Source organism: Tepidimonas sp. HKU78, from assembly GCF_049860815.1.
Classification (GTDB): Bacteria; Pseudomonadota; Gammaproteobacteria; order Burkholderiales; family Burkholderiaceae_C; genus Tepidimonas.
Window position 1 is genome coordinate 1,668,269 of sequence record NZ_CP187547.1, and the last position, 110,819, is coordinate 1,779,087.

At 69.0% G+C, this 110,819-nt stretch carries 103 protein-coding genes, 2 tRNA genes, 2 pseudogenes and 1 riboswitch (1 of these 108 cut by a window edge); of the genes and pseudogenes, 66 read left to right on the forward strand and 41 right to left on the reverse strand.

What is annotated here, in order from left to right; genetic code table 11:
* Window positions 1–44: 44 nt before the first annotated feature.
* The 3 genes and pseudogenes from ACPYIS_RS08400 to ACPYIS_RS08410 all read right to left on the reverse strand — a co-directional run bounded on the left by ACPYIS_RS08400 (window position 45) and on the right by ACPYIS_RS08410 (window position 3,313).
* Window positions 45–1,111: pseudogene (locus ACPYIS_RS08400) on the reverse strand (cytochrome P450).
* Between the two features lie 56 nt (window positions 1,112–1,167).
* Entirely contained in the window at window positions 1,168–1,986 is an 819-nt protein-coding gene (locus ACPYIS_RS08405) for an alpha/beta fold hydrolase (RefSeq protein ID WP_424859554.1), read from the reverse strand.
* Window positions 1,987–2,002: 16 nt separating this feature from the next.
* Entirely contained in the window at window positions 2,003–3,313 is a 1,311-nt protein-coding gene (locus ACPYIS_RS08410; protein ID WP_424894742.1) for an O-acetylhomoserine aminocarboxypropyltransferase, read from the reverse strand.
* Between the two features lie 81 nt (window positions 3,314–3,394).
* Between ACPYIS_RS08410 and ACPYIS_RS08415 the strand changes: the two genes are divergently transcribed.
* The 4 genes from ACPYIS_RS08415 to ACPYIS_RS08430 are packed head-to-tail and all read left to right on the forward strand — an operon-like array spanning window position 3,395 to window position 7,903.
* On the forward strand, window positions 3,395–3,880 hold the full coding sequence (locus ACPYIS_RS08415) for a CBS domain-containing protein (RefSeq protein WP_424894741.1): 486 nt from the start codon (window positions 3,395–3,397) through the stop codon (window positions 3,878–3,880).
* Between the two features lie 11 nt (window positions 3,881–3,891).
* Window positions 3,892–5,568, forward strand: a complete 1,677-nt coding sequence (locus ACPYIS_RS08420) for a Na/Pi cotransporter family protein (protein WP_424894740.1) — start codon at window positions 3,892–3,894, stop codon at window positions 5,566–5,568.
* Window positions 5,569–5,576: 8 nt separating this feature from the next.
* Window positions 5,577–6,695 (forward strand): chorismate synthase, encoded by a 1,119-nt coding sequence (gene aroC, locus ACPYIS_RS08425; protein ID WP_299021538.1) that lies wholly within the window; start codon window positions 5,577–5,579, stop codon window positions 6,693–6,695.
* On the forward strand, window positions 6,692–7,903 hold the full coding sequence (locus ACPYIS_RS08430) for an MFS transporter (protein WP_424894739.1): 1,212 nt from the start codon (window positions 6,692–6,694) through the stop codon (window positions 7,901–7,903). The genes aroC and ACPYIS_RS08430 overlap by 4 nt, the downstream gene beginning before the upstream one ends.
* 28 nt (window positions 7,904–7,931) lie before the next feature.
* On the opposite strand, the gene ACPYIS_RS08435 is transcribed toward ACPYIS_RS08430, so the two are convergent.
* The 3 genes from ACPYIS_RS08435 to ACPYIS_RS08445 form a co-directional block, all read right to left on the reverse strand.
* Window positions 7,932–8,330 carry a type II toxin-antitoxin system VapC family toxin gene (locus ACPYIS_RS08435; RefSeq protein ID WP_424859550.1) on the reverse strand — a complete coding sequence of 133 codons (399 nt, stop codon included), beginning with the start codon at window positions 8,328–8,330 and terminating at the stop codon, window positions 7,932–7,934.
* Window positions 8,327–8,557, reverse strand: coding sequence for a type II toxin-antitoxin system Phd/YefM family antitoxin (locus tag ACPYIS_RS08440; protein WP_299021530.1), 231 nt, complete (start codon window positions 8,555–8,557; stop codon window positions 8,327–8,329). The genes ACPYIS_RS08435 and ACPYIS_RS08440 overlap by 4 nt, the downstream gene beginning before the upstream one ends.
* A gap of 177 nt (window positions 8,558–8,734) precedes the next feature.
* Window positions 8,735–9,349, reverse strand: coding sequence for an NnrU family protein (locus tag ACPYIS_RS08445; RefSeq protein WP_299021528.1), 615 nt, complete (start codon window positions 9,347–9,349; stop codon window positions 8,735–8,737).
* Window positions 9,350–9,546: 197 nt separating this feature from the next.
* On the opposite strand from ACPYIS_RS08445, the gene katG reads away from it, so the two are divergent.
* The 5 genes from katG (at window position 9,547) to ACPYIS_RS08470 (ending at window position 16,342) form a co-directional block, all read left to right on the forward strand.
* Entirely contained in the window at window positions 9,547–11,727 is a 2,181-nt protein-coding gene (gene katG / locus ACPYIS_RS08450; RefSeq protein ID WP_424894738.1) for a catalase/peroxidase HPI, read from the forward strand.
* A gap of 170 nt (window positions 11,728–11,897) precedes the next feature.
* Entirely contained in the window at window positions 11,898–13,199 is a 1,302-nt protein-coding gene (locus ACPYIS_RS08455; protein ID WP_424894737.1) for a diguanylate cyclase domain-containing protein, read from the forward strand.
* Window positions 13,200–13,275: 76 nt separating this feature from the next.
* Window positions 13,276–13,381: riboswitch (TPP riboswitch) on the forward strand.
* 104 nt (window positions 13,382–13,485) lie between these two features.
* The gene (thiC, locus tag ACPYIS_RS08460) at window positions 13,486–15,414 is read left to right on the forward strand and encodes a phosphomethylpyrimidine synthase ThiC (RefSeq protein WP_424859547.1); all 1,929 of its coding nucleotides are present in this window, start codon (window positions 13,486–13,488) and stop codon (window positions 15,412–15,414) included.
* 249 nt (window positions 15,415–15,663) lie between these two features.
* A complete protein-coding gene (gene infA, locus ACPYIS_RS08465; protein ID WP_299020257.1) occupies window positions 15,664–15,930 on the forward strand; it encodes a translation initiation factor IF-1 in 267 nt (88 codons plus the stop codon).
* Window positions 15,931–16,024: 94 nt separating this feature from the next.
* Window positions 16,025–16,342: an RNA recognition motif domain-containing protein gene (locus tag ACPYIS_RS08470; RefSeq protein WP_424859546.1), complete on the forward strand. Its 318-nt coding sequence runs from the start codon at window positions 16,025–16,027 to the stop codon at window positions 16,340–16,342.
* A 25-nt stretch (window positions 16,343–16,367) separates the two neighbouring features.
* Here the strand turns inward: ACPYIS_RS08470 and ACPYIS_RS08475 are convergent, their stop codons facing one another.
* Entirely contained in the window at window positions 16,368–18,431 is a 2,064-nt protein-coding gene (locus tag ACPYIS_RS08475; protein ID WP_425973481.1) for a glutamine--tRNA ligase, read from the reverse strand.
* 149 nt (window positions 18,432–18,580) lie between these two features.
* Between ACPYIS_RS08475 and ACPYIS_RS08480 the strand changes: the two genes are divergently transcribed.
* The gene (locus tag ACPYIS_RS08480; RefSeq protein WP_424859544.1) at window positions 18,581–18,982 is read left to right on the forward strand and encodes a hypothetical protein; all 402 of its coding nucleotides are present in this window, start codon (window positions 18,581–18,583) and stop codon (window positions 18,980–18,982) included.
* A 96-nt stretch (window positions 18,983–19,078) separates the two neighbouring features.
* Complete coding sequence (locus ACPYIS_RS08485; RefSeq protein ID WP_299020002.1) at window positions 19,079–19,909, forward strand: undecaprenyl-diphosphate phosphatase; 831 nt, start codon at window positions 19,079–19,081, stop codon at window positions 19,907–19,909.
* Here the strand turns inward: ACPYIS_RS08485 and ACPYIS_RS08490 are convergent.
* The 5 genes from ACPYIS_RS08490 to recC are packed head-to-tail and all read right to left on the reverse strand — an operon-like array spanning window position 19,872 to window position 31,157.
* Window positions 19,872–20,759, reverse strand: coding sequence for an alpha/beta hydrolase (locus ACPYIS_RS08490; RefSeq protein WP_299020001.1), 888 nt, complete (start codon window positions 20,757–20,759; stop codon window positions 19,872–19,874). The two genes, ACPYIS_RS08485 and ACPYIS_RS08490, sit on opposite strands and share 38 nt — an antisense overlap.
* A gap of 4 nt (window positions 20,760–20,763) precedes the next feature.
* Window positions 20,764–21,582, reverse strand: coding sequence for a peptidase (locus ACPYIS_RS08495; RefSeq protein WP_424859543.1), 819 nt, complete (start codon window positions 21,580–21,582; stop codon window positions 20,764–20,766).
* 46 nt (window positions 21,583–21,628) lie between these two features.
* Window positions 21,629–23,626, reverse strand: coding sequence for an exodeoxyribonuclease V subunit alpha (gene recD / locus ACPYIS_RS08500; protein ID WP_424894736.1), 1,998 nt, complete (start codon window positions 23,624–23,626; stop codon window positions 21,629–21,631).
* Complete coding sequence (gene recB / locus ACPYIS_RS08505; protein WP_424859542.1) at window positions 23,623–27,480, reverse strand: exodeoxyribonuclease V subunit beta; 3,858 nt, start codon at window positions 27,478–27,480, stop codon at window positions 23,623–23,625. The genes recD and recB overlap by 4 nt, the downstream gene beginning before the upstream one ends.
* The gene (gene recC / locus ACPYIS_RS08510) at window positions 27,477–31,157 is read right to left on the reverse strand and encodes an exodeoxyribonuclease V subunit gamma (RefSeq protein ID WP_424859541.1); all 3,681 of its coding nucleotides are present in this window, start codon (window positions 31,155–31,157) and stop codon (window positions 27,477–27,479) included. The genes recB and recC overlap by 4 nt, the downstream gene beginning before the upstream one ends.
* 62 nt (window positions 31,158–31,219) lie before the next feature.
* On the opposite strand from recC, the gene greB reads away from it, so the two are divergent.
* Window positions 31,220–31,789, forward strand: coding sequence for a transcription elongation factor GreB (gene greB, locus ACPYIS_RS08515; RefSeq protein WP_299020772.1), 570 nt, complete (start codon window positions 31,220–31,222; stop codon window positions 31,787–31,789).
* A gap of 36 nt (window positions 31,790–31,825) precedes the next feature.
* On the opposite strand, the gene ACPYIS_RS08520 is transcribed toward greB, so the two are convergent.
* The 4 genes from ACPYIS_RS08520 to ACPYIS_RS08535 all read right to left on the reverse strand — a co-directional run bounded on the left by ACPYIS_RS08520 (window position 31,826) and on the right by ACPYIS_RS08535 (window position 35,953).
* A complete protein-coding gene (locus ACPYIS_RS08520; RefSeq protein WP_299020770.1) occupies window positions 31,826–34,117 on the reverse strand; it encodes a RelA/SpoT family protein in 2,292 nt (763 codons plus the stop codon).
* Window positions 34,118–34,181: 64 nt separating this feature from the next.
* Window positions 34,182–34,385, reverse strand: coding sequence for a DNA-directed RNA polymerase subunit omega (rpoZ, locus tag ACPYIS_RS08525; protein ID WP_299020768.1), 204 nt, complete (start codon window positions 34,383–34,385; stop codon window positions 34,182–34,184).
* Between the two features lie 15 nt (window positions 34,386–34,400).
* Window positions 34,401–35,036: a guanylate kinase gene (gene gmk / locus ACPYIS_RS08530; protein ID WP_299020767.1), complete on the reverse strand. Its 636-nt coding sequence runs from the start codon at window positions 35,034–35,036 to the stop codon at window positions 34,401–34,403.
* 5 nt (window positions 35,037–35,041) lie between these two features.
* The gene (locus ACPYIS_RS08535) at window positions 35,042–35,953 is read right to left on the reverse strand and encodes a YicC/YloC family endoribonuclease (protein ID WP_424860127.1); all 912 of its coding nucleotides are present in this window, start codon (window positions 35,951–35,953) and stop codon (window positions 35,042–35,044) included.
* A gap of 73 nt (window positions 35,954–36,026) precedes the next feature.
* Between ACPYIS_RS08535 and ACPYIS_RS08540 the strand changes: the two genes are divergently transcribed.
* From ACPYIS_RS08540 to ACPYIS_RS08570, 7 genes are all read left to right on the forward strand, one after another.
* Window positions 36,027–37,043, forward strand: a complete 1,017-nt coding sequence (locus tag ACPYIS_RS08540; protein ID WP_424859540.1) for a serine/threonine-protein kinase — start codon at window positions 36,027–36,029, stop codon at window positions 37,041–37,043.
* A complete protein-coding gene (locus ACPYIS_RS08545) occupies window positions 37,040–37,981 on the forward strand; it encodes a PP2C family protein-serine/threonine phosphatase (RefSeq protein WP_424859539.1) in 942 nt (313 codons plus the stop codon). Before ACPYIS_RS08540 ends, ACPYIS_RS08545 begins: the two co-directional genes overlap by 4 nt.
* A 15-nt stretch (window positions 37,982–37,996) precedes the next feature.
* Window positions 37,997–38,761 carry a ribonuclease PH gene (gene rph / locus ACPYIS_RS08550; protein WP_299020763.1) on the forward strand — a complete coding sequence of 255 codons (765 nt, stop codon included), beginning with the start codon at window positions 37,997–37,999 and terminating at the stop codon, window positions 38,759–38,761.
* Window positions 38,762–38,765: 4 nt separating this feature from the next.
* The gene (locus ACPYIS_RS08555) at window positions 38,766–39,395 is read left to right on the forward strand and encodes a non-canonical purine NTP pyrophosphatase (RefSeq protein WP_424859538.1); all 630 of its coding nucleotides are present in this window, start codon (window positions 38,766–38,768) and stop codon (window positions 39,393–39,395) included.
* Window positions 39,392–40,618, forward strand: a complete 1,227-nt coding sequence (gene hemW / locus ACPYIS_RS08560; protein WP_424860126.1) for a radical SAM family heme chaperone HemW — start codon at window positions 39,392–39,394, stop codon at window positions 40,616–40,618. The genes ACPYIS_RS08555 and hemW overlap by 4 nt, the downstream gene beginning before the upstream one ends.
* 58 nt (window positions 40,619–40,676) lie before the next feature.
* The gene (locus ACPYIS_RS08565; RefSeq protein ID WP_299020881.1) at window positions 40,677–41,372 is read left to right on the forward strand and encodes a CBS domain-containing protein; all 696 of its coding nucleotides are present in this window, start codon (window positions 40,677–40,679) and stop codon (window positions 41,370–41,372) included.
* Between the two features lie 137 nt (window positions 41,373–41,509).
* Entirely contained in the window at window positions 41,510–44,014 is a 2,505-nt protein-coding gene (locus tag ACPYIS_RS08570; protein ID WP_424894734.1) for a DUF349 domain-containing protein, read from the forward strand.
* Here ACPYIS_RS08570 and ACPYIS_RS08575 read toward each other — a convergent pair.
* The 4 genes from ACPYIS_RS08575 to ACPYIS_RS08590 all read right to left on the reverse strand — a co-directional run bounded on the left by ACPYIS_RS08575 (window position 43,992) and on the right by ACPYIS_RS08590 (window position 47,003).
* On the reverse strand, window positions 43,992–44,951 hold the full coding sequence (locus ACPYIS_RS08575; protein WP_299019300.1) for a zinc-dependent peptidase: 960 nt from the start codon (window positions 44,949–44,951) through the stop codon (window positions 43,992–43,994). The two genes, ACPYIS_RS08570 and ACPYIS_RS08575, sit on opposite strands and share 23 nt — an antisense overlap.
* Entirely contained in the window at window positions 44,948–45,766 is an 819-nt protein-coding gene (locus ACPYIS_RS08580; protein WP_299019302.1) for a UDP-2,3-diacylglucosamine diphosphatase, read from the reverse strand. The genes ACPYIS_RS08575 and ACPYIS_RS08580 overlap by 4 nt, the downstream gene beginning before the upstream one ends.
* 19 nt (window positions 45,767–45,785) lie before the next feature.
* Complete coding sequence (locus tag ACPYIS_RS08585; RefSeq protein WP_299019304.1) at window positions 45,786–46,295, reverse strand: peptidylprolyl isomerase; 510 nt, start codon at window positions 46,293–46,295, stop codon at window positions 45,786–45,788.
* 168 nt (window positions 46,296–46,463) lie between these two features.
* Window positions 46,464–47,003 carry a tetratricopeptide repeat protein gene (locus ACPYIS_RS08590; RefSeq protein WP_424894733.1) on the reverse strand — a complete coding sequence of 180 codons (540 nt, stop codon included), beginning with the start codon at window positions 47,001–47,003 and terminating at the stop codon, window positions 46,464–46,466.
* A 130-nt stretch (window positions 47,004–47,133) separates the two neighbouring features.
* Here ACPYIS_RS08590 and cysS point away from each other — a divergent pair, with 130 nt between their 5' ends.
* From cysS to tilS, 4 genes are all read left to right on the forward strand, one after another.
* Window positions 47,134–48,507, forward strand: coding sequence for a cysteine--tRNA ligase (gene cysS, locus ACPYIS_RS08595; protein ID WP_424859536.1), 1,374 nt, complete (start codon window positions 47,134–47,136; stop codon window positions 48,505–48,507).
* A gap of 32 nt (window positions 48,508–48,539) precedes the next feature.
* On the forward strand, window positions 48,540–49,187 hold the full coding sequence (locus ACPYIS_RS08600) for a DNA-3-methyladenine glycosylase family protein (RefSeq protein WP_299019341.1): 648 nt from the start codon (window positions 48,540–48,542) through the stop codon (window positions 49,185–49,187).
* Window positions 49,188–49,267: 80 nt separating this feature from the next.
* Window positions 49,268–50,245: an acetyl-CoA carboxylase carboxyltransferase subunit alpha gene (locus tag ACPYIS_RS08605; protein WP_299019310.1), complete on the forward strand. Its 978-nt coding sequence runs from the start codon at window positions 49,268–49,270 to the stop codon at window positions 50,243–50,245.
* Complete coding sequence (tilS, locus tag ACPYIS_RS08610) at window positions 50,190–51,281, forward strand: tRNA lysidine(34) synthetase TilS (protein ID WP_424894732.1); 1,092 nt, start codon at window positions 50,190–50,192, stop codon at window positions 51,279–51,281. The genes ACPYIS_RS08605 and tilS overlap by 56 nt, the downstream gene beginning before the upstream one ends.
* Here tilS and ACPYIS_RS08615 read toward each other — a convergent pair.
* The gene (locus tag ACPYIS_RS08615) at window positions 51,202–51,402 is read right to left on the reverse strand and encodes a DUF2905 domain-containing protein (protein WP_424894731.1); all 201 of its coding nucleotides are present in this window, start codon (window positions 51,400–51,402) and stop codon (window positions 51,202–51,204) included. The genes tilS and ACPYIS_RS08615 overlap by 80 nt on opposite strands.
* Window positions 51,403–51,462: 60 nt before the next feature.
* Between ACPYIS_RS08615 and ACPYIS_RS08620 the strand changes: the two genes are divergently transcribed.
* The 3 genes from ACPYIS_RS08620 (at window position 51,463) to ACPYIS_RS08630 (ending at window position 54,035) form a co-directional block, all read left to right on the forward strand.
* Window positions 51,463–52,746, forward strand: coding sequence for an aspartate kinase (locus tag ACPYIS_RS08620; RefSeq protein WP_299019316.1), 1,284 nt, complete (start codon window positions 51,463–51,465; stop codon window positions 52,744–52,746).
* Between the two features lie 55 nt (window positions 52,747–52,801).
* Window positions 52,802–52,895 (forward strand) — tRNA-Ser (locus ACPYIS_RS08625).
* 78 nt (window positions 52,896–52,973) lie between these two features.
* Window positions 52,974–54,035: an asparaginase gene (locus ACPYIS_RS08630; RefSeq protein ID WP_424859533.1), complete on the forward strand. Its 1,062-nt coding sequence runs from the start codon at window positions 52,974–52,976 to the stop codon at window positions 54,033–54,035.
* A gap of 30 nt (window positions 54,036–54,065) precedes the next feature.
* Here the strand turns inward: ACPYIS_RS08630 and adk are convergent, their stop codons facing one another.
* The 6 genes from adk to ACPYIS_RS08660 all read right to left on the reverse strand — a co-directional run bounded on the left by adk (window position 54,066) and on the right by ACPYIS_RS08660 (window position 58,090).
* The gene (adk, locus tag ACPYIS_RS08635; protein WP_299019321.1) at window positions 54,066–54,722 is read right to left on the reverse strand and encodes an adenylate kinase; all 657 of its coding nucleotides are present in this window, start codon (window positions 54,720–54,722) and stop codon (window positions 54,066–54,068) included.
* Window positions 54,723–54,881: 159 nt separating this feature from the next.
* Complete coding sequence (kdsB, locus tag ACPYIS_RS08640) at window positions 54,882–55,667, reverse strand: 3-deoxy-manno-octulosonate cytidylyltransferase (RefSeq protein WP_424859532.1); 786 nt, start codon at window positions 55,665–55,667, stop codon at window positions 54,882–54,884.
* A 12-nt stretch (window positions 55,668–55,679) separates the two neighbouring features.
* Window positions 55,680–55,889 carry a Trm112 family protein gene (locus ACPYIS_RS08645; protein WP_299019324.1) on the reverse strand — a complete coding sequence of 70 codons (210 nt, stop codon included), beginning with the start codon at window positions 55,887–55,889 and terminating at the stop codon, window positions 55,680–55,682.
* 8 nt (window positions 55,890–55,897) lie between these two features.
* Entirely contained in the window at window positions 55,898–57,001 is a 1,104-nt protein-coding gene (gene lpxK / locus ACPYIS_RS08650) for a tetraacyldisaccharide 4'-kinase (RefSeq protein WP_424859531.1), read from the reverse strand.
* A complete protein-coding gene (locus tag ACPYIS_RS08655) occupies window positions 57,001–57,429 on the reverse strand; it encodes an ExbD/TolR family protein (RefSeq protein WP_299019326.1) in 429 nt (142 codons plus the stop codon). Before ACPYIS_RS08655 ends, lpxK begins: the two co-directional genes overlap by 1 nt.
* A 25-nt stretch (window positions 57,430–57,454) precedes the next feature.
* Window positions 57,455–58,090, reverse strand: coding sequence for a MotA/TolQ/ExbB proton channel family protein (locus ACPYIS_RS08660; protein ID WP_299019327.1), 636 nt, complete (start codon window positions 58,088–58,090; stop codon window positions 57,455–57,457).
* Between the two features lie 117 nt (window positions 58,091–58,207).
* On the opposite strand from ACPYIS_RS08660, the gene xseA reads away from it, so the two are divergent.
* Window positions 58,208–59,521: an exodeoxyribonuclease VII large subunit gene (gene xseA / locus ACPYIS_RS08665; protein ID WP_424859530.1), complete on the forward strand. Its 1,314-nt coding sequence runs from the start codon at window positions 58,208–58,210 to the stop codon at window positions 59,519–59,521.
* A 100-nt stretch (window positions 59,522–59,621) separates the two neighbouring features.
* Window positions 59,622–60,209: a superoxide dismutase gene (locus ACPYIS_RS08670; RefSeq protein ID WP_299019335.1), complete on the forward strand. Its 588-nt coding sequence runs from the start codon at window positions 59,622–59,624 to the stop codon at window positions 60,207–60,209.
* 69 nt (window positions 60,210–60,278) lie between these two features.
* Here ACPYIS_RS08670 and ACPYIS_RS08675 read toward each other — a convergent pair whose 3' ends face one another.
* Complete coding sequence (locus ACPYIS_RS08675) at window positions 60,279–60,776, reverse strand: DUF192 domain-containing protein (protein ID WP_424859529.1); 498 nt, start codon at window positions 60,774–60,776, stop codon at window positions 60,279–60,281.
* Window positions 60,777–60,874: 98 nt separating this feature from the next.
* On the opposite strand from ACPYIS_RS08675, the gene icd reads away from it, so the two are divergent.
* The 3 genes from icd to clpA all read left to right on the forward strand — a co-directional run bounded on the left by icd (window position 60,875) and on the right by clpA (window position 65,047).
* Entirely contained in the window at window positions 60,875–62,128 is a 1,254-nt protein-coding gene (gene icd, locus ACPYIS_RS08680) for an NADP-dependent isocitrate dehydrogenase (RefSeq protein ID WP_424859528.1), read from the forward strand.
* 146 nt (window positions 62,129–62,274) lie between these two features.
* Window positions 62,275–62,631: an ATP-dependent Clp protease adapter ClpS gene (clpS, locus tag ACPYIS_RS08685; protein ID WP_299020239.1), complete on the forward strand. Its 357-nt coding sequence runs from the start codon at window positions 62,275–62,277 to the stop codon at window positions 62,629–62,631.
* An 82-nt stretch (window positions 62,632–62,713) separates the two neighbouring features.
* Window positions 62,714–65,047, forward strand: a complete 2,334-nt coding sequence (gene clpA, locus ACPYIS_RS08690) for an ATP-dependent Clp protease ATP-binding subunit ClpA (protein WP_424859527.1) — start codon at window positions 62,714–62,716, stop codon at window positions 65,045–65,047.
* 65 nt (window positions 65,048–65,112) lie between these two features.
* Here the strand turns inward: clpA and ACPYIS_RS08695 are convergent, their stop codons facing one another.
* Window positions 65,113–65,619, reverse strand: a complete 507-nt coding sequence (locus tag ACPYIS_RS08695; protein ID WP_425973484.1) for a methylated-DNA--[protein]-cysteine S-methyltransferase — start codon at window positions 65,617–65,619, stop codon at window positions 65,113–65,115.
* A 136-nt stretch (window positions 65,620–65,755) separates the two neighbouring features.
* On the opposite strand from ACPYIS_RS08695, the gene sbcB reads away from it, so the two are divergent.
* The gene (gene sbcB / locus ACPYIS_RS08700) at window positions 65,756–67,207 is read left to right on the forward strand and encodes an exodeoxyribonuclease I (protein WP_425973486.1); all 1,452 of its coding nucleotides are present in this window, start codon (window positions 65,756–65,758) and stop codon (window positions 67,205–67,207) included.
* Here the strand turns inward: sbcB and ACPYIS_RS08705 are convergent.
* Together ACPYIS_RS08705 and ACPYIS_RS08710 are read right to left on the reverse strand one after the other, a co-directional pair.
* Window positions 67,174–69,837 carry a sensor domain-containing protein gene (locus tag ACPYIS_RS08705; protein WP_425973487.1) on the reverse strand — a complete coding sequence of 888 codons (2,664 nt, stop codon included), beginning with the start codon at window positions 69,835–69,837 and terminating at the stop codon, window positions 67,174–67,176. The two genes, sbcB and ACPYIS_RS08705, sit on opposite strands and share 34 nt — an antisense overlap.
* A 106-nt stretch (window positions 69,838–69,943) precedes the next feature.
* Window positions 69,944–71,443: a helicase HerA-like domain-containing protein gene (locus ACPYIS_RS08710; protein WP_425973488.1), complete on the reverse strand. Its 1,500-nt coding sequence runs from the start codon at window positions 71,441–71,443 to the stop codon at window positions 69,944–69,946.
* Between the two features lie 123 nt (window positions 71,444–71,566).
* Between ACPYIS_RS08710 and ACPYIS_RS08715 the strand changes: the two genes are divergently transcribed.
* The 8 genes and pseudogenes from ACPYIS_RS08715 to rng all read left to right on the forward strand — a co-directional run bounded on the left by ACPYIS_RS08715 (window position 71,567) and on the right by rng (window position 78,260).
* Entirely contained in the window at window positions 71,567–72,292 is a 726-nt protein-coding gene (locus ACPYIS_RS08715; protein ID WP_299021278.1) for a YebC/PmpR family DNA-binding transcriptional regulator, read from the forward strand.
* A gap of 8 nt (window positions 72,293–72,300) precedes the next feature.
* A complete protein-coding gene (gene purD, locus ACPYIS_RS08720) occupies window positions 72,301–73,590 on the forward strand; it encodes a phosphoribosylamine--glycine ligase (protein ID WP_424895255.1) in 1,290 nt (429 codons plus the stop codon).
* A 41-nt stretch (window positions 73,591–73,631) separates the two neighbouring features.
* The gene (hemF, locus tag ACPYIS_RS08725; RefSeq protein WP_299021280.1) at window positions 73,632–74,552 is read left to right on the forward strand and encodes an oxygen-dependent coproporphyrinogen oxidase; all 921 of its coding nucleotides are present in this window, start codon (window positions 73,632–73,634) and stop codon (window positions 74,550–74,552) included.
* The gene (gene nadD, locus ACPYIS_RS08730; protein WP_424859522.1) at window positions 74,549–75,202 is read left to right on the forward strand and encodes a nicotinate (nicotinamide) nucleotide adenylyltransferase; all 654 of its coding nucleotides are present in this window, start codon (window positions 74,549–74,551) and stop codon (window positions 75,200–75,202) included. The genes hemF and nadD overlap by 4 nt, the downstream gene beginning before the upstream one ends.
* Before the next feature lie 4 nt (window positions 75,203–75,206).
* Window positions 75,207–75,647: pseudogene (gene rsfS / locus ACPYIS_RS08735) on the forward strand (ribosome silencing factor); the annotation flags it as partial.
* Between the two features lie 8 nt (window positions 75,648–75,655).
* Window positions 75,656–76,126 carry a 23S rRNA (pseudouridine(1915)-N(3))-methyltransferase RlmH gene (rlmH, locus tag ACPYIS_RS08740; RefSeq protein ID WP_299021285.1) on the forward strand — a complete coding sequence of 157 codons (471 nt, stop codon included), beginning with the start codon at window positions 75,656–75,658 and terminating at the stop codon, window positions 76,124–76,126.
* Window positions 76,123–76,761 carry a Maf family protein gene (locus tag ACPYIS_RS08745; RefSeq protein ID WP_299021287.1) on the forward strand — a complete coding sequence of 213 codons (639 nt, stop codon included), beginning with the start codon at window positions 76,123–76,125 and terminating at the stop codon, window positions 76,759–76,761. The genes rlmH and ACPYIS_RS08745 overlap by 4 nt, the downstream gene beginning before the upstream one ends.
* A 14-nt stretch (window positions 76,762–76,775) precedes the next feature.
* Entirely contained in the window at window positions 76,776–78,260 is a 1,485-nt protein-coding gene (gene rng / locus ACPYIS_RS08750; RefSeq protein ID WP_424860125.1) for a ribonuclease G, read from the forward strand.
* A gap of 28 nt (window positions 78,261–78,288) precedes the next feature.
* On the opposite strand, the gene msbA is transcribed toward rng, so the two are convergent.
* Window positions 78,289–80,043 (reverse strand): lipid A export permease/ATP-binding protein MsbA, encoded by a 1,755-nt coding sequence (gene msbA, locus ACPYIS_RS08755; RefSeq protein WP_425974112.1) that lies wholly within the window; start codon window positions 80,041–80,043, stop codon window positions 78,289–78,291.
* A 316-nt stretch (window positions 80,044–80,359) separates the two neighbouring features.
* Here msbA and tolB point away from each other — a divergent pair, with 316 nt between their 5' ends.
* The 6 genes from tolB (at window position 80,360) to ACPYIS_RS08785 (ending at window position 85,255) form a co-directional block, all read left to right on the forward strand.
* Window positions 80,360–81,610, forward strand: coding sequence for a Tol-Pal system beta propeller repeat protein TolB (gene tolB, locus ACPYIS_RS08760; protein ID WP_425973492.1), 1,251 nt, complete (start codon window positions 80,360–80,362; stop codon window positions 81,608–81,610).
* A gap of 53 nt (window positions 81,611–81,663) precedes the next feature.
* Window positions 81,664–82,254, forward strand: a complete 591-nt coding sequence (gene pal, locus ACPYIS_RS08765) for a peptidoglycan-associated lipoprotein Pal (protein ID WP_299021291.1) — start codon at window positions 81,664–81,666, stop codon at window positions 82,252–82,254.
* 8 nt (window positions 82,255–82,262) lie between these two features.
* Window positions 82,263–83,084, forward strand: a complete 822-nt coding sequence (gene ybgF, locus ACPYIS_RS08770) for a tol-pal system protein YbgF (protein ID WP_299021293.1) — start codon at window positions 82,263–82,265, stop codon at window positions 83,082–83,084.
* An 84-nt stretch (window positions 83,085–83,168) separates the two neighbouring features.
* Window positions 83,169–84,281 (forward strand): YeeE/YedE family protein, encoded by a 1,113-nt coding sequence (locus ACPYIS_RS08775; protein ID WP_425973493.1) that lies wholly within the window; start codon window positions 83,169–83,171, stop codon window positions 84,279–84,281.
* Entirely contained in the window at window positions 84,278–85,096 is an 819-nt protein-coding gene (locus ACPYIS_RS08780; RefSeq protein WP_299021296.1) for a tRNA threonylcarbamoyladenosine dehydratase, read from the forward strand. Before ACPYIS_RS08775 ends, ACPYIS_RS08780 begins: the two co-directional genes overlap by 4 nt.
* An 83-nt stretch (window positions 85,097–85,179) precedes the next feature.
* Window positions 85,180–85,255, forward strand: a tRNA-Lys gene (locus tag ACPYIS_RS08785).
* Between the two features lie 130 nt (window positions 85,256–85,385).
* Here the strand turns inward: ACPYIS_RS08785 and murI are convergent.
* The 3 genes from murI to rpsU form a co-directional block, all read right to left on the reverse strand.
* Entirely contained in the window at window positions 85,386–86,222 is an 837-nt protein-coding gene (murI, locus tag ACPYIS_RS08790; protein WP_424859520.1) for a glutamate racemase, read from the reverse strand.
* A gap of 21 nt (window positions 86,223–86,243) precedes the next feature.
* On the reverse strand, window positions 86,244–86,705 hold the full coding sequence (locus ACPYIS_RS08795) for a GatB/YqeY domain-containing protein (RefSeq protein WP_424894728.1): 462 nt from the start codon (window positions 86,703–86,705) through the stop codon (window positions 86,244–86,246).
* Between the two features lie 107 nt (window positions 86,706–86,812).
* Window positions 86,813–87,025, reverse strand: a complete 213-nt coding sequence (rpsU, locus tag ACPYIS_RS08800) for a 30S ribosomal protein S21 (protein ID WP_143901936.1) — start codon at window positions 87,023–87,025, stop codon at window positions 86,813–86,815.
* A gap of 170 nt (window positions 87,026–87,195) precedes the next feature.
* Between rpsU and pap the strand changes: the two genes are divergently transcribed.
* Window positions 87,196–88,698, forward strand: a complete 1,503-nt coding sequence (gene pap / locus ACPYIS_RS08805) for a polyphosphate:AMP phosphotransferase (protein WP_424859518.1) — start codon at window positions 87,196–87,198, stop codon at window positions 88,696–88,698.
* On the opposite strand, the gene ACPYIS_RS08810 is transcribed toward pap, so the two are convergent.
* The 3 genes from ACPYIS_RS08810 to ACPYIS_RS08820 are packed head-to-tail and all read right to left on the reverse strand — an operon-like array spanning window position 88,695 to window position 91,177.
* Complete coding sequence (locus ACPYIS_RS08810; protein WP_299021319.1) at window positions 88,695–89,009, reverse strand: YkgJ family cysteine cluster protein; 315 nt, start codon at window positions 89,007–89,009, stop codon at window positions 88,695–88,697. The genes pap and ACPYIS_RS08810 overlap by 4 nt on opposite strands.
* Before the next feature lie 27 nt (window positions 89,010–89,036).
* Entirely contained in the window at window positions 89,037–89,984 is a 948-nt protein-coding gene (argF, locus tag ACPYIS_RS08815; protein WP_424859517.1) for an ornithine carbamoyltransferase, read from the reverse strand.
* A complete protein-coding gene (locus ACPYIS_RS08820; RefSeq protein ID WP_424859516.1) occupies window positions 89,981–91,177 on the reverse strand; it encodes an aspartate aminotransferase family protein in 1,197 nt (398 codons plus the stop codon). The genes argF and ACPYIS_RS08820 overlap by 4 nt, the downstream gene beginning before the upstream one ends.
* A 226-nt stretch (window positions 91,178–91,403) precedes the next feature.
* On the opposite strand from ACPYIS_RS08820, the gene ACPYIS_RS08825 reads away from it, so the two are divergent.
* Window positions 91,404–91,748: a DUF3579 domain-containing protein gene (locus ACPYIS_RS08825; protein WP_424859515.1), complete on the forward strand. Its 345-nt coding sequence runs from the start codon at window positions 91,404–91,406 to the stop codon at window positions 91,746–91,748.
* Window positions 91,749–91,932: 184 nt separating this feature from the next.
* Here ACPYIS_RS08825 and rpsT read toward each other — a convergent pair whose 3' ends face one another.
* Window positions 91,933–92,229, reverse strand: a complete 297-nt coding sequence (rpsT, locus tag ACPYIS_RS08830) for a 30S ribosomal protein S20 (protein ID WP_299019597.1) — start codon at window positions 92,227–92,229, stop codon at window positions 91,933–91,935.
* A gap of 240 nt (window positions 92,230–92,469) precedes the next feature.
* Between rpsT and ACPYIS_RS08835 the strand changes: the two genes are divergently transcribed.
* Both ACPYIS_RS08835 and ACPYIS_RS08840 read left to right on the forward strand, forming a co-directional pair.
* Entirely contained in the window at window positions 92,470–93,579 is a 1,110-nt protein-coding gene (locus ACPYIS_RS08835; RefSeq protein ID WP_424859514.1) for a fatty acid desaturase, read from the forward strand.
* Between the two features lie 111 nt (window positions 93,580–93,690).
* Window positions 93,691–95,196: a DEAD/DEAH box helicase gene (locus tag ACPYIS_RS08840; RefSeq protein WP_299019581.1), complete on the forward strand. Its 1,506-nt coding sequence runs from the start codon at window positions 93,691–93,693 to the stop codon at window positions 95,194–95,196.
* Here the strand turns inward: ACPYIS_RS08840 and ACPYIS_RS08845 are convergent.
* A complete protein-coding gene (locus ACPYIS_RS08845; RefSeq protein ID WP_424859513.1) occupies window positions 95,147–96,001 on the reverse strand; it encodes a symmetrical bis(5'-nucleosyl)-tetraphosphatase in 855 nt (284 codons plus the stop codon). The genes ACPYIS_RS08840 and ACPYIS_RS08845 overlap by 50 nt on opposite strands.
* A 10-nt stretch (window positions 96,002–96,011) precedes the next feature.
* On the opposite strand from ACPYIS_RS08845, the gene ACPYIS_RS08850 reads away from it, so the two are divergent.
* A complete protein-coding gene (locus ACPYIS_RS08850) occupies window positions 96,012–97,346 on the forward strand; it encodes a hemolysin family protein (protein WP_424859512.1) in 1,335 nt (444 codons plus the stop codon).
* On the opposite strand, the gene ACPYIS_RS08855 is transcribed toward ACPYIS_RS08850, so the two are convergent.
* A complete protein-coding gene (locus ACPYIS_RS08855) occupies window positions 97,234–98,211 on the reverse strand; it encodes a LysR family transcriptional regulator (protein WP_299019588.1) in 978 nt (325 codons plus the stop codon). The genes ACPYIS_RS08850 and ACPYIS_RS08855 overlap by 113 nt on opposite strands.
* A 126-nt stretch (window positions 98,212–98,337) precedes the next feature.
* Here ACPYIS_RS08855 and ACPYIS_RS08860 point away from each other — a divergent pair, with 126 nt between their 5' ends.
* From ACPYIS_RS08860 to ACPYIS_RS08930, 15 genes are all read left to right on the forward strand, one after another.
* A complete protein-coding gene (locus tag ACPYIS_RS08860; protein WP_299019590.1) occupies window positions 98,338–99,759 on the forward strand; it encodes a form I ribulose bisphosphate carboxylase large subunit in 1,422 nt (473 codons plus the stop codon).
* Window positions 99,760–99,786: 27 nt separating this feature from the next.
* Complete coding sequence (locus ACPYIS_RS08865) at window positions 99,787–100,107, forward strand: ribulose bisphosphate carboxylase small subunit (protein WP_424859510.1); 321 nt, start codon at window positions 99,787–99,789, stop codon at window positions 100,105–100,107.
* 48 nt (window positions 100,108–100,155) lie between these two features.
* The gene (locus ACPYIS_RS08870; protein WP_424859509.1) at window positions 100,156–102,075 is read left to right on the forward strand and encodes a CsoS2 family carboxysome shell protein; all 1,920 of its coding nucleotides are present in this window, start codon (window positions 100,156–100,158) and stop codon (window positions 102,073–102,075) included.
* 26 nt (window positions 102,076–102,101) lie between these two features.
* A complete protein-coding gene (locus ACPYIS_RS08875; protein ID WP_424859508.1) occupies window positions 102,102–103,667 on the forward strand; it encodes a carboxysome shell carbonic anhydrase in 1,566 nt (521 codons plus the stop codon).
* A 15-nt stretch (window positions 103,668–103,682) separates the two neighbouring features.
* Window positions 103,683–103,937 carry a carboxysome peptide A gene (locus ACPYIS_RS08880; RefSeq protein WP_299020246.1) on the forward strand — a complete coding sequence of 85 codons (255 nt, stop codon included), beginning with the start codon at window positions 103,683–103,685 and terminating at the stop codon, window positions 103,935–103,937.
* A 5-nt stretch (window positions 103,938–103,942) separates the two neighbouring features.
* A complete protein-coding gene (locus tag ACPYIS_RS08885; protein ID WP_299020248.1) occupies window positions 103,943–104,257 on the forward strand; it encodes a carboxysome peptide B in 315 nt (104 codons plus the stop codon).
* 51 nt (window positions 104,258–104,308) lie between these two features.
* Window positions 104,309–104,605 (forward strand): BMC domain-containing protein, encoded by a 297-nt coding sequence (locus tag ACPYIS_RS08890; RefSeq protein ID WP_299020249.1) that lies wholly within the window; start codon window positions 104,309–104,311, stop codon window positions 104,603–104,605.
* A gap of 67 nt (window positions 104,606–104,672) precedes the next feature.
* Window positions 104,673–105,011 (forward strand): BMC domain-containing protein, encoded by a 339-nt coding sequence (locus ACPYIS_RS08895; RefSeq protein WP_299020251.1) that lies wholly within the window; start codon window positions 104,673–104,675, stop codon window positions 105,009–105,011.
* Between the two features lie 23 nt (window positions 105,012–105,034).
* Complete coding sequence (locus ACPYIS_RS08900; RefSeq protein ID WP_424859507.1) at window positions 105,035–105,463, forward strand: ferritin-like domain-containing protein; 429 nt, start codon at window positions 105,035–105,037, stop codon at window positions 105,461–105,463.
* A 13-nt stretch (window positions 105,464–105,476) separates the two neighbouring features.
* On the forward strand, window positions 105,477–105,749 hold the full coding sequence (locus tag ACPYIS_RS08905; protein WP_424859506.1) for a 4a-hydroxytetrahydrobiopterin dehydratase: 273 nt from the start codon (window positions 105,477–105,479) through the stop codon (window positions 105,747–105,749).
* Window positions 105,746–106,357, forward strand: a complete 612-nt coding sequence (locus ACPYIS_RS08910) for an AAA family ATPase (RefSeq protein WP_424859505.1) — start codon at window positions 105,746–105,748, stop codon at window positions 106,355–106,357. The genes ACPYIS_RS08905 and ACPYIS_RS08910 overlap by 4 nt, the downstream gene beginning before the upstream one ends.
* A gap of 284 nt (window positions 106,358–106,641) precedes the next feature.
* Window positions 106,642–107,568 carry a CbbQ/NirQ/NorQ/GpvN family protein gene (locus ACPYIS_RS08915; RefSeq protein ID WP_299021775.1) on the forward strand — a complete coding sequence of 309 codons (927 nt, stop codon included), beginning with the start codon at window positions 106,642–106,644 and terminating at the stop codon, window positions 107,566–107,568.
* Window positions 107,569–107,578: 10 nt separating this feature from the next.
* Entirely contained in the window at window positions 107,579–109,960 is a 2,382-nt protein-coding gene (locus ACPYIS_RS08920; RefSeq protein WP_424859504.1) for a nitric oxide reductase activation protein NorD, read from the forward strand.
* Complete coding sequence (locus ACPYIS_RS08925) at window positions 109,957–110,625, forward strand: BMC domain-containing protein (protein ID WP_299021780.1); 669 nt, start codon at window positions 109,957–109,959, stop codon at window positions 110,623–110,625. The genes ACPYIS_RS08920 and ACPYIS_RS08925 overlap by 4 nt, the downstream gene beginning before the upstream one ends.
* Window positions 110,622–110,819 carry the start of a S1 family peptidase gene (locus ACPYIS_RS08930; RefSeq protein WP_424859503.1) on the forward strand. It continues 627 nt past the right edge of the window, so the window shows 198 of its 825 coding nt (coding positions 1–198); it begins with the start codon at window positions 110,622–110,624; the stop codon falls past the right edge of the window. Before ACPYIS_RS08925 ends, ACPYIS_RS08930 begins: the two co-directional genes overlap by 4 nt.

Below are 110,819 nucleotides of genomic sequence, written 5' to 3' on the forward strand. Positions count from 1 at the left end.
GGACAGGCCCGCGGATACCCGGATCAAAGCAAACGCCGTGCCTGTCAAACTCGAAACGGTGCGCGCAGAAAGCCGCGAAAGCGGGCGCGTCCACCGCGCACCGGCGGCGCGCTCAAGGTGTAGTGCGGAAAGCGTGCCAAGAAGCGGCCGATGGCAATGCGTCCCTCCAGTCGCGCCAGGTTCAGGCCCGCGCATTGGTGCACGCCAAACCCGAACGCCAAGTGTCGGTTTTCGGTCCGGCTGAGATCGAGGCGTTCGGGGTCGGCAAAGACCGCAGGATCGCGATTCGCCGCTCCGATGCAAAGTGTGACCAGGGCTCCGGCGGGCAGCCGAACGCCGCCCACCTCGGTATCGCGCAACGCACGCCGGTTGCCCAGTTGGTTGGACGACTCGAAGCGCAGGAACTCCTCGACGGCTGCGTCGAGGACAGTGTCGCACTGCTGCGGATCGTCGCGGGCAGCGCGCAACCGTTGCTGTAGCCAGGCCTTCTGCTGCGGCCACTCGTGCAAGCACACCAGCGCATTGCCGATCAGGTTGGTGGTCGTTTCATGACCCGCGTTGAGCAGGAAGATACCGTTGTGGAGCAGCTCGGTTTCGGTCAGCCGTTCGCCATCCTGCTCGCCTTGGATGAGCCGTGTCAGCACGTCGCGCTGCGGGTCGAGCGGATGGCGGCGGCGTAGTCCTCGATCAAGTCGCCACCGCCACGGTCGGCGATGCGGTCGAGTAAGTCATCGACCAGCGTCACCAGTCCTGGCTCCAAATCGGCGATGGCGCGCCGGGTCAGCGCCCCCATGATGAGTTGGCGCACCCGGGTGTGCAGCGGCGGATCGTTGAACACCAGGCTGGTAGTGTGGTGTTCGTACAGCGGGGACTCGGTGCCGTACTTGGGGGCAAATTCGATGTGCTTGTCGGAGCTGAACGTGGCAGCGTCTCGGTAGACGGCCACCAGATCGGCGTGTCGGGTGAGAAACCACGTGCCATCTGGCATGGCCCGCACGGGATCGTGCTGACGCAACCACGCATACACCGGGTAGGGGTTGGCCAGAAAATCGGGCGGCAGCCGACGCAGGTCGAAATCGCTCCCGATTTTGGCCGCACGCTCGGGCGTCATCGGTGGTGTGATGTCGGCGGGTACGACCGCCTGTTCTGCTGTCGATGCCATGGCTGTCACGCCTGTAGTCCCCGCCGCAGTGCGTCGAGCACCCCGTCTGGCGCCTCGGTCATGAGGGCGTGGCCGGCGGGGATCTGCACCACGTCCACCGGGACGCCGGCGGCGTGTGCGGCGTCGATGAGTGGTTGCGCGGCTTTGGGCGGGGTCATTTGGTCGCGCGTGCCCAGGATGAACTGCACCGGGCAGCACAGCGCGCGCGCCGCGGCCTCGCCGCCCTGGTAGCGGTCGCACGCGAGGAAGCCGCGGTGAAAGACGTTGACCTGCGCGTTGCTGGCCAGCACGGCGTGCATGAGCGCGCAAGACGCTCCATACAGCCACGTGCCGGGCCCGAGCGCCGAGGGTGGCGGGGCCAGCGTCGAGTGGCTGAAGACGTTGACCATGTCGATGGCGCGCCGAGGGTCGTGCAGCGACGCTTCCAGCAAGGCGGGGGACACGCGCATGGGGTAGGCCGTGCCCACCAGCGCCAAGTGTGTGACGCGCTGCGGGGCGTCGGCTGCGGCCTGCAAGGCGATCAGCGAGCCCCAGCTGTGGCCCACCAGTGCCGCCTGCGCCACGCCCAGTGCATCGAGCAGTGCGAGCACGGTGCGGGCCGCCTCCTCCACGCTGGCGGGTGCGTTGCCCGCGCTGCGGCCGTGGCCGGGCAGGTCGATCGCCAGCACGTTGAAGCCGTGGTGCGCCAGGTAGCGGCTTTGCAGAATCCACACGCTGTGGTCGTTGAGCACACCGTGGATCATCACCACCGTGGGCCGGTCGGCCTGCAGGGGGCGCCCGCCGGTGTAGGCGTACAGCGGCGCGCCGAGGACGTCGATCATCATGGGCGGTCTCCGGGCATCAGGTGGTTTTTTCTGCGGCTTTGAGGGCGCGCTTGAGATCGTCGATCAGGTCGTTGGGGTCTTCCAGCCCGATGGACAGCCGGATCGTGCCCGGGCCGATGCCGGCCGCGGCCAAGGCCGCGTCGTCCATGCGGAAGTGGGTGGTGCTGGCCGGATGGATGACCAAGCTGCGGCAGTCGCCCACGTTGGCCAGGTGGCTGAACAGGCGCAGCGCCTCGATGAAGGCCCGCCCCTGGGCGCGGCCGCCGCGCAGGTCGAAGCTGAACACGCTACCTGCGCCGCGCGGCAGCAGCCGCTGCGCCAGCGCGTGGCTGGGGTGATCGGGCAGCATGGGGTGCCCCACGCGCGCCACCATCGGGTGCGCGGCCAGGAACTCCACCACCTTGGCCGTGTTGTCCACGTGTCGCGCCATGCGCAGCGGCAAGGTCTCGATACCCTGCAGGATCAGCCACGCGGTGTGCGGGCTCATGCAGGCACCGAAGTCGCGCAGCCCCTCGCGGCGCGCGCGCAGCGCAAACGCCCCCACGGTGGACTCCTCGCTGAACACCATCCCGTGAAAGCCGTCGTAGGGTTCGGTCAGCTCGGCATAGCGCCCGTCGCGCGCGTGTGCGCGCTCCCAGTCGAAGCGGCCGCCGTCGATCAACACGCCACCGATGACGGTGCCATGGCCGCTCAAAAATTTGGTGGCGGAGTGGTAGACCAAATCGGCACCCAGTGCCAATGGCTGGATCAACCACGGGGTGGTCAAGGTCGAGTCCACCAACAGCGGCACGCCCGCGGCGTGCGCGATGTCGGCCACCGCCGGGATGTCCAGCACGTCCAGGCCCGGGTTGCCCACCGTCTCGCCAAAGAACAGCCGGGTCTCGGGCCGCACGGCGGCGCGCCAGGCATCCAGGTCGCGCGGCGGCACGAAGGTGGTCTCGATGCCGAAGCGGCGCAAGGTGTAGTGCAGCAGGTTGTGGCTGCCGCCATACAGGGCGCTGGAGGCGACGATGTGCCCGCCCGCCCCCATGAGCGTGACGATGGCCAGGTGCAGTGCCGCCTGACCGCTGGCCGTGGCGATGCCGGCGATGCCGCCTTCGAGCGCGGCCACACGCTGCTCCAGCACCGCGGTGGTGGGGTTGCTGATGCGGCTGTAGACGTGCCCGGCTCGCTCCTGGTTGAACAGGGCCGCGGCATGGTCGGCCGAGGCAAAGACGTACGACGTGGTCAGGTGGATGGGCACGGCGCGTGCGCCCGTGGTCGGGTCTGGCGCGGCGCCCGCGTGCAGCGCCAGCGTGTCGAAGCCGGGATCGGTGTAACCGGGCATGGTGTCTCCTCGTGTTGTGGTCTATATTAGCTTGCACGGCAGCGCGCCCGCTGCACCCCCGTGACAACAGGAGCCCTCACCATGAAAGTCCGTGACATTTTGCGCGTCAAAGGCGGCACTCTCTACACCGTCTCGCCCGACGAGACGCTGGCGCGTGCGGTGGAGACCATGGCCCAGTTCGACATTGGCTCGCTGGCCGTGATGGAGCACGGCGAGCTGGTGGGCATGCTGACCTTTCGCGAGGTGATCGCCGCCATTGCCCGCAATGGCGGCACGGTGGGCACCACCACGGTGCGCAGCATCATGGACGACCACCCCATGACCTGCACGCCCGAGACCGAGCTCGACGACGTGCGCCCCATGATGCTGGAGCGCCACACACGCTACATGCCGGTCATGGACAACCGCATGCTCATGGGCGTGATCAGCTTCTACGACGTGGCCAAGGCGGTGGTCGAGTCGCAGAGCTTCGAGAACAAGATGCTCAAGGCCTACATCCGCGACTGGCCCGAGGACGACGCTCCGGCGGCCGAGTCCGCCTCGCAGACCAGCGGTCAGCCCGGGTGAGTTGAGCGCCCATGGCGGACGGCGCCTGGGCCGTGGCCGCCGCCTTGCTGGGCGGCATTGGCCTGTTTTTGCTCGGCATGGAGCTCATGACCGAGGGCCTGCGCTTGGCGGCGGGGCCGTCGCTGGAGCGCATCCTGGCCGCCTCCACCGCCACGCGTTGGCGCGCCTTGGCGGCCGGCGTGCTGGTGACGGCGGTGGTGCAATCCTCCAGCGCGGTGACGGTGGCCACGATCGGCTTCGTCAACGCCGGGTTGCTGAACCTGGGTGGTGCGCTGTGGGTGCTGTTCGGCGCCAACGTGGGCACCACCATGACGGGGTGGATCGTCTCGCTGCTGGGGTTTGGCGTCAAGATCGACGCGCTGGCGCTACCGCTCATCGGGCTGGGGGTGGGGTTGCGCGTCAGCGGCGCGTCGGCGCGGCGCGGCGCGCTGGGCACGGCACTGGCGGGATTCGGCCTGCTGTTCTTGGGCATCGAGGTGCTCAAGGACGGCTTCGACGACGTCGCGCGGCGCATCGAGTTGCCAGCAGGCACGGGCTGGGTCGCGGTATTGGCGCAACTGCTCGTGGGGCTGGTGTTGACCGTGCTGATGCAAAGCTCGAGCGCCTCGCTGACGGTGGCGCTGAGTGCCGCTCAGGGGGGGCTGATCAGCGCGCAGGGGGCCGCCGCCGTGGTCATTGGCGCCAACATCGGCACCACGGTGACGGCAGTGTTGGCGGCGCTGCAGGCCACGGCCAACGCTCGGCGTGCGGCGGCGGCGCACGTGGTCTTCAACGTACTGACGGGCGTGGTGGCGCTGCTGTTGCTGCCGTGGCTGGTGCAGTGGCTGCTGCAGGCCAAGGCGGCACTGGGGCTGCCGCCGCTGCCCGCCCTGACGGTGGCGATGTTTCACACCACTTTCAACGTCATGGGGGTGGCACTCATGTGGCCACTGGCCCCGACCCTGACGCGCTGGCTGCAGGGGCGCTTTCGCGCCGCCGAGGAGGACGAGGCCCGGCCCCGCTACCTGGACCCGAACGTGCTGACCGTGCCGGCCCTGGCCCTGCAAGCCCTGGCACGCGAGCTGCACCGCCTGCAAGGGTTGGCGGCGCGCGCCCTGCGCACGGTATGCGATCTGCCCGCGTTGGCCGGGCCGACGGCCGGTGTGGCGCCGGACGCCGACGAGGCGCAACGGCGCGCGCGGCTGGTAGCGGCGCGCACGGTCGCGCGTCGGCTGCAGCGGGCCGTGGGCGAATTCGTGACGGCGCTGCAGCGCACCGAACTGGGGCGCGATGGCGCGGCGCAACTGCCGCAACTGCTGCGCGTGGCCCGCTATGCCGACCAAGCCGTCGAGCAGGCCGAAGAAGCGGCCGAAGCGCTGGCACCGTGGCCGGCCGTGGCCCCCGGCGTGCCGCGGCTGGAACTGGCGGCGTTTCGCCAGCGGGCACAGGCCCTGCTGACCCCGCTGCAGGGCGACGTGGCTGACGATCCGGCCGCCCTGGAGGCGGCGCTGACCGAGGCCGAAGACGCCTACGCCGTGCTCAAAGATGCGCTGCTGCGTGCCGGCGCCCAGGGCGCGTTGTCACTGGACGCGATGGACGCCTGGTTGCGCGCCATCAGTGAGCTGCGCCGAGGCTTGCAACAAATGACCAAAGGCGCATTGCTGTTGGCCGACTTGGGTGCCGGCCATGATCGACGCGCTGCGGGATAATGGCGGGCATGAGCGGCAACACCCTGGGCACCCTGTTTCGCGTCACCAACTTCGGCGAATCGCACGGACCGGCCATTGGCTGTGTCATCGATGGGTGCCCGCCCGGGATGGCCCTGTCGGAGGCCGACATCCAGCCGGATCTGGACCGGCGCCGTCCGGGCAGCAGCAAGTTCGTCACCCAGCGGCGCGAGGCCGATCAGGTGCAGATCCTCAGCGGGGTCTACCAAGGTCGCACCACGGGTGCGCCGATCGCGCTGCTCATCGCCAACACCGACCAGCGCAGTCAGGACTATGGTGACATCGCACAGACCTTTCGGCCCGGGCATGCCGACTACACCTATTGGTACAAGTACGGCATTCGCGATCCGCGCGGCGGTGGGCGTTCCTCGGCGCGGTTGACGGCGCCCACCGTCGCGGCTGGTGCCGTGGCCCGCAAGTGGCTGCGCGAGCACTATGGCACCGTGGTGCGCGGTGCTTTGTTGCAGATCGGCCGCGTTGCCGTGCCGTTCGAAGGGTGGGAGCATGTCGACGCCAACCCGTTTTTCGCGCCCACGGCCGACGTGAGCGCGCTCGAGGCGTACCTGGGTGAGATTCGCAAGGCTGGTGATTCGGTCGGTGCCCGACTGCGCGTGGTGGCGCAAGGGGTGCCAGTCGGGTTGGGCGAGCCCATCTACGACCGGCTCGATGCCGACATCGCGCACGCCATGATGGGGCTCAACGCCGTCAAGGGGGTGGAGATCGGTGACGGCTTTGCCTGCGTGGCGCAGCGCGGCAGCGAGCACGGCGACGCCATCACCCCGCAGGGGTTCGTCTCCAACCACGCGGGTGGTGTGCTCGGGGGCATCAGCACCGGGCAGGACATCGTGGTGACGCTGGCCATCAAGCCCACCAGCTCCATCCTGGTGCCGCGTCCCTCCATCGACACCACGGGCGCCCCCACCGAGGTCATCACCAAAGGGCGTCACGACCCGTGCGTGGGCATCCGGGCCGTGCCCATCGTCGAGGCTTTGCTCGCCCTGGTGCTGATGGATCACGCGCTGCGCCACCGCGCGCAGTGCGGTGACGTGCGGGTGGTGCCCGGGCCCGTGGCGGCGCAGGCGCCGACCGACCCGACGACGCGGTCATGAGCGCACAGGCGGCGGCGCCTGCTGCCCCCGCGCGCTCGCTGTGGCCGTTTGCGGCGCTCTCGGCGGGGTATTTCGCTCACATCGGGTTTTTCAACCCGTACCTGCCGCTGTGGTTGCAGCATCTGGGCTATGGACTGTGGGCCATCGGCTTGTTGACCGCGCTGCAGTCGGCCACCCGGCTGTTCGCGCCCTACCTGTGGGGGTGGCTCAGCGACCGCAGTGGCGACCCGGTGCGCTGGCTGCGCGTGTGTGCCGGGGTGGCGCTGGGGATCTCACTGGGGCTGTGGTGGCAACCCGCCCCCTGGTGGTTGCCGCTGGTGCTGTTGCTGCTGTTTACCCACACCAGCGCGATGATGCCGCTGTCGGAGACCGTGCTCGCGCACGCCATGGGCGCGGCGGGGCGCTTCGACGCGGGTCGCTACGGGCGCGTGCGCCTGTGGGGCTCGTTGGGCTTTTTGCTGACCGTGCTGGCCGCGGGCGTGTGGTTCGAGCGGCATGGGCTGGGTGGCTTTCCCCTCTGGGCCAACCTAACCCTGGTGCTGGTGGTGGCGGCCGTGTGGGCCATCCCGCCGTGGCGGCAGGCGCCCCTGGCCGCCAGCGCCGCGCCAGCGCGCGTCGGCCCGGTGCTGCGCCAGCCCGCGGTGGCGTGGTTTTTCGTGGCCCTGTTCTGGCACGTGCTGGCGCACGTCCTCGTCTACATTTTTTTCTCGCTCTATTTGGACCGGTTGGGTTACGGCAAGGGCGCCATCGGCGCGCTGTGGGCCACGGCGGTGGTGGTGGAAGTGGCCTGGTTCTTCACCCAGGGGCGGTGGTTGCCGCGGCTGGCGCTGCCGCAGTGGCTGCTGCTGGCCGCGGTGCTGACCGCCGTGCGCATGGCGGCCACGGCCTGGGGTGCCGGGTGGTGGCCGGTGCTGGCATTGGCGCAGGGGCTGCACGCCGTCACCTTCGCCGCGCACCACACGGTGTGCGTCGCGCTCATCCATCGACACTTTCCAGGACGGTTGCGCGCGCGCGGGCAGGCCCTGTATGCCCTGATCGGCTACGGCGCCTCGGGCGTGGTGGCGGGCGCGCTGGGCGGCTGGGTGAGCAGCCGCTTCGGGCTGGCCGCGGTGTTCGTCATGGGGCTGCTGGCGGCCATCGCCGCCGCCGGTGCTGCCGCGATGGTAGGGCGCTACGATACCGCACAGTCAGCCCATCCGGCTGATTGATCTCCGGGGGTGCGATGATGGCGCCGCTCTACTGGTCGGCCGGAATGCGCTCGAGGGTGCCGACCCAATCCAGGATCAGCCGGTCGGCGGTCACCAGTGGCGTGTTGCGGTCGATGGCGGTGGCCATAATGAAGCGGTCGGCGGGGTCGCGATGCAGGTTCTCGAGCTGGGTCGACAGCAAGGCGATGCGGCCATCGACCGGGATTTCCACCAGGCCAGCACGCAACCAGTCCTCGCGCCACAGCCCGACCGGCATGGGCAGCACGATGCGGCCGCGTTCCGCCAGCATGGCCACTTCCCAAAAACTGATGGCGCTGACCGCCACCTGCCCAGCCAGCCAGTCGGCCTGGATTCGCTGCCGCGCTCGCGCCCCGAGCGCGGGGTCGTCGCGATCCATCCACAACAGGGTGTGGGTGTCGATGATCACGCCAGCGCTTTCCAGAGATCGTTTTCCAGTGGCGCCAGTACGTCACCACGAATGTCAAGGTTGCGGTGTAGGCCAAACGGGTGGCTGATGCGTTGCCCGGAATAGGGACGCAATTCCGCCACCGGTTTGCCATTCTTGGTCACCACCCAGATCTCGCCGGTGGTGGCCACTGAATCCATCAGAGCGAGGCATTTGGCCTTGAATTCGGAAGCTTGAATGGTCGGCACGGCGCTTTCTCCTGCAGATGACCACGTAGGTGACTATAGTCATCAAACTGGTCATCGTCAATGCCTTGTGCGAGTCTTGCGCCGTTTGCGGGCGTTCCGCACACCTGTTTGGCGTGGAGTGTTATGTCCCAACGATGACCCGAGGCGCAGCGCCAGGCCATCCACGCTCTGGGCGCCTCAACCGAATGGCCGCACGCCAAACAGGGCGCCGTGGGCCCAGAAGGCGAACACGGCCCAAGCGCCGACACCGACCACCACGGTGGCCACCGTGGGCGCGAGGGCGCTGCGCGCGCCCCGCACCTCGGCCACGTCGGCGGCATCATCGTCATCGTCGTCGGGCTGGCCTGCAGGGCGACGGCGAGCCGAGCGGTAGTCGAGCACGGCCCAGGCCAGGAAGCCGCCGAACAGCAGCACGTCGGCCAGCGTGCCGTTGGCCAACAGGTGCGCGAACGCCCACAGTTTGACGCCCAGTACCATGGGGTGCTGCAGCCGGGCCTTGATGGCGTTGCCCGGTACATACGCCGCCACCAGCAACACGAAGGCCAGCAGCGTCAACAGCGAGGCGGCATGGGCCATGCCCACCGGCGGCACCCATAGCGTGACCGGGTTGTGCCGCGCCAGGCCGTAGCCCCAGACGATCAGTACCAATCCCAGCAGCGACACCAGTGAGTACAACGCTTTCCAGGCGCCCAAGCCGATGCGGTCGATCATCTGGCTGCGCCAGTCGTCGGCGACGATGCGTACCGAGTGCATGCCCAGAAACAGGATCAGACCCAAGACCAGCCATTGCATCGCGTCGCTCCTCGTGCGGCGGGGCCGCGGGTGGATACACGGTCATCATAACCCGATCGAGCGTTCGTGCATCCGCTATGGCGGCCATAGACAGAAGTGAATCCACGGCCGGGGAGGTCGCGCTACAGTAGATCTGTCAATTGAAAAATATTTTTCGATTGACGTCATCGATGAAACATCGCTCACTGGAGATGAACATGAACGCTTCCCAACCTGCCCGCAGCGGGGGCTGTCCCTTCCACCACGGCGCCGTCACCCGCCAGGATCCCGCCCAGGCGCCGACCGCTCCCTGGCCCCATGCGCTCAACCTCGACATCCTGCACCAGCACGACACCAAAACCAACCCGCTGCCCGGTTTTCGCTACCGCGACGCGGTGCGCACGCTGGACGTGGAAGCGCTCGAGCGCGACCTGCGCGCGCTCATGACCGACAGCCAGCCCTGGTGGCCGGCCGACTACGGCCACTACGGCGGGCTGTTCATCCGCATGGCGTGGCATGCGGCCGGCTCGTACCGGGTCGCCGACGGCCGCGGCGGGGCCAACACGGGCAACCAGCGCTTCGCACCACTCAACTCCTGGCCCGACAACGCCAACCTGGACAAGGCGCGTCGGCTGCTGTGGCCGATCAAGAAAAAATACGGCAACAAGCTCTCGTGGGCCGACCTGATGATCCTGGCCGGCAACGTGGCCTACGAATCGATGGGGCTCAAGACTTACGGCTTTGCCTTCGGCCGTGAGGACATCTGGCACCCGGAAAAAGACGTGTACTGGGGGCCGGAGCACCAGTGGCTGCAGCCCAGCGAGCAGCGCTACGCCGACGTCGAGCGGCCCGAGACGCTGGAAAACCCGCTGGCGGCGGTGCAAATGGGGCTCATCTACGTCAACCCCGAGGGGGTCAATGGCCAGCCCGACCCGCTCAAGACCGCGCTGCATGTGCGCGAGACCTTTGCCCGCATGGGCATGAACGACGAGGAGACCGTGGCCCTGACCGCGGGTGGCCACACGGTGGGCAAAGCACACGGCAACGGCAGTGCGGCCAACCTGGGGCCGGCGCCCGAGGCAGCGCCGATCGAAGAGCAAGGCCTGGGCTGGATGAACCACGCCAGCCGCGGCATCGGCCGCGATACGGTCACCAGCGGCATCGAAGGTGCCTGGACCACCCACCCCACGCGCTGGGACAACGGCTACTTCGAGCTGCTCTTCGGCTATGAGTGGGAGTTGGCCAAGAGCCCTGCGGGCGCGTGGCAATGGCAGCCGATCGGTATCCGCCCCGAGCACATGCCGCCCGACCCCGAAGATCCCTCGCGCCGCACCCTGCCCATCATGACGGATGCCGACATGGCGCTCAAGATGGACCCCATCTACCGCCCGATCGCCGAGCGCTTCTGGCGCGATCACGCGGCATTTTCCGAGGCGTTTGCGCGCGCCTGGTTCAAGCTCACCCACCGCGACATGGGACCGCGTGCGCGCTACATAGGCCCGCGTGCTCCCAAAGAGGATTTATTGTGGCAAGACCCGGTACCGCCGGGGCCCCGTGACATCGACGTTGGCGCAATCCAGGCGCGCATCCGCGCCAGCGGCTTGAGTGTGGGCGAGCTCGTGGCCACGGCGTGGGACAGCGCGCGCACCTTCCGCCAGTCCGACTTTCGCGGCGGTGCCAACGGGGCGCGCATCCGCCTGGCACCGCAGCGCCACTGGTCGGCCAACGAGCCGCTGCGGCTGGACAAAGTGCTAGCCGTGCTCGAGCCCATCGCCCGTGAGTATGGTGCGAGCGTGGCCGACGTCATCGTGCTCGGCGGCAACGTGGGCGTGCAGATGGCGGCCGAGGCAGCCGGTGTGCCCATCGAGGTGCCGTTCGTCGCGGGGCGCGGTGACGCCACCGAAGCGTGGACCGATGCAGCGTCGTTTCGCTGGTTGGAACCGGTGGCCGATGGGTTTCGCCAGTATGTCAAACCCGGCATCGGCGTGGCGCCCGAGGATTTGCTGATCGACCGCGCCCAGCTGATGGGGCTGACGGCGGTGGAGATGACGGTGTTGCTGGGCGGCCTGCGCGTGCTGGGGGCTAATTTCGAGGGCTCGGCCGACGGTGTGTTCACCGACCGGGTGGGGGTGCTGAGCAACGACTTCTTTGTGCACCTGACCGACATGGCCTACACCTGGCGGCCGCTGCAGGATGGTCGCTTCGAGATCGTCGAGCGCGCCAGCGGTCGCGTGCGCTTTACCGCCTCTCGCGTCGATCTGGTGTTCGGCTCCAACGCCATCTTGCGCGCCTACGCCGAGGTGTACGCCCAGGACGATGGGCGTGAGAAGTTCGTGCGCGACTTCGTGGCTGCGTGGGTCAAGGTGATGCACGCCGACCGGTACGACCTGCAGCCGTGACGCGCCGCCCCTCCCGAGGCTGCCAGCGGACGTGCGCCTCCCCTGTTTGGGGGATGGCGCGCGTCGTCGCGTGGTGTTATCTTTGGCAGTTTTAGAGCAAAAGCCTCAGTGGCAATCGTATGCCCCGCTCACAGTCAGACTCCCTCCCCGCGCCGCCTTCCGCAGGCGCGGTGGACGAGTCGTCCCTGCTGGCCCTGGTGGCCGACTGGGTGTGGGCGACCGACGCCAGCCTGCGCGTCATTCAGGCCCAGCCCCTGCAGGGTGACCCCGGCCGATTGTCGTGGCTGGCGTCGCTCGTTGGCCGCCGACCGTGGGAGAGTGACGTGTGGCTGCAGCCCGACGGCCGCACGCGCCGGCTCTGGCGATCCCTGTGGCGGCGCGAGCCGTTCCGGGGTCTGGAGCTGCAGTGGCGCACTCGCCGCGGCGAGCCGTCTTGGACCAGCATCAGCGGGGTGCCGCGCCGGGGCGAGGATGGCCGCTTTCTGGGCTACACCGGCGTAGCGGTCGACATCACCGCACGCAAGCGTGCCGAGATGGCCTTGCACGAGGCGCGAGCCGAGCTCGACGCCACCCTGCGGGCGTTGCCGGACCTGATGTTCGAGATCGACGCCGACGGCATCTTCCGCCACGTACACGCCCCGCGCCCCGAATGGCTGTACGTGCCTGCCGAACAGATCGTGGGTCGGCACCTGCGCGATCTGCTGCCCCCGGCGGTGGCCGACTTGACCGAGGCCGCCATGGCCGAGGCAGCGCGCGCCGGGCAGGCCAACGGCTACCGATACGCCATGACTTTGCCGGGCGGGAAACGTTGGTTCGAGTGTTCCATGGCGCGCAAGACCGCGCCTGCAGGGGCCGCGCTGCGTTTCATCGCGCTCGTGCGCGACATCACCGAGCTCAAAGCGCGCGAGGCCGAGTTGCAGGCCCTGGCGTTCCATGACCCTCTGACGGCGTTGCCCAACCGGCGCTTGCTGTTCGACCGCATCGAGCAAGTCCTGCTGCGGCAGCAGCGCGATCCGGGCTGGGCGGCGTTGCTGTTCGTCGATCTGGATGATTTCAAAACCATCAACGACACTCGCGGGCACGAGGCGGGCGACGCCGTGTTGGTCGAGGTGGCGGCCCGGCTGCGCGCGATGGTGCGAGCGGTCGATCCCGTGGGGCGACTGGGGGGTGACGAATTTGTGATATTGCTGACCGAGCTGGGCCCCGAGCCGGGGCCAGCGGAAGCCACGGTGCGGCGCATCGGGCTGGCGTTGCTGGAAAAACTGGGCGAGCCCATTCCGCTTGCGGACGCAGGCGTGGCGGTCTCGGTCAGCCTCGGTGCGCTGCTGTTTCGAGGGGCACATCCGTTGCCGGCGCTACTGGCCGCGGCCGATCGCTTGATGTACACGTCCAAGGGGGACGGCAAAGGCCGGCTCACGCTGCGGTACCACGATCGGCGCAACGACGACCCGACCCCGGTGGGCACCGGCTGACCCGGGGGCGCAACCCCTGTGCGGCGTGGGTTTGCGGCGCCTGTGGCCGCGGACGCGGGCTTGCCCTCTACAATCGAGTCGTGCTCCGGGGTGTCCGCCAACGGTGGGCTGAGATGGCCATGGGCCGAACCCGCGAACTTGATCCGGTTCATACCGGCGAAAGAAGAGCCGCAGCCGCCTGTACGAGGTGGGCGCTGGTCGGAGGCCCAAAGGGTCTTTGGACCGCTCCTCTCGAGAGGCCGCCTTCGGAGCCGTATCGCCACCCCGCCCCGAAGGAGCCTCTATCATGAATGCCCCCGTCGAACCCTTTCAGGCTGAAGCCGCCCACGTGGACCCAGCGGCCGTGCAGCCGTTCCCCAACGCGCGCAAGATCTATGTGACCGGCTCTCGCCCCGACCTCCGCGTGCCCATGCGAGAAATCCGCCAAAGCGACACGCCAGCCGCGTTCGGCGCCGAGCCCAATCCGCCCATCTTCGTCTACGATACGTCCGGGCCCTACACCGACCCCGATGCCCGCATCGACATCCGCCGCGGCCTGCCCGCGCTGCGGCAGCGCTGGATCGAGGAACGCGGCGATACCGAGGAGCTGCCTGCGCCGAGCAGTGCCTACGGACGCGCGCGGGCGGCCGATCCGGCGTTGGCGGCGCTGCGCTTTCCGGGCCTGCAGCGCCAACCGCGGCGCGCGCGGCCCGGCGCCAACGTGACCCAGCTGCACTACGCGCGCCGCGGCATCGTCACGCCCGAGATGGAGTTCGTCGCCATCCGCGAAAACCAGCGCCGTGCCGAATACCTGGAGTCGTTGCGTGCCGCTGGCCCCACGGGGCAAAAAATGGCGGCCATGCTCGCGCGCCAGCATCCGGGGCAGGCGTTCGGGGCCCGCATCCCGGTCGAGATCACGCCCGAATTTGTGCGTGACGAAGTTGCGCGCGGCCGCGCCATCATCCCGGCCAACATCAACCACCCCGAGAGCGAGCCGATGATCATCGGCCGAAATTTCTTGGTCAAGGTCAACGCCAACATCGGCAATTCCGCGCTCGGCTCCAGCATCGCCGAGGAAGTGGACAAAATGACGTGGGCCATCCGCTGGGGGGCCGATACGGTGATGGACCTGTCCACCGGCAAAAACATCCACGAGACGCGCGAGTGGATCATCCGCAACAGCCCCGTGCCGATCGGTACGGTGCCGATTTATCAGGCGCTGGAAAAGGTGGGTGGACGCGCGGAAGAGCTGACGTGGGAGATCTTCCGTGACACGCTCATCGAGCAGGCCGAGCAGGGGGTGGACTACTTCACCATCCACGCCGGGGTGCGGCTGGCGTACGTGCCCATGACCGCGCAGCGCCTGACCGGCATCGTCAGCCGCGGCGGCTCCATCATGGCCAAATGGTGTTTGGCGCACCACCAGGAAAACTTCCTCTACACCCACTTCGAGGAAATCTGCGAGATCATGAAGGCCTACGACGTGGCCTTCAGCCTGGGTGACGGCCTGCGCCCTGGCTCCATCTACGACGCCAACGACGAGGCGCAGTTGGCGGAGTTGAAGACGCTGGGCGAGCTGACGCAAATCGCCTGGCGGCACGACGTGCAGGTGATGATCGAAGGGCCCGGCCACGTTCCTTTGCAGCTCATCAAAGAGAACATGGACTTGCAGCTGCAGTGGTGCGACGAAGCGCCGTTCTATACCCTGGGGCCGCTGACCACCGACATCGCCCCCGGCTACGACCACATTACCAGCGCCATCGGCGCGGCCACCATCGGCTGGTACGGCACGGCCATGCTGTGCTACGTCACCCCGAAGGAGCACCTGGGTCTGCCCAACAAGCAAGACGTCAAGGAGGGCATCGTCACCTACAAGCTGGCGGCGCACGCGGCCGACCTGGCCAAGGGCCACCCTGGGGCGCAAATCCGCGACAACGCGCTGTCCAAGGCGCGTTTCGAGTTCCGCTGGGAAGACCAGTTCAACCTGGGGCTCGACCCGGACAAGGCGCGCGAATTTCACGACGAGACGCTGCCCAAGGAGAGCGCCAAAGTGGCGCACTTCTGTAGCATGTGTGGCCCGAAGTTTTGCAGCATGAAGATCACGCAAGAGGTGCGCGCCTACGCGGCGCAGCAGGGCATCGACGAGCGGCAGGCGCTGGCCAGCGGCATGCAGGAGCAGGCGCAGGCGTTTCGCGCCGCCGGGGGCGAGGTCTATGTGCCGCTGACGCGGGCTTGAGACAGGGGTGAATATTTTTTGCACCCCGCGCGCCGCGGGGTGCAAAAGCGTGCTACATTAGTGGCACGTCGCGAGTTGCTTTCCCTCGCGAGCGTCGTTGTCCACGGTTGGCGGTTCCCTCAACACCGCACTGGCCATCCGGTTCGCCCGGCCCTCGGCCCCCTGTTTCAGCGTATCTTACCCCGGCGAGCTTCACCATCAGCCGATGCGTTTCGGCGCCGGGCGTGCTACACGCCCACAGGAGGCCCCATGGCCAAAGAAGAACTCATCGAGATGCGCGGCACCGTGGACGAAGTGTTGCCCGACTCGCGCTACCGCGTCACCCTGGAAAACGGCCACTGTCTGGTGGCCTACTCGGGCGGCAAGATGCGCAAGCACCACATCCGTATTCTGGCCGGCGACCGCGTGTCGCTGGAGCTGTCGCCCTACGACCTGAGCAAAGGGCGCATCACCTTCCGTCACCTCGAGCCGCGCTCGGGTGCCGCTCCCACACCGGCGCGTCGCAGGACGCGTTGATCGACCCTCAGCGGGCCCGCGATCATCCGGCGCGACCCTGCGTGGCGCCACCACCGGCACCGGCCCCGCGTTTTTTCTCTGAAGGACGTTCTCCATGAACAACAAACTCTACGTCGGCAACCTGCCGTATTCCGCCGATGACCAAGCCCTGGCGCGCAGCTTTGGCGCCTATGGCACCGTGCAGTCGGCCAAGGTCATGACCGACCGCGACACCGGCCGCTCCAAGGGCTTCGGCTTCGTCGAAATGGCGACCGACGCCGAGGCGCAAGCCGCCATCGACGGCCTGCACGGCTCGTCGCTGCAAGGCCGTGCCATGACCGTCAACGTGGCCCGTCCGCGCGAGGTACGTCCGTCGTCCGGCTACGAGGGCCGCAGCGGCCGCAACGGCGGCGGTCGCAGCAGCTACTACTGATCGGCTCTGCCCCTGACGGCCGGGGTCACTTACTCCAGCCGTCCTTCAGGCCCGCGATGCGGTTGAATACCGCTCGGTCGGGCCGGTGGTCTTGGGCGTCGGCGCAAAAGTAGCCGTGGCGCTCCAGCTGCAGCCGCGTCTCGGGCGCGATGCCGACCAAGGACGGTTCCACGAAGCCCTGCGTGATGCGCAGGCTGTTCGGGTTGAGCGCGGCGCGGAAATCTTTGCCTCCGGCATCGGGTTGCGGGTCGGCAAACAGCCGGTCGTAGAGCCGAAACTCCGCCGGTACCGCGTCGTGGGCACCAACCCAGGTGATGGTGCCCTTGACCTTGACGGCATCGGCCCCGGGCGTGCCGCTCTTGGTGTCGGGCACCACGGTGGCCAGCACCGCCGTCACGCGGCCCGTGTCGTCTTTCTCACAGCCGGTGCATTCGATGACGTAGCCGTACTTCAGGCGCACCCGGTTGCCGGGGAAGAGGCGGAAGTACCCCTTGGGCGGTTGTTCCATGAAATCGTCGCGCTCGATCCACACCTCGGGCCCGAGGCTGAAGGCGCGCTGCCCCCACTCGGGGTGTTGCGGGTGGGCGGGGGCGGTGCAGGGTTCCCGGTGCTCCCAGCGGCCGAATACGTCGGCCCAGTTGGTCAGGCGCAGCCGCACGGGGTCGAGTACGCCCATCGCGCGCGGGGCTTTGCCTTCCAGATCGTCGCGCAGCGCGACCTCCAGGTTGCCGTAGTCGATCCAGCCGGGGGATTTGCTCACGCCCGTCCGTTCACAGAACAGCCGGATGGCCTCTGGCGTGTAGCCGCGCCGACGCAGCCCGGCGATGGTGGGCATGCGCGGGTCATCCCAGCCGGCGACGATACCCTCGTCGACCAGCGCCTTGAGCTTGCGCTTGCTGGTCACGACGTAGGTGAGGTTCAGGCGCGCGAACTCGTACTGGTGCGGCAGCTGGAACGGCTCGACCTGGTAGGCGTCGAGGGCTGCGGCAAGCAGCGGCGTGAACTGGTGCGTTTGCGACTTCAGCAGCGCAAAGAACGCCCCTAGATCGCGCAGCACGGCGTCGCGGTCGTGCTCCCAGCGGGTAAAAAGCGCGCGCATCTGCTGCTCGGGCTCGGTGTTGACGCCCAGCTTGTACGCGTGGTTGTGGCAGTGCAGGGCGAATTCCTTGCCCGCTTCGACGCCCTGGTGCTCGATGCGCTCGATGAGCGCCTTGGCGCGCTCGAACTGGGGCGCGCGCAGGATGGGCACGATGCGCTCGAGCGTCCAGTCGTAAAACGGTCGTTGGTCCTCGAACTCCAGCGTGCAGATGCTGTGGGTGATGTTCTCCAGCGCGTCCTCGATCGGGTGCGCGAAGGTGTACATCGGGTAGATGCACCAGGCATCGCCGGTGTTGTGGTGCGTGGCGTGTTTGATGCGGTAGATGGCCGGGTCGCGCAGGTTGATGTTGGGCGAGGTCATGTCAATTTTGGCGCGCAGCACCATGGCGCCGTCGGGGTGTTGGCCGGCGCGCATCTCGCGAAAACGCGCCAAGCTTTCCTGCGCCGGGCGGTTGCGGTACGGGCTGTCGATGCCCGGCTCGGTGAGCGTGCCGCGGTTGGCCCGCATCTGCTCGGGCGTCTGTTCGTCCACGTAGGCGTGGCCGGTTTCGATCAAGTACTCGGCCGCCCGGTACATGAAGTCGAAGTAGTCGCTCGCGTAGTAGAGGTGGCTGGTGCCGTGGGCATCCCAGCTCCAGCCGAGCCAGCGCACAGCATCGAGGATGGCGTCGACGTACTCCTGCTCCTCTTTCTCGGGGTTGGTGTCGTCGAAGCGCATGTGGCACACGCCGCCATACTCCTGCGCCAGGCTGAAGTTGAGCCAGATGCTCTTGGCGTGGCCCACGTGCAGGTAGCCGTTGGGCTCGGGTGGAAAGCGCATGCGCACCTTGGCCGGGTCCGGACCGCCGCGCTCGTGGTGCGTGCCGTCTCCAGGGCTGCCGGCCCAGCGCCGACCCTCGCAGCGGCCTTGGGCCAGGTCGCGCTCGATGATCTGGCGCAGAAAGTGGCTGCTGGAGGGGGCGTGGGGCGGGTGCGTGGCGTGATCGGTCATGCCCCGATTTTAGGTGGGCCGCCGCTGGGGTAACGGGCGTTACGCTTGCTTACAGTCGTGACGATTCGGAAACCGCGGTCGAGCGTGGTCAGTGCTGAAATGCGGGGTGTCATGCGTCAGCCTGCCACAGGGACCGAAAGGAGACTGCGATGAAGCCGTTCGTTCAACGCTTTTTTTCACCGCGTGCCGCTGCACGGACTGCGCTGGGGCTGGGCCTGGCCGCCTTGGGCGCTGCGGCGCAGGCGGGTGATGTGTACTGGTCGATCGGTGTGCACCAGCCGGGCGTTTCGGTCGGGGTGGGCAACTACCCCCCTGTGGTGGTGGCCCCCGCGCCGCGCGTGGTGATGCCACCGGTCGTGGTCACCACCCCCGCGCCGGTGGTGGTGGTGCCCTCGACGGGTTACTGGGTACCGCCCGGCCACCGGCGGCATCCCCGCCACGGCGATCGCGAGTACGGGCGGGTGGTGCAGGTGTGGCCATCCTATCCCGCCGTGAGCGGGCCGGACGTGGTGTACGTGGCGCCGCACCACCCGCGCTGGCGCTCATGGTGATTGCCTGACCGGTTCGTTGCCGCCGTGCCGCTCATCGGGGTGGCCGGGGCAGTCGGTTTCCGTTTACCGCCGCCCGGCAGCGGTTACGATCACGGGATGGATTGGTTGCTGTTGTTCAAGGCCGCCATCATGGGCGTGGTGGAGGGCCTGACTGAGTTTTTGCCCGTCTCGTCCACCGGGCACCTGATTCTGGCGGCCGCGTTGCTCGGTTGGCGCGGCGAGACGGTCAAGGTGTTCGAGGTGGTGATCCAGACCGGGGCCATCCTGGCCATCGTCGGCTTGTACTGGCAGCGGCTGATCGGGACCGTGCGTGGCTTGCCGCGCCAGCGCGAGGCGCAGCGCTTTACCGTCAACGTGGCGCTGGGTTTTTTCCCGGCGGCGCTGGCGGGGTTTTGGTTGATCGGGCCGATCAAGGCGTTGCTCTTCAACGCTTGGGTGGTCGCGGCCGGCTTCATCGTCGGCGGCCTGATCATGCTGTGGGTCGAGGCGTGGCACGCGCGCCAGCGCGCGCCGCGGGTGGCGGATGTCGATGCGCTGACCTGGCGCGACGCGCTGGGCGTCGGACTGATCCAGTGTGCCGCCCTGGTGCCGGGCGTGAGTCGCTCGGGCGCCACGATCATCGGCGGCATGGCGCTGGGCCTGTCACGGCGCGTGGCGACCGAATTCAGCTTCTTTTTGGCCATCCCGATGCTTTTCGGCGCGGCGGCGTACGACTTGGTCAAACACCGGGCGCTGTTGTCCAGTGCCGACGTGCCGGTGTTCGTGGTCGGCCTCGTGGTGTCGTTCGTGTCAGCGTGGGTGTCGGTAAAGTGGCTGCTGCGCTATGTGGCCAGTCATAGCTTCGTGCCGTTTGCCTGGTACCGAATCGTCTTTGGCGGACTCATCCTTGTCAGTGGGATGCTGGGCTGGGTGGACTGGTCGCCCTGAAGTGCTGCAGGGCACAGTCGATGGCGGCCGCGGTTTCTTCCGGCCGTTCCATGGGAAATAGGTGCGTGCCCTCAAGGAACTGCAGCCGCGGTGAGGGCTCGCGCCCGCAGAGCTTGTGCGTCATGGTCAAGCCCACGCGGCGCATTTCCTCGGACTGGGTGCCGCCGATGAAGGCCACTGGGCACTGCAAGGGGTGGCGGCGCAGCAGGCGGTCCAGGTGATGGGGCAGGGTGTTGTAGATGGCGGTCTCGATGTCCCGGTCGAAGCTCAGCACGCGCTGCACGCCGTCGGGCGTGGTGACGTCGTGGGTGCCGTATTCGATGTAGTCGGCCAGCACGCGCGGGTCCCAGCGCGCGAAGGCGCGCTTGTGGCGGAAATGCTCGAGAGCTTCGGCGGCGCTGGCCCAGCGGTTGCGCCGCTTGCGGCTGACCTGGCCCGGCGAGACGGCACCGATCAGGCGCGTGTGTTTGGCCGCCGCCAGCGCGCGCGCTTTCCAGCCACCGAGCACGGGCGAGTCGAGCATGACGACGCCGGCCACTGGGCGCCCCGCCAGCACCGGGTGGCGCGCGGCGCACATCAGACTCAAAAAGCCGCCGAGCGAGTGGCCGACCAGATAGAGCGGCTGGTCGTGCGGGCCGACCTGGGCCTCGGTGAAGTCCGCCAGTTGCTGCACCAGATGCGGCCAGTTGCTGGTGACGGGGTAGCGCGGGTCGTGCCCGTACTTGTCCACCGCCAGCACGCGGTAGCCGCGCGCACGCAGCGCGTCGAGCAGCACGCGGTAGGTACCGGCCGGAAAACTGTTGCCGTGCGAGAAGACGATGCAGGGTTGCTCGTTCGGAGGCGGGTTCATGGCGTCAGATCAGCTTGTCGGCGGGGGTCATGATTTTTCGTAGGGCGCGGTGGCGACCGCTGGGCGCCACCAGTGCACTGCCGGGTTGCCAATCGGGGGCTTCGATCTGGTCGAACGCCTCGCGCAGCCGTTGGCCCCAGGTGGTGCGCAGCATTTGGAAGTAGGCGTTGCCTTCGTCGATGCAGACGACGTGATCGCTCTGAAAACGGTCCGCCTCGTAGACGGCCAGGTCCAGCGGCAGCCCCACCGAGAGGTTGGACTTGAGCGTGGAGTCCATGGAGATGAGCAGGCACTTGGTGGCCTCCGCCAGCGGCGTGTCGGGGGTGATGATGCGGTCGAGCACGGGTTTGCCGTATTTGCTCTCGCCGATCTGGAAAAACGGCGTTTCGGCCGTGGCCTCGATGAAGTTGCCGGGTGAGTAGACCTGGAACAGCCGCATGGCCTCGCCGCGGATCTGGCCGCCAAAGAGCAGGCTCGCGTTGAACTCGATGCCGCTGCGTCGCAGCGCCTCGCCGTCGCGCTGGTAGACATGGCGCACGGCCGAGCCGAGCACGCGCGCGGCGTCGAACATGCTGCGCGCGTTCCAGATGGTGATCGGCTCGCCACCGGCGGGGTCTTGCAGCTGCTCGGTCTGCAGGATTTCGCGGATCGACTGCGAGATGCTCAGGTTGCCCGCCGACAGCAGCACCATGAAGCGGTCGCCCGGTTTTTCGTAGACGATCATTTTGCGGAAGGTGCTGATCTGGTCCAGGCCGGCGTTGGTGCGCGAGTCGGACAGAAAGACCATGCCAGCCTTGAGTTTGACGGCGACGCAGTAAGTCATGAGAGGGCGGTGAAGGGCGAACGGTCGTTCGAAATGCTTGGCCCGCCTATGGTAGCGCGTCCAGCACGGCCTGGCGCAGGCCGCTGTCGCGCTGGGTGAGGCGGGCAGTTGCCCGCCGCACCGTGTCGTGGCCGCCGGGCAACACGAGTGTCAGGCGCTGGCGGGCACGGGTGATGCCGGTGTAGAGCAGCTCGCGCGTCAGCACCGGGGTATCGGCCTGGGGGGGCAGCACGAGCAGCACATGGTCGAACTCTGAGCCCTGGGACTTGTGCACGGTCAGCGCAAAGGCGGTCTGGACGTCGGGCAACTGCCCGGGCAGGGCCCAGCGCACGCCATCGGGCTGGTCCGGGGCGGCGAAGGCCACGCGCCAGCGGGGGCGACGTGCCGGGTCGTCCGGGTGTGGCGGGTGCGGCAAGACCAGCCCCAGATCGCCGTTCATCAGGCCCAGCGCCGGGGCATTGCGGGTGACGAGCACGGGGCGGCCGGCGTACCAGCCGTCGTGCCCGTGCGCGGCGGGGGGCAGGTCCAGCCACCCGGCCCGCTGCAGCCAGCGCGCGATGCGCTGGTTGAGCCCGGCCACGCCCCAGGGCCCATCGCGCAGCGCGCACAGCACCTGAAAGCGGGCGTGCGCCGCCAGCAGCGCGCGCGCCCAGGCGGCCCGCGCGGCCGCGCCGTCGTCATCGGGGCCCGCACGCAGCCGCTGCAACCAGGGCAGCAGACCGTCGAACACGACGCGCTGCCAAGCCGCTTCCCAGGCGGCATCGCTGCCGTCTGGCGTCCGGGGGATGACGGTCACGTCGGGCAGGGGCGTGGCGAGCAGCGCCTGCACGTCGGCCTCGGCGCCATGGTTGACTGCCGCGGCCCAGCGGCCGATGCCGCTGTCGCCGCCAAAGCGGTGGCTGTGGCGCAGCATCACCACAGCCTGGTCCAGTGCCGTGCCGGCGGGGTCGATCAGGCCGCTGGGGAGGGTCTGCCCAGTGGCCTGCTGCAGCCAGTCGGCCACCTCGGGCCGGTAGTGGCCGTCGGCGGCGCGCTCGCACAGTTGGGCGAGCACGGCACCGGCTTCTACCGAGGCGAGCTGGTCGGCGTCGCCGATCAGCACCAGCCGCGTGTGGGCGGGAATGGCCTGCAGCGCATCGTGCAGCAGTTCCAGATCGACCATCGAGGCCTCGTCGATGACCAGCAGGTCGAGCCACAGCGGGTTTTCCGGGTGGTGGCGCGCGCCCGTGCCGTCACCGCGTCGGCCGATGAGGCGGTGCAGCGTGCGGACCTCGGCGGGCACGGCCTCGCGCAGGGTGGTCCGTGCGGCTTCGGACAGTGGCAGTGCGCCCCAGGGCATGCGCTCGAGCGCCACCGCGATGGACTGGCTCAGGCGGGCCGCGGCTTTGCCGGTGGGGGCGGCCAAGCCGATACGCCAGGGCGATCGTCCCTCCGACAGCGCCAGCCCTTGCAACAGGGTGAGCAGGCGCACGACGGTGGTGGTTTTGCCCGCCCCAGGTCCACCGGTGAGGATGGCCAGCGGCGCGCGCGCGGCCAGGGCCGCGCCGATGCACTGCCAGTCCGGCTGGGTGGGGCGTTGCGCGGGCGGGCCAAAGAGGGCGTCCAGCCACGGGCGCAGCCGGTGTGGATCGAGCGTATCGGTTGCTGGCAGGCGCAACCGCTTGGCCAGGGCGCGTGCGACGGCTTGCTCACGCACCCAGTGGCGCCACAGGTACAGCCGCGTCCCGTGGCGCACGAGCGGGGTGGGCGTGCTGCCGTCGCCGATCCAGTGCGGATGGTCGAGCGCGGCCGGGAGGGTGGCCCAGCGCTGCCGCAACCAGCGCGTGCAGGGGCCTGCGCTGTCGTCGGCGGTGTCGAGCAACGACAGGCAGATGTGACCATCGCCGACACGGCGGCTCAAGCAGGCCGCGGCCAACAAGGCGGGTACCGGCGCGTCGGGTACCTGCTCGCGGCCGAAGCGGGCCAATGCTGCGTCGCAGGGGCGCAGCTCTTGGCTCGCTAACCCGCGGGCCAACCAGGCTTGGAGTTCGTCCGGTGTGCTCATACGGCCTCCGCAGCGGTGTGGCCCGATAGCGCGGCATCCAAGCGTTCGATGAGTGCGACCGGCGCGGGCAGTGCATAGACACCGCGGCCCGGCGTGGCCAGCCCGCGCCAGAAGACACACAGCGCACCCCCTAAGTGGTGCGCAGGGGAGTAGCTGGGCAAGCGCTGCCGCAGCAGGCGGTGCAGGGCCACCAGGTACAGCACCGCTTGCAGGTCGTAGCGGTGCGCCGCCACGGCGGCCTGTACGGCCTGCGGGTGGTACGCGGAGTCATCGCCGCCCAAGGCGTTCGATTTGTGGTCCAGTACGTAGTAGCGCCCCCCGTGCTCGAACACCAGATCGATGAACCCTTTGAGCATGCCCTCGAGCACGGTGGGGCGCAGCGCGGGGCGGGGGTCGAGCCCGGGCACGTGCGCCCGCACCCAAGCGTCGAGCGTGGCCGCCTCCAGCCGCTGCGCGCCGAGCCAGAATTCCCACTCTGGCTGCACGGCGCGCAACTGGCTGAGCGCGACCGCGGTGTCTGCCACGCCGGGCAGCGGCAGCGGGGTGGCCATCATGGCGCCCGCCCATTGCGCCAGATCCGCCGCGTCGGACTCCAGGCGGTTGGTCGGCCAGCCGTGGCGCTCCAGCACGGCCTGGGCCATCGATGCCAGTTGCGCGGGCTGGGTGGCAATGTGTGCGAACCCCTGGTGCGCACACTGCTCCAGCAGGGCGTGCAGGGCGGTGCCCGCCTGCGGCCCGCGTGGCCAGCGGTGCCAGGCGGCCGGCGGCGTGGCGGGAGCCGCCACGGGATCGCGGGGGTCGGCAAGGGCGTCCGGCAGCGCGAGGGTGCCGAGCGCCTCGTCGAATGGCTCATCGCGCGCCGAATCCGATGCGGCGGTCGGGTAGGAGGGGGCGGCATCCCCGGCGTCCTCGCCCGTTGGGGCGAGCAGCGCGGTGTAGCTGGCGATCCACCAGAGAGGCCGTGGCGAGGACGGCGCGATGCGGGCGGCCACCGGGGTGGGGGCGTCGTTGGCACCCGGCGTGTCTGCCGCTGGTGTCCAGCGCAGTGTCGGCTGCGCGGCGTCCCAGGTCTGGACGGCGATGACCGCACAGCCCTGGGCCAGCGCCTGGGCGCGCGCGCCGAGCCCGTCGTCGGCGTTGGACGCGGGCAGGGCGTCGATGCCCAGCACATGGCCCAGGGCGCTGGTGGGCAGCGTGTCCGTGGCCGCCAGTCCTACCCAGGTGGCGTGGCGCGCGCGTGTCAGCGCCACGTAGAGCCGCCGGACGTCCTCGGCGCGGCGCTCGGCATCGGCGCGCTCGACCGCGTGTGTCCAGCGCTCGCCCTCGTCGCTCAGGGTGATCTGTAGCCGACCCTCGTCGTCATGCCAGGTCAGGCAGCGCACCCCGCGGCCCGAGACCTTGCCATCGATGGATTTGGCGTGCATCGCAAAGGGGTAGCACACGACCGGGTATTCGAGCCCCTTGGATTTGTGCACGGTGACGATGGGGATGCGCTCGCGCTCGCTGTCCAGGCGCAGCTGCGCCGTGGCGCTGTCGTCGCCCGCGGCGGCGGTGCCGCGCAGCGCCCGCTGGCGCGCGCGTTGCAAGTGTTGCCAAACGGTGGCCATGCCATGCGGGGCGCCCGCCAGCGGGGCGGCGATGCGCTGCAGCAGCTCGGCCAGGTGCAGCAGGTTGGTCAGGGTGCGCTCACCGCTGTGCTCGCCAGCGCGTGCCAGCAGGCGCTGCGGCACCTGGAAGTCATGCAGCAACGCGCGCACGGCGGGCAGCACGCCGTGGCGCTGCCACAGGTCGTGGTAGCGCTCGAAGCGCTCGATCGTCTGCTCCCATGCGCCATCGTCGCTGGTCAGGCGCTCGATGTCGGCAGGCGTCAGATCCAGGCTGGCGGTGGCCAGCGCGGCCCGGATGGTGTCGCCATCGCGCGGGTGGGCACAGGCGTGCAGCCAGCGCGCCAGGTCTTCGGCTTCAGGGCTGGCGTAGACCGACTCCCGGTCGGACCGATAGACGCTGGCCAGGCCGCGCTGGCGCAGCGCCCGCTGCAGCGCCTGCGCCTCGTACCGGTCGTTGACCAGGATGGCGATGTCGGCAGGGCGCAGGGGCCGCCAGCCCTCGCCGGTCGACCAGCCCAGCCGGTGTTCGCTGGCCTGTTGCAACCACTGCACCACTTGGTTGGCGCAGGCGTCGGCCACGGCGTCGCGCAGGCGTTCTTTCGACCACGGCTCAGCGCCGGGTCGCACGTGCGCCAGGATCAGCGCGGGCAGCGCAGGGCCGCCGGGCCCCCGCGTCCATGGGGGTGCTCGCCCCTCGGCCTGCACGGGCACGAAGGGCAGCGGATCGTCGTCCCCGCGGCGAAACAGAAACGCCCCCTCGGCCCGCCGCGCCTGCGCGTGGTCAAAGACGTGGTTGACCGCGGCGACCATGTCGGCGCTGGAGCGGCGGTTGGTGTCGAGCCGCCACAGCCGCCCGCTGCACGCGCGGCGCGCCAACAGGTAACTGTGGATGTCGGCTTGCCGAAAGGCGTAGATGGCTTGCTTGGGGTCGCCGATGAGGATGAGGGCGGTATGGGGCGCCGGCTGCGCCAGGGTGTAGATGCGGTCGAGGATGTGCAGCTGGGTGGGGTCGGTGTCCTGAAATTCGTCCACCAGCGCGACCGGCCAGCGCGCGCGCGCGCGCGCCGCCAGTGCCGCGCCAGTGGGGCCATCCAAGGCCTGGGCCAGGCGGCGCAGCAAGCCGTCGAAGTCCACCTGGTCGCGCTGCGCCCATTGCTCGGCGATGCGGCGCTGCACCCAAACGGCCGCGTGGCGCCACAGCCAGCCCAGCGGCGAGGGCAGGCGCGGCAACGCCTCGAGCAGCGCGGGGATGCCATCCCAGATCGCCAGCGCGGCGACCGCGGGGGGGATGGCACCGTCCGGATACTGGGCCTGCAGCCAGTCGCGGCGCAAGCGCCCGAGGCCCGTGCCCAGTTTCGGGGGTTGGTCGTCGTCCGGATCCTGCGCCCAGCGCTGCAGGGTGTTCAGCCAGCGCTCGACGTCGCTGCGCCGTCCCAGTGTTTTGGGCAGGATGCCGGCGTCGAGCGCCTCCAGCGCGGCTTGCGCGTGCGACACCCAGGGTGTCTTGAGCGCGACGAGCGCCGCCTGGCGCGCGTCCAGGGCGCGTGCCAGTCCCTCGGCGACCGGGGTGTCGGCCAGCGGTGGGTCGGTGGCGTGCCAGCGGTCGGCGTGGGGCAGCAGTGGGCGCACCTCGGCCGCCAGCGCCTGCGGGCCGGTCCAGGTCTGCGCTACCCAGCGGGCCAACTCTGCAGGCAGCGGCTGGATTTGCAGGCGCCACAGGTCGGCGGCCGCTTCCTCGATGGCGTCGGCTGGGTCGGGCACGAGCGTGAGCGTGAACGGCGTGCCGCTGGCGAATGCCTGCTCGCGCAGTACGCGCTGGCACCAGCCGTGCAGGGTGGCGATGGCGGCTTCGTCCATCGCGTCGGCGGCATATTGCAACCGCTGGGCCAGCGCCGGCCAGTCCGTTGGTGGGTACAGGGCGCGCAGCGCGGCGATGGGCTGCAGCGCTTCGGGCCAGGCGTCGGGGTCGCGCTGCCCGTCGCGAAAGACCGAGGCCGCCTCGGCCAGGCGCTGCCGGATGCGGTTTTTCAGCTCCTGGGTCGCGGCGTCGGTGAAGGTGACGACCAGAATCTCGCGCGGGTGCAGCGCCCGCTCGATGGCCGCCGCGCCCGGATGTGGCCCCAGCACCAGCCGCAGGTAAAGCATGGCGATGGTCCAGGTTTTGCCGGTGCCGGCGCTGGCTTCGATGAGCTGGCTGCCCTGCAGCGGAAAGTCCCCGATGGATCGCAGGTCGTGCACGGTGCTCATGGCTGATCGTCGGCGTCGTGGCGAGGGGGTGATGACAGGGCGTCGCGCAGCGGCCGCAGCAGCGCGCGCGCCGTCTGCGCCAGCGGGCTGTGCTCGGCACCATCCAGTGGCCCGGCCAGGGCGGCGAAATCGGGGCAGGCGCGCCGCCAGTCGGGGTCGGTGTCGAGCACGCCGCGCTGGTGCTCGTTGCCTTCGTAGACCAGGCGCGCCGCGAGCCACGCGGCGCGGGCACCGGCGCGTTCTTCGTTGCGCAGCCAGGCGGCGGCACTCTTGGGTTCGAACCGGCAGGGAGCAGACATGCCGGCCCACCAGTGGCGCAGCAGGGACTCCCAAGCGGCATCGGCCTGCTCTGGTGACAGGGGCGACAACACAACCGCCCCGCGTGGGCTGAGTACCCAGGTGGCCAGTGGCCCGCCGGCGCGGTGGTGGGCCAGGTGCTGCACCCAGGCCGAGGTGAGCGTGTGCAGCCGGTACTGCCCGCCGTTGCCCGATGGGTTCTCGATGACGGCGCTGCCTTGCCACAGCAGCCGCGCGCGCGTGCCGTCCTCGGCGCGGTGGACGGGTCCGAGCGCATCGCGCACGCGCACCACGGGGTCGCACCCGGGGGCAGGTTCGTCCAGCCAGTCGGGCTGGGTCTGCGCCAGGGGGTGGCGGCGGAAAAATTCACCCGCCAGGGACCAGACGCGCCTGGCTTGCGTGTTCCAGTCGCCGGCGAGGGTGTCGCCAAACGTGCCGGGTGGCCACTCGCCACGGGCGATGGCGCGACGCCAGACGGCCTCGGCTGCGGCCAGCGCGGCCTTGAGCGGCGCACCGGCGCGCGCCTGACGCACCACGGCCGCCACCCACGCCGTATCCATGCGCCAGCGGCTCAGGCCGTCGGGTTCGAGGATGTCGCGGTCGTCATCGGCCGGTGCCGCGTCGGCCAAATGGACGCGCAGGCGCTGTTGAAAGAACGCCCGTGCCGGGTTGCGCAAGAAGGCGCCGAGCTGGGCGGTGTCCAGCGGGGCGTCGGGTGTCCACGGCGGCAGTGTCGCGGCGTCGTCGCGCGGCTGGCGCGCGGGCAGCCACTCGTGCGCGTAGCTGAACCACGGCAGGCCGGGCGGGGGCGGCTGCCGGGGGTCGGGCGTGGCGGGAAAGTAGGCCGCATCGAAGGGCTGCAGGCGGTGCCGGGTGGTCAGCGCCGCCAGCAGCGCGTCCCCAGCATCGTCCCGGTCGCACCCGGTCAGCCGCCAGCCGGCGGCGATGTGCTGGCGCAGCTGTGCGACCAGCGCGGACGGGGCGCGCTCGCCGTCGTCCACCGGGCTGTGACCCACCCACGACAACGTCAGCCGCTCGCGCGCCGACAGCAAGGCCTCCAGAAACAGGTACTGGTCCTCGTGGCGGCGCTGCCGGTCACCCGGGCGTGGGTGCAAGGCCATGAGGTCGAAGTCGTCCGCCGTGTGCCGCCGCGGGTAGGACGCATCGTCCATGCCCAGCAGGTGGATGACGCGAAACGGCACCGCCCGCATGGGCAGCAGCGTCGCGACGGTGAGCGTGCCGTTGAGAAAGCGCTGCCGTGGCGGGGGCAGGGCGGCGCGCGCGAGCCACGCTTCGGCCACCACGGCCAAGGGCAGTGGTTCTGACCCGGCGGCAGCGGCCTCCAGGCCCCACTCCAGCGCCGCGCTGCGCAGCCGTTGCAGCGCGCGCACTTCCGCGGGGTCGGCCTGGGGGGCGTCGACGTCGAAGCAGTCGTCGAGCAACGCCAGCAGCCGCGGCACCCAAGCAGCCGCGTCGGTCGGTGTGGCCAGGCTGTGCGTCAGCCGCTGCAGGGTATCGATCACGGTTTGCAGGCGCTCGATGCCGTCGACTTCCAGCGGCGAGACGCCGCCCACGGGCACGCTGCCGCGCCATTCGGTGTCGTCGGGGCCGAGGACATAGCCCAGCCAGAGCCGCTGCAGGCCGTCGCGCCAGCTCAGCCGCGCCGCGTGCGCATCGGCCGGATCCACCAGGCCCAGCTGCACGCGGTGGGCGACGTCGATTCCCCAGCGGATGCCAGCGTCGGCGATCCAGCGCTGCAGCCGTTCGCGCTGGTCGAGGGTGATCCGGAAGCGGCGCGCGAACGCTGGCACGTCGAGCCAGCCCAGCACCTCGCTCGCGCCCAGGCGTCTGCGCGGCAGCGCCAGCAGCTCGGCGACGGCTTGCTGCAGGCGCGTGCCGGCGTCTTCGACCCAGTCGCTGATAGTGTAGGGCACATGGCGCGGATCGTGGCGCGGGATGCGGCCGAAGACGGCGTGAAACAGCGGTGCATAAACGGCCACGTCCGGCACCATCACCAGAATGTCGCGCGGCTGCAGCGTCGGGTCGCGGTGCAGCTCGGCCAGCACCTGATCGTGCAGCACCTCCACCTCGCGCAGCGCGGTGTGGCAGACGTGAAAGCGCAGCGAATCGTCGCGGGTGGGATCGACCGCTGACCAGCGCTGCCGTGTCTCGGCCAGCGGACGGCCATGCAGGATGTCGTCTTGCAGCTGGGCCAGCAGCGTGGCGCGCTCGGACGCCGCTTCGGCGCCGTCTGGCAGCGCGTCGAACAGGTCGACACGGTTGCCCCACGCGCGCAGCTGCGCATCCAGCGCATCGCGCAGCGGCCGGTCTTCGTGCGCCTGCAGCAGCGCAATGAAGTCGCGCCCCTGGCGGCCCCAGGCCGCAAGCAGCGGGTGGCTGTGTTGGGCGAGCGTGCCTTCGTCCAGCTGTGCGGGGCTGCCGGGGCGGCGCGCTGCGCGTTCGCGCCAACGCGCGTCGATGCGGGCCAGCCAGGCCGCGTCGGGGACGGTGTCGGCCCAGTAATACTGACACGGGTTGAGCACGCAGACCAAGATGGGCAGCCAACGTGCCGCCACGGCCAGCGCCTCCAGCACGGGTGGCGGCAGCGCGCTGAGCCCAAAGACGGTCAGCCGCGAGGGCAGCCCCGGGGGGCGCTCGCCGCATCCTGCAAGGGCAGCGGCCATAAAGGCTGCATGAATGTCGGCGCGGCTGGCACTGGGGATGGATTGGGCGTCGGCGCCGAGGTCGGCGCGGATGCGCCGCCACAAGGCGGACTGCCACTGCTGCTCCGGGGCCAGCGGGTGTGCGCGGCCGTGAGCGTCGCGCCACTGGTCGCGGCCCGCTGCCCAGTCGGCCAGCCAGTCGGCGCGGTAGACCTGGTACTGGTCGTACAGGTCGGCCAGCCGGTGCGCCAGTTGTCCGCGCTTGCGGCCGTCCGTGTCGTTGGCCAGATAGGCGCGCAGGGGGGCAAAGGGTTCGTCCGTCAAGGTGGGCAACAGGCGCCACAGGCGCCACGTCAGTGGCCCTTCGGCCAGCACCGGGGTGTCGGGCACGGCGTCGGTGCCGAGCACCGCGCGGTAGGCTTGCCACAGCCATTGCGCGGGCAACAGCCACTCGACCCCGGCGGCGATGCCGCCCGGCGCGGCAGCCATGGTCTGCCGGATCCACTGCCCCACGCCGTGCGACGGCACGAGCCAGACGTCGTTGTCCAGCGGCGGTAGGGGCTGTTGCCGGTTCCACTGCAGCGCCACCTCGAGCAGGCGCTCGGCCCGGTTGCCGTGCACCACCACCAGGCCGGAGGCCGGCGCGCCACCGTGGGGGCGGCTACCCGGGCCGCTGACGGCGTCGGTGCTGGGGTTCTCCCTGTGGTTGGTTGGCATGGCGTGATGGTAGCAAGCCGCGCGCCGCGCCGATCGGCTGGCGCTGGTGTAAGGTTCGCCCCATGAGCAAGGCATTCACCAAGGAACTCGACACCGACGACGAGGACGATCTGCCCGAGGCGCGCCTGCCCCAGGGCAGCCGCAACTACATGACGCCCGCGGGTTACGCCCGGCTGCGCGCGGAGCTGATGCACCTCATCGACGAGGAGCGGCCGCGCGTGGTCGAAACCGTGTCCTGGGCGGCCAGCAACGGCGACCGCTCGGAAAACGGCGACTACCTCTACGGCAAGAAGCGCCTGCGCGAGATCGATCGCCGCATCCGTTTTCTGACCAAGCGGCTCGAGCGCGCCGAGGTCGTCGATCCCAGCGTGCACCACGGCAAGGACCAGGTGTTTTTTGGCGCCACGGTCACCTTCGCCCGCGCCGATGGCAGCGAAGAGACGGTGACCATCCTCGGCATCGACGAGGCGGACAGCCGCCAGGGCCAAGTGAGCTGGATTTCGCCCGTCGCCCAGGCGCTGCTCAAGGCGCGCGAAGGCGACGAGGTGCGCTTGCGCACGCCCGCCGGGGTGGAGGTGCTCGAAATCGTGCGCGTGCAGTACCCCGCGCCTGACGGTGGCACACCGTCTTGAGCGTCGCCGCAGCGCCAGTCGTGCCGTGTGCGCGCGTCACTGGCCGGCGTCGGCCGATCGCGCGGGCCGCTGGCGCTGCGCACGCAACACCGATGGCGTGCGGCGCAGCTGTCGCAAGACCTGCGCCAGATGCACGCGGTCGCGCACCGCGATCGTGAAGCGCAGCTCGGTGGTGGACTGGGCGGCCTCGTCACCCATGTGGATGTGGGTGATGTCGGCTTCAGCGGTGGCGATGGCGGCCGCCACACGCGCCAGCACACCTTTGCCGTTGCTGACGGTCACGACGACCGTCGACTCGAACGGGCGGGTGAGATCCTCGGCCCACTCGACTTCGAGAAAACGTTCGCGGTCGCGGTGCAGCAGCCGGCGCACGACCGGGCAGTCCTCGGTGTGCACGGCCAGCCCCTCACCGCGGCCCAGGTAGCCGACGATGCGGTCACCGGGGATCGGCCGGCAGCACGGCGCGTAGACCACGGACGCGCCTTCACTGCCATCGAGCGTGACCACGCCCTGGCTGGGTTGGTCCTCGGTCGGGGTGCCAAAGCGCTCCTGGCTGATGAGCAGCACGTCGGGGCGAGTGCCGGCTTCGGCCATCAGCGCGGCGAGCTTCTTTCCCACCATGCCCGCGATGCGGCGCCCGAGGCCGATGTCGATCAACAGCTCGTCGCGCGTGCGGTTACCGGTGAAGCGCAGCAGCTTGTCCCAGATCGGCTGACCCGCCGCGTCCTCCGTCGGCAGGTTGGGAATACCTTCCGCGCGCAACGCCTGTTGCAGCAGGCGCTCGCCCAAGGCGCGCGATTCTTCTTGGGCCAGCGTCTTGAGGTAATGACGGATCTTGGAGCGCGCGCGGCCGGTCTTGACGAAACCGAGCCACGCAGGGTTGGGTTTGGCGTGCGGCGAGGTGGTGATTTCCACCACGTCGCCGTTGTGCAGTTCGGTGCGCAGCGGTACCTGCTCGCCATTGACCGTGGCACCGATGGCGCGGTGGCCGACGTCGCTGTGGATGGCGTAGGCGAAGTCGACCGCCGTGGCCCCCCGGGGCAGCGCCAGGATCTTGCTCTTGGGCGTGAAGACGTAGACGGAGTCCGGAAAGAGGTCGATGCGCACGTGGTCCCAGAATTCGCCCGAATCCTTGGTCTCTTGCTGGATGTCGAGCAGCGACTGCAGCCACTGCGCGTTGAGCGTCTGTGCCGAGGCGTCTCCCGCCTCACCGACCTTGTACAGCCAGTGCGCGGCGATGCCGGATTCAGCCACCACATCCATGGTGGGCGTGCGCAGCTGAAATTCGATTGCCGTGCCGAACGGCCCGACCAGCGTCGTGTGCAGCGACTGGTAGCCGTTGACCTTGGGGATGGCGATGTAGTCCCGAAACTTGCCCGGCAGGGGCTTGTAGAGCTGGTGCAACACGCCCAGCGCGGTGTAGCAGTCCAGCACCTGCGGGACGATGATGCGAAAGCCGTAGATGTCGGTCACCTGTGCGAATGACAGGTGTTTGGTATCCATCTTGCGGTAGATGGAGTACAGGGTTTTTTCGCGCCCGGTGATGTGCACATCCAGGCCGCTGTCGCGAAACGCGGCCTCGACCTCGCCTTGCACGCGAGCGATCAAGTCGTGGCGACGTGCACGCGAGCGCGCCAGGGCCTTGGACAGCGCCTGGTAGCGCCAAGGATGCAGGTAGCGAAACGCCAGGTCCTGCAGCTCGCGATAGAGATTGTTGAGCCCGAGACGGTGCGCGATCGGGGCGTAGATGTCGAGCGTCTCGCGTGCGATGCGCGCCCATTTGTGGCGCGGCATGTCGCCCATGGTGCGCATGTTGTGCAGCCGGTCGGCCAGCTTGATGAGGATGACGCGCACGTCGCGCGCCATGGCCAGCAGCATTTTGCGAAACGACTCCGCCTGGCCTTGCTCGCGGCTATCGAACGCCAGCTTGTCCAGCTTGGTCAGGCCATCGACCAGGTCGGCAACCGCGGCGCCGAAGCGCTCGGTCAATTCGGCTTTGGAGACGCCACAGTCCTCCAGCACGTCATGCAGCAGGGCTGCACACAGGGCCTGCGCGTCGAGCTTCCATTCGGTGCACAGCTGCGCGACCGCGATCGGGTGTGTGATGTAGGGGTCACCGTTTTTGCGCATCTGGCCCAGGTGGGCCTGGTCGGCGAAGCGGTACGCCTGGCGTACCTGCTCGACCTCGTGCGCGGACAGATAACCCAGCCGGGACTCGAGTGCCGCAAAGCTGGCCGCTGCCGCACTCGCCGCTGCCTGAGGGGGCGTGGCGGGCGGACGGGCGCCGAATGAGGTGCCAACGGCTAAGCTTAGGGTTTCGACACTCACCCTGCTAATGTAAACAAAAAAGGCGCTCGGTGTGAGCGCCTGGTTTTGCGCGCACGCGCGCCGGTCAGACCGGGACCTTGCGCAGCATCTCGAGCCCGACCAGCCCAGCGGCGATTTCTCGCAGGGCCGTCACGGCGGGTTTGTTGCGGGATTCGATCTTGGGCGCGTGGCCTTGGTTGAGCATGCGCGCGCGGTAAGTGGCCGCGAGCACGAGCTGGAAGCGGTTCGGAATCTTCTCCAGGCAATCCTCGACGGTGATGCGTGCCATGGAAACCTCCGGCAGTTAGCAAGTAGGGGGTTGGGGAATGCCCAAGGCCTGAAAGACCTCGGCCCGGGCGCGCCGCTGTGCCGCTACCCGCAGCCGCTGCGAGTGCGTGATCGTTTTGAGGTCGAACAGCGCGCGCTCGAAAACCTCATTGATTATAACGTAGTCGAATTCGTGGACGTGGGCCATCTCCTGCGCCGCGTTGCGCAGGCGCAGCTCGATGACGTCATCGCTGTCTTCGCCGCGGCGCTGCAGCCGGCGCCGCAGCTCGTCCCAACTGGGCGGCAAGATGAAAATCAGCACCGCGTTGGCAAACTGGCGACGGATCTGCAGCGCGCCCTGGTAGTCGATCTCGAGCACGATGTCGGCGCCGGCCGCGATCTTGTCTTCGATAGCTTTGCGCGATGTGCCGTAGCGCCGGTTGTGCACCTGCGCCCACTCGACGAAGGCGTCGGCCTCGATCATGCGGTCGAACTCGTCGTCGCTGACGAAGTAGTACTCGCGCCCGTGCACCTCCTGCCCGCGCGGCGCGCGCGTGGTGTGCGAGACCGACAGCTCCATGCGCGAGTCGACCTCGAGCAGCGCCTTGACCAGGCTGGACTTGCCGGTGCCGCTGGGTGCGGCCACGACGAACAGATTGCCAGGGTAATCCATGCGGTTCATTCGAGGTTTTGGACCTGTTCGCGCAGCTGCTCGATCAGCACTTTCATGTCGACCGACAGGCGCGTGAGTTCGAGGCTGGCCGACTTCGAGCCCAGCGTGTTGGCTTCGCGGTGCAGCTCTTGGATCAGGAAGTCGAGCCGCTTGCCGACCTCGCCGCCGCGCTCGAGCAGCCGCTCGATTTCCGTCAGGTGTGACTGCAGCCGGGTAAGCTCCTCGGCCACGTCCACCCGCACGGCGAAGGCCGCCGCTTCGGCCAACGCGCGCTCCTGCAGCGCGGCGGGGTCGGCTGGCGTGGCACCCAGCGCATCGTGAAAACGCTGCAAGAAGCGCTCCCGCTGCTGTGCCACGACCTGCGGCACGAGGGGGGCGGCCTGCTCGGCGAGCGCGCGCAGTTGCGCCACCCGGTCCCTCAGCATCGCTACCAGCCGGGCGCCTTCGCGCTCGCGCGCCGCGTTGAAGTCATCGAGCACGCGCTGCGCCAGTGCGAGCAGCGGCTCACGCCAATCCGTACCAGAGGCATTTCCGCGCTGGGCGAGCTGCAGCACTTCGGCCACCGAGAGTCCCCGGGCCTGCGGCAGCCAGGCTTGCACTTGCTCCTGTACGCCCGACAGCCGCTGCAGCTCGACCGCGCTGGGCGCGCGCAGCGCTGCCTCGCCCCGTTGCTCGATCCAGGCGCGCAGTTCCACCTTGCCGCGCCGTACGCGTGCCGCGACACACTCGCGCAAGGCGGGCTCGGCAGTACGCAGCTCGTCGGGCAGGCGCAGCGACAGGTCCAGAAAGCGGCTGTTGACGGCGCGCACCTCTAACCCGATGGTGCCCATCGCGCGCTGGGGGGCATCGGTGTCGGCCCGTGCCGCTGCGGGGTCGGTTTGCCCCGTGGCATAGCCGGTCATGCTGTACACTGGCATTGGCATTTCAGATGGAGGGCGGCCCCGCGGGCGGCGTCGGTCGCTGGGGGCGGGGGTTGCGCATGCACCGATTATGTCAAAGACCAAGCCAGCTCCCCTGCCGCCAGACACCGTGATCGGCGGCTACCGGATCGTGCGCCTGCTAGCGGCCGGTGGCTTCGGGCTGGTCTATCTGGCCCTCGACGCCCATGGCCAGGAGGTCGCGATCAAGGAGTACCTGCCGGCCTCGCTCGCGATGCGAGCCCCCGGCGAGCTGCTGCCGGTCGTGGCGCCGGACAAACAAGCCTTGTATCGCTTGGGCCTGCGCAGCTTTTTTGAGGAAGGCCGCGCACTGGCGCAAATTTCGCACCCGGCGGTCGTGGGCGTCCTCAATTTCTTTCGCGAAAACGAGACTGTCTACATGGTGATGGACTACCTGCGCGGCGCATCGCTGCAGGAGTTCATCGTCGCCGCACGCAGTCGGCAGCGCAAAAAGGTGCTGCGCGAAGCGACCATACGCTCGCTTTTCGACGAGATTTTGCGCGGGTTGCGCATCGTGCACCAGCACAAGATGCTGCACCTCGACATCAAGCCGGCCAACATTTTCATCACGGACGACAACCGCGCGGTGCTGATCGACTTCGGCGCGGCGCGCGAGGTGCTCAACACCGAAGGCACGTTCGTGCGGCCCATGTACACCCCCGGCTTTGCCGCGCCCGAGATGTACCGCCGCACCGGGGGAGCGGGGTTGGGGCCGTGGACCGACATCTACGCCATCGGCGCCTGCCTGTACGCGTGCATGCAGGGCTATCCGCCGCACGATGCGCCCCAGCGCCAGGACAAGGACCGGCTGCCGGCCTCGCTGGCCCGCTTGCGCGGGGTGTACTCGGACAACCTGATCCAGGTGGTGCAGTGGTGCATGGCGCTCGACCCCCTGTCGCGGCCGCAGTCGGTGTTTGCACTGCAACGCGAGCTGGCGCGCGAGGACTCGCTCGAGGAGGCGGTCGCGGCGCCGTGGTGGCAGCGCTGGCGTGACCGTCTCGGTCTGACGCGCACGGCGTCGGCGGCCACCCCGCAGAGTCAGCGTTCCAGCTTTCTGGAGCCGCCGTGAAGTTTTCCGTCTACCAGGCCAGCCACATCGGCGGGCGGGCGCGCAACGAAGACCGCGTGGGCTACACCGACACCCGACAGGCCGTGCTGCTGGTGCTGGCCGACGGCATGGGGGGGCATCCCGACGGGGACCAGGCGGCGGACATCGCGGTGCGCACCTTCGTGCAAGCTTTCGTCGGGCAAGCCGTCCCGAAGCTGGCCGACCCCCGGGCGTTTCTGGAGGCGACCGTGATGCAAGCCAGCCAGGCCATCGTCGATTTTGCCCACGCGCATCACCGCACCGAGCATCCCCGCACGACGGTCGTGGCTGCCGTGGTGCAGGACGGCGAGCTGACCGCGCTGCACAGCGGCGACTCGCGCCTGTACTGGGCGCGGGACGGGCGGTTGGTCGCGCGCACGCGCGACCACAGCTACCACGACAAGCCGGAGCTGTTCGCCACGCGGCCCGCCAGCGTGTCCCGCAGCGTGTTGTTCACCTGTCTGGGATCGGACACGCCGCCGCTGTACGATGTGCTGGGGCCGGTGGCGTTGCGGCATGGCGATCGCGTGCTGTTGTGCTCCGACGGGCTGTGGGCAGTGATGGACGACGACGACCTGGCCTCCGGCCTGTATGGGGTGCCGCTGGCCGATGCGGTGGCGCAGCTGTCCGAGCTGGCCGTGCGGCGGGGCGGGCGGCACGGTGACAACGTCTCGCTCATCGGGCTGGAGTGGCAGGCCGACGATGGATTTCCCTCCACTCAGGTGCTCGAGCCGGCGTGGCTGGCGCACGCGGCGGCTGCGCCCGCCCCGCTGCCGGCTGAGGGGTTGCCCGCTGCCGAGCTCGACGACGCCGAGATCGAGCGTACCATTGCCGAAATCAACGACGCCATCCGTCGCACCCGGCGCCAGACACCCCCGGCCCAGGTGCCGACGCGACCGGAGCGCAAGCGCCCCTCTTGAACTTCGACCCTTTCCATGACCGACGACACGTTTCTGACAGCCAGTGCCCAGCGCCGCCACGACGGCCGCGCCCCCGACGAATTGCGCCCGGTGCGCATCACCCGCGGCTACACCGTCCACGCCGAGGGATCGGTGTTGATCGAGTTCGGCCGCACGCGCGTGCTGTGCACGGCGTCGGTGGAAGAGCGCGTGCCGCCGCACAAAAAAGGCAGCGGCGAGGGCTGGGTGACGGCGGAGTACGGCATGCTGCCGCGCTCGACCCACACCCGCAGCGAGCGCGAGGCGGCGCGCGGCAAACAAAGCGGCCGCACGCAGGAGATCCAGCGCCTCATTGGCCGCTCGCTGCGTGCGGTATTCGACCTGGCGGCGTTGGGCGAGCGCACCCTGACGCTGGACTGCGACGTGCTGCAGGCCGATGGCGGCACGCGCACCGCCGCCATCACCGGCGCCTACGTGGCCGCGCACGATGCGGTGCAGCGCCTGCTGGCGGAAGGCAAGCTCGAGCGCAACCCGATCCGGCACCCGGTGGCGGCGGTGTCGGTGGGCATCGTGGACGGCGTGCCGGTGCTCGATCTGGACTACGTGGAGGACGCGGGCTGCGCGACCGACATGAACGTCGTCATGACCGGGGCCGGGCAGTATGTCGAGGTGCAGGGCACGGCCGAGGGCGAGCCTTTTGGCCGTGAGGCGTTGCAGCGTCTGCTCGAGCTGGCCGAGCGCGGCATCCAGCAACTCATCGCCCTGCAGCGTGCGGTGCTGGCGGGCGCCGAGGTGGGGTGAGGCGATGACCGCACCGGTCATACCGCGCCGTCTGGTGCTGGCGTCCAACAACGCGGGCAAGCTGGCGGAGTTGCAGGCCTTGTTCGCGCCGCTGGGGCTGGAGCTGGTCACGCAGGGCAGTCTGGGCATTCCCGAGGCGCCCGAGCCGCACCGCACGTTTCTAGAAAACGCGCTGGCCAAGGCGCGCCATGCGGCCGCGGCCAGCGGCCTGCCCGCGCTGGCCGACGACGCCGGCCTGTGCGTCGCGGCCTGGGGGGGGCGGCCGGGCGTCGACACCGCGCATTTCTGCACGCAGTTCGGCTACCCCAAGAGCGACGCCAACAACGTGCGCGCGCTGCTGGAGCAAATGCGTGGCGTGACCGACCGGCGCGCCGCCATGGTCAGTACCCTGGTGGCGCTGCGCCACGCGGACGACCCCGAGCCGCTGGTGGCCACGGGCCGGGTCGAGGGGGTGATCACCCACGAGCCAGTGGGTGAGGGCGGCTTCGGTTTCGATCCGGTCATGTTTCTGCCCACGTTCGGCTGCACCTTCGCCCAGCTGCCCACTGACGTCAAGAATGCGCACAGCCACCGCGGACGTGCTGCACGTGCGATGCTGGCGTTGATGCAGGAGCGCGCGTGGCCGCAGCCATGAGCCCGACGCCGGTCGCTGCCGAGGCGGTGCTGCAGTGGCAGCGCCCGGGTCAGCTCCGTCTGACGCACCTGCCGCCGCTGGCGCTGTACATCCATCTGCCGTGGTGCCTGCGCAAGTGTCCGTACTGCGACTTCAACTCGCACGAGTGGGGGGCGGCCAAGCACCAGCGCGGGCCGCTGCCTCAGCGCGACTATGTGCGCGCGCTGCTGGTCGATCTGGAGGCGAGCCTGCCGCAGGTGTGGGGGCGGCCGGTGGTCAGCGTCTTCATCGGCGGCGGCACGCCCAGCCTGTTCGACCCCGAGGTCATCGGCGAGCTGCTGTCGCAGGTGCGCGCGCGCCTGCCGCTGGAGCCGGATGCCGAGGTCACGCTGGAGGCCAACCCGGGTACGTTCGAGCGCGCGCGCTTCGCTGCCTTTCGCGCCGCTGGCGTGACGCGGCTGAGCATCGGGGTGCAAAGCTTCGACGACCGCTTTTTGCGCGCGCTCGGACGCGTGCATGACGCGGCGCAGGCCCGCGCGGCCGTCGAGGAGGCGGCGCGCCACTTCGAGACCTTCAACCTCGACCTGATGTACGCGCTGCCCGGGCAGACCTTGCCCGACCTGCAGCGCGACCTGGACGTGGCGTTGGCGGTGGCGCCGCCGCACCTGTCGGTCTATCACCTGACGATCGAGCGCAACACCGCGTTTGCGCACCAGCCGCCGGTGCTGCCGGACGACGACACGGCAGCGGCCATGCTGGACGCGATCACCGAGCGCACGGCGGCCGCCGGTCTGCAGCGCTACGAGGTCTCTGCCTATGCCCGGCGCGGGCATCGCTGTCGGCACAACCTCAACTACTGGCAGTTTGGCGACTACCTGGGCATCGGCGCCGGGGCGCACGGCAAACTCAGCTTTGCCGAGCGCATCATGCGCCAGGTGCGCTGGCGTGACCCGGCGCGCTATGTCGAGCAGGCGCTGGCGGGCCAGCCGGTGGCGCAGGAACACGAGGTCACGGCGCGCGACCTGCCCTTCGAATTCATGCTCAACGCGCTGCGCTTGCGCGACGGCTTTGCGCTGCGCACCTTTAGTGAACGCACGGGCTTGCCGATGAAGGCGGTATCGGCGACGATCGAACAGGCGCGCGAGCGCGGCTGGCTGGTCGTGCGTGACGACGGCTGGGTGGCACCCAGCGCGCTGGGGTTCGACTGGTTGAGCGATCTGCAGGCGCTGTTCCTGCCCGACTGACGGCCTCTCCCCGCAGTCGGCGCAGCCACGCGGCGGCGCTGCGCACTGGAGGGTGAACATGCTGGCCATCTACGGCACCTCGGGCCTGATGTACCGCGGCCCGATCGAAGATCTGCGGCGCGTGTTGCCCACGCTGCAGTCCGCGCGCGTGCGGGCGCTGTCGACGCCGGTGGACCGGCCTGATTTTGCCGACAGTGGCTATTCGTTGCTGGCGGAGCGGGCGCACGCGCGCGACGGTGCGGCGCCGCCCCTGCCGCGGCCCGCCGCCGCGGCCGTGCAGGCGTATGGCGAGGTGCAGCACCCCGCGCCGCAGCGCCACCCGCTGGAGCATGTGCGGGACGTGATGGCGGCGCAGACCGTCACGGTCGACGAGAGCATGACGGTGGCCGATGGCTGGCGCCGCCTGGCGGAGCAGGACGTGGGACAGGCCCCGGTGCTCGATGCGCAGGGGCGGCTGGTGGGCTTGTTTACCCGTGGCCAGCTGCTCAGCCCGGAGCGCCTGCCCCGCCCGGAGGACAGCGTCCTGGTCTGGCGCAGCTTTCTGGCGCAGCCTCTGGCGGCCATCATGATCACCCCGGTGCCCGCCGTCACCCCCGAAACCCCGCTGCGGCGCCTGGCGTTGGCGCTGCTGGTCACGGGATTGCCGGGGCTGCCGGTGGTCAGCGAGGCGGGCGGATTGATCGGCTTCGTCTCGCGCAGCGACGTGCTCAAGGCCGTGGTGCACGACCCGCCGCTCGACCTGTGGGCCGGGTGAGCGACAATAAGGCGTTGGCACCGGCACGCACGCGCGATGCCGCCATCCTCGTTTTCTTTTTCGTCACCCGTCTTGCCCAGCGGCCAGACCGCGCCCCAACCGTGAACGCGTCCGAATCTTCCTCCGCGAAAGCCACTTTGTCCGAACTCGACCAGCGCACCGGCGGCGCCTTCACCGCGCCCACCTCCGGCGAGCGTGCGGCCCGCCTGCGCGACTGGCTGGCGACCGACCCCTCGATCGAGGCGTTGTCCGAGGTCTACCGCGAACTCGCGGGGCGCGACAAAGGGGCGGCCAAGCTGGTGCGCGAGCGCCTCGACGAGCGGCGCCGCGCGCGTGCACAAGACGCCATTGCCGCCGAGTGGGCGGCCCGTGCCGAGGCCTTGCTGGCCGCGCCGCGCCTGAATCTGGCCGACGCCATGGCCTGGCAGCGCGACGCTGCCAAGGCCGGTGCGCCGCTGTCGCGCGAGCCGCTGGCGGGCCTGCGCCAGCGCCTGAGTGAACGCATGAAGGCGATCGAAGATTTACAAACCCGCATCCAGGTCGAACGCGAAGCGGCGGGGCTGCTCGTGCAGCGCATCGACCTGCTGTCGACCAAACCGGTGGCTGATGCGCAGGCCGCGCGCGACGCGCTGGCCCAAGACGTGCAGGACTGGCAGCAGCGCGCAGCGGCGTTGGTCGAGTCGCCCGGCTGGGCGGATCTTGATCCGCGCTACCCGGCCCAGCTCGACGGCGCACGCCAGCAGCTCGAGGCGGTGTGGCAAGCTTTCGATGCCGCGCTGGCGCAGGCGGTGGCGGCGCTGGCCGACGGCCAAGCGCCCCTGCCCGGCGTGCCGGTCTGGGCCGACGAGATTCGCGCCGCGCGCGGCGAGCCATCGCCCGCGCGCGAGGAAAGCGCTGTGCCCGTGCCGAAGGCGGTGCAGGCGTTGGCGCAGTCGGTGTTGCTGCCGGCCATCGAGGCGCTGGAGCGTGAGCTGGCCGAGGGCCACACCAAGGCGATGGGGCGCTACGCCGGTGAACTGCGCCATGCGGTCAAAGTGCACGGTCGCCATGCGGGCCCCGAGCTCGAGGCACGCGCCCAAGCGGCGTTGGCCAAGGCCAAAGAGTTGGAAGACTGGCAGCGCTGGCGCGCCGACCAGTTGCGCGAGGGGCTGCTGGCCCAGGCGCTGGCCCTGACCCAGGGGCCGGAGACCGAGCGCCCCACCGGGCGCAAGCTGCAGGAAACGATCCGGCAGCTGCGCGAGCAGTGGAAGCAAATCGACCAGGGGGGCACCTCGAACCACGCGCTGTGGAAGCGCTTCGACGAGGCATGCAACCAGGCGTATCAGGCGGTGGAGGCCTGGCGGCGCGAGCTCAAAGCGCAAAACGAAGCTGCGCGCCAGGCGCGCTTGGCCCTCATCGAGGAGGTCAAGGCTTGGACGGCCGCCCACGCCGACAGCGACGACTGGCGCGCGCAGCTGCGCGATTTGCATGCCTTTGCCGAACGCTGGCGCCAGGGCGGCCACGTGAGTGAAAAGACCTTTGCCGAGCTGCAGCCGCTGTGGAAAGCGGCGATGGCCGCGGCCCACGAGCGGATCGAGGCGGCGCAGGCCGACAGCGTGGCGCGGCGGCAGGCGCTCATTGCTGAGGCCCAGGCGCTGGCTGCCGAGCCGCGCCTGCGGCTCGATGCCGTCAAAGCGCTGCAGCAGCGCTGGCAGGAAGAGGCGCACCGCGTGCCCCTGGATCGCCGCAAGGAACAAAAGCTGTGGGAGGCATTCCGCCAGCCCATCGACGCCGCCTTTGCCCGCAAGAGCGCCGAGCGCGACAAGGCGCAGGCCGTCACCAGCCGGCTCGACGCCGCCGTGCTCGACGCGGCCCGGGCGCTGGAGGCAGCGTGCGCCAGCGACGACGCGCAGCAGATCCGCGCCGCCATGGCGGCCTTGCGCGCGGCCGCCGAGGGCGAAGGGGTGGCCGACGAGGACCCGGTGAGCGCGGCGGCTGCCCCGGCCGAGTCGGCGCCGGATGCCAGTGCCGCCACGCCCGAAGCGGCGGGTGCCGGGCCACGGCCCGTGGTCGCGCGCCGGGGTGACGATCGCCCCGGTGCTGCCCCGGTGGCGGCGCGCAGTGGGCCCGCAGACAAGGGCGCGTCGCTGCGCGCGCAGCGGCCGCCGCGCCCTGCGCGCAGCGATGTGGCGCCACGCCCGCGTTTGGGGGATGCGGCGTTTCGAGCCCAGCGGCAGGCCCTCGAGCAGGCAGAGGCAAAGCTGCGCCAGTTGGCCGCCCGTACCCAGGGCGAGGCGTTGTCGGCGCTGCTGGCCGCCTGGGCGACGCGCGACCCGGCCCGCATACCCGCGGCGCAGCAGTTGGGCGGGCGCCAGGCCGCGGCGGCGCGCAGCGCCTGGGTGCAAGCCTTGCAGCGCCCCCCCGCCGATGCGGCCCAGGCGATGCAGGCCTTGCTGCGGCTGGAGATCGCGGCCGAGGTGCCGACCCCAGCCGAGCACCTGGACGCCCGGCGCCAATTGCAGTTGCAGCTGCTGACGCGCCGACACGAGCCCGGCCCCGCCGAGACCTGGACGCAGGACGTGGCGCAGGTGCTGGCCAGTGCGCACGACCCGGCGGCCGAGCGGCGTCTGCAGGCCGCGCTCAGGGTGTTGCTGCGCCGCTGACGCTGCGGTCACCCAACCCGCCCGCGCCCGTGCCCGTGGTCGCATCGGGTGGGCGGCCGAAAAACGCATCGAACAGCTCGACCAGCCGCGGATGCTCGGCTGCCAGCCGTTCGCGCGCCACGCAATACGCCTCGCACGCGACGGCAAAGAACTCCGCCGGTGACTCGGCGCCATACGCGTCCAGCCAGGGGGCTGGGCCGCCGAAGCGCTCGTGCAGGGCCACGCGCTCGCGGTGCACCGCCAGCGCCTCGTGCAGCACGTCGTGCCAATGGCGCCGCGCCTGCGCGTCGGACAGCCCCAAAAAACCGGGCGGCAGCAGCGGGCAACCATCAGCGGGCTGGCCCAGTGGTTTGCCGTGCAGATCGATCGCGTGCGCGAATTCGTGGATCACCAAGTTGTGGCCGACTCCCGGCGCGGTGGGGCTGGCGCCCTGCACGCGCGGCCACGCCAGCACGATGGGGCCACCCTGCATGGCCTCGCCGGCCAGTTCTTCTTCGTAAATGTGTTCCACACCCGCGTCGTCGCGCACGCGGCGGGGGGCCACCACCTCGTCCGGGTGCAAGACGATACCGACGAAATCGTCGTACCACGCCAGCGCCGCCAGCCCGCGGTGGCGCAGCGGCAGGCACGCCTGCGCGGCCACCAGCAGCGCCATGCGATCGTCGACGACCAGCCCGTGTGCGCCGCTGAACTCTTTGCGCGCCAAAAAGGCGGCGCACAGGTCGCGCAGGCGTGCGCGCTCGTTGGCGTCGAGCGCCTGCAGCGGCGGCAATGCCGCCACCACGGGGTTCCACAAGGCGTCCGGGATGGCGCTGCCGTCGCCGCGCTGGGCACGCCGACGGCGCTGCCAGCGCTGCAGCCAGCGCCGCCATGTGCGGGCGAGCCGCCGCAGTCCACGCATCCAATCCGGGTCTGGTGTGGGGGCGGTGACGCTCATGGGGCCAGGGCGTCGGGCAGGGCGCGCGCCTGCCAGCCGCCCTGCGCATCCAGGCTGAGCACCTGCAGTCGCGCCGGGTGGGCTGCCGCGTCCCAGTCGCTGAGCACCAAGCGCCAGGCGCCGCCCGGCAGGCGGTGCGCGCCAGGGCGGTGGGTGTGTCCATGGATCAGCCCCGCCGCGCCCGCGTCGGCCACGGCGCGCGCGGCCGTGGCGGCATCGACGTCGGTGGGCGGGCGTCCGCTGGCCCGTTGCCGGGCCTGGTGCGCTTGGCTGCGTTCGCGCAGGGCGCGGGCCTGCTGCAGCCGCTGCGGCAGGGGTTGTGCCAAAAACGCCGCCTGCCAAGGCGCGGCGCGCACCTCGGCGCGAAACGCCTGATAGTCGCCGTCGTCCAGGCACCAGGCGTCGCCGTGGCTGAGCAGCCAACGCACGCCGCCCCACTCGAGCCGGGTCGGGTCGGCCAGCCGCTCGACACCCGTGGCGGCGGCAAAGGCGGCACCCAACAAGAAGTCACGGTTGCCGTGCATCACGTACACGGGCCGCCGACGCGCCAGGGCGCCGATCGCGCCCGCCTGCGCCTGTGCGAAGGCGATCTCGGGGTCGAGGGCCGGGTCGGCCGTCAGCACGTCGTCGCCCACCCATACCTCGAACAGGTCACCCAGAATCAGCAGCGCATCGAACGGGGCGGCAGCCAGGTACGACAACCAAGCGCGTGCGGTTGCTGGGTCTTGGGCGTGCAAGTGCACATCCGACACGCAGTCGACGCGGCGCCAAGTGGTCGGCGCATCGATGCGGTCGCGCAGCGTGGGGCCGTCCATGGCAGGCGCCGGTGCGCCGTCAGGGGTTGACGACAACGGCCTTGGTGATCACCACGTCTTGCAGCGGCACGTCGTCGTGGAAGCCCCGGCGTCCGGTGGCCACCTTGCGGATGGCGTCGACCACCTCGGTGCCGGATTTGACCTTGCCGAACACCGCGTAGCCCCAGCCCTGCAGGGTGGGGGCGGTGTGGTTCAAAAACCCGTTGTCGGCAACATTGATGAAAAACTGCGCCGTGGCCGAGTGCGGGGCTTGCGTGCGCGCCATCGCGATCGTGTAGCGGTCGTTTTTCAGGCCGTTGGTGGCTTCGTTTTCGATCGGCGCGCGCGTGGGCTTTTGCTTCATGCCCGGCTCAAAGCCGCCGCCCTGGATCATGAAGCCATCGATGACGCGGTGAAAGATCGTGCCGTCGTAATGCCCGTCGCGCACGTATTGCAAAAAGTTTTCGACCGTCTTGGGCGCCTTGGCGGCGTCGAGTTCGAGCGTGATGACGCCGTGGCCGGCGATGTGGAGTTCGACTTGGGGGTTCATGGAACGGGCTCCGGTGGAGGAGGGGCTTTTCGCCCCGGACGGGGTGGGCGCGGCTTGGGCGCGCGCGGCGGTCCAGCCCACGGCGGCGCCGCAGGCCAGCAGGCCCAGCAGGGCGCGGCGGTGCACGGGTGGTGTCGGACGATGCATGGCAAGCAAAGCGGTCGAGGGTCAACGAGTGGCCGGGACAGGCGGCTGCAGCAGCGAGCGCAGCGCCTGCGCGCGCTCGCGCAACTCGGGCATGTCGGGTTGTAGCGCCAGCGCGCGCTGCCAGTGGCCCAGCGCCAGCCGGGCGTATACGTCGCCCAGGTTGCGGTGGGCCGTGGCGTAGTCGGGGTTGGCGCGAATGGCGTCTTCGAGCGCTGCGCGTGCCTCGGCCAGCCGACCGTGCGCCGCGTGCAACACCGCCAGGTTGTTGTGCGGTTCGGGCAGTTCGGGGTAGGCCTGGATCAGCGCTTCGTACACCTGGCGCGCCGCGTCGACGTCGCCCTGGCCGGCCAGCACCACGCCCAGCAGCAGGCGGGCCTGCGGGTCGCCGGGATGATCCTGCAGCCACTGCTGCAGGCGCTGCTGCGCCAGCGGCCAGGACTGGGTGGCGATGAGGCGCTGGACGTCGGCGTACGGCGCGGCCGGTGATGCGGATTGCGCCAGCGCAGGCGACAACACGCCCAGTGCCAGACTCAGCAGCGCGAGCGCACCCAGGCGTGGCACACGCGGCCGGCGGGGGGGCCGCTGGGTGGTGGGGGAGGGGGGATGAATCAACTCGGGCATCGGTGCACAATACGCGCCTTTGCACTGATTGTAGCCCGCGGGTTCATGACTCGCTGGGCCCCGTTTTGCCATGACCCTGCGCATCTACAACTCGCTCACGCGCCGGCTCGATCCGCTCGTGCCGCTGGAGCCCGGCCACGTTCGCATGTACGTCTGCGGCATGACCGTCTACGATCTCTGTCACCTGGGGCACGCGCGCTCTATGGTGGCATTCGACGTCGTGCAGCGCTGGCTCAAGGCCAGCGGCTATCGCGTGACCTACGTGCGCAATATCACCGATATCGACGACAAGATCATCGCCCGCGCGCTGCAAAACGGCGAAACCATCCGCAGCCTGACCGACCGCATGGTGGCGGCCCTGCACGCCGACGCCGACACGCTGGGCATCGAGCGTCCCACGTTCGAGCCGCGGGCCACCGAATTCGTGCCCCAGATGGTGGGCCTGATCGAGCGGCTGGAGGCCAAGGGCCTGGCCTACCGCAGCGACAACGGCGACGTCAACTACGCGGTGCGGGCCTTCCCCGGCTATGGCAAGTTGTCGGGCAAGTCGATCGACGAGCTGCGTGCGGGCGAGCGCGTGGCGGTGGGCGACGGCAAGCGCGATCCGCTCGACTTCGTGCTGTGGAAGGCCGCCAAGCCCGAGGAGCCCGATGAGGCCAAATGGGACAGCCCCTACGGCCTGGGGCGGCCGGGCTGGCACATCGAGTGCTCGGCCATGAGCTGCGAGATGCTGGGCGAGAGCTTCGACATCCACGGCGGCGGCGCCGACCTGCAGTTTCCCCACCACGAAAACGAAATCGCCCAGAGCGAAGGCGCCACCGGCAAGCCGCTGGCCCAGATCTGGATGCACAACGGCTTCGTGCGTGTGGACAACGAGAAGATGTCCAAGAGCCTGGGCAACTTTTTCACCATCCGCGAGGTGCTGCAGAAGTTCGACGCCGAGACGGTGCGCTTTTTCATCGTGCGCGCGCACTACCGCAGCCCGCTCAACTACAGCGACCAGCACCTCGAAGACGCGCGTGCGGCGCTCAAGCGGCTCTACACCGCGCTGGCCGCCGTGCCACCGCAGACGGTCACCATCGACTGGGCGGAGCCGCATGCGGCACGCTTCAAGGCCGCGATGGACGAGGACTTTGGCACGCCCGAGGCACTGGCGGTGTTGTTCGACCTGGCGGCCGAGGTTAACCGCACGCGCGACGCCGCCGCCAGCGGCCTGCTGCGCGCGCTGGGCGGCACCCTCGGACTGCTGCAGCAGGATCCGCAGGCGTTTCTGCGCGCTGGTGCCGGACTGGACGAAGCGGCGATCGCCCAGCGCATTGCCGAGCGGGCAGCTGCCAAAGCGGCGCGTGACTTCGCCACCGCGGACCGCATCCGGGCCGAGCTGGCCGCGCAAGGCATCGTGCTCAAGGACGGTCCGCAAGGCACGACCTGGGAGCGCGCGTGACCGCCGCCGCCGGACAACGTCGCGGGGCCGCGCTGGACCGGGATCCCCCGGCGGCAGGCGGTGTCGTGCCCCCCTACTGGGGCGAGGCGTGCACGCACCTGGTCGGTCGCGACCGCGTCATGGCGCGCCTGATCCCGCAGTTTGCCGGCGCTTGCCTGCAGTCGCGCGGCGATCCGTTCGGTACGCTCGCGCGCAGCGTTGTGGGCCAGCAGATCTCGGTCAAAGCCGCGCAGTCGGTGTGGGAGCGGCTGCTGGCCTGCGTGGGTGACTGCACGCCGCATGCGGTGCTGGCGTGCCCCGACGACACGCTGCGCGCCGCGGGGCTGAGCGCGCGCAAGGTCGAGTATCTGCATGACCTCGCGCGCCACTTTGCCGAGGGCCGGATCGACCCGGCGGCGTGGCACGCCATGGACGACGAGGCCATCATCCGTGAGCTGGTGGCGATTCGCGGCGTCGGTCGCTGGACGGCGGAGATGTTTCTCATCTTCCACCTGATGCGGCCGGACGTGTTGCCGCTGGACGACGTGGGTTTGCTGCGCGGCATCAGCCAATGCTATTTTTCGGGCGAGCCCGTCAGCCGCAGCGACGCGCGTGAGGTGGCGGCCGCCTGGGCCCCGTACCGCAGCGTGGCGACTTGGTATATTTGGCGCTCGCTGGACCCGGTGCCGGTGGCGTACTAAAACCCCAACCCCCCGGACCGGTGGTGGGTGTGCCCCCGAGTCGGTGACACTAGGGCCGCGAGCGCCCGTGGAGAGACACCTTGGCCAAACGCAATTTTCTGGATTTCGAGCAGCCGATCGCGGAACTCGAAGCCAAGATCGAAGAGCTGCGCTATGTGCAGACCGAGTCGGCGGTCGATATCTCGGAAGAGATCGAGCGCCTGAGCCAAAAGAGCCTGCAGCTCACCAAAGACATCTACAGCAAGCTCACCCCGTGGCAGGTGACCAAGATTGCGCGCCACAGCGACCGGCCGTACACGCTGGACTATGTGCGCGAAATCTTCACCCACTGGACGGAGCTGCACGGTGACCGCCACTTTGCCGACGACCTCAGCATCGTCGCGGGTCTGGCGCGCTTTCAGGGGCAACCCTGTGTGGTCATCGGCCACCAAAAGGGCCGCGACACCAAGGAGCGCGCGCTGCGCAACTTCGGCATGAGCAAGCCCGAGGGCTACCGCAAGGCGCTGCGCGTCATGAAGCTGGCCGAAAAGTTCCGCCTGCCGGTGTTTACCTTCGTCGACACGCCGGGCGCGTATCCCGGCATCGACGCCGAGGAGCGCAACCAGTCCGAGGCCATCGGCCGCAACATCTACGAGATGGCGCAGCTCGAGGTGCCCATCATCAGCACCATCATCGGCGAGGGCGGCTCGGGCGGGGCGCTCGCGATCGCCGTGGCCGATCAGGTGCTGATGCTGCAGTACGCCGTGTACTCCGTCATCAGCCCCGAGGGTTGTGCCTCCATCTTGTGGAAGACCGCCGACAAGGCCCCAGAAGCCGCCGAAGCGCTAGGGCTGACCGCGCACCGACTCAAGGCGCTGGGCCTGATCGACAAAATCGTCAACGAACCCGTCGGCGGGGCGCACCGCGACCCGCAGCAGATGGCGGCCATGCTCAAGCGGGCGCTGGCCGAGGCGCTGCGGCAGGTGGCCGACCTGGATCCGGCCGAGTTGATCGCGCGCCGCCATGCCCGGCTCAACGCTTACGGGCGCTTTACCGACACCAAGGCCGCCCGCGCCTGACGCCGCGGCACGGGCGTTGGCCGACTGGGCGCTGCGCCACCCGGACCTCGACCGGGGGGACGCGCCGTTGCTGGTCGCTTTCAGTGGTGGGGCCGATTCCACCGCCCTGTTGTTGGCGGCGCTGGCGCGCTGGGGGACGCGGGTGGTGGCGGTGCATGTACACCACGGCCTGCAGGCGGCGGCCGATGCCTTTGCCGCGCACACCGAGCAGTGTTGTGCCGCCTGGGGCGTGGCGTGGCAGGGCGTGCGGGTGCAAGTGGCCCTGCCCCCGGGCCGCAGTCCCGAGGAGGCGGCCCGTGCCGCCCGCTACGCGGTGCTGGCCCAGGTGGCGCGTGGGCGCCGCGCGGCAGCAGTGCTGCTGGGACATCACGCGCTGGACCAGATCGAGACCGTGCTGCTGGCGCTGACGCGCGGTGCGGGTTTGCCGGGGCTCGCGGCCATGCCCGAGCGTGTGGAGCGCGATGGCGTTACATGGGCGCGCCCGCTGCTGACCGCCGACGGGCGCGAGCTGCGCGCCCAGCTGGCGGCGGCGCGCGTGCCGTGGATCGAGGACCCGACCAACGCCGACCCCCATCCCACCCGCAACCGCTTGCGGCAGCAGGTGCTGCCGGCGCTGCTGCAAGCCTTTCCGCAGGTGACGCAGACCGTGGCCCGCAGCGCCCGCCATGCCGCCAGCGCGCAGGCGCTGCTGCAAACACTGGCCCAAGAAGACCTGGCCCGCATCGGCGTGCCCCCAGCGCTGCCCGTTTTGCGTGCCCTGTCGCCGCCGCGCTTGATCAACGCGCTGCGCCTGTGGCTGCGCGAGGCGCACGGTGCGCAGGCCAGCGATGCCCAGTGGCAGGCGCTGGCGCGGCAGATCGCTGCTGCGCGCACGCGCGCGCAGCGCATCGAGCTACGTCTGGGGCCTGGACGCATCCGCCGCTGTGGCGACACCCTGCAGTGGCAGCCCGATGCGGCTAGCGCCGCCACCACCACAACAGCAGCGACAGCAGCCCCGACACCAGCAGACTCGTGCCCAGGGGAAAGTAAAAACTGAAGCCCTCGCGTTCGATGGCGATATCGCCGGGCAGTCGCCCCCAGGGCAGTTTGGACAGCCATGGCCACAGCAGACCCGCCAGCAGCAGCAGGGCACCGGTTGCGATCAGAAAGCGTTGCATGGCCACCTATAATGCCAAGGTTTGCCCGCATCCGCGCGGGCCCCTTCATCAGACGATTCCATGGCACTGATCGTTCACAAGTACGGTGGCACCAGCATGGGTTCCACCGAGCGCATCCGCAACGTCGCCAAGCGGGTGGCCAAATGGGTGCGCGCCGGCCACCAGATGGTCGTGGTGCCCAGCGCGATGAGCGGCGAGACCAACCGCCTGCTCGGCTTGGCCAAGGAAGTGGCGCCAGAAAAACCGGGTACCGCCTACTACCGCGAGCTCGACCAGCTCGCCGCCACGGGCGAGCAAGTGTCGGTGGGGCTGCTCGCCATCGCCTTGCAGGCCGAAGGCATCGACGCCATCTCGTACTGTGGCTGGCAGGTGCCCATCCGCACCAACAGTGCCTACACCAAGGCCCGCATCGAAGCCATCGACGACCAGCGCATCCGCGCCGACCTGGCCGCGGGCAAGGTCGTCATCATCACCGGCTTTCAGGGCGTGGATGCGGGCGGCAATATCACGACGCTGGGCCGGGGCGGCTCCGATACCTCCGCCGTGGCGGTGGCAGCGGCCATCAAGGCTGACGAGTGCCTGATCTACACCGACGTGGACGGCGTCTACACCACCGACCCGCGCGTCGTGCCCGAAGCGCGGCGCCTTGAGCGCATCAGCTTCGAGGAAATGCTGGAGATGGCCAGCATGGGCTCCAAAGTGCTGCAAATCCGCTCCGTGGAGTTTGCCGGCAAGTACCGCGTGCCCATCCGCGTGCTCTCCAGCTTCACCCCCTGGGACATTCCCATCGACGAAGAGGCCCGCAGCGGCACCCTGATCACTTTCGAGGAAGGCGAATCCATGGAACAAGCCGTCGTCTCCGGCATCGCATTCAACCGTGACGAGGCCAAGGTCTCGGTGCTGGGCGTGCCCGACAAACCCGGCATCGCGGCCCAGATCCTGGGCGCGGTGGCCGATGCCAACATCGACGTCGACGTCATCATCCAAAACGTCGGCAAGGACGGGCGCACCGACTTCAGCTTCACCGTGCACCGCAACGACTTGGCGCGCGCGCTGGACGTGCTAAAAGGCCAGGTGGTGCCCGCGCTCGGCGCCACCGACGTGGTCGGTGACGCGCGCATCTGCAAGGTCAGCGTGGTGGGCATCGGCATGCGCAGCCATGTCGGCGTGGCCAGCCGCATGTTCCGCTGCTTGGCGGCCGAGGGCATCAACATCCAAATGATCTCCACGTCGGAGATCAAGATCTCGGTCGTCATCGACGAGAAATACATGGAGCTGGCCGTGCGCGCACTGCACCGCGAGTTCGACCTCGATCAGCCCGAGGACACGCTGCAAGGGGCCTGATTTTGCACACGCCGCCGCGCAGACGCCTCGACTTGGGGCATAATGGCGGTTCTTCGGAGTGATGACCGAGAGGCCGAAGGTGCTCCCCTGCTAAGGGAGTATGCGGGCCAAAACCCGCATCGAGGGTTCGAATCCCTCTCACTCCGCCAGCATTCTGGCTGGTCCTGCAGACGAAAAACCCGACCCTAGCCGGTCGGGTTTCGTTTTTTGGCGCTCGGGAGGTGACGATGCAACCCGTATTTTCTATCGACGGCGGCCACCCCAGCGCCGCCGCACCGGTGCTCGCGGTGCTGGGCATGGGCGGCACGATCGCGGGGCGAGCGGCCTCGCCGCACGACGTGGTGGGCTACCAGGCCGGGGTGGTACCGGTGGCCGATCTGGTGGCGGGGATGGCGCCGCCCGTGGGCTGGCGGGTGCAGGCGCAGCAGGTGGCCAACGTCGACAGCAAGGACATGACGGTGGCGCTGTGGCAGGCGCTGTTGGGCGCGGTGCACGCGCAGCTGCAGCAGCCCGAGGTGGGGGCCATCGTCGTCACGCACGGCACCGACACCCTAGAGGAGACGGCTTGGCTGCTGCAAACGGTGCTGCAGCCGGCGCGGCCGGTGGTGCTGGTTGGCGCCATGCGGCCCGCGTCGGCACTGGCGCCCGATGGCCCGCAAAACCTGGCCGATGCGCTGACACTGGCCGTCGATGGCCGCCTGCGCGCCGCCGGTGGCGTGTGGGTGACGCTGGCCGGGCGCGTCTTTGCGGCGCGCACGGTGACCAAAGTGCACCCCACCCGCGCCGATGCGTTTGGCGGTGGCGATGCGGGCCCCGCCGCTTGGGTGGAGGCGGGGCGCGTGCGCTGGGTGGCGCCGCCTGCACCGCTGGCAGGTGAGGCGGCTGATCCGCGGCAGGCCGCACGGATGCAGGCCGTGCTGGCCGCACCACGCTGGCCACGGGTGGAGTGGCTGGCCAGCCATGGCGGCGCGGATGGGGCGCTGGTGCGCGCCTTGCTACGTCAGCGCCGCGAGGCGATGGCGGGGCGCGATGCCGACGATGCGCTGGCCGGGCTGGTGGTCGCGGGAACGGGCAACGGATCGTTGCACGAGCAGCTGGCGGCCGCGCTGGCCCAGGCGCAGGACGAGGGCGTTGCGGTATGGGTGACGACGCGCTGCCCCCAGGGTGAAGTTGTGCCGGGTGAGGGCGGCCGCGCCGAGCGGCGTTTCGCCGTCACCGATTTGCCGCCGCCCAAGGCGCGCGTGTCGCTGTCGCTGCAGCTGTTGTGGCAGGCGGCGGGCCTGGCGTGAGGGTGCGGGCCCGCCGGACCGCCGCGTTTCTCAGTCGGCCAGCGCGGCAAAGACGCGCTGCGTGATCTCCTCGACCGTGCCCAGCCCGCTGATCGCGCGGTATTTGGGGGCGTGGGCCGGATCTTTCTCGGCCCATTGGCGGTAGTAGTCCACCAGCGGACGGGTTTGCTGCGCGTAGACGTCTAGCCGCTTGCGCACGGTTTCTTCCCGGTCGTCGTCGCGCAGGATCAGGTCCTCGCCCGTCACGTCGTCCTTGCCGTCGACCTTTGGGGGGTTGTATTTGATGTGGTACGTGCGACCCGACGCGGGGTGCACGCGCCGCCCGCTCATGCGCTCGATGATGGCGTCAAACGGCACGTCGATCTCGAGCACGTAGTCGATGCGCACGCCCGCCTGGCGCATGGCCTCGGCCTGGGGGATGGTGCGCGGGAAGCCGTCGAACAAAAAGCCGTTGGCGCAGTCCGGCTGGGCGATGCGTTCCTTGACCAGACCGATGATGATGTCGTCGCTGACCAGGCCGCCAGCGTCCATCACCTTCTTGGCTTCGATGCCTAAGGGGGTGCCCGCCTTGACCGCCGCGCGCAGCATGTCGCCGGTGGAAATCTGCGGAATGCCATATTTTTGGCAGATGAACGCGGCCTGCGTGCCTTTGCCAGCACCCGGAGCGCCCAACAGAATCAGTCTCATGGGTTTCCTTTACTCGTCGCGATCGTGTCATGGGGCCGCAACGCCGCGGAGTCTCCTCGTTGGGCCGACGGCGGCGGCTGGCACGGGGCCAGCGCCCAAGAATAGCATGCACATCCCGACACAGGCTTACAGGGGGTGCGATACCGTGCGGGGTTGTCCTCAGGTGTGGTCGCGCTGCCATAGAGCGCGCACGCGCGCCAGGTCCTCCGGCGTATCGACGCCGGGGCCGGGCGCGCGGTCGCTCACCGTCACCGCGATGCGCTCGCCGTGCCACAGCACGCGCAGCTGCTCCAGGGACTCGCAGCGCTCCAGCGGCGCGGGCGGCAGCGACGGAAAGCGCCGCAGAAAACCGGCCCGGTACGCGTAGAGCCCGATGTGGCGCAGGGGCCGGGCGTCGGTCGGCCAATCGTCGAGGGACAGCACGGTGTCGTGGCGCGGGGCATCGCGCCACCACGGCAGCGGCGCGCGGCTGAACAGCAGCGCGGTGTGTTGCCGGTCCAGCACCACCTTGACGACGTTGGGATTGAACAGCTCCTGCGCCGTGGCGATGGGGTGGGCGGCCGTGCCCATGACGCAATCGGGCCGCGCGCGCAGTACGTGCGCGACGTCACGAATCAGCGCCGGGTCGATCAGGGGCTCGTCGCCCTGCACGTTGACCACCAGTGCGTCGTCCGGCAAGCCCAGCTGCTGCACGGCCTCGGCCAGCCGATCGCTGCCGCTGGGGTGGTCGGCGCGGGTCAGCAGCGCCGCGATGCCGGCGTCCTGGCAGACGCGCGCGATCTCGGTGTCGTCCGTGGCCACGGTGCACGACAGCGCCCCGCTGGCCTGCGCACGCTGGGCCACGCGCACGACCATGGGCGCGCCGCCGATGTCGGCCAATGGCTTGTCTGGCAGCCGCGTCGAGGCGCGGCGCGCGGGAATGATGACGTGAAACCCGTCGTGCATGGCCCGGCACCCTCAGCCGACGGCGGGTCGTGGCGGGGCCAGCCGGTCGAGTTCGGCCTCGTCCAGCGCGCGGGCCTCGTTTTCGAGCATGATGGGGATGCCGTCGCGGATGGGGTAGGCCAGCCGTGCGCCGCGCGAGACCAGTTCCTGGGTTTCGCGCACATAGACCAACGGTCCCTTCGTGACCGGGCAGACCAGCAGTTCGAGCAGCTTGGGATCCATGGCGGGCATCATAGCGCGCCACGGTCGGCTGCGCGAGCGCGGCGCCAGGCCTGCAGGTGACGGTCGATGGCGGCGTACCACCCGGGCTCGGGCGTCAGCACCAGCGGCACCTGCCACAGCGTTACCCCATCGGGCAGCGGCTGGCCGTGCAACTTGACGGCATCCTTTTCGGTGCACAGCCAGTGCCGGGGGGCACCGGCCGTGGTGGCCGCGGCCTGCAGTGCGGCACCCAGCGCGGCTGCCGGGGCGTGGTCGGGCAGCGCCAGTGTGTGCACTAGCGTCAGCCCCCGCGCGCGCAGCATGGCAAAAAACGCGTTCGGCCGCGCGATGCCTGCCAGGGCACCCAGCGGGGTGCGCGCGGCGGCCCAGTCGGCCAAGGGCTGCGAGGCACGGAGGGGAGGCTCGTCAGGAGCGGGGACGGGCAGCGCCGCATCGGCCAGGGCGCGCGTGGCTCGGTATTCGGGGTATGGGTGCGGCCGGGGCGGCGCGCTTGGCTTGCCGGTGCGCAGCACCAGCGCCGGCCCGCCGCCCCAGACGGGCGCGGGCCAGGGCTCGCGCAAGGGGCCGGCGGGCAGCAGCCAGCCGTTGCCGACATCGCGCTCGTCGAACACGATGATCGACAGATCGCGCGCCAGCGCCCAGTGTTGCAGGCCGTCATCGCTGACCACGATGTCCACCGTCGGGTGGTGTTGCAGCAGCGCACGCACGGCGGCCGGTCGCTCGTAACCCACGGCCAACGGTGCGCCGGTGCGGCGCACAATCAGCGCCGGCTCGTCGCCGAGCCGTGCGGGGTCGCCCGTGGCGTCGTCGCAGACGCGCACGGCCGCGCGATCCGTGCGCCCGTGGCCGCGCGAGACGACGCCGGGCCGCCAGCCCGCGGCTTGCAGGTGCTGGACGAGGGCGATCACCGTTGGCGTCTTGCCCGCCCCCCCGGCCACCACGTTGCCCACCACCACCACCGGGACCGGCAGCGGGGCGGGCCAGCGCCAGCCAAGCTGCCAGGGCAGGGCGCGCAGGGCCAGCGCACCGCGGTAGAGCAGGGCCAGGGGCAACAGGCCAACGGCCAGCGGACCGCGCCCGTTCCAGGTGGCGCTCAGGTCCGGCAGCGCCATCAGCGCCCCTGGCTGCGCTGGGTGGCAAAGGTGATTTGCACCAGGCCCACTTGGCGCGCCGCGTCCATGACGTTGATGACCGACTGGTGGCTGGCGGCGGCGTCGGCCTGGATGACCAAAATGGGATCGCTGCCTGGTTGGCCGATCGGCCGCGCGGCGCGCAGCGCCTCAATGAGCGCGTCCACGCCGTGTTGTTCCAGCACGCGGTTGGCGACCGCATAGCGTCCGTCAGGGCCCACCATCACCACGATTTCTGCAGGTGCCCGCGGCGGCTGCTCGTCGCTGGCCACGGGCAGATTCACCTGCAGCGCCGTGGCTTGGCTGAACGTGGTGGTGAGCATCAGAAAGATCAGCACCACCAACAGGATGTCGATGAACGGGATCAGGTTGATCTCGGGTTCTTCGCGGTCGCCGTGTCGAAAGTTCATGCACGCCTCGCTGGGGAGTCGAGAGTCAGCGGCGCAGTGTCAGCAGGTGGTGTAAAAACGCCTCGGCCGCCACCTCCAGCTGCAGCAAAAAACCGTCCACCCGCGCGCGGTAGTAGCGCCAGAAAATGAGCGCTGGAATCGCGATCATCAGCCCGAACGCGGTGTTATATAACGCCACCGAGATACCGTGTGCCAGTTGTGCGGGGTTGCCGCCGCCGGGCATCAGTCCGCCCGGCCCGGCCTGCGAGCCAAAGATCTCGATCATGCCGATGACCGTGCCCAACAGTCCGAGCAAGGGAGCGGCCGACGCGACGGTGGCCAGCGCCCCCAGGTAGCGCTGCAACTGCGCGGCCGCCAAGCGTCCCGCGGATTCGAGCGCGCTGCGCAGCTCGGCTTCGGTGGCACGCGGGTTGGCGTGCAGGGCGCGCAGTCCGCTGGCCAGCACCGAGCCCAGCACCGAGTTGTCGGCCAGCTGTTCCACGACGGCAGGCGGCGGCACGCCGTGGCGGCTCGCCTGCACGGCCTCGTCCAGCAGCCGCGGCGGCACGATGCGCGTGGTGCGCAGGCTCCACGCGCGCTCGATGACGAGGGCCAGTCCGAGGACCGAGCACACGATCAGCGTCCAGATGGGCCAGCCGGCGGCCTGTATGATCGACAGCAAGGGCAATCTCCTGTGCAGCGGTGCGATCCGCGCATTATCGGGCACCGAGTCGGTCACTGGCCCCGCGCGGCCCGCCACCGGTATCGGGCCACCTACGGGACCATCTTCGCATCGATCATGCATGACCTTTCCTGGCCTGCGACGGCTGACGAACCCACTTGGTCGGTTGGTGCCTTGGTGACCGCGGTCGGCGACGCGTTGCGTGCGCGCTTCAACCCCGTGCGCGTGCGCGGTGAGGTCAGCGGCTACCTGCGCGCGGGCAGCGGGCATGCCTACTTCACGCTCAAGGACGCGCAGGGGCAACTGCGCTGTGCATTCTTTCGCCGCGCCGCCGAGGCCAGCGCGGTGGCGCTGCGCGACGGCCTCCAGGTGGAAGTGCTTGGCCGCCTCGACGTTTATGCCGCGCGCGGCGATTTGCAGCTCATCGTCGAGCGCGTGCGGCTTGCGGGCCAAGGTCAGCTCTACGAGCAGTTTTTGCGCCTGAAGGCGCAATTGCAGGCCGAAGGGTGGTTCGATGGGGCGCGCAAGCGCGCGCTGCCTGCGTGGCCGTCGAGTATCGGCGTCGTCACCTCGCTGGATGCGGCGGCGTTGCGCGACGTGGCCACCACTCTCGCGCGCCGGGCCCCGTACCTGCCGGTTCGGCTCTACCCCTCGGCGGTGCAGGGGGCGGATGCGCCCGCGCAACTGTGCGCGGCGTTGCGGCGGGCGTATCAGGATCACGAGACCCACGGCCAGCCCGCGGTGCTGTTGCTCGTGCGGGGTGGGGGCTCGCTGGAAGACCTGTGGGCCTTCAACGACCCGGACGTGGTGCGCACCGTCGCGCAGGCACCCATGCCCGTGATCTGTGGGGTTGGGCACGAGACGGATTTTACGCTGGCTGAGTTTGCGGCCGATGTGCGCGCCCCCACGCCGACGGCGGCCGCCGAGCTGTGCGCACCGGACCGGCAGACCCTGCTCGACGGCCTGCAGCGGCAGGCGGAGCGGCTGCGCAGCGCTGTCTGGCGCCGACTCGACGGCCACGCTCAGCACCTGGACCGACTGGCGCAGCGCCTGGGGCGCCCTTCGGCGCTCACGGTCCGCGAGCGCGCGCGCGTGCAGGCGCTCGAACATCGCTTGCAGCGCGCGCTGGTGACAGGCATCGACCGCCGGCGCCAGCACGGGCTGCGGCTGGAGCAGGCTTGGCATTCGGCCGTCAGTCGCACGCTGGAGCGCCACCGGCTGCGGCTGGCGCGCTGGCAGGCGCAGCTGGCGCTGCTCGATCCGCACCGGGTGCTGGAGCGCGGCTACGCGCTGGTCACCGATGAAGCGGGACATCTCGTCACCCGCACGGCGCAGGTCCACGCGGGGGCACCGCTGCGCGTGGACCTCTCGCAGGGGCGACTGCAGGTGCGCGTGGCGGGCGTGGAGCCATCCCCCGCCGATCCGGCCTGACCCCCACGCTCGGCGGGGGCGCGTGCGGCCCGCCTGTGCGATGTCCGGCGTCTTCCCTACAATGCGGCAGTCGGTTTTTGACTGCAACGAGGACAACGCCATGGAACACACCCTACCTCCCCTGCCTTTCGCCATCGACGCTCTGGAGCCGCACTACTCCAAAGAGACGCTCGAGTACCACCACGGCAAGCACCACAACGCCTATGTGGTCAACCTGAACAACCTGCAAAAAGGCACCGAGTACGAGTCGATGGCGCTGGAAGACATCGTGCGCCGCGCGCCCAACCCCAGCCCGATCTACAACAACGCCGCCCAAGTGTGGAACCACACCTTCTTCTGGCACTGCATGAAGCCGGGCGGTGGTGGCGAGCCCACCGGGCCGCTGGCCGATGCGATCAACGCCAAATGGGGCAGCTACGCCGCCTTCCGGGACGCCTTCGTCAAGAGCGCGGTCGGCAACTTCGGCTCGGGCTGGACTTGGCTGGTCAAGAAGCCCGACGGCAGCGTGGACATCGTCAACACCGGCGCCGCGGGCACCCCATTGACCACGGCCGACAAGGCACTGTTGACGGTGGACGTGTGGGAGCACGCCTACTACATCGACTACCGCAACCTGCGCCAGAAATTCGTCGAGACCTTCCTCGACAAGCTCGTCAACTGGGACTTTGCGCAAGCCAACTTCGCCTGATCACGGCGGTGGCCGACGCCATTGGCGGGCGTCGGCCGAAGGAAGGTCGAGACGAGGGCGGCGCTGGCGTCAGCGGCCGCCAAAAGGGCCGCCCGCCAGGCGAAAGCCGGAGGCGATGCCGCGTTGCGCGAACCAACCCTGGGTCATCTCCAGCACGTAGCGCACCGGCTCGCGGGAGCAGTGGCTGGTTTCGTCCAGCGGGCGCATGTCGACCAGGTTGACGATGCGCCCATCGTCGGCAATGAACGCGGCCGTCAGCGGCACGTACGTATTTTTCATCCAGAAACACTGCACGGCTGGGCGCTCAAAGACGAACAGCATGCCCTCGTTGGCGGGCAGCTCGCGCCGCCACATGAGGCCGATGGCGCGCTGCTCGGGCGTGGCGGCCACCTGCGCATGGATGAGGTGCAGACCCGCGCGCAGCGTCACGCGGGGCAGGTTGGTTTGCGGTTGCCCTTCGCTGGCAGGCGGCGCGCTGCTCACGCCCAAGGGAATGAGCGCAAACAGCACCAGCCACGTTCGACGACGCGGAGTTGCACGCTTGGGCCAATGAAAGAGGTGGCGCATCGATGTCAGGTCCGCGCAGGTTTTCTCGATAGAATCGATTGTAGACTGCGGCGCTCATCAGGCGCGGCGGACCATTCAGACCAACGGAGACCCCGCTCATGTACCAACACATCCAAGTGCCTGCCGACGGGCAGAAGATCACCGTCAATGCGGACATGTCGCTCAACGTGCCCGATCATCCCATCATTCCGTACATCGAGGGAGATGGCACTGGGGTCGACATCACGCCCGTGATGATCAAGGTGGTGGACGCCGCGGTGGCCAAAGCCTATGGGGGACAGCGCAAGATCCACTGGATGGAGGTCTATGCCGGTGAGAAATCCACCCGCGTCTATGGGCCTGACGTCTGGCTGCCCGAGGAAACCCTGCACGCGCTCAAGGAGTACGTCGTCTCCATCAAGGGGCCGCTGACCACGCCGGTGGGTGGTGGTATTCGCTCGCTCAACGTGGCGCTGCGGCAGGAGCTCGACCTTTACGTCTGCCTGCGCCCGGTGCGCTACTTCAAGGGGGTGCCCTCGCCGCTGAAAGAGCCGGAGAAGACCGACATGGTCATCTTCCGCGAAAACTCCGAGGACATCTACGCCGGCATCGAGTACCCGGCCCAGAGCGACAAGGCCAAAAAGCTCATCCAGTTTCTGATCCAAGAGATGGGCGTGACCAAGATCCGCTTCCCGGAAACGTCGGGCATTGGCATCAAGCCCATCTCGATCGAAGGCACCGAGCGCTTGGTGCGCAAAGCCATCCAATACGCCATCGACAACGACAAGCCCAGCGTCACCCTGGTGCACAAGGGCAACATCATGAAGTACACGGAAGGAGGCTTCCGGGATTGGGGTTATGCGTTGGCCCAGCGCGAGTTCGGTGCTCAGCCCATCGATGGCGGCCCGTGGTGCAAGTTCAAAAACCCCAAGACGGGGCGTGACATCGTCATCAAGGACTCGATCGCCGACGCGTTCCTGCAGCAGATCCTGCTGCGTCCGGCGGAGTACTCGGTGATCGCGACCCCCAACCTGAACGGCGACTACATTTCGGACGCGCTCGCGGCCCAAGTCGGCGGCATTGGCATCGCGCCCGGGGCCAATCTGTCCGATTCCGTGGCGTGCTTCGAGGCCACGCACGGCACCGCACCCAAGTACGCGGGCAAAGACTATGTCAACCCCGGCTCCGAGATCCTGTCGGCCGAGATGATGCTGCGCCACATGGGCTGGAAAGAGGCGGCCGACCTCATCATCAGCGCCATGGAAAAGGCCATCCAGAGCAAGCACGTGACGTACGACTTCGCGCGCTTGATGGAGGGGGCCACGCAGGTGTCGTGCTCGGGTTTTGGGCAGGTGATGATCGACCACATGTGAGTGCGCAGAGGCGGGCCCGACCTGCTTTCCGGGGCAGCGCCTGTCGGCCCCGCTGCCGTACCGCCGCCCCCAGGGGCGGCGGTGCCATTTAGGCCCGACGGACGGCGCATCCGCACGTCCTGCGGGGATGCCTGATTTATTGCAGAATGATTGCCATGGCCACGACACCCAAACAACCCGATCTGACGCCGAGCGTGCCCGCTGGCGGCGACGCGGTGGTGGTGGAGCGTCGCCGCCAGCGCCTGCAGCCGCCCAAGATGTATCAGGTGGTGCTGCTCAACGACGATTTCACGCCGATGGAGTTCGTCGTGCGTGTGCTGCAGGAGTTTTTCAACAAGGACCGGGAGACGGCGACGCAGATCATGCTCAAGGTGCATGTGCACGGGCGTGGGGTGTGCGGGGTCTATACCCGCGACATCGCCACCACCAAGGTCGAACAGGTCACCCAAGCGGCGCGTGCCGCGGGGCATCCCCTGCAGTGCGTGGCGGAACCGGTTGAATAACGGCGGATCTGCCCCACTTACCCCCATGGAGCCGTTGGATGCAGCGTGCTACTCTTGAAACCCGAAGCGAAGGAAGTGCCCCATGATTGCCCAGGAACTTGAAGTCAGTTTGCACATGGCCTTTGTCGAGGCCCGGCAGCAGCGGCACGAATTCATCACGGTCGAGCACCTGCTGCTGGCGCTGCTGGACAACCCCAGCGCGGCCGAGGTGCTGCGCGCATGCAACGCCAACATCGACGATCTGCGCAAGTCGCTGACCACCTTCATCAAGGACAACACGCCCGTGGTGGGGGGGACCGACGAGGTCGACACCCAGCCCACCCTGGGGTTCCAGCGCGTTATCCAGCGCGCGATCATGCACGTGCAGTCCACCGGCAACGGCAAGAAGGAGGTCACCGGTGCCAACGTGCTCGTGGCCATCTTTGGCGAGAAGGACTCGCATGCGGTGTACTACCTGCACCAGCAGGGCGTGACCCGGCTGGACGTGGTCAACTACATCGCGCACGGCATCCGCAAGGGCGAAGCGCCCGAGCCCGCCAAGCCTGCCGAGGGCAGCGCTGCCGACAACGAGGAGGCGGCCGAAGCCAAGGGCAACGAGAAAGCCTCGGTGTTGGAGCAATTCACACAAAACCTCAACCAGCTCGCGCGCGACGGCAAGATCGATCCGCTCATCGGTCGCGAACAAGAGGTCGAACGCGTCATCCAAATCCTGTGCCGCCGGCGCAAGAACAACCCGCTGTTGGTGGGCGAAGCGGGCGTGGGCAAGACCGCCATCGCCGAGGGGTTGGCGTGGCGCATCGTGCAAAAAGAAGTGCCCGAGGTGCTGGCGGATGCCACCGTGTACTCGCTCGACATGGGCGCGTTGCTGGCCGGCACCAAGTATCGGGGTGACTTCGAGCAGCGGCTCAAAGGCGTGCTCAAGGCACTCAAGGACAAGCCGCACGCGGTGCTGTTTATCGACGAGATCCACACGCTCATCGGCGCCGGGGCGGCCTCGGGCGGGACGTTGGATGCGTCCAACCTGCTCAAGCCCGCGCTGAGCTCGGGCGCGCTCAAGTGCATCGGCGCCACCACGTTTACCGAGTACCGCGGCATTTTCGAGAAGGATGCGGCGCTATCGCGGCGTTTCCAAAAGGTGGACGTGGTCGAGCCGACGATCGAACAGACGGTCGAAATCCTCAAGGGGCTCAAGTCGCGCTTCGAGGAGCACCACAGCGTCAAATACGCCCAAGCGGCGCTGCAGGCTGCCGCCGAGCTTTCGGCCAAGTACATCAACGACCGTCACCTGCCGGACAAAGCCATCGACGTCATCGACGAGGCTGGCGCTGCCCAGCGCGTGGTACCGCCGTCCAAGCGCAAGAAAACCATCGGCAAGGCCGAGATCGAGGAGATCGTCGCCAAGATCGCGCGCATTCCGCCGCAATCGGTCTCGAGCGACGACCGCAGCAAGCTGCAAAACCTGGAGCGCGACCTCAAGGCCGTCGTGTTCGGGCAGGACAAGGCGCTGGAGTTGCTGGCCTCTTCGGTCAAGATGGCGCGCTCAGGCCTGGGCAAGCCGGACAAGCCGATCGGCGCGTTCCTCTTCAGCGGCCCCACTGGGGTGGGCAAGACCGAGGCCGCCAAGCAGCTCGCCTATATCCTGGGCATCGAGCTGGTGCGCTTCGACATGTCGGAGTACATGGAGAGGCACGCGGTCAGCCGCCTGATCGGCGCGCCGCCGGGCTATGTCGGTTTCGACCAAGGCGGGCTGCTTACCGAGGCCATCACCAAGAAGCCGCACTGCGTGCTGCTGCTTGACGAAATCGAGAAAGCGCACCCGGACATCTTCAACGTGCTGCTGCAGGTGATGGACCACGGCACGCTCACCGACAACAACGGGCGCAAGGCCGACTTCCGCAACGTCATCATCATCATGACGACCAACGCGGGGGCCGAGACGATGAACAAGTCCACCATCGGCTTTACGACCCAGCGCCAGGCTGGTGACGAGATGGCGGACATCAAGCGGCTGTTCACGCCCGAGTTCCGCAACCGGCTCGATGCGATCGTGAGCTTCAAGCCGCTGGACGAGCCCATCATCCTGCGCGTGGTGGACAAGTTCTTGCTGCAACTCGAGCAGCAACTGGCCGAGAAGAAGGTCGAGGTCACCTTCACCGATGCGTTGCGTCAGCACCTGGCCAAGAAGGGGTTTGACCCGCTGATGGGCGCGCGCCCGATGCAGCGCCTCATTCAAGACACCATCCGGCGCGCGCTCGCCGACGAGCTGCTGTTTGGCCGGCTGGTCGACGGCGGCCGCCTGACGGTCGATGTGGAGACGCCAGCCGACGGTGGCGAGCCGCAGGTCAAACTCGACATCCAGCCCTTGCCCAAGAAGGAGGGCCGTCGCGCCGAGGCGGAAGAGGCCACGACCGACTAAGGCGCCTGTCCCCTCGTGGGGCGGATGTCGTCCGTGTAGGCGCGAGTAGGCGCGAAGCCGGGGCCTTAGATCCCGGCTTCGCGTTTGAGCAAGGCTTGTTTGCGCGCCAGGCCCCAGCGGTAGCCGCACAGGCTGCCGTTGGCGGACACCACCCGGTGGCACGGAATGGCCACGGCCAGCGGATTGGCCGCGCAGGCCTGCGCCACCGCGCGGGCCGCACGCGGCATCCCCAACCGCTGCGCCAGTTCGCCATAGCCGATGGTCTGTCCCGGCGGGATGGTTCGCAGTGCCTCCGACACCCGGCGCTGGAACGGCGTGCCATGCACGTCGAGTGGCAGGGGCAGCTCGGCGCGCGGGTCATCCAACCAAGCGGCGATCTGGGCGGCCCATCCCTGCACCGCGGGACTGGCAGCGGCCATGGTGGCACGCGGGAACCGATGCCGTAGCTCGGCCAGCAGGGTGTCATCGTCGTCGCCGAGCAGGAGGGCGCACAGTCCGGCAGGCGTCGCTGCGATGCGCACCCAACCCAGCCAGCAGGTGGTGGCTGCGGACTGCACGTATCGGGGAGCCAAGGGCGTCCCTCGGCGCGGGGCAGGGTGGTCGGGCGGGGTGGGGGCGGCGTGCTGCGGGGTCATGGCCCGCAGTCTACGCCGGAATGCCGACCTGCGGGGGACCATGCGGCGATCAACTGCGGGTAGGATGCGACGTGTGACGACCGCGACCCCCACCTTCCTCTGGCACGACTACGAAACCTTCGGTGCCGATCCCCGCCGCGACCGTCCGGCGCAGTTTGCCGGTCTGCGCACCGATGCGCAGCTGCAACCGATCGGCGAGCCCGTGGTCTGGTATTGCCAGCCGACCCTAGACTATCTGCCGGACCCGGAGAGTTGCCTGATCACCGGCATCACGCCTCAAGATTGCCTGGCCCGAGGCGTGACGGAGCGGGTCTTTGCCGAGTCGATCCTGGCCGAGCTGGCGCGCCCAGGCACGATCGGCGTGGGCTACAACTCGATCCGCTTCGACGATGAATTCACCCGTTACCTGCTGTGGCGCAACTTGCTCGACCCTTATGGCCGCGAGTGGCGCAACGGTTGTGGGCGCTGGGACTTGCTGGACGTGGTACGCATGACCTGGGCCCTGCGGCCGCAGGGCATCGAATGGCCGCGCAACGGCGACGGCAAACCGAGCTTTCGGCTGGAGCACCTCACGGCTGCCAACGGGCTGGGCCACGACCACGCCCACGACGCGCTGTCGGACGTGCAGGCCACCGTGGCGCTGGCGCGGCTGATCCGCCAGCACCAGCCACGCCTGTTCGACTATGCGCTGTCGCTGCACCGCAAAGACCGTGTCCTGCAGGTGTTGGGCTTGCCGGCGCTGGCGGGGCAAGGCAGGCCGTTCGTGCATATTTCGGGGCGGTTTTCGCCCGAGCGCGGCTGCCTCGCGGTGATGTGGCCGTTGGCCAGCCACCCGCGCAACCGCAACGAGCTGCTGGCGTGGGATTTGGCGTTCGACCCGCGCGAACTGGCCGATCTGCGCCCCGACGAGGCGCGCCGACGCCTTTTCACCCGCCAGGCCGATTTGCCCGACGGCATGCAGCGCTTGCCGCTCAAGAGCGTGCACCTCAACCGTTCGCCGATGGTCATTGCCAACGTGGCCGTGCTGCGCGACGGGCCGGCGGAGCGCTTCGGGTTGGATCTGGGTGCGATCGAGCGCCATGCCGACTATGCCGCCGCGCTGCCGGATTTGGGGCCGCTGTGGTCCGCGCTGTATGCGCGCGACGAGGCCCCGAGCGACCCGCCCGACGTGGACGCTGCGCTCTACGACGGCTTCGTCGGGGACGAGGATCGGCGGCGACTCGAGCGGCTGCGCGCGCTCGACCCGGCCGACCCCGCGTGGCGCCGGGCGGGATTCGACGACCCACGCCTGCCGGAGCTGGTATTTCGCTTTCGCGCGCGCAACCACCCCACGACATTGGATGCCGCTGAGCGCGAGCGCTGGCGCGCGCATTGTCGTACGCGCTGTGTCGTGCCTTTGCCCGGCTACCAGCAACGTGTCGAACGGCTGGCGCAAGAGGCCGCCGCACGGGGCGATCCGCGCGCCACGGGCATTTTGCGGGCCGTGGCGGACTACGCTGCGTCGTTGGCGGCGGAAGACGCCTGATCCACCGTGCCCCACAGGTCCGCGTGCATGCCGCCGGCGCACTGCTGCACATACGCCCAGGCGTGCAGCGCCGGCATGGGCCGCGCCAGGCCGAACCCTTGCACCGCGTCGCACCCCAAGGTGTGCAAGGCGCGCAGCTGGGCGGGGGTTTCGACGCCCTCGGCCACGGATTGCCGACCCAGCTGCCGCGCCATGGTGATGGCGGCGGCGACGATGGCCGCGTCGTCGCTGTCGCGGTCCAGGTCACGCACAAAGGCACGGTCGATCTTGAGGCGGTCGATCGGCAAGTGTTTCAGGTATGCCAGCGACGAGTAGCCGGTGCCGAAATCGTCGATCGCCACGTGCGCACCCCAGGTCTGCAGGCGCGACAGTTCGGCCTCGGCGCGCACTGGGTCGCGCATCATCGCGCCCTCGGTGATCTCGAACTCGAAGCCCCGCAGGGGCTGGTCGGGATCGGCGGGGTCGGGGTCGCCAGCGGTGATGGCATCGCGGATACGCTCGGCCAGCCCTGGGCGGTCGAACTGCCTTGCCGAGAGGTTGATGCTCCAGGTCAGCGCCAGCTCGGGGTGGTGTTGCCGCCAGCGCCGGCGCTGGCGGGCCACGGTCGTGCACACCCAGCGGCCGAGCGCCTCGATGAGATCGGCCGACTGTTCGGCCACCGGGACGAACGTGGCGGGTGGTAGCTGCTCGCCATTGGCCTGCGGCCAGCGCAGCAGGGCCTCGAAGCCTAGCAACGGCAGCCCGGGGCGCAAACCGTGGATGGGCTGGTAGTGCAGCTCCAGCGTGTCGTGCGCGATGGCCTCGCGCAGCCGACCTTCCAGCTCGATGCGGTGCCGCACCGACTCGTTCATCGAGGGCGTGAAGTAGCACCAGCCCGCCCCGCCGTCGTGCTTGGCGTGGTACATCGCGATATCGGCCAGGCGCAGCAGTTCACCGGGCTCGCGGCTGTCGCGTGGTGCCAGCGCGATACCGATCGAGGGGGTCAGGTAGGCGCGCTGCGTCCCGCCCGCGCCATCGGGCACGACGAACGGCTCGGACAGGGTTTGCACGATTTGCAGCGCCACTTGTGCGCCGTCCGCTTCGTCCTGCATGCCGGTGAGCACGACGACGAACTCGTCGCCGCCGATGCGTGCGACGACATCGCTGGCCCGCACCCGCGCGCGCAAGCGCCGCGCCGCTTCCATCAGCACTTGGTCGCCGGCCTCGTGGCCAAGTGAGTCGTTGACCGCCTTGAAGCGATCCAGGTCGATGAACAATACCGCCAGCGGCCGCCCGTCGCGCTCGGCACCGCGCAGCGCCTGCTCCAGGGCCACCGGCAGCGCGTGCCGGTTGGTCAGGCCAGTCAGCGCGTCGGTGCGTGCCAGGCGCTCGATCGCGTCTTGCGCCGCGCGTCGCTCGGTGACGTCGGTATAGATGGTCACAAAGCCGCCCGTGGCCAGCGGCTGGCCGCGGATGTGCAGCACGCGTCCGTTGGGGCGTACGCGCTCGAACTCATGCGGCTCGAAGCGCAGCGCGCGTTCGCGCATCTGGGCCAGGGCGGCTTCGGGGTCGGGCTGCGGACCGTATTCGCCGCGTTCGATGTTGTAGCGCAGCACGTCGACCAATGTCACGCCGGGCTGCTGCATCAGCTCGCGCGGAAGATCCAACAGCTCTAGTAGCCGCTCGTTCCAGACTTGCATACGCAACTCACGGTCGACCATCGATACCCCGGCAGGAATGTTGTCCACCAGGGTGCGCAGGATATCGAGCGCCTGTGCCAGGCGTTCGCGCTCCTGCTTTTGTTTGGTAATGTCGGTATAGGTGGTCACGAAACCCACGGTTTGGCCGTCGCGCACGATCGGCTCACCAATGACCAGGTGCGTGCGTCCATTGGGGCGGGTGCGCTCTAGTCGGTGGGGGCGAAATTCCAGCGCCAGCTCGCGCCGCCGGGCTACGGCGGCCTCGGGGTCCTCTCCCGGGTACTCGCCGCGCTGAGCCGGCACGCGGATCAGGTCGGCGAAATCCACGCCTTCGCGCAGCAATGCGGGCGGCAGGCCGAGCACCTGCCCGAAAGCCTGGTTCCACACACGCAGACGCAGGTCGCGGTCGAAAACACTCAAGCCCATGGGCAGGTGCTGCACGATCGCTTCCAAGTAGGCGGTACGCTCGCGCAATTCGGCCTCCAGCCGCACGCGCTCGGTGATGTCGAGATTGACGCCAAACGCGATGCGCTGCCCCGTGGCGGGCTCCTGCGTGACGACGATGCGCAGCATGTGGTGGGTGATGCGCCCGTCGGGTTGCTGGATGCGATAGCCGGTCTCGCCGCCGCCTGCGGCATAGGCGTCTTCCAGTGCCTGGTTGACCCGGGCGCGGTCCTCGGGCACCAGTTGGCGCAGCGACCGCTGGCGCTCCGCAGGTTCGTCCGGGGCGATGCCGTGCATGCGCCGAAAAACGGCCGACCACCACAGCTCCTGCGTGTCGAGGTTGCGGCGCCAGTGCGCGATACCGAGCCGGTCGAACAGGTCGAGGGCCCATTGCCGCTCCTGCGCCAACAGCCGTTGCGTGCTTTGCTGTGCTTGCCGGGCACGCCACCAGCCGACACCCAGAATGGCGGCCAGAGTCCAACCGATCCAGGTCAGCCAGCCAGTCATGGGTGGGGGTCTCCTCGTCGTGTGGAAATGCGCACCTCCCGAGTGTACGGCCCCGCCCACCGGTGCGGGCTGCGCACAAACCCGCAGCCCCACGCTGTTGCACGGCTCAACGTCGCCGCGTGCTGCCGCCGACCAGGCCGCCCAGCAAGCCGCGCACCAGTTGCCGCCCGAGTTGTGCCCCGACTTGACGCACCGCGGTCTTGACCACCGTCTGTACCAGGCCATCGGTCTGGCCACCGCGTGGCCCGGTGCGCCCAAACAGCAGCTCGCCGACCGCGCCGCCAAGCCCTCCCGTGGCGCTGGCGGCTGCTGGCGCATCGGCGGCGGGGGCTGCATGGGTTGCGCGCAAGCGCTCGTACGCACTTTCGCGGTCGATGGTTTGCTCGTACACGCCGGCCACCAGCGAGCTGCGTAGCAACGCTTGTCGCTCCGGCGGCGTCACCGGGCCCAGGCGGCTGGCGGGGGGCAGCACCCAGACGCGCTCGGTCTCGCTGGGGCGGCCCTTGGCGTCGAGCAGGCTGACCAGCGCCTCGCCCACGCCCAGTTCCGTGATGGCAGCCTCGAGGTCCAACCCGGGTTTGGGGCGCATGGTTTGCGCGGCCGCCTTGACCGCCTTTTGATCGCGCGGGGTGAAAGCGCGCAGCGCGTGCTGCACCCGGTTGCCCAACTGGCCCAGGATGCTGTCTGGGATGTCGAGCGGATTCTGGGTGACGAAAAACACCCCGACGCCTTTGGAGCGGATCAGTCGCACGACCAGCTCGATGCGCTCGACCAGCACCTTGGGCGCGTCGTCGAACAGCAGGTGCGCTTCGTCGAAAAAGAACACCAGCTTGGGTTTGTCGACATCGCCCACCTCGGGCAGCGTCTCGAACAGCTCCGACAGCAGCCACAGCAAGAAGGTGCCATACAGGCGCGGCGCGTGCAGCAGCTGATCGGCCGCCAGGATGTTGACCACGCCGCGGCCATCGACCGTCTGCATCAGGTCGGCGATATCGAGCATCGGCTCGCCGAAGAAGCGGTCTGCGCCCTGCTGCTCCAGCGCCAGCAACCCGCGCTGGATGGCGCCCACGCTGGCGGCGCTGATGTTGCCATACTGCGTGGTGTACTGGCGCGCGTGGTCGCCCACGTGTTGCAACATGGCGCGCAGGTCTTTCAGGTCCAGCAACAGCAGGCCCTGGTCGTCGGCGATTTTGAACACCAGGTTGAGCACCCCGGTCTGCGTCTCGTTGAGGCCCAGCATGCGCGCCAGCAGCAGCGGGCCCATGTCCGAAATGGTGGCGCGCACCGGGTGGCCCTGCTGGCCGAAGACGTCCCACAGCGTCACCGGGCACGCGGCCGGTTCGGGCACCGGGATGCCGCGTTCGGCCAGCACCTGCGCCAGCTTGCCCTCGATGCGTCCGGGCTGACTGATGCCGGTCAGGTCGCCCTTGACATCGGCCATGAAGACGGGCACGCCGTGGCGAGAAAACCCTTCCGCCAGCGTTTGCAGCGTGACGGTCTTGCCGGTGCCAGTCGCGCCGGTGACCAAACCGTGGCGGTTGGCTTTGTCCAGACGCAGGTGGCATTCGATGGCGTCGCGACGGGCAAGCAGGATGGTATCGGTCATGGTGCAGCGGGGCAGGGGGGAGCGAAGAGGGGTAGTGGGCCACACGGACCCCGGCGCGTAGAATACCGCAGGAGGACGACCGGCGCCCGAGCCGGTCACCGAGACGGAACCAACGAGGTTTGCATGGCAGGACATTCCAAGTGGGCCAATATCCAGCACCGCAAGGCGCGCCAGGACGAGAAGCGCCAGCGCATCTGGACGCGGGTGGTGCGTGAAATCATGATCGCCGCCCGCCAGGGCGGCGGCGACCCGGCCGCCAATCCGCGCCTGCGGCTGGCGATCGAAAAGGCCAAGGCCGCCAACATGCCGGCCGACACCATCAAGCGCAACATCGACAAGGCCACTGGCAACCTGGAGGGGGTCAGCTACGAGGAGGTGCGCTACGAGGGCTACGGCATCGGTGGCGCGGCCGTCATCGTCGACTGCATGACCGACAACCGCGTGCGCACGGTGGCCGAGGTGCGGCACGCCTTTTCCAAGCACGGCGGCAATCTGGGCACCGAGGGATCGGTGGCGTTTCAGTTCCAGCACTGTGGCCAACTGGTGTTCGAGCCTGGCACGTCCGAGGACAAGGTGATGGAGGTGGCCATCGAAGCCGGTGCGGACGATGTGCTGACGCAGGACGACGGCTCGATCGAGGTGCTGACCGCGCCCGGTCAGTTCGAAGCGGTGCGCGATGCGCTGCGGGCCGCGGGTCTCACCCCGGCCATGGCCGAAGTCACTTGGCGCCCCACCAACACCGTCGTGCTCACGGGTGAAGACGCGGTGCGCATGCAAAAACTCCTCGACGCCCTGGAAGACCTGGACGACGTGCAGGACGTCTTCCACAACGCGGAATTGCCGGAATGAGCGAACGGATTCGGGTCTTGGTCGTCGGCAGTGGCGGCCGCGAGCACGCCCTGGCGTGGAAACTCAAGCAATCGCCGCGTGTCGAGCAGGTGTACGTGGCCCCGGGCAACGGGGGTACCGCCCGCGACGCGCAACTGGTCAACGTGCCCCTCACCGACGTGGCGGCCTTGCGCGATTGGGCGCTGGCCAACCGCATCGGCCTGACGGTCGTCGGCCCCGAGGCGCCGCTGGCCGCTGGCATCGTCGATGCGTTTCGGGCCGCAGGCCTGCGCATCTTTGGTCCGACGCAAGCGGCTGCGCGGCTGGAGAGCTCCAAGGCGTTCGCCAAGGCGTTCATGCAGCGCCACGGCATTCCCACGGCGCGGCACGAAACCTTCTCCGACCCTGCGGCGGCGCACGCCTATGTGGATCGTGTGGGTGCGCCCATCGTCGTCAAGGCCGATGGCCTGGCCGCGGGCAAGGGCGTGGTGGTGGCCATGACCGCCGCCGAGGCGCACGAGGCGATCGACTTCATGCTGGTGGACAACCGGCTGGGCGTGCAGCACAACGCCGAGGGCGCGCGCGTCGTTATCGAGGAATACCTGATCGGCGAGGAAGCCAGCTTCATCGTGCTGGTGGACGGCGAACACGTGCTGCCGCTGGCCACCAGCCAGGACCACAAGCGCCTGCTCGACGGTGACGCTGGGCCCAACACGGGTGGCATGGGGGCGTACTCGCCCGCGCCCGTGGTCACGCCCGCGGTGCACGAGCGCGCCCTGCGCGAGGTCATCGAGCCCACGGTGCGCGCGATGGCGGCCGAGGGCGTGCCATACACCGGCTTCCTCTACGCCGGGTTGATGGTCGCGCCCGACGGCTCGGTCAAGACGCTGGAGTTCAACTGCCGCATGGGTGACCCCGAGACGCAGCCCATTCTGATGCGGCTGCGCACCGATTTGGTCGAGGCACTGCTCGCCGCGACCGAAGGGCGGCTCGACACGGTGACGCTGGAGTGGGATCCGCGCGTCGCCCTGGGCGTCGTGGTGGCTGCGGCGGGGTATCCGCAGGCGCCGCGCAAGGGCGACGCGATCACCGCGCTGCCCGTCGACACGGACGATGCGGTGGTGTTTCACGCCGGCACCGCGCTGCAAGGCGACCGGTTGGTGACCAGCGGTGGGCGGGTGCTGTGCGCGACGGCGCTGGGCGCGGACGTCGCCGCGGCGCGCGAGCGCGCCTACGCCTTGGTGCGCGGGGTCGCCTTCGACGGCATGCAGTACCGCCGTGACATCGGCCACCGGGCGCTGGCGCGCGCGGTCGGCTGAAGGCAAGCGCCGGCGCGTCGCCGTCGGCAGGAGGCAAATCCATGGCCCTCGAGCCCGTTTCCCAGATGCGCGAATACCTGCTCGGATTGCAGCAGCGCATCACCAGCGCCATCGCGGAGATCGATGGCCGATCCTTTCTGTCCGACGCCTGGGAGAAAGCGCCCGGCGAGCCGCTGCAGGGCAATGGCGTGACCCAGATTCTGGAGGGTGGCGCGGTATTCGAGCGCGCGGGCTGCGGGTTCTCGCATGTCAGTGGCCCGAAATTGCCACCCTCGGCCACGCAGCACCGGCCCGAACTGGCGGGCGCGCCGTTCGAGGCACTGGGCGTGTCGTTGGTCTTTCACCCGCGCAACCCTTACGTGCCCACGGTGCACATGAACGTGCGCATGATCACCGCCCGCCCCGTGGGCGGCGGCGAGCCGGTGAGCTGGTTTGGCGGCGGCATGGACCTCACGCCTTACTACGGTTTTGAAGAGGACGCGCGGCATTTCCACCGTATCTGCGCGCAGGCGCTGGCGCCGTTCGGTGCCGACAAGTACCCGCGCTTCAAAGCCTGGTGCGACGACTACTTCTGCCTGCGCCACCGCGGCGAGCAGCGCGGCATCGGCGGTATCTTCTACGACGACTTCTCGGAACTCGGCTTCGAGGGCGGCTTTGCCATGACGCGCGCCGTCGGCGACGCCTTTTTGCACGCCTACCTGCCCATCGTGCAGCGGCGCAAGGACATGCCCTGGGGCGAGCGCGAGCGCCAGCACCAGCTCTACCGGCGCGGCCGCTATGTCGAGTTCAACCTGGTGTGGGACCGCGGCACGCACTTCGGCCTGCAGTCGGGCGGGCGCACCGAATCGATTCTGCTGTCCATGCCGCCGCTGGTGCGCTGGGCGTATGACGAGCGGCCGCAGCCCGGCACGCCCGAGCACCGGTTGCTGACCGAATTCTTGGTGCGCCGGGACTGGCTGTGACGGCCGCCGCCGCAGCGCCCGCGCCGCCGCGTATCGGCGTGTTTGGCGGCGCGTTTGACCCGCCGCACCGTGCCCACCGCGCCGTGGCCGAGGCGGCGTTGCACCAGTTGGCGCTGGATCGGCTGCTGATCGTGCCGACCGGGCAGGCGTGGCACAAGACGCGGCCGCTAACGGCGGCCGAGCACCGGCTGGCGATGTGCGAGCTGGCCTTCGGCGACCTGGCGCGGGTGTCCATCGATGCGCGCGAAACCCGGCGCAGCGGCCCCACCTACACCATCGACACGCTGTGCGGGCTGCACGCCGAATACCCGCAGGCACAGTTGTATCTGGTGGTCGGGGCCGACCAGTGGTTGGCCCTGCGCACTTGGCACCGTTGGGAAGACATTCTGCGCCTGGCCACCGTGGCGGTGGCCAACCGGCCGCTGGCGGGGGTTGGGGCGGCCTTGCCCGACCTGGCGGCTGTGGGCCTGCCATTCGTGCCGCTGCGCTTGCCCCCCATCGACCTCAGCGCCACGGCGCTGCGCGCCCGCTGGCAGGCGGGTGACGCGGGGAACGCGGCCGCGGCGCTGGTGCTGCCCGCCGTGGCGCGGTATATTTCCGAACACGGGCTCTACCGCGCCACGGGCGGGCCGTCCGACTCCACTGCTTGACTCCATGACCGAAACCGCTGCCCAACGCCAGATTCGCAAACTCCAGCGCGCCATCGTCGATGGCCTCGAAGACGTCAAGGCGCAAGACATCCAGGTGTTCAACACCGAAGCCATCACGCCGCTGTTCGAGCGCGTCATCATCGCCAGCGGCACGTCCAATCGCCAAACCAAGGCGCTGGCCGCGAGCGTGCGCGACAAGGTGGCCGAAGCCGGGTTTGCCAAACCCCGCGTCGAAGGGGAGGACAATGGCGAGTGGATCATCGTGGACTGTGGCCAGGCCGTGGTGCACGTGATGCAGCCCGCCATCCGGCAGTATTACCGGCTGGAGGAAATCTGGGGCGGCAAGCCGGTGCGCCTGCGCAAGGCGCCGCCGTCGGCGGCGCCGCGGGCCGCGGCCGAAGCCACCCCTGCCGCAGCGCCTCGGCGCCGCCGCCGGGTGGCCGACGACGCGGCATGAAGTGGCACCTGCTGGCGGTGGGACAGCGCCTGCCGGACTGGGCCGAAGCGGCCTATGAGGACTACGCCCGGCGCTTGCCACCCGAGGTGCGCATGCACCTGCGCACTGTCAAGGCAGAGCCGCGCGGCGGCGGCAAGGCCCCCGAGGCCCTGATGGCGGCCGAGCGCCAGCGGCTGGAGGCGGCCTGCCCCAAGGGGGCCCGGCTGGTCGTGCTGGATGAGCGCGGCGAGCGCTGCACCACGGTCGAGCTGGCCGCGCGCCTGCGCCAGTGGCAACTCGACGGCATCGACGTCGCGTTCGTCATCGGCGGCCCCGACGGGCTGGACCCGGGGCTGCGGCAGGCCGCCCGCTGGCGGCTGCGCCTGTCGGACCTGACGTTACCGCATGCCCTGGCGCGCGTGCTGCTCATCGAGCAGTTCTACCGGGCCTGGTCCATCAACACCGGACACCCCTACCACCGCGAATGAGCCACGTCCCTCCCTCGCTTCCCGCCGACGGTCGGCCCTGGGTCTATCTCGCTTCGCAAAGCCCGCGACGGCGGGCGCTGCTCGAACAGTGGGGGGTGACCTGCGTGCCGCTGTTGCCCGACGCCAGCGAAGACGCCGAGGTGCTCGAAGGTGTCTTGCCCGGCGAGGCCCCGCTGGCGTACGTGCGCCGGGTCACCCGGCTGAAGCTGCGCGCGGCCGAGGCGCGGCGCCGCCAGCGCGGCTGGCCGCCCGGTGTGGTGCTGTGCGCCGACACCACCGTGGCCGATGGCGGCGACATTTTGGGCAAGCCTGCGGATGCCGCCGACGCGACGCGCCTGTTGCAGCGCCTGTCGGGGCGCCGTCACCAGGTACTCACCGCGGTGGCGCTCGCCTGGGCGGGGCGCGAGGCGCTCGCCGTGAACCGCTCCACGGTCACCTTCAAGCCCTTGTCGGCCGAGGAAATCGACGCCTACGTCGCGACGGGGGAGCCGTTCGGCAAAGCGGGCGCCTACGGCATCCAGGGGCTGGCTGGTCTGTGGGTGCGGCGCATCCAGGGCAGCTACACCGGCATCATGGGCCTGCCCGCCTACGAAACCGCCGAACTGCTGCGCCGCGCTGGCCTGCGCCTGCTGTAAGCTGATGCGCCATGATGGCCTCGCACGACATCCTCATCAACTGGTCGCCGCAAGAAACCCGCGTCGCGCTCATCGAGCAGGGCGCGGTGCAGGAAGTGTGGCTCGAGCGCTCGCTCGAGCGTGGCCTCGTGGGCAACATTTACGTCGGGCGCGTGCAGCGCGTGTTGCCGGGCATGCAGTCGGCGTTCATCGACATCGGGCTGGAGCGCACCGCCTTTTTGCACGTGGCGGACTTGTTGCCGCAGATTCAGGCCCGCCACGGGGGCGGGCGCACCGGTGAGACCGAGACAGGCGCCGTCCCGCCCATCGAGCGGCAGGTCTTCGAGGGGCAGTCGATCCTGGTGCAGGTGCTCAAGGACCCGATCGGCAGCAAGGGCGCGCGCCTGACCGCCCAGATCAGCATCGCCGGACGGCTGCTGGTCTTTTTGCCGCACGACGCGCACATCGGCGTGTCGCAAAAAATCCCGCACGTGCAACGCGAGGCCCTGCGCCAGCGCCTGCTGACCCTGGCGGGCGAGGGCGGCGGTGGGTTCATTTTGCGCACCAACGCCGAAGACGCCAGCGACGAGGAGCTGGCCGACGACATCGCCTACCTGCGCAAAACCTGGGCCCGCATCCGCGAGCGCGCGGTGCAGGTGGCGCCGCCCGCGCTGCTGTACGAGGAGCTGAGCCTGACGCAGCGCGTGCTGCGCGACCTGGCCGGGCCGCAGACGCGCTCGATCCAGGTCGACTCGCGCGAGCAGTTTGCCGCACTGCAGGCGTTTGCGCAGGAGTTCACGCCGCAGGTGGCCGAGCGGCTGGTGCTGTACCGCGGCGAGCGGCCCATTTTCGAGCCCTACCACGTCGATGAGGAGATCGAACGCGCGCTGGGGCGGCGCGTCGATCTGAAGTCCGGCGGCTATCTGGTGTTCGACCAGACCGAGGCGCTGACCACCATCGATGTCAACACCGGTGGCTTCGTCGGCGCGCGCAATTTCGACGACACCGTCTTTCGCACCAACCTGGAGGCGGCGCAAGCGATCGCGCGCCAGTTGCGATTGCGCAACCTGGGCGGCATCGTCGTCATCGACTTCATCGACATGGTGCGCGACGACCACCGCGAGGCGGTGCTGGCCGAGCTGCGCAAGCAGCTCGCGCGCGATCGGGTCAAGACCATGATCGGCGGGTTTTCGCAGTTGGGGCTGGTGGAGATGACGCGCAAGCGCACGCGCGAGTCGCTGGCGCAAATGCTGACCGAGCCGTGCCCCGCGTGCGGCGGGCGCGGGCGGGTGCGCACCACGCGCACCGTGTGCTATGACATCTTGCGCGAGATCTTGCGCGAGGCGCGTGCGTTCGATCCGCGTGAGTTCCGCATCATCGCCGCGCCGCAGGTGATCGAGCGTTTCCTGGACGAGGAAAGCGCCCACCTCGCGGGCCTGTCGGACTTCATCGGCAAGCCCATCTCGTTGCAGAGCGAAAGCGGCATGACGCAGGAGCAATACGACATCGTGCTGTTGTAGGCGCTGCCCGCACCCGGTCGCGGCGGGGTCAGGTTTCGGGTTCGGTCCCGCTCTCGCCGTCGTCGATCCAGCCCGCACGCCCCCGCGCATGCAGCCGCGCGTACAGGCCCCCGGTGGCCAGCAGCTCGGTGTGGGTACCCTGCTCGACGATGCGGCCCTCTTCCAGCACGACGATGCGGTCGGCGTGCTCGATGGTCGAGAGGCGGTGCGCGATGACCAATGTCGTGCGGCCCGCCATCAGGCGGGCCAGCGCCTCCTGCACCAGGCGTTCGGATTCGTTATCCAGGGCCGAGGTCGCTTCGTCCAAAATCAGTACCGGGGCATCTTTGTAGAGGGCGCGCGCAATCGCCAGCCGCTGACGCTGCCCGCCGGAGAGTTGCGCCGCGTTGTGGCCCACCACCGTATGCAGGCCCTGTGGCAGCGTCGTCCACCAGTCGCCCAGGTTGGCCGCCTCCAGCGCCGCCCGTGCGCGTTGCTCGTCGGGATGGTCGTCGCCCAGCGCCACGTTGGCCAGCACCGTGTCGTTGAACATGACGACGTCCTGGCTGACCATCGCAAACTGTCGACGCAGGCTGCGCAAGTCCCAGTCGCGCACATCCACGCCGTCCAGCCGGACCACCCCCCGGCTGGGGGACACGAAGCGCGGCAACAGGTTGACCAGCGTCGTCTTGCCCGCCCCGGAGGGGCCAACCAGTGCCACCACCTCACCGGGCGCGATGTCGAGCGACACGCCGCGCAGCGCCGCCCCCGGCCGCCCCGCAAACCGCACCCACACCCCCTCCAGCGTGAGGCGACCGCGCGCGCGTCCGCCATCGTGGCCGCCGCCGTGCTGGGCCGGCGCGTACTCGATGAGTTCGATGCCGCGCTCCAGCGCCGCCAGCCCGCGCGTGATCGGGGTCGCGATGTCGGCCAACTGCCGGATCGGGGTGATGAGCATCAGCATCGCCGTCACGAACCCGACGAAGCTGCCCACCGACACGCCGCCGGCGGCCTGGTGCAGCGCCACCATGATGACGGCCGACAGAGCCGTGGCAGCCAGGATTTGCGACAGCGGCGTCATGGCCGCGGCGGCCACCGTGCTCTTGAGCGCCAGCGAACGCAGCGCCCGGTTGAGCCCGGCAAAGCGGCGCTCTTGCTGCGCTTGGGCGCCATGCAGCCGCACCATGCGGTGCGCCAGCACGTTTTCTTCCACCACGTAGGCCAACTCGTCGGTGGCTTGCTGGCTGCGCCGCGTGACTTGGTACAGCCGCCGCGACAGCGCCTTCATGCCCCACGACAGGGGCGGGAACATCGCCAGCACGATCAGCGTGAGCTGCCAGTTGAGCCACAGCAAATAGGCCAGCAGCGCGGCGATCGTCAACACCGTGCGCACCAGCGTCAGCAGCGCGCCGACCAATTGCGCCGCGCCGTTTTGCACTTCGTAGACCACGGTGTTGGAAAGACGGCTGGCGTTTTGATCCGCAAACAGGCGCAAGTCGGCCTCGCCCAGGCGCTCGAACATCGCTTGCCGCAGCGCCAGCATGCCGCCGTTGGCGGTGTAGGCCAGGCCGTATTGCGCCACGAACGTGGCCACCCCGCGCACCGCAAACAGACCGATGAGGGCCACTGGCACCGACCACAGGGGCAGACCGCCGCCGATGAAACCCTCGTCGAGTAGCAGCTTGAGCAGCGCAGGGATGGCCGGTTCGGTCGACGCCGCCAGCAGCGCACCCACGAACGCCATGACCAGCCCCGCGCGCGCCGGGCGGAAGTATGGCCACAGCCGCCACAGGCGCCGCGCCATGGTTTGCGAGGCCGCAGGGGGCACGGTGGTTTGGGGGTCCGGAGTCGGGTTCGGCAAGGTCGAGCGGATCGGATGCCCAGGCAGGGGCGGGAACTTTCTTGGCGGTGCGACCCACCCAGGATCGTCATCCGCGTTCCGGTATTATCGACCGTGGCCTCGCCAATGCGCGCCGCAGGCAGGCGGGCCGTCGTTTTTTAGCTTCGTTTGCTTGTTCATGACGTCCATCCATTCCTCGTTCGTTGGAGCGTCGTTTCGCCCACCGGCAGGCCCGCTGCCGTCCTGCTGCCTGGGGCCCACGCGCCGCCGTTGGTTGGCCATGACTGCCGCCGGTACGCTGGCGGCAGTCAGCGGCTTGGCACGCGCCCAGTTTCGTGTCGAGGTCACCGGCGTGGGCGTGCCGCAGATTCCATTTGCCGTGGCGCCATTTGCCGTGCCCGCGGGCCTGCCGCAGGACGTGGCGGCCATCGTCGCGGCCGATCTGGTGCGCAGCGGGCGGTTGCGCCAATTGCCGGGTGGCACCACGGTGCTGGACGAGATGGCCCGGCCCGATCTCGCGCCCTGGCGTAGTCAGGGAGCGGATGCCCTGCTCACTGGCAGCGTGCGTCGGCTGGCCGACGGACGGTTCGACGTGCGGTTCCGGTTGTGGGACGCGGTGCGCGGCACCGACCTGGGGGGACTGAGCTATCCCGTGGGCGCGGCCGACCTGCGCCTGGCCGCGCACCGCATCGCCGACTACGTGTACGAGAAGCTCACTGGCGAGCGTGGGGTCTTTTCCACCCGCATCGCCTATGTCAGCAAAAACGGCGAGCGCCACCAGCTGTGGGTGGCCGATGCCGACGGCGAGAACGCCCAGCCCGCCTTGACGAGCCGTGAGCCCATCATCTCGCCCGCCTGGTCGCCCAATGGCGCGCAGTTGGCGTACGTCTCTTTCGAGGCGCTCAAGCCCGTGATTTATGCGCACGACATCGCCACCGGTCGCCGGCGGCTGTTGGCGAGTTTTCGGGGCTCCAACAGCGCGCCCGCCTGGTCGCCCGACGGGCGTCGGCTGTACGCCACGCTCACGCTGGCCGGCAGCTCGCAGATTTACGCGCTTGACCTCGACGGCGGCGCGCCGCAACGCATCACGCAAACGGGCGGCATCGACACCGAACCCGCGTTCGCGCCCGACGGCAAGGCGGTCTATTTCGTCAGCGACCGCGGGGGCTCGCCGCAGATCTACCGCATGACCCCCGACGGACGCGAGGTCACACGCGTCACCTTCGAGGGCAGCTACAACGTCTCGCCCGCGGTCAGCCCCGACGGGCGGCACTTGGCATTCGTTTCTCGCATCGGGGACGCTTTCCGGCTGCGGCTCATGGACCTGTCCAGCGGTACCGTCACGTCGTTGACCGACACCGCCGCCGACGAGAGCCCGAGCTTTGCCCCCAACGGACGCCTCATCATGTATGCCACCCGGGTGCAGGGCCGCGAGTCGCTGATGACGACCACGCTCGACGGTCGCATCAAAACGCGACTGGCTGCCAGCGGCAACGTGCGTGAGCCCGACTGGGGGCCGTTCCCCGCGTGATCTGCTGATTTTTTTCCGTTTCACTTGTTCCCTTCCCATCCACTGTTTCGGCCATGAAATCTCTGTCCACCACGGTTCGTCTTTTCCCGATTCCCCGTCTGGGCGCCGCCCTGCTGGCGGCTGCCGTACTGGCGGGCTGCTCCAGCGTCAAGCTTGATGAAGCAGCGCCGGTCACCGACCGCACGCCAACGCCCGTGAGCCCGGCCGGTGCGGCGGGTGCAGGCGCGGGCTCGGGCGCGGCGGGTGCCTCCGTGGACGGCCGCACCGTGGTGCCGGTGCAAACCTCACAGCCCGGACAGGCCCAGCCGCCCGCCAACGTCGAGCGCGTCATCTACTTCGACTTCGACTCGTACACGGTCAAGCCGGAGTACATGGCGACGCTGGAGGCGCACGCGCGTTTCCTCAATGCCGACCGCCAGCGCCGCGTGGTGCTGGAAGGCCACACCGACGAGCGCGGCACACGCGAATACAACCTGGCCCTGGGCCAAAAACGCGCCGACGCCGTGCGCCGTGCTCTCGCGCTGCTCGGTGTGCAAGAGTCGCAGATGGAGGCGGTCAGCTACGGCAAAGAAAAACCCGCGGTCGAGGGTAGCGGTGAAGCGGTGTGGAGCCGCAACCGCCGCGTCGAGCTGCAATACCGGTGAAGATGGCCATGATGCGTTCGCGCTTTTCGGGTTGCGGCCTGCGCGGTGCCGCGGCGGGTGCGCTGGCCGCGGTTTGGCTCGCCGTCGCCACGCCCGCCCATGCGATTTTCAGCGACGACGAGGCGCGGCGCGCCATTCTGGATTTGCGCGCTCGGCTCGAGGCACAGCGCCAGACGCTGGAGACCCAACGCCAAGCGCTCGAAGCCGCCGAGCGCCAGTTGCAGGAGCTGCGCGCCGGTGGCGACGCCGCGCGGCGGGGCACGCTCGACGTGGTCAACCAAATCGAGGCGCTGCGGCGCGAGTTGGCCGAACTGCGCGGCCAGCAGGAGCGCCTGGCGCGCGACGTGGCCGACGTCCAGCGCCAGCAGCGCGACGCCCTAGCGGCGTTCGATGAGCGGCTGCGCGCACTGGAGCCCATCAAGGTCAGCGTCGAGGGGGTCGAGTTCACCGCCCGCCCGGACGAGAAGGCGGCGTTCGAGGCCGCGATGGCCGCCCTGCGGGCCTCCGAGTTCGCCCGCGCGGCGCAGGCCTACGCGAGCTTTCTGGCACGCTATCCCGACAGCGGCTACGCTCCCCTGGCCCTGTACTGGCGCGGCAATGCGCTGTATGCGGCACGCGACTACGCCGCCGCCATCCAGAGCTACCAGCGGCTGCTGGAGCAGTTTCCCAAACACCCGCGGGCGCCCGAGGCGATGCTGGCCGTGGCCAGTTGTCAGCTCGAGCTCAAGGACGCGAAAGCGGCGCGCGCCACGTGGCAGGCACTCGTCGCGCGCTACCCCGACTCCGAGGCCGCGGCCACCGCACGCGACCGCTTGGCGCGTCTGCGCTGACGCCCATGCCGCCCGCGCGGCCATGGCGCAGCGCGGCGCCGGACGTAGGGCCGTAGAATCTGGCCCTCTACCGAGCGCAACACCATGGATTCTGCGGCTTTTCAATCCCTGTATCACACCGTTCTCGGGGCAGCGTTCGTCGTCTCGGCCCTGTTTGGTGCCATCGCGCACCGCACCCACTTTTGCACCATGGGCGCGGTCAGCGACATCGTCAACATGGGCGACTGGACGCGCATGCGCATGTGGATCATGGCCATTGGCGTGGCCATGGTGGGGTTTCATGGTATGGCCGCAGTCGGCTGGATCGACCCCACACAAACCATTTACTACAGTGGGCGCGTGATTTGGCTGTCGGCCCTCGTCGGTGGCGCGCTGTTCGGCTTTGGGATGGTGCTGGGGTCTGGGTGCGGTAGCAAGACGCTGGTGCGCATCGGGGGGGGGAGCCTGAAGTCCGTTGTCGTGTTTTTCGTCATGGGCGTGGCGGCGTTTGCGACGCTGCGCGGCATCACCGCCGTGCTGCGGGATCGCACGGTGGATCGGATCGCGTTCGAGATGCAGCCCGGCAGTCCGCTGTCGCTCTGGCTGGCAGCGCACCTGGGTTGGTCGGCCACGGCAGCCCTCTGGATCGGTGTCGGTGTGGGGTTTGCGCTCATCGTTTGGGCGGCTTGGGATGACGGCGTGCGCCGCTCGTCCCAGGCGTGGCTCGCCGGTCTGGGCATCGGCGCGACCGTCGTGGCCATGTGGTGGGTGACGGGACATTTGGGCTTCGTGCCCGAGCACCCCGAGACGCTGGAGCCCGTCTTCGTGGCCACCAACAGCGGTCGCATGGAGGCGCTCACCTTCACCGCCCCCATGGCCTATACGCTGGACTGGTTGATCTATTTCAGCGACCAAAACAAGGTGCTGAGTCTCGGCGTGGTCTCGGTTCTGGGTGTGGTGGCCGGGGCGCTGGCACACGCACTGGCCACGCGCACCTTCCGTTGGGAGGGCTTCGCGGGCACGCGTGACACCGCGCTGCATCTGGTGGGGGCGCTGTGCATGGGGGTGGGCGGTGTCACCGCCATGGGCTGCACCATTGGGCAGGGCTTGTCCGGTGTCTCGACGCTGAGCCTGACCAGTGTCGTGGCCTTCGCAGGTATCCTGCTGGGTGCCGTCGCGGGTCTGCGGCTCCAGCTGTGGTTGTTGGAACGCGAGTGAGCGCCGAGCCGTCTGCCACCGAGATCGGACAGGGCGCGGCTGACTTCGAACGCCGCTTTGGCGGCTTGCGTCGACTGTACGGGCCGGGTGGGGCGCAGCGCATCTTCGACGCCCACGTGATCGTCGTCGGCATCGGCGGTGTCGGTTCTTGGGCCGCGGAGGCACTCGCGCGCAGTGGGGTGGGGCGCATCACCCTCATCGATCTGGATCACATCGCCGAGTCGAACACCAACCGCCAGATCCATGCGCTCGAGGGCAGCTACGGCCAGGCCAAGGTCGAGGCCATGCGCGCGCGTATCGCCGCCATTCACCCCGGCTGCCACGTGCTGGCGATCGACGACTTCGTCACGCCCGACAACTGGCTCTCGTTGCTGGCGCACGCTCGTGCGCAGCAAGGCATGCAGGGGCCGCTGGCCGTCATCGATGCCTGCGATCAGATGGCGGCCAAAGTCACGCTGGCCGCCTGGAGCCGGGATGAGCACGTGCGGTTCGTGACCGTGGGCGCGGCCGGCGGCAAGCGTCGGGGCGAGCAGGTCGAAATCGCCGACATCGCGTTCGCCACCCACGACCCCCTGCTGGCGCAGCTGCGGCAACGCCTGCGCAAGGCGCACGGCGCGCCGCGCCAGGGTGCCATCGGGGTGACCGCGGTTTTTAGCCGCGAGGCCGTGCGGCCACCCGATGCTGCCTGCATGGCGGCAGGGATGCCGGACGGCTCGCTCAACTGCCACGGCTACGGCTCTAGCGTGGCGGTCACCGCTACCTTTGGCCTGTGCGCCGCGGGTTGGGTGATGGATGCCATCGCTAGCGATGCCTGAGCGCCTTACGCGGCAAAAACGCTTGAAATTGTTGCTATAATGTGAGCTTTCGCGCGGTGCAGTAGAGAGCTGTCGCGAATGAGGGGTCGTTAGCTCAGTCGGTAGAGCAGCGGACTTTTAATCCGTTGGTCGCAGGTTCGAATCCTGCACGACCCACCAGATAAATCAAAGGGTTGCGCAACGTTTCCCGTCGGCTGCGGGTTTCTTGCGTGTCCAAGCTGTGACCGACGCCCTGTTTACCCGGGTGAATTGGTTGCTGCCGTGAAGGTCAGATCCCAGAAAGATCCGCTCAGGGCTCGGCCGTATTCTCCCCCACCAAGCGCTCGGGCTGTGTGTCGCTGCCCCACAGCCGGGCGATCACAGTGCCGGTCTGCGTGAGGTCCCCGCTGGTCCAAAAGCGCACCATTCCCCCTCGTGGGCGGGAGTTGAGTAGCCCGGCTTCGGTCAGCCGGCGCGCCAGTTCACGCGCCACGGCGGGGGCGGGGTCGAGGATCGCGACGGACGGACCCGCGATGCGTTGAATGACGGGCAGCAAGAACGGGTAGTGGGTGCAGCCCAGCACCAGGACGTCGGCACCGGCATCCAGCAGCGGTTGCACGCGGTCGGCCACGGCCGCTTCGGTATCGGGACCGTCCAGTTCGCCGCGCTCGACGCGCTCGACCCAGCCGGGACAGGCTTGGCGCAGTACCTGCACACCCGCCGCGTACTCGGCGATGAGGCGGGTCAGCCCTGGGCTGGCGACCGTGTTGCGCGTGGCCAGCACGCCAATGACGCCGCTGCGCGTCAGCGCAGCCGCGGGTTTGACGGCCGGCTCGATGGCCACCAATGGCCACCCGGGGTGCTGCGCGCGCAGGGCCTGAATGGACAGGCCCGTGACGGTGTTGCAGGCCACCACGACCGCCTTGCACCCCGCACGCCGCAGTTGCCGCAGGATGTGTTCAGCCCGCGCCTGTACGAAAGCTGGAGGCTTGTCGCCATAGGGCGCATGGCCCGAGTCGGCGACGTAGATGAGGTCTTCGCCGGGCAGCAGGCGGTGGATTTCGCGCAGTACCGACAAGCCACCGACGCCGGAGTCGAAGACGCCAATCGGGGCCTCGGCGGGCGCGAGGTCAGGAGCCGTCGTCATGGACGGTGGGGTGCGGGCGGTTCAGCCAGCCAGCGCGCCCTTGACCGCAGCGGATACCTGCGCCATGTCGGCCTGCCCGGCGAGCTCGGCTTTGGCCAGCGCCATGACTTTGCCCATGTCCGTGGGCGTGGGCGCGCGACCCAAATCGGCCGCGACACGGGCGACGATGCCCTGGACGGCGGTGGCAATCGCCGCGGCATCCAGTCGTGCGGGCAGGTAGGCTTCCAGCACGGCGGCTTCGGCGCGTTCTTGGTCCGCCAGATCGGTGCGACCCGCTTGTTCATAGGCGGCGATCGAGTCGCGGCGCTGCTTGAGCAACTTGTCCACCACCGCGACGACGCCGGTGTCATCCAGCGTGGTGCGCTCGTCCACTTCCTTCTGCTTGATGGCGGCCAGCAGCAGTCGGATGGCGCCCAGGCGCGCGCTGTCTTTGGCGCGCATGGCGGCTTTCATGTCGTCGGTGATGCGGTCTTTCATAGACATGGCAGGGTCGCTCCGTATCAGCGGTGTCGATACCAATACGCAAGCCCGCCGGAGCGTCCTCGGGCGGGCTTGGGGGTCGGCGCAAGCCGAGTGGGGTGGCGCCCCGTTCAGTACAGGCGCTGCGGCAGCTGTTGCGAGCGCACACGCTTGAGGTGGCGCTTGATAGCGGCTGCCTTTTTGCGCTTGCGCTCGGCGGTGGGCTTTTCGTAGAACTCGCGGGCGCGCAGCTCGTTGAGCAGGCCCAGCTTTTCGATCGTGCGCTTGAAGCGGCGCAGGGCGACGTCGAACGGTTCGTTGTCTTTAACGCGGATGGTGGTCATTGGCCAATGGTTTCCGAAAGTGCGCCAGGGGCCGCACGTGGGGAAGATCAGACCCGACGGGGCTTGCCTGGCAAGGGTTCCTCGTCGACAAGGTGATCACGGCAGACGAGGCTTTGCCAGCAAAGACCAGTATTATAGCAAGATCCATTTGGGCAGAGGAGGGCTCGAGGATGTTCGATTCGGCCGAGATCGGTCACCGCATCGATCGCGCGACCTACAAGGCAGAGGTGCCGGCCTTGCGCGCCGCATTGCTCGACGCCCAATATGAGCTGTTGCGCCGTGCCGATCGGGCGGTGGTGGTGCTCATCAACGGTGTCGATGGGGCAGGGCGCAGCGAGACGGTCAACACGCTCAATGCCTGGATGGACCCGCGCCACATCCGCACGGAGGCGTTCGATGCCATGACGCCGGAGGAGCGCCGCTGGCCCGAGATGTGGCGCTTTTGGCAGGTGTTGCCGCCCAAAGGGCGCATCGCCATGCTGTTCGGCTCATGGTACACCGACCCCATCCTAGCACGGGTGATGGGTGACGACGACGCCGACCGGTTTGTGCACCGGCTCGAGCGCATTCGCCAGTTCGAGCGCATGCTGGTGGCCGAGGGGGTGGTGCTGGTCAAGTTCTGGTTCCATCTGTCCAAGAAAGCAGCCAGGCGGCGCTTGAAGGATTTGGCGGCCGACCCTCGCACGGCGTGGCGCATTGGCCCGCGCGAGCGCGAGCACCTGAAGCACTACGACGAATTCATCGAGGCCAGCGACGAAGCGTTGCGCAAGACAAGCCTGGGCGAGGCACCCTGGATCGTGATCGAGGGCAGTGACGTGTGCTATCGCGAGCTGACCGCCGGGCGGCATCTGCTGTCGGTGCTGCAGCACACGGCCAAGCCAGCCCCGCCCACGCCGCCCCTGCCGCCCAGCGTGATCGAGACGGGCACGGATGACGTGACGTTGCTGCGGGCGCAAGACTACAGCCGGCGCCTGCCGCGCGAGCGCTACGACCGGTTGCTCGAGCGCTGGCAGGGCCGCTTGAATCTGCTCAGCCGCGACGCGCGCCTGCGCGAGCGCTCGCTGGTGGTGGTGTTCGAAGGCATGGACGCGGCGGGCAAGGGCAGCACCATCCGGCGCATCACGCAAGCGCTCGATGCACGCTTTTATCGGGTGGTGCCGGTGGCCGCGCCGAACGAAAACGAGCGCGCCCAGCCCTATCTGTGGCGCTTCTGGCGCTACATTCCGCCCCATGGTCGGGCGGTCATCTTCGACCGCTCCTGGTACGGCCGGGTATTGGTGGAGCGGGTGGAGGGCTTTTGCAGCGAGGCCGACTGGATGCGCGCTTACGGCGAGATCAATGCCTACGAGGAGGAGCTGGCCGAGGCGGGCGTGATCATCGTCAAGTTCTGGCTGGCCATCACGCCTGAGGAGCAGCTTCGGCGCTTTCGCGAGCGCGAGACGACACCGCACAAGCAGTTCAAGATCACCCCCGAGGATTGGCGCAACCGGGAAAAGTGGCCCGCCTACGAGCGCGCGGTGCAGGACATGGTGGATCGCACCTCGACCCGGGTGGCGCCATGGCACATCGTGGCGTCGGACGACAAGCTGTGGTCACGCATCGAGGTGCTGCGCACGCTGTGTCAGCAGGTCGAGGCGGCGTTGCAGCGGCAGCCGCGCAAGCACGGGGTCTAGCCGTCCGCAGCCAGGGCGGGCAAGCCATGCCGCGCGCGGGCCCGCGCGCACGCGTCGCTGCCGGCCTCGAACTCGCGGCACGGTGACGGGCGCCACTCGTAGATGGCACAGGCGACGCGCTCGCCGAGTGTGCCCGTCAGCGCCGCACAGCGCGGTGGCCAGTGATCGGTGCCGCGCATGCGCACCGTGGCACCTGCCACCTCCACCACCAAGCCATCGGGGACACTGCCGCCGCACGAGGCGGTTTCGTAAACGGAGAAGTCGACGCGAAAATGGGCGCAGCACGCGCCACAGCGCAGGCAGTCGCTCATGGGCGTCCGATGGGGGCGACGGGTGTTTCAGGCCAGGCGGCCCAGCAGCAAATACTCCATCAAGGCCTTTTGCACGTGCATGCGGTTTTCGGCTTCGTCCCAGACGACGGACTGAGGTCCATCGATCACCTCGGCCGCGACCTCTTCGCCGCGGTGGGCGGGCAGGCAGTGCATGAACAAGGCGTCCGGCTTCGCCACCGCCATCATGGCCGGGGTCACGCACCAGGCGGCAAACGCTTGCTTGCGCACCTCGTTTTCGGCCTCGAAGCCCATGCTCGTCCACACGTCGGTGGTGACCAGGTCGGCGCCACGGCAGGCGTCCATCGGGTCGTCGAACACCTGCCAGAAGTCGCCCGGCGGCACACCGGCCACCGCGGGGTCGACCTCATAGCCGCGGGGCGTGCTGATGTGCACGCGAAAGCCCAGAATCTGCGCCGCTTGCAGCCAGGTGTTGGCCATGTTGTTGCCGTCGCCCACCCAGGCCACGGTGATGCCGCGCAGCGCCGCGGGGTCGATCGAGCCGTCGGCACGTCGGCCGCGGTACTCCAGCCAGGTGAACAGATCGGCCAGGATCTGGCAGGGGTGAAACTCGTTGGTTAGCCCGTTGATGACGGGCACGCGCGAGTGTGCGGCAAAGCGCTCGATCTTGCTTTGCTCGAAGGTACGGATCATGACGAGGTCGACCATGCGGCTGATGACGCGCGCGGTGTCCTCGATGGGCTCGCTGCGGCCAAGCTGGCTGTCGCCCGTGGTCAGGTGCACGACGGAGCCACCCATCTGGTACATGCCCGCCTCGAAGCTCACGCGCGTGCGCGTGCTCGCCTTCTCGAAGATCATGGCCAACGTGCGGTCGGGGTCGGCAAATGGCTGGTAGCGTTCGACCGCCTTGAACTTGTGCTTGACGAACGCCGCGCGCACGAACAAATACGCGTATTCGTCGGCGGTCAAGTCCTTGAACTGCAGGTAGTGTTTCATGCGCTCGTCTCGTTCAGGAAGGCCCGCACCTGCGGCACCAGTTTGGCCACGATTTCGTCGGCTTCGGCGTGCGTCAGAATCAACGGCGGCACGAGGCGGATCACCCGCTCGGCCGTGACCGACAGCAACAGGCCGGCCCGCGCACACCGCTGCACCAAGTCGCCGCACGGGCGGTCCAACTCGATGCCCAGCATCAGCCCTTTGCCGCGGATCTCGCGCACGCCCGGCACCCCGTGCAGCGCCGCCCACAGTTGGGTGTGCAGATGGGTGCCGACCTTGGCCGCGTTGTCCAGCAGCCCCTCGTCTTCCATGATGCGGATCGTCTCCAGCCCCGCGCGCATGGCCAGCGGGTTGCCGCCGAACGTGGTGCCGTGGTTGCCCGGCTGAAAAATGTGGGCTGCCTTGGGGCCCGCAACCACCGCGCCGATGGGCACACCCGAGCCCAGCCCTTTGGCCAGCGGCATGACATCGGGCCGGATGCCGGCCCATTGGTGCGCGAACCATTTGCCCGTGCGCCCCATGCCGCACTGAACCTCGTCGATCATGAGCAGCCAGTCGTGCTCGTCGCACAGCGCGCGCACGCCGGCCATGTATTCCGGCGACAGCGGGTGGACACCGCCTTCGCCCTGGATCGCCTCGAAAAACACCGCCACCACGTTGGGGTTGCCCGCGGTGGCCGCGCGCAGGGCATCAAGGTCGTTGATGGGCACGCGGATAAAGCCCTCGACCAGCGGCTCGAAGCCCGCTTGCACCTTGGGGTTGCCCGTGGCCGACAGGGTGGCGATCGAGCGGCCGTGGAAGGCTTTTTCGTATACGACGATTTGGGGGCGATCGATGCCCTTGTCGTGGCCGAACTTGCGCGCCAGCTTCAGCGCCGCCTCGTTGGCCTCCAGCCCAGTGGAGCAGAAGAACACCTTGTCCAGCCCGCTGCGCTCGCACAGCGCGGCGGCCAGCGGCTCGGTCAGCGGGTGGTGGTAGTAGTTGCTGATGTGGATGAGTCGCTCGACTTGCTCTTGCAACGCCTTGACCAGGCGCGGGTGGGCGTGGCCCAGCGTGTTGACCGCGATACCCGCCAGCGCGTCGAGGTACTCGCGGCCCTCCACGTCCCAGACACGACAGCCGCGCCCATGCGACAGCATGATGGGCACGCGGGCGTAGGTGGACATCACGTGGGGTTCGGCAGGAGCGTTCATGGGCGTGCGGGTTTTGATTTGGGGTGAGAAATGCCAGCGGGCCAACGCTGGATTCTAGTTCTTGTCTCTGCAGCGGGGTTGCCGTCGGGTGCGTCAAGTCTTATATAAGATACAATACTTGTCAGGCGACGGGAGCGATCCTCGCGTTGCCGCGGCCCCCGCGCGGGAGCCGAAGTCCACCCCAACCATGGCCGCTTGCCCACCGGCAAGGGGCCCATTCAGCGCGATGGTCACGCCCAACGCCCAACAAGTCTTCATCCAGGGGGTCACCCGCAGTGGCCGGACGTTTCGTCCCAGCGATTGGGCCGAGCGGCTGGCGGGTGTCATGAGCCCGTTTCATCCCCAAGCCGGGCAGGGGCCTGGCGGGCACCTGCGCTATTCGCCTTGGGTGATTCCCACCGTCGTCAATGGCATCAAGTGCGTGGTCGTCGACCGGGCGTTGCGCGATTACGACGTGCGGGCATGGGACTTCGTGATGGGGTTCGCGCGCGACAACGACTTGGTCGTGACCGAGGCGTGCCTGCTGCCCGAGGCGCCGTCGACCGAGTCGTCGGCGGGGCGTTCGCGCTGACGCGGGCGTGGGGGATGCGCGCCGCGGCGGCGGGTGCGCGAGCGACCCTCCCAATGGAAACAGGCCGCCGGGCTGTCGCCTCGGCGGCCTGTTCGGTGCGGCTTTGCTGGCAGCGCACCCGGTCCAAACGGCGGATGGGCGGTGGCTGGCGGCCACCGGCATCCGGGCGGGGGGTGTGTCGCCGTCAGGCGGCAGCGGTGGCCAGGGCCTTGACCTTCGCCGACAGGCGGCTCTTGTCGCGGGCGGCCTTGTTTTTGTGGAAGATGCCTTTGTCGGCGATGGTGTCGACGATCGACTGCATCTGGGCGAACAGCGCGGTCGCCTGGGCCTTGTCGCCAGCGGCGACGGCCTTCTCGACCTTCTTGATCGCGGTGCGGTAGCGCGAGCGCAGCGAGCTGTTGTGCGCGTTCAGCTTGGTGTCTTGACGGGCGCGCTTGCGGCCGGAGGCCAAGCGCGGGGACTTTTTGGATTTGCTTGCCATGAATCGTTTCCTGTGGGGTTGGTGGATGTTGCCAGCAAAGTCCTCCATTATAAGGCGCGCAAGAATTTCTTGGGGCTGGCGTTTGCGCCGAAGCGCAAGCATTCATCGATTGACCGAAGTCAAGTGGGTGCAAGCTTGTTCGGGCATACTTCGACGCGCGCGTGGATCTCGAGAGTGGTCGGTGCGTGCCGTGCCGTCCGAGATCCGGTTCGTCCATCGTTTGCGTTTTCCGATTTCGCCATGTCTGTGACCTCCAACGTGTCCGCGCCCGAGGCGTCCCAACCCATTCCTCCGGGGCAGCCGCTGCCCCACCGCAAGGTCATCCGCAGCTGGATCACACCGCTCGGCGAGCGCCGCACGGCCATCGCCATCGCCTTGTTGCTGCTGGATTGGGCCATCTTCGCGGCGTTGATCGCGGGGACGATCGTGTTTGAGGCGTGGTGGGCCAAGCTGTTGTGCGGGTTGGCTGCGGGCTTCGTCATCGGGCGGCTGTTCATCATCGGGCACGACGCCTGCCACCAGAGCTACACGCCGCACCGCGGCTTGAACAAGGTGCTGGGTCGCATCGCGATGATTCCGTCGCTGACGCCCTACAGCCTGTGGGAGGTCGGCCACAACGTGGTGCACCACGGCTACACCAACCTCAAGGGAGTGGACTTCGTCTGGGCGCCGCTGACCAAGGCCGAGTTCGACGCGCTGTCGCCCGGCCGCCGTCTGCTGGAGCGTATCTACCGCAGCGGCTGGGGCCCCGCGCTGTACTACTTCATCGAGATGTGGTGGCTGCGCATGTTCTTCCCGCGCAAGACCTATATGGGCACGCGCCGGCCTGAGTTCTTCTGGGATGGCGTGTTCGTGCTCGGCGTCGGGCTGCTGTGGATCGGCGGCATGGTCTGGGCGGCGCTGGCCACGGGGCAGTCGGTGTGGCTGCAGGTGGTCATGGGCTTCGTGGTGCCCTTCGTGTTCTGGAACGCGATGATCGGCTTCGTGGTGTACGTGCACCACACCCACCCGGCGGTGCAGTGGCACGACGACAAGGCCGCCTGGGCCAAGGCGGCGCCGTTCGTGTCCACCACGGTGCACCTGGAGTTCCCGCTACGCGTCGGTGCGCTGATGCACCACATCATGGAGCACACGGCGCACCACGTGGACATGAGCGTACCGCTGTACAAGCTCAAGCAGGCCCAGAAGAAGCTGGAGGACATGCTGCCCGGCCGCATCATCATTCAGCGCTTCAGCTGGCGCTGGTACTTCGATACGGCACGCCGCTGCAAGCTGTACGACTTTACGCGCCGCTGCTGGACCGACTTCCAGGGCCGCCCCACCAGCGATCCTGCACCATCGTACGCCTGAGTGGTGGGCCGGACGTTGTCGCTGCGCAGCAGCCATCGGCCACGGGGGCGCCGGCCGCCATGGCATGGCGCATTTGGCGCCGCCTGTGATGCGGTGCGACAATAGCGCCCGATGACGCACGCTTTTTCCGAATTGAATCTGGCCGATCCCCTGGCGCGCGCCGTGGCCGAGATGGGCTATACGGCGATGACGCCCATACAGGCGCAGGCCATTCCCGTCGTGCTGCAAGGGCGCGACGTCATGGGCGCCGCGCAGACCGGCACCGGCAAGACGGCGGCGTTTTCGCTGCCGTTGCTGCAGCGGCTGTTGCGCCATGCCAACACCTCCACATCGCCGGCGCGCCATCCGGTGCGCGCGCTGGTGCTGCTGCCCACGCGCGAGCTGGCTGACCAGGTGGCGCAGCAGATCAAGCTCTACGCCAAATACACCCCGCTGCGCTGCGCCGTGGTGTTCGGCGGCATGGACATGAAGCCACAGGTGGAAGAGCTGCGCAAGGGCGTAGAGGTCTTGGTGGCCACGCCTGGCCGCTTGCTCGACCACATCGAGGCCAAGACGGCCGTACTCAACCAAGTCGAGTATGTGGTGCTGGACGAGGCGGACCGGATGCTCGACATCGGGTTTTTGCCTGATCTGCAGCGCATCTTGTCGTACCTGCCCAAGCAGCGCACGACGTTGCTGTTTTCGGCCACCTTTTCGCCGGAGATCAAGCGCCTGGCGGCCAGCTACCTGCAAGACCCGGTGGTCATCGAGGTCGCGCGTGCCAACACCACGGCCTCGACCGTGGAGCAACGCTTTTTCCGCGTCGAGGAAGAGGACAAACGCCAGGCGCTCAAGCAGCTCTTGCGCGAGCACCAGGTGACGCAAGCGTTTGTCTTCGTCAACAGCAAGCTGGGCTGCGCGCGACTGGCGCGTGCGTTGGAGCGCGACGGGTTGCGGGTGGCCGCACTGCACGGCGACAAGAGCCAGGACGAGCGCCTCAAGGCGCTGGACGCGTTCAAGCAGGGGCAGGTCGATCTGTTGGTGTGTACCGACGTCGCCGCGCGCGGGCTCGACATCAAGGATGTGCCGGCGGTGTTCAACGTCGACATCCCGTTCAACGCGGAAGATTACGTTCACCGTATCGGCCGCACGGGTCGCGCCGGTGCCTCGGGGTTGGCGGTGTCGTTCGTGAGTGCCAAGGATGCCCGTCTGCTGGCCGAGATCGAAAAACTCATCGGCCGCAAGGTCGAGGTCGAGCCGTTGGACATCGACGACGAGCGCCGCTCCCGTGCGCGGCCGCCGCGCAGTGCCGAGGGGGCGCGCGCAGCGGCCTCGGCGCCCGCTCTTGCGGAGCCGACACGCGAGAGGATTACGTCTGGACCGGCAGCCGCGCGCCCGGCGCGTGCGGCGTCGACGCGCCGTGCCCCCGCCGATCCGCTGCTCGACCAGCCCTATGAGCCATCGCTGCCGCCGGACGTCCGTCCGGATTGGGAACAACCCGTCAAGGCACCGGCGCCGAAGGGTTTGTCCGCGTACATCCGACCCAAGCGCAAAGTGGCAGCGCTGTTGCGCGTCCCGCAGGCAGTCGCTAGCCCTCCCGCCCCGGCACCCGCGCCTGCGGACACGGTATCTGGATGATTTCCACACCAGCGGCGGTTCCCGGTGGTGTGTCGTCGGGCAGCCGTGCGGCGCTCAACGAACCTCCCCACACACAGCCCGTGTCCAGCGCCAGTAGGTCGGGCCGCTGCAGCAGGCCCAGCGTGGACCAGTGGCCGAACGCGATTGGGGTATCGGCGCTGCGCCGCCCCGGCACGTCGAACCATGGTACATAGCCCGGGGGCGCGTCGGCGGCGCCATCCTTGGTCGCAAACTCCATGTGTCCGTCGGGCGTACAAAAACGAAGCCGGGTCAGCGCGTTGACGATGACGCGCCAGCGTGCGGGCCCGTGCAGCGTGTCGTCCCAGGCGGTGGGCGTGTTGCCATACATTTGGCGCAGCCACTCGGCCACGTCCGCACCGCGCAAGACCTGCTGCACCTCGGCTGCCAGTGCCAGCACTTGCTGCGCCGTCCAGGCGGGCAGCACGCCCGCGTGCACCAGCAGCCAGCCGCGCTCCATCAACGCCAACGGCCGCTGTCGCAGCCAGTCCAGCAGCGCTGCACGGTCGGGGGCGTTGAGGATGGCGTCCAGCGTGTCGCTGCGGTGCGGCACGCGCACCCCGGCCGCCACTGCCAGCAGATGCAGGTCGTGGTTGCCCAGCAGGGTGTCGGCCGCGTCGTCGAGCGCGCGCAGCCGCCGCAGCACGGCCAGCGAGTCGGGGCCGCGGTTGACCGCATCGCCCAGTAAGACGAAGCGATCGCGGCTCGGTGAAAAGCCCACCTCCGCCAGCAGCTGCCCCAGCGCGGCGTCACACCCCTGGACATCGCCAATCAGGTAAAGTGCCATCGGACAGATTATGGACATCCTGCTGATCGTTTTCCTGACGCTGCTCAACGGGGCGTTTGCGATGTCGGAGCTGGCCCTGGCGGCCAGCCGTCGGGCGCGGCTGTCGACGTTGGCCGAGGCCGGCGACCGGGGCGCACGCACCGCGCTGCAGCTGCTGGACAACCCGACGCAGTTCTTGTCTTCGGTGCAGGTGGGCATTACCTCCATCGGAATGCTCAACGGCATCGTTGGAGAGGCCGCGTTCAGCGACGACCTGGCGGCGTGGCTGATGCGCTGGGGATGGTCCGAGGTGACCGCGTCGGTGTCGGCGACGGCCATCGTCGTCGTGGCGATCACGTTTTTGACCATCGTATTCGGCGAGCTGGTGCCCAAGCGAATTGGCCAGCTGTACCCAGAGGCGGTTGCCCGGTGGGTCGCGCGGCCGATGGCCGCCGTGGCACGGGTGGCCAAGCCGTTCGTGCTGTTGCTCTCAGCCACCACGCAGGGGGTGCTGCGTTTGCTGCGGATCGACACGGACGTTGCCCAAACCGTGACCGAGGAAGAAATCCACGCCAGCCTGCGCGAGGGGCTCGGTGCGGGTGTGATCAAACGGCAGGAGCACCGCATGGTGCGCAACGTGCTGGCGCTCGACGAGCGTCAGCTCAGCAGTTTGATGGTGCCGCGCTCGGACATCGATTGGCTGGACGCTGGTCAGCCATTGTCGGTCGTGCTGGAGCGGGCCCGTCATGGGGGGCATTCGTGGTACCCAGTGTGTCGTGGCGGGCTGGACGACGTCACGGGTGTGGTGCATTTGTCGCATTTGATCGCGTTGGACGAGATGGGGGGACGCGAGCAGGACTGGTACCGGGATGCGCGTCCGGCGGTGTTCGTGCCGGAGACCTTGACCGCGCTGGACCTGCTAGAGCAGTTTCGCGCACGCGCCATGCGCATGGTATTCGTGGTGGACGAGTACGGCGAGGTGCAGGGGCTGCTGACGCCGCTGGACGTGCTGGAGGCGATCACGGGCGAGCTGTTCAGCGCCGAGCCGCACGACGCGTGGGCGACGCCGCAGCCGGATGGGTCGTGGTTGTTCGACGGCGCCATGCCAGCGCACGAGTTCAAGTCGCGCCTGGACATCGCGGCGCTGCCCGACGAGGAACACGACCGCTACGCCACGTTGGCGGGGCTGATGCAAACGGTGGCCGGCGCGCTGTTGCAGGTAGGCGACGCGGTGGACGTGGCGGGCTGGCGCCTCACGGTGCTGTCGATGCAGGGCCGGCGGATCGACCGCGTGCGCGCCGAGCGGCTGCCGGCTGACGAACCTGGGCCAGCGCCTGCTCCCGATGCGCGTACAGCCAGTCCTTGAACGCGGCTGCGGCCGGTGACAGCCGCTTGCCGCGCGGCGTGACCACGTACCACTGCCGCAGCAGTGGAAAGCCCTGCACGTCCAGCTGCACCAGCTCGCCCAGCGCCAGCTCGGCCACCACGGTGTGCGCCGACAACACCGCCAGCCCCAGGCCACCGGCGACGGTCTGCTTGATCGCCTCGTTGCTGCCGACTTCGAGGCGCGCCCGCGGCGTGACGCCCACCGCCTCGAAAAAACGCTCCATCGTGGCGCGCGTGCCACTGCCCGGCTCGCGCAGGATGAAGGGCTCGTCGGCCAAGCGCCGGGGGTCGATGTGGCGCTCGCGCGCCAGCGGATGGTGGGGCGGGGCCACCAGCACTAGCGGATTGTCGGCGAACGGCTCGCACTGCACGTCCCAGTCTTGTGGGGGTTGGCCGAGGATGTAGAGATCGTCCTGATTGGCGGCCAGCCGCTGCAGCAGGGCGTCGCGGTTGCCCACCACCATGGCCACGTCGATGCCGGGGTGCGCGGCCGCAAAGCCGCCCAGAAACTTGGGCACCACGTATTTCACCGTCGTCAGAATGGCCAGGCGAACGCTCCCTTTTTCGATGCCTTGCAGCGCGGCCAGATCTTCTCCCAGGCGGCGCAGACGCTCGTCCACATCCGTGGCGGCCTCGGCCAGCATGCGCCCAGCGGCCGTGAGGTAGATGCGTCGCCCGATCTGTTCCACCAAGGGCTGCCCCACCGTCTCGGCCAACTGCTTGACCTGCAGCGACAGGGTGGGCGGCGCTAGGTGCAGCGCCTCGGCCGCGCGCGCGAAGCTGCCGTGCGTGGCGACCGCGTGGAAGATGCGCAGCTGATGCAGGGTCAGGTGACGGGGGTTCATAAATTTATAAAAGTAAAAGATTAGGCTTTGAATATTTTACTTTGACTTTCCTTGGCGCTCGCCTATAGTCCGAACAGCCCCGAGGCAACGGGTTCGCCCAACCACCATGAGATCCGAGGAGTGAGCATGGCCGTCAAAACGTACAACGCTGGCGTCAAAGAATACCGCCAGACCTATTGGATGCCCGACTACACCCCCTTGGACACCGACCTGCTGGCGGTGTTCAAGATCGTGCCGCAGCCGGGGGTAGATCGCGAGGAAGCGGCAGCCGCCGTGGCGGCCGAGTCGTCCACCGGTACCTGGACGACGGTGTGGACCGACTTGCTGACCGACCTGGACTACTACAAGGGCCGCGCTTACCGTATCGAGGACGTGCCCGGTGACGACACCGCGTTCTACGCCTTCATCGCGTACCCGATCGACCTGTTCGAAGAGGGTTCGGTGGTCAACGTGTTCACCTCGCTGGTGGGCAACGTGTTCGGCTTCAAGGCCGTGCGCTCGCTGCGCCTGGAGGACGTGCGCTTCCCCATCGCCTACGTCAAGACCTGCGGCGGGCCGCCCAACGGTATTCAGGTCGAGCGCGACATCATGAACAAGTACGGCCGTCCGCTGCTGGGCTGCACCATCAAGCCCAAGCTGGGACTGTCGGCCAAAAACTACGGCCGCGCGGTGTACGAGGCGCTGCGCGGGGGGCTGGACTTCACCAAGGACGACGAGAACGTCAACAGCCAGCCGTTCATGCGCTGGAAGCAGCGCTTCGACTTCGTGCAAGAGGCCACCGAGAAGGCCGAGCGCGAGACCGGTGAGCGCAAGGGCCACTACCTGAACGTGACCGCGCCCACGCCGGACGAAATGTTCAAGCGCGCGGAGTACGCGAAGTCGATCGGCGCGCCCATTATCATGCACGACTACCTGACCGGTGGTTTTTGTGCGCACACGGGGCTGGCCAATTGGTGCCGCGACAACGGCATGCTGCTGCACGTGCACCGCGCGATGCACGCGGTGATCGACCGCAACCCCTACCACGGCATCCACTTCCGCGTGCTGACCAAAGTGCTGCGCCTGATGGGCGGTGACCACCTGCACACCGGCACCGTCGTCGGCAAGCTGGAGGGCGACCGCCAGGCCACGCTCGGCTGGGTGGATTTGCTGCGCGAGTCGTTCGTGCCCGAAGACCGCAGCCGCGGTATCTTCTTCGACCAGGATTGGGGCTCGATGCCCGGTGCCTTCGCGGTCGCGTCCGGCGGTATCCACGTGTGGCACATGCCGGCGCTGGTCACCATCTTTGGGGATGACGCGGTGCTGCAGTTCGGCGGTGGTACGTTGGGTCACCCGTGGGGCAACGCCGCCGGCGCCCATGCCAACCGGGTGGCGCTGGAAGCGTGCGTGCAGGCGCGCAACGAGGGGCGCAACCTCGAGAAGGAGGGCAAGGAAATTCTGACCGCTGCCGCTCAACACTCGCCCGAACTCAAGATCGCCATGGAGACATGGAAGGAGATCAAGTTCGAGTTCGACGTCGTGGACAAGCTCGACGTGCAGCACAAGTAATTCCCCTTCCACCCGAGGAGATCCGCCATGCAGGCCTACAAGCAATCGCTCAAATACGAAACGTTTTCTTACCTGCCGCAAATGACGCCGGAGCAGGTGCGCCGCCAGATCGCCTATGCGCTCGCGCAGGGCTGGAACCCGGCCGTCGAGCACACCGAGCGCGGCACGCCCGCCAAGGAAAGCTACTGGTACATGTGGAAGCTGCCGATGTTCGGTGAGCAGTCGGTCGACGCGGTGCTCGCCGAGATCGAAGCGTGCCACCGCGAGTTTCCCAACCACATGGTGCGCTTCGTCGCTTACGACAACTACGCCCAGAGCCAGGGTCTGGCGTTCGTCGTTTACCGCTGATCGGAGCCCGCGGCTCCACCGTTGGTTTTGTTGTGGAAGGAGTCCCCCATGGACGGGACGGTGGTCAAGGCTGCCCTTTCGGGGCGAGAGCTGGCACGCCAGCGGCGCCAAGCGTTGGCGCAGCTGGGGCGCAATGGCGCTCAACAGGTCCGTGCCGCGATGGCGCACAGTGCGCCGGTAGCGGCGGCGTCGGATGCCGGGTCAGGGGTAGGGTCAGCCGGCTGTGGCTGTGGTGGCACGGGTGGCGCGTGCGGCTGTGCGGGCAGCGACGGTGTGGCGCGCATGCTGGCGGCAGCACGTGAGAGTGCGTCGGCGCCCGACACCAACCAGGTCGCGCGCGCTGTCACCCCGACGGGACGCGCGCTGGCTCAGGCGCGCCGTGCCGCGCTGGCGCGCGACGGCAAGGCGGGACTCACCCGCGTGGCGCAGGCCACTCGGCTGGCGACCACCATGCCGGATCGCGATTGGCGCGAAGCCCTGCAAAAGGGCGCCACCGGTCGGCAGTTGGCCATGCAGCGGCGCACGTTGCTCGCGCTCGCCGGACGCGCCGGCCTGGCCGCATCCACTCAGCCAGCGGCAGCGGTGCGCCCGAGCGGCCGCGTGCGCAAGTCGGCTGAGCAGCGCGCAGCCGCGCACACCGAAGAGGGGCACACCCTGTCGGGTCAGCGTGTCACGGGCACGCAGGTCGAGCGCAGCCAGAAGGTCACGGGCATGGAGTTGGGCACCTGTCGGCACGTGACTGGCACCGAGTATATCGGGCAGGAACAATTCGAGGCGTGGTGCGGCAGTCGCCCCCAGCCGCCGCGGCCCCCCAAGGTCGAGGTAACGCACACCGAAGCGGGCCGACCGGTGACGGGCGTGCATCCCGGGCTGCAGGGCAAGGTCACCGGCAACGAGACCGGCGCCTGTCGCGGCATCACGGGCACCCGCTATCTGGCGGCCGAAGATGCTGCGCTGTGCGAGCAAGTGGCGCCGCGCGCCCCGCACAAGGTCAGCGTCATGTCCTCGCGTGGTGACAACGAGGTGACGGGCACGCCGGTGGGCCGCAGTCCGAAAGTGACCGGCAACGAGGCCGGTGCGCAGCGCCCGATCTCTGGGACGCAGTACGCGCTGTCGGCCCAGGGGCAAGTGGGACTGCGCGCCGGGACGGCGTCGCGTCGTGCGGGCACCGTCGCACCCGAGACGCTCGCGCCGACGGCGCCAGCCGAGGCCGCACCGGCAATGGCCACCGCGATGGCGCCGGCGCAGGAAGCCATGGTCCCTGCGCAGCGCATGCCAGCCGGATTTGCGCTGGCCACCGTGAGTGGCGACAGCCCTGGAGCGGGCGGCGGGCGCATCACCGGCGACGAGCGCGGCGCGTGTGAACCGGTCACGGGCACGCCGTACGTGGGGCCGGACAACCTCCAAGGCGGGTGCACGTTGAGTGGCCGCTGGCTGACGCGCTATCCCGAGCTGGCCGCGACCGACGCCCCGCCGCCGCCCAGCGGGTTCAGCATCCAGCCCCCTGCGCGGCAGGCGTGGGAGCGCCGCCAGCGCATCACGGGCAGCGCCGGCAGCGACGATGCACAGCAGCGTGTCACCGGGCCAGGCATGAAAGCGCATGGCTTGATCACGGGCACGCCCGAGTTTCGCCACGGCGCCGCTACGGGCGCGGCTTGGTTGACACCGGGCTCGACAGCAATGCCGCCCGCCGCCGCGCAGCGGGTCACGGGTGAAGGGGCCGATGCGCGTTCGCTGCGCATCACGGGCGATGCGTGGGGCAGTGAGCGCCGTGTGACCGGCACCGAAGGCACGTCGGCTGCCGTGCGCAACCCGACGCAGCGCGGCATGCCGCGCCCGATGGGCGCGCATGCCCGGCATTTCAAGGCCGTCGCCCATGACGAAGTGCCGCTGAGCCCCATCACGGGCTCCAGTGGCAACACGCCGCGTGGTGCGGTGGTGACCGTCTCCGGTGGGGCACGCGGCTGAGTCCGCCGGCACAAGGATCGACGGCCATGGACACGCGCAAACGCCAACTCGCTCTGCAACGCAGTGCGCGCGCGCACGCGCCTGCGCCGAGACATGGGCTGCAGGCAGCGGGTGCGGTGTTGCCGCGCGCGACTGCGCAACCGGTGAGCCCGGTGTGCGTGCCGGGCCCCGGTCAGCGTTGCGAGCATCCGCTGGTGGACCGCACGCTCAACGCGCTGCTGCACGACTATGAGCAGACCGTGCGTGGGCGCTTCGAGGCCATCGAGGACGTGCTGCGTACGCTCTCGGCACGTCAGCACGACCGCGATTTCGTCGAGCAGGCACAGGCCCTGGCGCGGCAGCGCCTAGACATCGAGTGGCCCCTGGCTGCGCTGGAAAACGCTTGGGTGGCGGGGGTCGACATGGCCGCGCTGCACGCGCACGCGATGTTTGCCACCATCGAGCGCTGCGTGCGCCTGGCCGCGCAAGACCGCGCACCGTGGATGCGGCGGCTGCCCGTGCAAGCCGAGGCGCTGCAGGCGTGTGGGGTGCATACGCTGGACGTGAGCCCGTGTGCCGATGGGCGGTTGCAGGGGCTGTTGCCGTTCGTGCTGCGCACCGCACCGGCCGACATGGTCAGCGTCAAAGCCTACGCCGGTGCCCTGTTCGACGTCGAATTGGACGTGGCCGAGTGGACCCAGCGCGAGCTGGAGCGCCTATGTGGCCTGCTGCCCGCCGCGCAGGCGTTGGACTATCTGAAGGTGGCGGTCTATCACTTCAGCTCGTCGCATCCCCGCCACGAGGGGTGCGCCGCGCACGGCAGCCACGATGAGCGGGCGGTGACGGCGGCCATCGATCGGCTGCATGCGCTGCGCGCGGCCGTTGACAACCTGTATGGCGTGGGGGCCGCCCCGCTGGTGATGTTGTTGGGCGTGGACACCGACCTAGACGCGCTGCGCATTCACCTGCCCGATGCGCAGGGTCGACTGCATGCAGACCGGTTCTTGGACGCGGCCGCGCTCTACCGCGAAACCCTGGGTCTGGATGCCCCGACTGCCCAGCGCCACTTGGCCGCGGCGGTGGATGCCCATGCGCGCGACCTGGGCGGCGTGTTGACGCGGGTGCCCGGGCACGATGGCTTGGCACGGCTGGCGCTGCTGTGGTTGCAAGCCAACATGTCGCAGATCGAATACGTCATCCAGCACCACGAAGGGCGCTACGCCGTCATCGGGCACGACGAAGCCTTCGTTTGTGTCGGGGATGCTCTGCCGCCGCTGCAGTTGCGTAACCAGTACTACCACGCGCACCTGGACACGGTGGAGGAGGGAGCAGCCGATCTGGACGTGGGGGTGAAGATTTTTACCGCCCTCAACCTGCGTCGGGGGCTGGCCTTGCCGGTGCTGGTGCACTTTACTTATTCCTCGCGTGTGCCGGGAGCGCGCCAGCGCGCCATAGAGCGCGGGCAACGGGTGGCGGCGGCCGTGCGGGCGCGCTATCCCCAGTGGGATGCCCGCGGCCTGCTGCATTGCCGTGTCGCCGTCAGCGACCGCCATGGCACCGAGACGGTGGCCTTGGTGGACGAGCCCGGCGGCCTGTCGCTGCACGGGCACTGAGACGGAGGCGACGCGATGAAGATCATGCGAGTGGAAAAAACCCTGGTCTCCACCAACCGCATCGAGGCTTTCGGCCACCGGCCGCTGCTGGTGGTACAGGACAAGCCCGGCGGGCCGCGCAGCGTGGCGGTGGATGCGGTCGGCTGCGTGCCGGGGGACTGGGTGATTTGTGTCGGCTCGTCGGCCGCCCGCGAGGCGGCCGGGGCCAAGGATTTTCCGTCCGACCTGACCATCGTCGGGATCATCGACCGCTGGAATCCCGAAGGGTGACACCGATGGACATCGTGCGCGTGATCGACGAGTTGGTGTGTACCCGGCGCGTGCCGGGGTTGGGTTCGGCGTCGCTGCGTGTGGTGCGCAGCGCGCAAGGCGTGGTGTCGGTGGCGACAGACGCCGTGGGCGCGCCGATCGGCCGCTGGGTGTTCGCCACCACCGGCAGCGCGGCCCGGTTGGCGATGCCAGATCCGACCTGCATCACCGATCTGACGATCTGCGGCATTTTGGATGGGTGGGACGATGAGGATGCTGCGTCGTCACAGACGCAAGAGCAATGCGCAGCAGGCACGGGGCCTGCTGCGGGCAAGGGGTGAGCCGATCGGCTCAGGTGTTTCAACGCAATGGTGACCACGAGGAGAGTAGACATGGCAAACACGACAGGAATCGCCCTGGGCATGATCGAGACGCGCGGGCTGGTGCCCGCGATCGAGGCGGCCGACGCGATGACCAAGGCGGCGGAGGTGCGGCTGATTGGCCGCCAGTTCGTCGGTGGCGGTTATGTGACGGTGCTGGTGCGCGGCGAGACGGGCGCGGTCAACGCCGCGGTGCGTGCCGGTGCGGACGCGTGCGAGCGCGTGGGCGACGGGCTGGTGGCAGCGCACATCATCGCGCGCGTGCACAGCGAAGTCGAGGGCATCCTGCCCACCGCGCCGAGCGTTTGATGCGGTGCGACGGCGCTGACGTCGTGGGAGCGACCAGCGCCCATCCCCAACCACGAGGAGTAACGTGATGGCAACGATGACGGGCATTGCCCTGGGCATGATCGAGACGCGCGGGCTGGTGCCCGCGATCGAGGCGGCCGACGCGATGACCAAGGCGGCGGAGGTGCGGCTGATTGGCCGCCAGTTCGTCGGTGGCGGTTATGTGACGGTACTGGTGCGCGGCGAGACGGGCGCGGTCAACGCCGCGGTGCGTGCCGGTGCGGACGCGTGCGAGCGCGTGGGCGACGGGCTGGTGGCAGCGCACATCATCGCGCGCGTGCACAGCGAAGTCGAGGGCATCCTGCCGACGCGGCCCGATGCCACCGGCGGTGGGCGCGACGCCGAGATCACGTCCACCCGTAGCTGAGCACACGCACCCAGGAGCGCCCCATGACCGCCGACGCACGCACCCTGGGTTGGCTCACCCGCGCCCTGCAGCACGAGTTTGCGGCGGTGCAGCAGTATTTGGCGCAGGCCACGCTGGCCCGCATGAGCGGCTATCCCGACTGGGCCGAGCGGCTGCAGGCCGAGGCCATGGAGGAGCTGGCCCATGCACAGCGGCTGATGCAGCGCCTCATCGAGCTGGGCGTGGCCCCGTGCGCCGGCGCACTGCCGCCCGCGCGGCTGGGTCGTGGTGTGACCGATTTCCCGGCCCTCAACCGCCAGCTCGAACAAGCGGCCGTGGTGCTGTATCAAGATGCTGCCGACCACGCCCGCCGCGTGCGCGACCCCGCCACCGAGGTGCTCATGCGCGAGCTGGCGCAAGAAGAGGCGCAGCATTTCGGTGCTTGGCAGCAAGATGCCACGCCTACACACTGAGGAGGACGAGGCCATGGATGATCTTGCCGCACTGGGTTGGACCACGCAATCGCGTCCGCCCGCCCTGTTTCAACGGTTTGCGTTTGCCAGCTACGGGCAGACGCGCGCGTTTCTGGATCGGGTCGCCGAGGTGCAAGACGCGCTCGGCCGCGCGGCGCAGAACATCAGTTTTGGCCCGACCTACGTCAACATCACCATTGCGGCCGAGGGCGAGTTGGGCGACGGCGAGCACGAGCTGGCGCGCCGCATCGCCGCGGCCGCGCTGGCGGTGGGTGGGGCGGCATGACATCGGGGTTGCCGCGGCGCTTGGCCGTGCTCAATGCCAAGGGCGGCACGGGCAAGACCACGCTGGCCGTCCATCTGGCGGCGGGCCTGGCGCGGCGTGCCCCGACCGTGCTGGCCGATCTGGACCCGCAAGGCTCGGCCAGTCAATGGGGTGCGCTGGCGGGCATGGTAGTGCTCGATGGCGAACGCGCCCTGGCGGCCGAACCCGAACCGCGTCATGTCGTCTGGGATTGCCCGCCGAGCGTCGACCACCCGGCGGCGCAGCGCGCCCTGGCGTCGGCCGACGCTGTGTTGGTGCCGGTGCTGCCGTCACCCTTGGACCTGTGGGCGAGCTGGCGCCTGGTGCAGGCCGTCGTGGCCGAGCAGGCGCGCCGGCCCGGGCTGCGCGCCTGGCTGGTCGTCAACCAAGTCGAGCCCAGCAGCGCGCTGTCGCAAGCCATGCACGAGGCGCTGCGCGAGTTTGGATTGCCCGCCCTGCGTGCCGTGGTACGGCGGCGCGCGGTTTTTCGCCGCGCTGCGTTACAGGGCAGCACGGCCTACGCCATGGGCCCATCGGCGGCGGCGGCCGTGGCCGACATCGAAGCCGTGATCGAGGAGATGCAAAGATGAACCGAACCACTGCCCAGCGCCTGGCGGCCAGCGTGCGCGGTGCGCGTCCGGCGCCACCGACGCCAACATCCCCCGCCCCGGCGGCCGAGGATCCCCAGCCACGTCGAGCCCGCCGCACAGCAGCGTCGGCAGCGCACGCAGAACCCAGCGCCGCGGTGCCCGTGGTGGCGGCCGACCGGACGGACGGAGGTGTTCCGCCCTCGAGCGCGGGCGAGCGCTTTCCCCGCCGCGTCTGGCCAGATTGACCCCCTGCTGCCCGCACCGCCGGGTTTTTCGGAACCACCATGAACACCCTGACCCGTCGTCTGTATGCGGCGCGCGCACAGGCCGCCGCCATCAACCCCTCCGCCAGCGCCGCGCCCGCTGCGTCGGTGGTGACCGCCGCCGCGGTCGCGCCCGCACCGGCGGCCGGTGATGTGCTGGCCAGCTACCGCATCCTTCGCGAGCCATATTGGCGCCCGGTGGCCGACGAGGTGGCGCTGTACGAGGCCGCATACGCGGTACGCATGCCCATGATGCTCAAAGGCCCCACGGGCTGCGGCAAGACGCGCTTCGTCGAGTACATGGCGTGGCGGCTGGGCAAGCCGCTCATTACCGTCGCCTGCCATGAAGACATGACCGCCTCCGATCTGGTGGGACGCTTTCTGCTCGATGCGCAAGGTACGCGCTGGCAGGACGGTCCGCTGGCGCTGGCGGCTCGCCATGGTGCCATCTGCTACCTGGACGAAGTGGTCGAGGCCCGGCAGGACACCACGGTCGTCATCCACCCGCTGACCGACAAGCGGCGCATGCTGCCGCTGGAGAAGAAAGGCGAGGTGATCGAGGCACATCCGGATTTCCAGCTCGTCATCTCCTTCAACCCGGGTTACCAGAGCCTGATGAAAGACCTCAAACAGTCCACCAAACAGCGCTTCGGCGCGCTGGACTTTGACTATCCCGAGCACGAGGTGGAGGCCGAGATCGTGGCGCACGAATCGGGCGTGGACCGGGAGACGGCGAGCAAGCTCGTGCACATCGCCGAGCGGGCGCGCAACCTCAAGGGTCATGGGCTCGACGAGGGCATCTCGACGCGCATGCTCATCCATGCCGCCAGCCTCATGGCGCAAGGCGTGGCCGCACTGGCGGCCTGTCGCATGGCACTGGTGCGACCCATCACTGACGACCCCGACATGCGCGACGCGCTCGACGCCGCCGTGACCACGTACTTCTGATGATGCCCGCATGGGCACCGGGCGCGCGATGAGCATCCACCTGGAAGACCACGCCGAGCTGCTGCAGGCGCTGCCCCACGGCGCGCAGGACGTGCTGCGTGCATCGTGGCAGGAAGCGGCGCGTGCGCTGTCTGCCCGTGGACTCGACAACTACCTCAAAGGCGCGCAGGCCCTGCACCAACTGGGCCGGGGCGAGGAGCTGGTGGTCAGCTTCGTGCAACACGTGCCCGCGCTGGCGCGCGCGATCGGCGAGGAGGTGTTGCCTGATCTCGTCAATTTTTTGCTCTCGATGGCGTCCAAGACGTCGGGGCAGGTGCTCACGCTCATCGTGCAGACCGCGCCGACGGCGGCGCTGCGCTTGGGCGATGCGGATCTATTTCGGCAGTACCTGTCGGTGTTGGGCGTGGTGCTGGCGCAAGCCCCGCAGGGCCTGCGCCCGATGCTGGAAAACCTCGAGCGCTTGCTCGGCCAGCTGACCTTGGGTGGACTGCGACGCTGGGTACAGTGGGGCGCGCAGGCTTACCGGGGTGATGCCGACGGGCAGCGTCGTTACTTTGGGCTGCAAAGCCCGGACGCGCTGGCGGTGCTGCAGCAGGAGCGCCGCGGCACCCTGTTCGTGGACGTGCAGCGCCGGCTGAATCTGTACCTGCGCGCGCTGTGGGGGCGCGATTTTTTTCTGCGCCCCACGGCTGGCGATTTCGAATCGCGCGAGGGCCTGCGTCCTTACATCGAACATCATGTCATCCATATAGCGGATGCCTACGACGACCTGCCCGCGGTCGATCCGGCTGGTGCGCCCATCGCGGCCCTGGACATCTACCGCGCGGCGGTCAACCACTGTGCGGCACACTTGGTGGCGGCGCGCGAGCCCTTGCCCGACGACGGGTTGGACGCGCTGACCAAGGCGGTGGTGGAGCTGGTGGAGGATGCCCGCGTCGAGACCCTGGCCGCGCAGCGCTTTCCGCGCCTGCGACAGTTGTGGCGCGCGCAGCACCCGGCACCCGTCGATCCGCCGCAGCGCGCGGGCGACCTCATCAACCGTCTCGCGCTGGCGTGGCTGGACGCGGATGCCGCCCGGCGCGACACCGACCCCTGGGTGCAACAAGGGTTGGCGGCGCTGGCCGCTTGGACCACCTGGGACGACCCGCAGGCCAGCCTGCAGACCGGTATAGAACTGGCCGAAGCGCTGCGCGCGCGCCTCGACGCCGAGCGCTGGCCCGCATTTTCGTCGCGGCTGGATGGGCAGCGGGCGCTGTACCGCGACGACAACCGCGCCATCTGGACCAGCGGCGCGTACGACGAAGCGCAAGCGCTGGCCGCTACCTGGGAGCGCCAGCAGCAGGTGCGCCGCAAGGTCAATGTGATGGAGATGGTCAACGAGGTCGACGTCGAATTCGCGGGCGACGACGCGCAGGAGGTCTGGATCCTGCCGACCGAATTCTGGCTCGATCAGGAGGGTGTGACCATCAACTCGCTGCTGGGGCGCCCGCCGCTGGCCGACCCGGTGCACTACCCCGAGTGGGACTACCAAATTCAGCTGCAGCGCCCGGATTGGGTGACGGTGCTGGAGCGCCACGCGCCGCCGGGCGACGTAGCCCGCATCGATACCCTCTTGCAGGAGCAGCGTCCCATCGTGCAGCGCCTGCGCCACTTGATCGAGGCCATGGTCCCGCAGGGGCTGCAGCGCATCCGTCGGGTGGAGGATGGCGACGAGCTCGACGTGGACGCGGCGGTGCGTGCCTGGGTCGATCTGCGCATGGGGCAGCAGCCCGACCCGCGCATCATGATGCAGCACCGCTTGCATACGCGCGACGTCGCCGTGTTGCTGCTGCTGGACCTGTCGGCATCGGCCAACGATCCCGTGCGCGGCAGTGAGCAGACGGTGCTCGATTTGACGCGTGCGGCAGCGACGCTGCTGGCCGAGGCCCTGCAGCGCATCGGTGATCGGTTCGCCATCCACGGCTTTCGCTCCGACGGGCGGCACGATGTGCACTACCTGCGCATCAAGGATTTTCGCGAGTCCTGGGGCGACGGGCCCAAGGCGCGGCTGGCCGGTCTGGAGGGGGCGTTTTCCACCCGTCTGGGCGCGGCGCTGCGCCACGCTGGGGCCGAGCTCAAGCGCCAGCGACAACGCAAGAAAATCGTCTTCGTCTTGACCGACGGTGAGCCCGCCGACGTGGACGTGCGCGACCCGCAATACCTGCGCCTGGATGCGCAGCACGCGGTGCAAGAGCTCAAGCGTGACGGGATTGTCAGCTACTGCCTCACGCTCGATCCCCTGGCCGATGCCTACGTCGCGCGCATCTTCGGCGCGCGCCATTACACGGTGCTCGATCGCGTGCAGCGCCTGCCGGAGGTGCTGCCCACGCTCTACCTGGGGCTGACGCGATGAGCCGCTTGGCCGACCGCACGCGCGTGCAGTTGCGCACTTTCGTCTTCATCGATGCGCTGCAGCCGCAGCTCGCCTCGTACCTGGGCACGTCGTCACAGGGCTTTCTGCCGGTGCCGGGCGATGCCTGTCTGTGGATCGAGGTGGCCCCCGGCATGGCAGTGCACCGGTTGTCGGACATCGCGCTCAAGGCCACCAACGTGCGCATGGGCGAGCAGGTGGTCGAGCGCGCCTTTGGCTCGATGGAAATCCACTACCGCAGCCAAAGCGAGGTGCTGGCCGCGGGCGACATCATCCTGGAGCAGCTGGGCGCGCAGCTGGAAGACCGGCTGCCGTGCCGCATCGCCTGGGCGGAAAACATCCGTGCCGTCACGCCCGACCATGCCACGCTCATCAATCGCCAGTTGCGCCGCGGCTCCATGTTGCTGCCGGGCAAGACGCTGTTCATCTTCGAGTGCGAGCCGGCGGGCTACGCCATTTATGCCGCCAACGAGGCGGAAAAAGCCGCCAACGTCACGCTGGTCGACGTCAAGCCGTTCGGCAATTTTGGTCGCTTGATGATGATGGGCAGCGAGGCCGAAGCCGCCGAGGCGCTGGCCGCCGCCGAACGTGCCGTGGCGCAGCTCAATCGGCGCGCCCGTGCCATGCAGGACAATGACGCCCCATGAGTGCTGCTCTCGCCCACCCCTTCGTCGTCGACACGCCCGCCAAGCGGCTGCTGTTTCATACCGTGCGCGTCGAGACCACGCTGGCCGACGGCGGCAGCGGCACCGGCACGGCCTTCGTCATCGAACACGTGCACGCGCGCGGGCGCACCCGCTTCGTGGTGACCAATCGGCATTTGGTCGACGACGTCACCCAG

Excerpts from the sequence above, each read along its gene's own strand:
- ACPYIS_RS08475 (WP_425973481.1), bottom strand. The coding sequence starts at position 18,431 with ATGACCGATCACGCCACGCACCCGCCCCACGCCCCCTCCAGCAGCCAC.
- tilS (WP_424894732.1), top strand. The coding sequence starts at position 50,190 with ATGCCCGGCTCAACGCTTACGGGCGCTTTACCGACACCAAGGCCGCCC.
- ACPYIS_RS08540 (WP_424859540.1), top strand. The coding sequence starts at position 36,027 with ATGTCAAAGACCAAGCCAGCTCCCCTGCCGCCAGACACCGTGATCGGC.
- ybgF (WP_299021293.1), top strand. The coding sequence starts at position 82,263 with ATGATGCGTTCGCGCTTTTCGGGTTGCGGCCTGCGCGGTGCCGCGGCG.
- ACPYIS_RS08925 (WP_299021780.1), top strand. The coding sequence starts at position 109,957 with ATGAGCCGCTTGGCCGACCGCACGCGCGTGCAGTTGCGCACTTTCGTC.
- katG (WP_424894738.1), top strand. The coding sequence starts at position 9,547 with ATGAACGCTTCCCAACCTGCCCGCAGCGGGGGCTGTCCCTTCCACCAC.
- msbA (WP_425974112.1), bottom strand. The coding sequence starts at position 80,043 with ATGGCGCGGCGCCTGTGGCGGCTGTGGCCATACTTCCGCCCGGCGCGC.
- ACPYIS_RS08915 (WP_299021775.1), top strand. The coding sequence starts at position 106,642 with ATGAACACCCTGACCCGTCGTCTGTATGCGGCGCGCGCACAGGCCGCC.
- ACPYIS_RS08905 (WP_424859506.1), top strand. The coding sequence starts at position 105,477 with ATGGATGATCTTGCCGCACTGGGTTGGACCACGCAATCGCGTCCGCCC.
- greB (WP_299020772.1), top strand. The coding sequence starts at position 31,220 with ATGAGCAAGGCATTCACCAAGGAACTCGACACCGACGACGAGGACGAT.
- ACPYIS_RS08810 (WP_299021319.1), bottom strand. The coding sequence starts at position 89,009 with ATGAGCGACTGCCTGCGCTGTGGCGCGTGCTGCGCCCATTTTCGCGTC.
- ACPYIS_RS08715 (WP_299021278.1), top strand. The coding sequence starts at position 71,567 with ATGGCAGGACATTCCAAGTGGGCCAATATCCAGCACCGCAAGGCGCGC.
- ACPYIS_RS08645 (WP_299019324.1), bottom strand. The coding sequence starts at position 55,889 with ATGGATCCCAAGCTGCTCGAACTGCTGGTCTGCCCGGTCACGAAGGGA.
- ACPYIS_RS08875 (WP_424859508.1), top strand. The coding sequence starts at position 102,102 with ATGGACACGCGCAAACGCCAACTCGCTCTGCAACGCAGTGCGCGCGCG.
- ACPYIS_RS08585 (WP_299019304.1), bottom strand. The coding sequence starts at position 46,295 with ATGAACCCCCAAGTCGAACTCCACATCGCCGGCCACGGCGTCATCACG.
- ACPYIS_RS08405 (WP_424859554.1), bottom strand. The coding sequence starts at position 1,986 with ATGATGATCGACGTCCTCGGCGCGCCGCTGTACGCCTACACCGGCGGG.
- ACPYIS_RS08620 (WP_299019316.1), top strand. The coding sequence starts at position 51,463 with ATGGCACTGATCGTTCACAAGTACGGTGGCACCAGCATGGGTTCCACC.
- ACPYIS_RS08775 (WP_425973493.1), top strand. The coding sequence starts at position 83,169 with ATGGATTCTGCGGCTTTTCAATCCCTGTATCACACCGTTCTCGGGGCA.
- ACPYIS_RS08630 (WP_424859533.1), top strand. The coding sequence starts at position 52,974 with ATGCAACCCGTATTTTCTATCGACGGCGGCCACCCCAGCGCCGCCGCA.
- ACPYIS_RS08675 (WP_424859529.1), bottom strand. The coding sequence starts at position 60,776 with ATGCGCCACCTCTTTCATTGGCCCAAGCGTGCAACTCCGCGTCGTCGA.
- hemW (WP_424860126.1), top strand. The coding sequence starts at position 39,392 with ATGAGCCCGACGCCGGTCGCTGCCGAGGCGGTGCTGCAGTGGCAGCGC.
- recD (WP_424894736.1), bottom strand. The coding sequence starts at position 23,626 with ATGAGCACACCGGACGAACTCCAAGCCTGGTTGGCCCGCGGGTTAGCG.
- ACPYIS_RS08900 (WP_424859507.1), top strand. The coding sequence starts at position 105,035 with ATGACCGCCGACGCACGCACCCTGGGTTGGCTCACCCGCGCCCTGCAG.
- rph (WP_299020763.1), top strand. The coding sequence starts at position 37,997 with ATGACCGACGACACGTTTCTGACAGCCAGTGCCCAGCGCCGCCACGAC.
- ACPYIS_RS08865 (WP_424859510.1), top strand. The coding sequence starts at position 99,787 with ATGCAGGCCTACAAGCAATCGCTCAAATACGAAACGTTTTCTTACCTG.
- recC (WP_424859541.1), bottom strand. The coding sequence starts at position 31,157 with ATGCCAACCAACCACAGGGAGAACCCCAGCACCGACGCCGTCAGCGGC.
- ACPYIS_RS08415 (WP_424894741.1), top strand. The coding sequence starts at position 3,395 with ATGAAAGTCCGTGACATTTTGCGCGTCAAAGGCGGCACTCTCTACACC.
- ACPYIS_RS08920 (WP_424859504.1), top strand. The coding sequence starts at position 107,579 with ATGGGCACCGGGCGCGCGATGAGCATCCACCTGGAAGACCACGCCGAG.
- recB (WP_424859542.1), bottom strand. The coding sequence starts at position 27,480 with ATGAGCACCGTGCACGACCTGCGATCCATCGGGGACTTTCCGCTGCAG.
- lpxK (WP_424859531.1), bottom strand. The coding sequence starts at position 57,001 with ATGGCGCTGCCGGACCTGAGCGCCACCTGGAACGGGCGCGGTCCGCTG.
- hemF (WP_299021280.1), top strand. The coding sequence starts at position 73,632 with ATGGCCCTCGAGCCCGTTTCCCAGATGCGCGAATACCTGCTCGGATTG.
- argF (WP_424859517.1), bottom strand. The coding sequence starts at position 89,984 with ATGAAACACTACCTGCAGTTCAAGGACTTGACCGCCGACGAATACGCG.
- rpoZ (WP_299020768.1), bottom strand. The coding sequence starts at position 34,385 with ATGGCACGCATCACCGTCGAGGATTGCCTGGAGAAGATTCCGAACCGC.
- ACPYIS_RS08820 (WP_424859516.1), bottom strand. The coding sequence starts at position 91,177 with ATGAACGCTCCTGCCGAACCCCACGTGATGTCCACCTACGCCCGCGTG.
- ACPYIS_RS08480 (WP_424859544.1), top strand. The coding sequence starts at position 18,581 with ATGAAGCCGTTCGTTCAACGCTTTTTTTCACCGCGTGCCGCTGCACGG.
- ACPYIS_RS08855 (WP_299019588.1), bottom strand. The coding sequence starts at position 98,211 with ATGAACCCCCGTCACCTGACCCTGCATCAGCTGCGCATCTTCCACGCG.
- ACPYIS_RS08565 (WP_299020881.1), top strand. The coding sequence starts at position 40,677 with ATGCTGGCCATCTACGGCACCTCGGGCCTGATGTACCGCGGCCCGATC.
- ACPYIS_RS08745 (WP_299021287.1), top strand. The coding sequence starts at position 76,123 with ATGAGCCACGTCCCTCCCTCGCTTCCCGCCGACGGTCGGCCCTGGGTC.
- infA (WP_299020257.1), top strand. The coding sequence starts at position 15,664 with ATGGCCAAAGAAGAACTCATCGAGATGCGCGGCACCGTGGACGAAGTG.
- ACPYIS_RS08890 (WP_299020249.1), top strand. The coding sequence starts at position 104,309 with ATGGCAAACACGACAGGAATCGCCCTGGGCATGATCGAGACGCGCGGG.
- ACPYIS_RS08655 (WP_299019326.1), bottom strand. The coding sequence starts at position 57,429 with ATGAACTTTCGACACGGCGACCGCGAAGAACCCGAGATCAACCTGATC.
- ACPYIS_RS08795 (WP_424894728.1), bottom strand. The coding sequence starts at position 86,705 with ATGTCTATGAAAGACCGCATCACCGACGACATGAAAGCCGCCATGCGC.
- ACPYIS_RS08535 (WP_424860127.1), bottom strand. The coding sequence starts at position 35,953 with ATGCCAGTGTACAGCATGACCGGCTATGCCACGGGGCAAACCGACCCC.
- icd (WP_424859528.1), top strand. The coding sequence starts at position 60,875 with ATGTACCAACACATCCAAGTGCCTGCCGACGGGCAGAAGATCACCGTC.
- pal (WP_299021291.1), top strand. The coding sequence starts at position 81,664 with ATGAAATCTCTGTCCACCACGGTTCGTCTTTTCCCGATTCCCCGTCTG.
- ACPYIS_RS08860 (WP_299019590.1), top strand. The coding sequence starts at position 98,338 with ATGGCCGTCAAAACGTACAACGCTGGCGTCAAAGAATACCGCCAGACC.
- gmk (WP_299020767.1), bottom strand. The coding sequence starts at position 35,036 with ATGGATTACCCTGGCAATCTGTTCGTCGTGGCCGCACCCAGCGGCACC.
- ACPYIS_RS08885 (WP_299020248.1), top strand. The coding sequence starts at position 103,943 with ATGGACATCGTGCGCGTGATCGACGAGTTGGTGTGTACCCGGCGCGTG.
- ACPYIS_RS08615 (WP_424894731.1), bottom strand. The coding sequence starts at position 51,402 with ATGCAACGCTTTCTGATCGCAACCGGTGCCCTGCTGCTGCTGGCGGGT.
- thiC (WP_424859547.1), top strand. The coding sequence starts at position 13,486 with ATGAATGCCCCCGTCGAACCCTTTCAGGCTGAAGCCGCCCACGTGGAC.
- ACPYIS_RS08470 (WP_424859546.1), top strand. The coding sequence starts at position 16,025 with ATGAACAACAAACTCTACGTCGGCAACCTGCCGTATTCCGCCGATGAC.
- rpsT (WP_299019597.1), bottom strand. The coding sequence starts at position 92,229 with ATGGCAAGCAAATCCAAAAAGTCCCCGCGCTTGGCCTCCGGCCGCAAG.
- xseA (WP_424859530.1), top strand. The coding sequence starts at position 58,208 with ATGCATGACCTTTCCTGGCCTGCGACGGCTGACGAACCCACTTGGTCG.
- ACPYIS_RS08410 (WP_424894742.1), bottom strand. The coding sequence starts at position 3,313 with ATGCCCGGTTACACCGATCCCGGCTTCGACACGCTGGCGCTGCACGCG.
- ACPYIS_RS08580 (WP_299019302.1), bottom strand. The coding sequence starts at position 45,766 with ATGGACGGCCCCACGCTGCGCGACCGCATCGATGCGCCGACCACTTGG.
- pap (WP_424859518.1), top strand. The coding sequence starts at position 87,196 with ATGTTCGATTCGGCCGAGATCGGTCACCGCATCGATCGCGCGACCTAC.
- ACPYIS_RS08895 (WP_299020251.1), top strand. The coding sequence starts at position 104,673 with ATGGCAACGATGACGGGCATTGCCCTGGGCATGATCGAGACGCGCGGG.
- rlmH (WP_299021285.1), top strand. The coding sequence starts at position 75,656 with ATGAAGTGGCACCTGCTGGCGGTGGGACAGCGCCTGCCGGACTGGGCC.
- ACPYIS_RS08705 (WP_425973487.1), bottom strand. The coding sequence starts at position 69,837 with ATGACTGGCTGGCTGACCTGGATCGGTTGGACTCTGGCCGCCATTCTG.
- ACPYIS_RS08670 (WP_299019335.1), top strand. The coding sequence starts at position 59,622 with ATGGAACACACCCTACCTCCCCTGCCTTTCGCCATCGACGCTCTGGAG.
- aroC (WP_299021538.1), top strand. The coding sequence starts at position 5,577 with ATGAGCGGCAACACCCTGGGCACCCTGTTTCGCGTCACCAACTTCGGC.
- clpS (WP_299020239.1), top strand. The coding sequence starts at position 62,275 with ATGATTGCCATGGCCACGACACCCAAACAACCCGATCTGACGCCGAGC.
- tolB (WP_425973492.1), top strand. The coding sequence starts at position 80,360 with ATGACTGCCGCCGGTACGCTGGCGGCAGTCAGCGGCTTGGCACGCGCC.
- ACPYIS_RS08485 (WP_299020002.1), top strand. The coding sequence starts at position 19,079 with ATGGATTGGTTGCTGTTGTTCAAGGCCGCCATCATGGGCGTGGTGGAG.
- ACPYIS_RS08490 (WP_299020001.1), bottom strand. The coding sequence starts at position 20,759 with ATGAACCCGCCTCCGAACGAGCAACCCTGCATCGTCTTCTCGCACGGC.
- ACPYIS_RS08850 (WP_424859512.1), top strand. The coding sequence starts at position 96,012 with ATGGACATCCTGCTGATCGTTTTCCTGACGCTGCTCAACGGGGCGTTT.
- ACPYIS_RS08555 (WP_424859538.1), top strand. The coding sequence starts at position 38,766 with ATGACCGCACCGGTCATACCGCGCCGTCTGGTGCTGGCGTCCAACAAC.
- ACPYIS_RS08835 (WP_424859514.1), top strand. The coding sequence starts at position 92,470 with ATGTCTGTGACCTCCAACGTGTCCGCGCCCGAGGCGTCCCAACCCATT.
- ACPYIS_RS08880 (WP_299020246.1), top strand. The coding sequence starts at position 103,683 with ATGAAGATCATGCGAGTGGAAAAAACCCTGGTCTCCACCAACCGCATC.
- murI (WP_424859520.1), bottom strand. The coding sequence starts at position 86,222 with ATGACGACGGCTCCTGACCTCGCGCCCGCCGAGGCCCCGATTGGCGTC.
- cysS (WP_424859536.1), top strand. The coding sequence starts at position 47,134 with ATGACCCTGCGCATCTACAACTCGCTCACGCGCCGGCTCGATCCGCTC.
- ACPYIS_RS08445 (WP_299021528.1), bottom strand. The coding sequence starts at position 9,349 with ATGCAATGGCTGGTCTTGGGTCTGATCCTGTTTCTGGGCATGCACTCG.
- rng (WP_424860125.1), top strand. The coding sequence starts at position 76,776 with ATGGCCTCGCACGACATCCTCATCAACTGGTCGCCGCAAGAAACCCGC.
- ACPYIS_RS08910 (WP_424859505.1), top strand. The coding sequence starts at position 105,746 with ATGACATCGGGGTTGCCGCGGCGCTTGGCCGTGCTCAATGCCAAGGGC.
- ACPYIS_RS08825 (WP_424859515.1), top strand. The coding sequence starts at position 91,404 with ATGGTCACGCCCAACGCCCAACAAGTCTTCATCCAGGGGGTCACCCGC.
- ACPYIS_RS08430 (WP_424894739.1), top strand. The coding sequence starts at position 6,692 with ATGAGCGCACAGGCGGCGGCGCCTGCTGCCCCCGCGCGCTCGCTGTGG.
- ACPYIS_RS08870 (WP_424859509.1), top strand. The coding sequence starts at position 100,156 with ATGGACGGGACGGTGGTCAAGGCTGCCCTTTCGGGGCGAGAGCTGGCA.
- ACPYIS_RS08420 (WP_424894740.1), top strand. The coding sequence starts at position 3,892 with ATGGCGGACGGCGCCTGGGCCGTGGCCGCCGCCTTGCTGGGCGGCATT.
- kdsB (WP_424859532.1), bottom strand. The coding sequence starts at position 55,667 with ATGCACGACGGGTTTCACGTCATCATTCCCGCGCGCCGCGCCTCGACG.
- rpsU (WP_143901936.1), bottom strand. The coding sequence starts at position 87,025 with ATGACCACCATCCGCGTTAAAGACAACGAACCGTTCGACGTCGCCCTG.
- ACPYIS_RS08845 (WP_424859513.1), bottom strand. The coding sequence starts at position 96,001 with ATGGCACTTTACCTGATTGGCGATGTCCAGGGGTGTGACGCCGCGCTG.
- ACPYIS_RS08575 (WP_299019300.1), bottom strand. The coding sequence starts at position 44,951 with ATGAGCGTCACCGCCCCCACACCAGACCCGGATTGGATGCGTGGACTG.
- clpA (WP_424859527.1), top strand. The coding sequence starts at position 62,714 with ATGATTGCCCAGGAACTTGAAGTCAGTTTGCACATGGCCTTTGTCGAG.
- ACPYIS_RS08495 (WP_424859543.1), bottom strand. The coding sequence starts at position 21,582 with ATGACTTACTGCGTCGCCGTCAAACTCAAGGCTGGCATGGTCTTTCTG.
- ACPYIS_RS08840 (WP_299019581.1), top strand. The coding sequence starts at position 93,691 with ATGACGCACGCTTTTTCCGAATTGAATCTGGCCGATCCCCTGGCGCGC.
- adk (WP_299019321.1), bottom strand. The coding sequence starts at position 54,722 with ATGAGACTGATTCTGTTGGGCGCTCCGGGTGCTGGCAAAGGCACGCAG.
- ACPYIS_RS08710 (WP_425973488.1), bottom strand. The coding sequence starts at position 71,443 with ATGACCGATACCATCCTGCTTGCCCGTCGCGACGCCATCGAATGCCAC.